Genomic DNA, 115,343 nt, shown 5'->3' on the forward strand with positions numbered 1-115,343 from the left:
AGCTTACTCAGCCGGTGATGTAGATGCAGCAGCCCTGCCAGCAGAATTACACCTGCAACAAACACTTATAAAGCAGTTGCAAACGGCAGATAAGCGTAGGGCAAATGCCGAGTTATGCAATATGTTTGGGCAGCACATGCCATGCAAGCTGGAAGTCGTACCGGTCCATTCCTCAGGCAATCCCATTGCTTTTATACTTGTCTGGTCTAACTCCGAAACCAAGATCACACAATCATTCCTGTCCTTGCTTGATTTTATTGGAGGCGCCATCAGCAATTATATTGAGCGCCATGAGCTCATGCAGCAGCTGTCTAATACCGAAGACAAGTATAAAATGCTTTTCGAAAACTCCTACGATGCCATACTTTTATTTAAAGATGGCATCGTAGTAGATTGTAATGAAAAAGCGACCCAGTTTTTCAGATGCAGGCGTGAAGATCTTGTTGGCCGCTCTCCGGTAAATTATTCGCCCGAATACCAACCGGATGGGCAGCTATCATCGGAAAAAACCGAAAGGATTATGCGCCATGTAATTGAAACGGGCGAGCCCATGACGTTTGAGTGGAAAAACCGCCGCAAAGATGGCTCCCTGTTCGATGCTGAAATAAATGTAAACCGCGTACTTATTGACGGCGAATACTACATCCAGGCATTTAAGCGTGACATTACGCAGCGCAAACAGATGCAGCTTGCCCGGCGCCGCGAAGAAATTGCACAGGAGTCGATGGCCCGTTTCCGGAATTTCCTGGAAAAGGTTAACATCATTTACTATAGCACTGATATAAATGGCAACCTTGTTAATGCCAACGAATATTTCCTGAAATACATTGAGTATACTGCTGAAGAAGCTTTAGGAAAGAATTTTTACGAACTGCTTGTTCCTGCAAACGACCGGGCATCCCGCATGCACGATTTTTATCGGTCCTTAAAAACGCGCCAGCTAAATGCCTATTACGAACGTGATATACTATCCAAGTCAGGGCAACTGAAAACCATGCGATGGAACTGTATGTTCGAGTATGGCCCTGACGGTGAATTGGTTGGTGTTACCAGCGTCGGAAAAGACATGACGGATAAGCGCATTGCCATGGAAGCACTGAAGGACAATAAGTTACGCCTGCAGGACTTATTTGACAATGCCCATGACCTTATTCAGAATATCTCGGTAGATAATAAATTTATATTTGTGAACAGGGCTTGGAAAGAGCGCCTTGGCTATACCGACCAGGACATTGAAACCCTGACTCTGAATGATATAGTGCACCCTTATTACAAGGCTAAGCTCATTTACCAGCTTCGCAATTTGTATAAAGGCGAAAATGTAAACAAAATAGAAACTGTTTTCCTGACAAAAGCCGGCAAGCCGGTGCACCTTATCGGAAGTATAACCTGCAGCTGGCAGGATGGCCGCCCTATTGCCACTCGCGCCATTCTGCACGACATTACCGATCGTATAAAAGCAGAACGCCTGCAGAAAGTATACTACAGTATTGCCAACCTCGCTATCAGCAGTAAAGACTTAAACTCGCTTTACAGCGCCATACACCGCGAGCTGAGTAAGATTATTGAAACACGTAACATTTATATAGCCCTTTGCGACAACGATCATAAATACCTGCATTTTGTGTATTTGGTAGACCAGTTTATTAACAAAGCTGCCAAAACACAAGTTTACCGCTCGTTCTCCAAAGGCCTCTCCGAATATATAATCAGTACTGGCAAGCCACTTTTCATGCAAAAGAAAGAATTGCTGGAGCTGGCCGAAAGAGAGAACCTGGATGTAAAGGGAGAAATGCCCGAAGTTATACTTTGCTCGCCACTTGCCATAGGCGACCGCATTATTGGTGCCATCACGCTGCAGGATTATCAGAATCCGGATGCCTATGCACACACCGATATCGAAATTCTGCACTTTATATCTAACCAGGTTGCCCTTGCCATTGAGCGTAAGCGAAACGAAGAACAGATAAATAACCAGAACGCGCGCCTGAATGCGATATTTGAAAGTGGTTCGCACCACATGTGGTCGCTTAACAGGAATTATGAGCTTACTTCTTTTAACCAGAATTTTGCAAACACATTCCAACAACGTAGTGGCAAAGAACTGAAGCCCTTTACGCGCATGGACGATGATCATTTTAGAACTGTGCACGAACACGGGTTTGATTTCTGGAACGAGAAATACCAGCAGGCCTTTGAGGGTATTCCGCAGCACTTTGAAGTTCACCTACATAACCCGGAAACATGGCGCGAAGTATACCTGAACCCGAATTACCTGGAAGATGGCACCTTTGAAGAAGTATCGGGTATCGCACTTGATATTACTGACAAGAAACGATCTGAAGTTGCGCTGATACAGAATGAAGAGAAATTCCGACGTATCTTCGAATCTTTCCAGGATGTTTATTACCGTACTAACCTAAACGGAACATTAGAACTTGTAAGCCCATCGGTTTACGATCTGTTAGGCTACCAGGAGAAAGAGGTACTTAACATGAACGTTACTCAGTTTTATGCACATCCTTCCACGCGCGAAATTATTAAAAATCGTGTATTAAACGAGGGAAGTATACGTGACATTGAGTTGGAAATGATTACCAGGGATGGCAACATTAAAACGGTTATAGTTGACTCGCGCCTTGTTTATGACACAGAAGGAAATCCGGTTGCTTTAGAAGGTGTATTACGCGATGTTTCAGAACTGAAACGAACACAGGTAGCCCTTATTAAAGCGAAGGAAGAAGCAGAAAACTTGCTGGAAGTTAAAACTCAGTTTTTGGCTAACATGAGCCACGAGCTGCGTACGCCAATGAATGGTATCATAGGCATGATCGACCTGCTGAACCAGATTGTAACCGATGGCGAACAGCGCGAGTATATCGATACCCTGCGTAAATCATCGGATGCATTGCTGAATATTCTGAACGATATTCTTGATCTGTCTAAAATGCAGGCCGGCAAGTTGGTGCTGCACGAAAGCGGCATAGACCTGTACGAAACCCTCGATAAGATACATGCGCTTTTCAGTAACCGCGCTCAGCAGAAAGACCTTACCTTCACCTATAGTATTACGCCAGATACGCCGCAGTATATACTTACCGATGAAACCCGTTTCCTGCAGATACTTTCTAACCTTACATCCAACGCTATTAAATTTACCAACGCCGGCGAAGTAAGTATAAAAGTTAGCAGCACGCCACTGGAAAATGAGGAGTACATGTTGCACGTGCGCGTAAAAGACTCAGGTATAGGAATTACTCCGGAAGACCAGCAATTGCTGTTCACAGACTTTACCCAACTTGATAACTCCTCTACCAAAACGTTTGGCGGAACAGGCTTGGGCTTATCTATTTCAAGGCAGCTGACAGAAATGCTTGGAGGCGAAATTGGGGTAGAATCGGAACCGGGGCATGGAAGTACCTTCTGGTTTAACATCAGGTTCCGGAAAGCGAACCAGCAGGAAGTAGAACAACAGCTCCATCAGCAGTCTTTACTGAACGCAGAGGTAGAGGCCCTGAAAAACAGCCCATCGGTATTGCTTGTAGATGATAACCAGATAAACCAGAAAGTAGCTGAAAAACTGCTGGAACGTTTAGGATGCCGTGTAGATATAGCCTCAAACGGTTTTGAAGCCATTGAGTGTGCTACCAGCAAAAACTATAACATCATCTTCATGGATATCCAGATGCCGGAAATGGACGGTGTTACGGCTACCAACATTATAAAAGAGAAACTGGCTGATGCCTGCCCTCCTATAGTTGCCATGACGGCTTACTCCATGAAAGATGATGCCGTGAAGTTTATAAGCCAGGGCATGGATGATTATATATCCAAACCGGTAAAAAGCGCCGACCTGCATGCTGTTATTACAAAGTGGGAAAAAAGAACCTGGTACGGTGAACAGGAGACAGAAACTACCGAAAATGTACCAGCCACGGAAACCGAAGCCCCTGAACCTGCACAAAATATTATAGATGAAGAGATTGTAGGGCAACTGAAATTAATTGGCGGCGATGAATTTGCAAGACAGTTGTATGAAGACTTTGAGCTCGAAGCCGCCGAACTACTCGATGAAGCCAAAAAAGCACTCGAGGCACAACATTACAATAGTATTTTGAGTACATTGCATCAGCTAAAAGGAACCGGGTTTACCCTGGGCATCAATCAGCTTGCAGAACTTGCAAAGCAGCTTGAACACGATATTAAACAAGATAAGTTGGAAAGCGTTGATGATAATTTCTCCAAATTGCTGGAGCAGTACGAACACTACCGTAAAGCTTACAAAGAAATAATTATTTAATCCATTCTTATGGCAGATAGCAAAACCATTCTAATCGCAGAAGATAGCTCTGTGATCCTGAACCTGACGAAAAAAATTCTGGAGCTCCAGAACTACAAAATCCTTACAGCTAAAAATGGCGGTGAGGTGATGAAACAAGTAGGCAGCAACAAGATCGATGTTATTCTGATGGACCTGAACATACCCGTAAAAAGTGGTATGGAGTGCACCCGTGAAATTCGCAAAAGCGAAAACAAACAAATTGCCAATATTCCGATCATAGCTGTCACCGGTAACGCCAACAACTATAGCATGGAAGACTTTAAAGAGGCTGGCATTAATGCATACCTGCCTAAGCCACTTGATTTCGATATGCTGGTACAAACCGTAAAACAGTATACGGCGGAGTAAATGGAGTTAAAGTACACCCGCCCTTTCTTAACCAAGCTGGAGGATATTTTTGCGGAGTCGGATTTTGTGCTGCGCTACGAAAAGGGCAATTTTAAGGCAGGTTACTGTGTGTTAAAAGACATGAAGGTAGCTGTCGTAAATAAATATTTTAGTCTGGAGGGCAAGATAAATTGCCTTTACGACATTCTGCGTACCATTTCTGTGGATGAGAGCCGCCTGAGCGATAAGAACAGGCAGCTCTACCTCGATATCCGTAACCAAGAAAAGGCCAATTGAAAGTAACATTTTTAGGCACGGGCACTTCGCAGGGCGTACCTGTTATAGGTTGCTCCTGTGAAGTGTGCCGCTCTGTCGATTACCGCGATAAGCGGCTGCGCGTTTCCGTGCACCTGCAGGTAGAAGACAAAAGCATCATCATCGATTCGGGCCCAGATTTCAGGCAACAGGTGCTGCGCGAGCGTATACGCCGCCTGGATGCGCTCGTGTTTACGCATGAGCATAAAGACCACACCGCCGGCCTCGATGATATACGTGCCTACAATTTTTCTCAAAATAAAGACATGCCGCTTTATGGCGAGGAGCGTGTGCTGGAACAGCTGAAACGTGAGTATGCCTACATCTTTTCGGGTTTGCAATATCCGGGCATTCCCCGCGTAGAGCTTTATCCAGTCACCGAAACTCCTTTCGAAGTAGAAGGCGTACTCTTCACCCCCATCCGGGTAAAACATTACAAGCTTCCTATTTTTGGCTATAGAATCGGCGATTTCACCTACATCACCGATGCTAATTTTATTGCTGAAGAAGAGAAAGAAAAAATAAAAGGCTCTAAAGTGGTAGTGTTGAATGCGCTACGTATGGAGCCGCATATCTCGCATTTTTCATTTCAGGAAGCGATAGAATTGTTGCAGGAACTGCAACCTGAACGCGCTTACCTAACCCACATCAGCCACCTGTTGGGGCAGCACCGCGAGGTAGAAACCCAGCTGCCTGATTTTATACATCTGGCTTACGATGGCCTTCAGATAGAAGTATAAATTGACGGGCTCTGAGTTCAGGGTGCTGAGTTAGGGGCCAGATCCCAGAGATAACTTTTTAACCGCAGGCCTTTACACTTGTGCCCCCTTTTGTGTCTTCAGAAAATGTAATTCGTAATTTTAAAAAGTGCATCAGAATTACTACCTTATAAAACAACTTACCCAGCAGCTGCGGCCTATACTTATAGGCATGCAGGTAGTAACTTGCTTTAGCCAGAACAAAGATGAGCTTATAATTGGCTTTACTTCCGGGAGCCGGGAGTTTTACATCAGGGCAATGCTTACCTCCCACTTTTCGGCATTGTCTTTTCCTGGCGAGTTTAAACGGGCTCGTAAAAATACTGTAGAGCTTTTAAAGCCACTGCTTGGCCAGACAGTTGAAAACATAGTGCAACACATGAACGAGCGCAGCTTTTACATAGAACTTACCGGAGGAATGTTGCTGCTCTTCAAGCTTTTTGGTAACCGCTCTAACATTGTACTCTACCAACACGGCGAGGCCATCGATCTTTTCCATAAAAAATTCAGCAGTGACCTGGATCTGGACCCGATGCAGATGGACCGCCCACTGCCCCAGAACTTTGCCGCCTTTTCGGCTGCTGATGGTAACCTCAAGAAACTATACCCTACTTTCGGCGACCTGCCAACTTTATACTTAGAAGACCAGCACTATAGTACAAAGCCGCTGGAACAAAAATGGGAAATAGTTCAGAATGTGCTGGAACAGCTGGAAAACCCGGAGTCATACTTTATTACCAAAATCAGCGGGAAATTGCGCCTGTCGCTGCTTCCACTTGGCGATATACAACAGACATTCAGCACCCCAATTGAGGCACTAAATGCCTACACCCGAAGCTATTTAACCGAAACCGGTTTTGGCCAGCAGTACGAGCAATCAAAACAACAACTCACCAAAAAACTGACAGGCACCCAATCTGTACTGGAGCAATCGGAGGCAAAACTAAACGAGTTAAAGTATAACCGCTCCTACTCCCAGACTGCCGATGTAATTATGGCAAACCTGACAAATATTCCGGCCAGGGCGAATGAAGTGGAATTATACGATTTTTATACCGACCAGAACCGCCTTATTAAACTTAAAGCCGGTGAAACACCTCAGCGTTTTGCCGAGCGCCTGTACCGGAAAGCTAAAAACCAACACGTAGAGGTGCGCCAGCTTGAGGAAAAAGTAGAGCGAAAACTGGAAGAAGTAATTTTGCTGGAAGATGCCTTGCAGGCTTTGGCAGAAGTTAAGGGCTACAAAGAATTGAAAGCTTACCTGCGTGACTACGCGCATTTATTTACAACAAGGCAGCAGGTACAGCAGGAAGCCCCTTTCAGACTTTTCGAAACAGAAGGCTTTAAGATACTTGTAGGTAAGAGCGCCAAAAACAACGACGAGCTCACCCAACGCCATACTTTTAAAGATGATCTGTGGTTACATGCCAAAGATGTATCGGGCTCGCATGTGGTAATAAAGCACCAGGCTGGTAAAACTATACCTGTTACCGTTTTAGAAAAAGCAGCCCAACTTGCCGCTTACTATTCTAAACGCAAAAACGACTCGCTTTGCCCTGTTCTTTATACTCCTAAAAAATACGTTCGGAAACCAAAGAGCGCCCCTGCCGGCGCAGTGTTTGTAGAGCGTGAAAAGGTGTTATTAGTAAAGCCTGAAAATCCGTTTGAAAAGAAAGTATAGCTACGCAGCAGAATTGCAATTCCCGTTTTCAAACCGTAGCGAAGAATCAGCTACGGTCGAAGTATAATTGGCTACTGCCAAAGTATAAACCTACCCCTCTGAGGCGGCGAATTAGACTAATGCTGTAGCTGAAAGTATAGCCTGCTTACAATCAAAGTATAAACTGTAGCTATGAAACTATGCTTGTACCTCGCGAGAAGACAATAGAAGATTTTTGGATAGGTATTCAAACAAAAGAGGCCAGCTTTTCAGCTGGCCTCTTTTGTTTGAAGTGCGCGCGGGGAGATTCTCACCTACCCCATTAAACACTATCAAACAGCTCTTTAGCTACTTTCACAATTAAGGGTCACTGATTAGGTCATTTTAAAAGTGCTCTTGTATCTAATGGACTTTGATAATAATACCTTTAGATACTTCTATTTAAGTACAAGTATGCCTAAACTAGGCACAGTTGATGGGCTCTTCAAATCCAGGTTATTCTTACACAGCTATCGCTTTGGTATAAGCTTTCCCATAAGATGTTCTGTTTTTGAAATCCGCAAGAGTGTGCTTAAGAACTTTTATAAAACTATACTGGTCTATTAATAATTCAGTTGTGGAAGAGAGGTAAAGATGGCATTCCTTCTCCTTATTTATGCTCAATGTAAGTACTACGTTCTTTGATAATCGAGACTCATACTCAATTTCTCCTTTACTTATTTTGAAATCCTTACCTCTATAGTAGTAAATTAATTCATTTCCTTTTAAATATAGTTGGTTTTTCAAATCTCGTGAGTAATCAACTATAGTCATAAGTGGATAGAAAGCTGGGAAAACGAAAACTATAAAGAAAGGCCATGGTTCCCACTTTACCCAAGGAATCATGGGAGCAAAATCTTTAACGGCTATAACAGTATCATGAATTGCATTTATGTCCCAGAGGTTGGAATCAAACTCATATTTATAGAATAAATAGAATTGATAACCAATAACCGCAATTAATGGGGAATTGATTATAAGCGTTATAAAGGTGTGTAAATACCAATATCTTCTTTTTAACCTAGTTAAGATTACTTCTTCGTGAACTGAAGAGGAAAGAATGTCTAAACTAGTATCGGTTAATATAGAGTTATCGATTCCATTATAAGTTAAAGATTCAGAATAACTTGATTTACCTTCGCCATTTAAAGCAGAAAGTAATTTAGTATCTACATAATCTTTATTCTTTTCGATAACTGAACTTAGATTTGATTTACGCGCATGATTACTATTAAATTTTGACCTTATTGCATTCATAAAGAGTAGAACTGCTAAAGCAAGTAATAAGGCACACCCCAAAAACACTCCAAATAGACCAGCTCCTCTTTCTGTTTGAGCAAGAGTAAAGAAACTGCTAATAGCAGAAAAGCCTAATACTACGCTTATTACAATCTTAAATGCTTTCATTTTCTAACTATGTTATGTATGTGAATATTCATCACGAATATTACAATTAGTAAATATAAGTATAATAGACTTATATGATGTATACTAATATGTGGTAACATAAAAGTGGTATTCTAAGGACTTTGTGCTCATGATATCAGAGCAGGAAGTCCTTGTAAGAATAGGTAATAGATTAAAAGAAATAAGAATTGCAAAAGGGTATACTAGCTATGAGGACTTTGCCTTAGAGCATGGTATAGCCAGGATGCAGTACTGGAGGTTAGAAACAGGCAAGACCAACCCCACTATTAAAACCTTATATAAGGTACTTGAGATACACCAAATAACCCTACAAGAGTTCTTTTCTGAAGGATTCTAATTGTGACAAATGCTTTTATGAGTCTTTTGAAAAGCCTGCTTAGGCAAAAAATTCTTGAGTGCTTTAAATTATTATAACACTCAAATGGCTTCTTCAATAAAGAAATATTTAACGCTTAAAGCTGTTTATTAGTTGACCATACTCATTCAGCAAAAGTGAGTAAAGTAAGCAATATTTGATGCTAACGCTAGGATTAAGGAATTACAGCACAAGAAGTTGGTGTTTACTTTTTCAAGTTAAAATCAGTTAATCCCGCATTTGTAGATTTATCCATTATAGTATTAGAATTATAAATCTCTATATGCTTAATTATGTGTTCTTCTAATTCTTTAAGCCATGTGATTGATTCTGTATTAACATCATAAATGAAGTTTAATAGAATATTATGTTCTATAATTAAATCTACTTCCTGCCCAAAAATAATTTGTTGGTCTTTCGAATCTAAGTATGAATTGATACCTGCTTCTAATAGACCTTTGTTAATAAAAAAATCATCATCTCTAATAATGTATTTATCTAATAGAATAGTAGGTTCCCACTGAATAGCCTTTTCTATTAACCTTGCATCTAAGTGACCACTTATTTTATTTCTCAAATGGTTTATAAAGCTTAACTTTTTATTTAGTGTCTTTTTCTTTTCAATCAAAGAAACATCTTCTTTTGAAATGGCATTAAAATCACCAAAGCTATCTTTCAGGTTTTGCAATGGAATCAAGCAGTATCTTATTAATCTAAGTATACTTAAGAAATCTTTTTCAGCTAATATTTGGGCGTGAAAGTATTCTATATCTTTTCTCAAAAGTCTACATTTAAAGAAAAGCACATTATTTTTTAGCAAAGCAAAACGGTTTAATAATATTATTTATTCTTTAAAGTACGTTAGGTAAGTGAATATAAGAACTATTAGTGCATTCACAACAACTGCTACAATTTTTGTTATACTCCATATTCCATTTAATTTTTCTTTTTGAACACCCCATCTGTATGGTCTATTTCTCCATGAGTTAGGACAACTTTCTAAAGCTAAAAGTCCATCATAAGAAATGTGATATGTTGTATTAGTGTTACCAGATTTAAAAACAGATGTAGTAGTATAAACATAACCATCCTTTTCTAACTTTTGTAAAGCAGTAGCTAATAGTTCATCATCTTCATCTTTAAATTCTGGTACACTTTCTCTTGATGCAGAAAATGAAGTATGTTCCTTCATATACAAAAGAACTCTGTCGAGGAAGTCTATATTCATTATCGTGATGTAATTAGTATAATTCAGCAATTAATTTTTCTGTTCCTCTAATCAAATCTTCAATTTCATCTGCTTTAGGTTCTCTCTCTTTAGGGTGTGCGCTCATATTTCGGATATCACCTAATCGCTGTATCAATCTCCAAGTTGGAACATCAATAATGCATTCTTTTTTTAGCTCTTCGTTGAAATCTGAAATAGTTGGATGTGCTTTTTTGAATTTTAAATTATGGTTGGTGCATACTTTCCCTAAATGTGTTTCTAATGTCACACCTGCAAGTACTCCAGAAGCTCTAATATGCTTTTTCTTTAATAGGTCTTTAGAAGCTTCAAGCTCATTATCAAATAATTCACTTTGAAGTATACCTTCAATGTTAGAAAGAATGCTATCAATTCGGTCTATACCTGATTCTAAAATAGCAAGCTGGTTTTCCATCTTAGCAGCAAATGCAGAAAATGAATCAAAAACATACTCAATCCCTCTTCGCACTACTATGTTTAGAAGATAATCATTTATAGTATAGGAACTGTATGATATATCTTTCCTCTTTTCGTTTTTGTAGTAGTTTGTAAATTCATCTATTCTGTCAGGAAACACCTGTTTTACAACTAATAATGCTTTGGAATACCAAGCTTGATATGAGTTTCTTAGAGATGAAAAATTCTTCAGGAATTTCTTATAGTTATCTAACTCCTTTAGTTCTTGGATTTGAGTTTTAGATAACTTATTGTTTGTTAGTGCTTCATGATAAAAAATCATCTTGCCTTCATTTACAAGATTGATGATTTCTTTCTTTATCGCTTTCTTTTGTGTTTCCATAACTTGTCTATAACTATATATAGAAAGCAATATAAATAAAAAAAGCTTTTCTAGGGAAATACAATATTTAGTAGTGTATTCTAGGAATGATATATTAGTATTCAGCTCTTTGACAGTAAAAGAATAGAAGTAGAAATCATAGCTAACTCAGATTCTAAAATTTTATTAATATATTTAAATATTAACTAGCTTTTAAACTGATATTCAAAACTAAATAGACCAATGGTAGAAGACTACGAAAGCCCTAGCTTAGCCTATGATTACAAATTTACTGGTAGTAGCCAATATACGCTTAATGAAAACAACTATATCATAGCTGTAAAGGAAGACTCATATTTTGCTGACAGGAATGTTGTTCCTCTATGTTACATAACAGAAAACTATCAGGACTTAGAAATCGATGAAGAAGAAATTGGTAATAAAATCCTTGTTAGTAGCCCTGCGAGAGACACTGAAACAGAAGATATTACAGTGAGATTTTATAAAAATGAATTATTCAAAATTTGTAGAGGGCAGTTAAAATACAATGAAAAACATGACTATGATTATAACTTACCTAAAAAGTGGACCTTCAAAAGTAATTTACAACATTTCTCTAAAAATGAGATAATCGAGTTATTTGAAGGTACTATTGACTCAAGTAAAACTAGGATACTTTTAAAAGATAAAGAGTTAATTAACGAAAGATACTTTGAAACTCATCAAGCATTTTTTGTAATCCATCAAGAGAGAATAATTGGTCCATTTACTGTTAATAGTATTGATGATGAGGGATACTTTTTAGTAGATAAAAGCAAAGAATTCAAGTTTGGTGAGTATAAAAATGATAATAAAGGCATAATCGAAGTAAACGCAAATAACCTCAATAGAAAAATTATTGTTAATAAATCAGTATTCAAGGATAAGTATATAAAAGAATTTGATTTCATTAGTGATAAAGGCTTAGTAGCTTGGTTCAATGAGGAATTGATGTCTCAAAATGAAGATTTTTTTAATCAGAGTGGTATAAGTTTAGTCTTACAGGAGATTGAAAAAGCGAGCAAGCTTAATGGAATAATAGGTAATAAAGAACGTGCTGAACGTATTTCAAGAATACTTTCAAATACGAAAGAAAAGATAATCACGAAGCAAAATTTATTAAAAGTTATACCTGAATATCAAGGTGTAAAAGAAGAACTAGAACAGCTTGAATTTAAAAGATTAGAGATTAGGAATGCTTTAGACCAAAAGGAAGCAGAGCTAGAAGCAACCAACAGTAAAATTATTGATGAAGAAAAGGCTTTAGCTAACTTAAAAAATGAGTTAGAAGAACTAAAGAATCAAGTTGAGGTAGAGCAGAATAGAATAAGAGAAAATATAAAGAATGAGATTTCTGAATTAGAAAGAAGGAAACAGCAATTAGATACTGAGATAGAGAAAGAAAGAAGCAATAAATCTGAAGAGCTGGATAGGCTAAAGAAAGAAATTGAATATAAGGAACATAGACATCTTGAATTGAAGACAGCTATTGATGCATTAAAGAAAGACTTTACATCAGAACAAAAAAGTGCACAAGAAAAACTATCTGAGTTAGTTAAACAAAACACCCACTTCAACTTTATAAGTGGAAGAGACCTGCCTTCTGATAATAGCGAGAATTCTCATTTCAACAACCATATAATTGCAGGAGAATCTATCTCAACTTATAGAAAGCTTAGGGATGGAATACATGAAATATTGAAAAGCCAGCAACGGTCATTTGAAAATCATTTTATCGATAACCTTTTAATATCAATTCATCAGAATACACTTACTCTTTTTGCTGGCCTGCCTGGCACTGGGAAAACTTCACTTGCTAAAATATTTACTTCAGCTTTAACAGTACCAGAAAGAATTAAGGAAATACCAGTTGCTAGAGGCTGGACTTCTCAGAAGGATTTAATAGGATTTTCTAATCCTTTGACTAAAAAGTTTCATGAAGCGCCAACAGGACTTTACCAGTTACTAAAGCAGTTGGATTACGAATGGGATAATGGTTTATACTTAGACTCTCCATTAGCTTACGTCATACTTGATGAGGCAAATCTCAGTCCATTAGAACATTACTGGTCTATCTTTAATAACACAACTGATAGTTTTGCTACTACTTCAAAACCATTGTCTATTAATCTTGGGCAGTCAGAAATAATTAGACACGCTAATGCACTTCGCTTCATTGGTACCATAAATTATGACCAAACTACAGAAGAATTATCTCCTAGAATATTAGACAGAACTAACATAATTCGGCTGATGCCTAATCAGTTTCAAATAGAGAACATTAGCAGTAATGAAATTGAATCACTAAAAATAAATCTGCAGAATACTATAAACTTATTCAATCTATTTGATTTTAAAAGTGATATTAACGCTATTCAAATGCCAGAAAAGTTAGGGGTTAAATATGAGAGTGTTAAGAAGATTTTTAATAAGCTAAATATTTACATAAGTCCTAGAGTTGATATTGCAATAAAAAGATACTGCTCTTTAGCTAGTACAATTATGACAGAAGAGAGTAGACCACTGGACTATTGCATAGCTCAAAGATTGCTACCACTGATTAATATTCAGTCGAATAAAAAAAGTGAACTTGAGGAATTATTAGCAGTAATACAAAGCCTTAGCTTAGATGATTCTGTTTCTGCGAATATATTGACAGATATCATAAAGATAGGCTCAGCACCTGGATATACTCAAGATAGCTATAGTTATTTCCTTACTTTAAATCATGTTTAAAGTCTTCGAAATAATTAATGGGCAATATAAAGAAGTGCCCTTAGTGGATGGACTTTATACTGTTCATGAACTTGGTCATTATCAATTAGAATATGCAGCAACAGAAGTAAATCATAATGTCTTTTTTATTGAAGATGAACATATCAATGAGAGGCATATTAAAGAGAAAGGACCAAATAAGGTCATAACAAAACAGTTTCGTTTTTTTGAAGATTATTTTGGTTTTGCGAAAGTTCAAATTAATGAGGAGGTCTTTCAGTTTAATATCTTAGGGGAAAAGTTTGAGTTAAAGGAAATTGAAGATATTATTCTATACCTTTTTGAGCACAATCACCTAGTGTTGAATGAGTTTGTGTCCAAAAGCTCAATTGGGGGAGATAATGTTTATAAAGGAAAGGAATACCTATATTCTTCTAAGTATCTAAACTTAATTGATAATTTCTGTACAATCTTCGAGCAGTTGTTTATTAGCTTCAAGAGTGTTCCTCATACCGTAATACGAAAGAGATTTGAAGTATCAAGCTATTCAAATCAAGCTGTTGATAACAAGAGCATTGAATGGGTTTTACAAAACTTAGATACAGTTTTGTTTGATAATAGTCTTAAATATCACCCAGATGCTATAAATGTCTCAAATGACTATGGGTTGATTGAAACAATAGGTTCTGATAAGAATATTAGTTCCTTTGCTACTTATGAAAATGAAATTATTCTTGGAGCATTCTATTTCTTAAAGAAAGTAATATCTGAGATAAAGAGTGTTATAAATGCAAGGTTAAATCTCAATAATAATTCACAAGATAGCTATGTACTTTCTCAATACACGGACTTTAGGGATTTAAAGAAAATACCTTTCCTAAGATTATTAAAGAATCTAGAGAATTTAGATGTTCGTGTATCAAGAGTTGCTATTCGTTATCAGAATTTATTTAAAGATGCGAAGCCTAATAATCAGTTTCCTAAACTCACACCAATATTCTATAAATACAGGCACTACCAAAAAGCTTTTAATCAAATCAAATTGCTTAGAAACTCTAATTATAATATAGCCGGAGAAATTCATTTATTGAATATTAGAAAGCTAAGCGAACTATATGAGCTTTATAATCTTAATGTTATTGTTGAAATATTGAGCGAAAGTTTTGATAACAATTTGTACGAAAAGGAAATCACTTATTCTGATAAACATAAGGTTATTTCTAAAATTGTGTTCAAGAATTTAAGCAGTAATATTACTGTTACATTATTCTATCAACCTTTAATAAATAATAATACAAAAGGATTAGATCTAATAACGATAGGGAATTTAAAACTGCAGGAAAAACATTGTAAGCCTGACTTTGTCCTAGAAATAAGAGATTCAAGTGAGTTAAGGTATTATGTGTTAGACGCCAAGTATAGTAAGATTAATACTGTGAAGAACCTTCACCTAACAACTTGCTTAAAGAAGTATATTATTGATGTAGGAATAAAAGATAAACCTTATCAAAAGCCAGACTACTTAATTCTATTACATCCAGATAGTAATGATGATGAAAGTAACCTCATTTATAGTGAATCTCATTACCCTAAAATTAGAACTCTCATATCAAAGCCAAATTATAGAATGCAAATTAGAGACATCATTAAAGGTATCAATGGTGTAAGCAGATAAGGGATAATAGGCGTACTTAAAGTTGTATGTGAAGTTAGAAGACAGGTAACTAGTTACTAATCACCTGTCTCTACTTCATAACTTGCAAATTACAACTTTGCTACGTTCTTTCAGTGGTTTGATTTTAAGGAGTAACCATCTCACAGAACAATGCCTAAGAAATTCAGTATAACTCCTTGGCCCTTATTCAAGGCCGGTAATAATATAGTAATAAGGAGGAATGTATTTAAAATGATGATGTGGGTATAGTTTACTCTGAATCGAATAAAGTATAGTACCGTTATCCCAACTCAGTATTCTGTCTACCTGCAACTCCTCTCCTTTTCTTATACCCCGGATATTTTGGGTACACAATACTTTAAAAGGACAGTAAACTCTCTGGATATGATATTTAGAAACAAAAAGGCAGCTGTTAGAGAAGTTATTGGGCTCAGGTTTTAAAAGAAACTTTGTTATCATTTATCTATTTAAAAAGAATGAAAAATAAAAGGGTGACCGAACTAATCACCCTTAATACCTTTTCTAAACTGCTGCCTTAATTTCAAATACTTCCTGTTCAATAGTCCTAGGGTTAGGATTGTAGTAGTAGACATAGTTTAAGGTAATGACCTCATCGCTGTTAGGCACCTTATAATCATAAGGCTCGCTTTCCATCTTTTCAATAGTACCAGGCAGTTGCTTACCTACTAAGGCCTGACATACTACATCATCTAATGTACTGGTAATAGAACAGGTTCTAGCAGTAGCATAATACCTTCCTGACTGCTTGGAGAGAATCATCTCCACGTCTCCTTGTAAAATCAGTGCATTAAATTGCTTGCCATCACCTGATGTTCTTTTTACAAAGTTTGTAACTGTTACCATGTGTTTAAATATTTAAGGTTAAACATTGGTGGGGGTATCCCAACCTTCGAGTTAAGGTGGGGGTGTGTTAATAGGCCTTGGTGGAGAAATCAGAAACTTAAAAAATAAAAATTTAAAAAATATTTGAAGCTAACTTGATAACATATAGTCTAATTAAAGCTATATATATTGTTATGTGCTTATTTTCTGTAGTGAGAATAATACCTGAATTTTCGAGCTATTACATAGAGCAATGAGCACAGAAACATTAACTAAAATGTAAAAAGCACTAGATAACTCATCTAGTGCTCTTTTATTACATTTAAAATCTAAAGAAATTAAGCAGCAACAGTCATCGTAGAAGGGACTTGGTGAACTGTTTCTGTTTTCACTCTAGGCTTTGGCAGATGTAGCTGCTCAAATGTGGCTTGAATTACTCTTCTTACAACAAGTGCATCCTTTTCCATCACAAGAAAGCTGTCGTGTATTGTAGTGAACAGAATTCCTGCCTGATTAATGTTGGCTGCACAAAGTTTTAGCAGCAATGATGATTCAATCCTCTGAGCTAACATTGGGCTGTTTGCATGCATCTTGTACTGCTTTTTATTATGGTTTGCTAAGTTCTTCCAGTTCAGCTTTTTAATCTCTAAGTTCAAATTAAAAAGAGAAGGGAAACATGAGCGAATAAAATAAAGAGCTAGCGGCTTCATCTGCTTATCTGTAAATCTACCTACATGATAGGTATCTTTAGACCGTGTTATCAGTGCCATAACTTTTGACCCTATATTTTCTGGTGCTTTAGGGTAAGATGAATAACACGCTAGGTAAAACACATCTTTGGCTTCATCTCTGTTAATCTCGATATCATAAAGCTGTTTAAAGCCCTTCATGATATATTCGTAGATTTTGCCTTTCAAGCATAAATTCCGGAATTTGTTAAAATCTTTCATCCCGCAGTATTTCTCGAGTATGGGTATTGCCTCTGCACATTCTTCAGCTAAGGTTTGTACAAGTTCAGGGGTAATTAGACTTAAAAGCAGGGGCTGACTATTTACAATATCTATGTTAACTAAGGGTTTACCCTCGAATCCTTGAAACTCTAGGTACTGCCTGAATACTCTTTTTAGCGTTGTGTGCTTTGCATGAAATCTGTTTCCAAAAGTATCAACTGTGATAGGTGTTTCTACACTGTTAAAGAAGGCAACATACTCCTCCCCAGTTAGCATAATATCTCTTGTGCGGTAATATATGGTCAAACTTTCTCTTAACTCCTGGCTATCCTTTAGCTGCAAAAGGTCTGTATTACTTTGAAGTACCGAGTAAATGGCATGTGCTTCTGTGCCCTTACTCCTCAGCTTGTTTAGCTTACTGACAATATATGTGTCCTCTGTTACATCAGTACGTCTAAAGGAAGTGTATCCAACTATGCGATATTTCTTTGTACTATGCCCTTTACCATATGCTTCAACTTCATGAATCTCGCCTGTGGTCTTATTTACCCAGTCTATTTTAGCAACTTCAACGATGTTTTTGCTTTGCAGCAGGTCTGTTAATGCAATGTATTCTTTACCGAAGATGGTTCTCCTTTCAGTTTTACTTATCTGTACAAAGCCTTCATTGCCTTCGTTGTCCTTGCTGTTCAGGTATGTATTCTTTATGATGATGCGATGCAAAAATATCTGTACTTTCTTGATTGCTTCTTCAGATAGGCCGATGCCTAATTTGTGCTGTAAATCTGTTCTTGTAAGATGAGCAGGCGTGAACATAACTCTCCTGCCCATAGTGTTATTTATGGTCTCCATATAGTTCTATCTTTGAAATGAATAATAAATTGACCACAAACATGCTTATCCTGAGCAAGACAGGATGCACAACTGCTTTATGCTGCAATAGCAAAACAATTAACAGCAGTTACTAAACTTACTGCTTGTCCAGAAAGTGTTTGTGGATTTAAAAAGACAGGTACAAATGCAGAATAGCTAAGCCCACTATGATTTCAGATGCTATTGCAATGTAATGTTACTTTTGATGCTGCAATATCAGAAACTTCTTCTATTTGCTAAAATATTTTTGTTAATGTTTTACTTTTTTTTAGTTATTCTTACTCGGGGGCAAAGCCCCGAGCAGAAATAATAAATCTACCTATAATAATACTATACCAATGTGTACACCCGCATAATATAAATAGGCTAGCAGGAGCGTATGAAGGTTTTTACACAACGATTTACAAAAGACTTTGAAATTGATGGCGGACACCTTCTGTATTTAAATAATGTTATTTACCTAATGGAAACCTCAAGATAGCTTCTCTCTTAGCACTTTCATGGATTCTGCTATCAAGCGAGCTTCAACTTTAGCATAAATCTGAGTGGTCTTGATGTTATCATGCCCCAGCATTTGCTTCACTACTTCCATCGGTATACCATTTTGTAAAGCGATGGTAGTTGCAAAAGTATGTCTCCCTATATGTACTGTGAGTTTCTTCCTGATGCCACACAAATCCCCTATCTCTTTTAAATAGGCATTAAATTTCTGGTTGGATGGGATGGGTAGCAGGTAACCAGAGGTTAAGACCTTTTCATGTTCTGCATACTTCGCAAGGATTACCTTTGCAGGTGGCAGTAAAGGGATAGCACAGGCATTCCCTGTCTTCTGGCGCTCGGTGAATATCCATTCTTCTCCATCTACCCCGATGCCTAAATTTTCCTTTTTAAGGTGCTTGGCATCCGTGAAAGCTAACCCTGTATAACAGGTAAAAAGAAACATATCCTTTACTATCTCCAGTCTTTGTACAGAAAATTGCGCGGCTTCTAATATCTTCAGTTCTCCTTCATTCAAGGGTAGTCTGACCACCTTTTCCTTACTCATCGAGTGTAAAAGGAAAGGGTCTTTTTGAAGGTAATCATACTTCAAGGCTATCTTCACAGCCTTCTTTACCCGCTGAATGTGCTTGATAGCGCCATTTTGCCTGCACTTCCCTTTCGTCTTTAGATAAAGCTCAAAGTCAGCTATAAACCTATAGGACAGGTCTTTCAGCTTGAAGTCCTGCAGCTTGTATTCCTCTTCAAGAAAGGCAATAAGATGGTTCTCTGTGGCCCTGTAAGCGTTATAGCAGCTCAAGCTATACTCCACTCCTATCTTGGCTTGCACGTCTCTCACAAGCTTGGAGAACACATCCAGTAAGGTAGGTTTCTTTTCTTCTATACCAAGGACTCCATTCTTGATAGCCGCTAGGTCTACATCTTTACCTGCTTCTATCAGCTTGTTGTAATGCTGTTTAGCTCTTAGTTTAAAAAGGTCTATGGTATCATTAATAGCTTTGGAAAGGTCTGATTTACCCTTCACCTTACCTTTGGCTGAGTCCCATAATTCAGGTTTGATGTAGTGTTTGGTAGATATTTCACTGATACTGCCATCTATGGTTATTCTGATGATGACAGGTACCTCACCCAGTTTATTGGGTTTGTTTCTTCTGACCATCGCCAGGATGGTAAATGTGTGCTGTGTCTTCATGGTTCTTGCTCTTTAAGAAGACCATTTAAATACAAGTTACACCAGTACAAATAACACTTAATCAGAAACTTACAAGCTTATTCGTGACCCAGTTTACCTGATGATTCCAGGTCACTGGATTGGTCACTGAGAGACAGGTAATAAGAGAAGCAAAACAGGCTTTAAAAACAAAAAAGCCCTATCCGTTAGAATAGAGCTTTTAAAGTGCGCGCGGGGAGATTCGAACTCCCACACCCGAAGGCACCACCCCCTCAAGATGGCGTGTCTACCAGTTTCACCACGTGCGCAGGTAAAATGTGGTTGCAAAAGTAGCGAGCACTTCTGATATATGCAATAGCTGGTATACTTCCTGCCAGAATTTAAAACCTCCGCATTTTATACTTGTCCTTGTATCATTAACATAACTTATTTATTGGCTTGTGGCAGCGTATACCGTAAGCCTATAAAGGTTCTGCGGCCCTGTAAAGGCGCGAAATTATACTCGGTATCAAATGTATAGTTATTCGGGTTGTCAACGGTTACCTGCTTGTCAAAAGGGTCGAAAGGGCGCATAAGCGGGTGTTTTGGCATGAAGTCAAAAATATTCTTTACCCCACCGTATACTTCCAGCCCACCGGGCAGTGTTTTGGTAAGCTGCAGATTCTGGAGCGTAAACCACGGCGATTGGTCCGGTCTGAAATCATTTTCCTGTACGGGCAGGTACATTGGTCCTTTTATACTTCCGGTATAATCAAGGGTTAGGCCCAGGCTTTTAAACTGGTAAGATGCGGCAAACGTGGAAGAGAACTTTGGCGCATGTAACTGTGGCACACGTTCTTTATTTCCTTCCCCAGCTTTCTCTACCTGGTATACATCCATCAGTGTGAGCCCTGCATTTATTTTAAGCGGAAAAGTAAAGGCTACTTCTGCATCCATTGCTACACCTTTGGAAATAGCGTAGCCGCTTAAATTATCATAGATGATCTTGTTGTTATCTGTCAGGAAATCTGCTACAATTTTATTTGTGAAATAAGTATAAAAAGCGGTTCCTTCCAGTTCGAGGTAACCTCCGTTCAGGTTTATATAACGCTGGTAATTCAGGCTGGCATTATAGGATTTCTCTGGTTTAAGGGCATTTGCAATCACAACCTCACGTGCACCTGTCAGGGCGGCATGGTCTTCGGTGAAAAGGTTAACAACACGGTAACCGTTGCCCAGACTCAGCCGGAAAGTGTTGTGCTCATCCGGGCTCCATTTGGTGTTGAAACGCGGCGTAAGTATACTGCCATGCTCCGAATTATAGTCGTAGCGAAGTCCGGCCAGTAAGGTTGTGCTGGTTGATGCTTTGAATTCATCCTGTAAAAAAACGCCTGGCAGCGAAGTATAAACCGGTTTATTGGCTATGCCTGCCGCTGCATCCGATTGCTGCGTAGCAGGCGTATTATCATCATAGAAAGTATAACGGTAAGCGGTGCCCAGTAACAGATTGTGTCGTTCGCCTAAGGGTTTGTCCCAAACCAACTGACCAAATAACACCCGCTGCTGCCCTTTGTAAGTGGTGGTGCCATACGCCGAGTTCTGGAGATGATCATTAAAAGAGTAGCTCAGCAGCAGGTTCTCCTTTACAGGCAACTGGTAAGCTCCTAACAACTCGTAGCGGCGTGTGTAAACCGATTCGCCGTAAATGCTGTCGCCACCACGGTAGGCCGGCGACCACTGCAACTCGCCCCCAAACCTGTCTTCGTAATAATAGCGTGCTGCCAGTTCTGCTGTGCGCTTGCTTTGCCTGTTAAAGCTCCATTTGTTAAAAAGTGAGATCCGGTGCTGCAGCGGGATATCCGTAAAATTGTCATCGTTTACATCGCGCCTGTCCTGGTAGCGGAAGTAGTTGGCACTAAGGATAGTAGAGGCCGATTTAAAACGCTGGCTTATTCCAAAATCTGCATTCAGCTCCTTCTGCGAAGTATAAAAAACATCTGCGGCCAGCCGTGGCGCTTTTGCAGGGCTTTTAGTGATCACGTTTATTAAACCGGCAACAGCTTCGGATCCATACAAAGTTGAGGCAGGACCTTTTACAACTTCTACCCGCTCTATCAAACTGTTAGGGATGCTGTTCAGACCATAAACCGTAGCCAGCGCGCTAACTATAGGCATGCCATCTATCAACACCATGGTATAAGCGCCTTCCATGCCATTTATGTGTATATCGCCGGTGCCACACACATTGCAGTTTATTTGCGGCTGCACGCCATTCACTACCTCCAAGGCTTCGAACAAAGCTGGCGTTGGGTTTTTCTGAAAATACTTCGGGGTATAGATCTCCACCGCAACCGGCGACTCCAGCAAGTATGTTTCGCGCATGGTACCGGTTACAACCACCTCCTGCAGCCGAGATGTACTCTCCTCCAGCTCAGCTTTTATACTTACTACCTCTCCATCGTTAACGGTTATACTTTTAGAAAATGGCTTATAGCCAACTGCCGTAACTATTAACTTATACATGCCAGGTGGCACTTGCTGCATTTCAAAGTGGCCGTTTGCTCCTGCAGTGGCTCCTAAGCTTGTACCCTCCAAACCTATACTTGCATACGGCAAGGGCTGGCCTTTACTCCTCACTTCCCCTTTTATACTTCCCTGCTGTGCAAATACGGCTAAAGGAAAAATCAATAATAATACGAGATACAATTGCTGCATATTTAAATCATTTTAAAAATATATACGCAACATTACGAAATTAAAGTTTAGGTTAGTCTAAATTTTAATTTAAATAAATTTTAATATTCTATATTCAGAACTGAATTTCAAACAATTGCCTGCTGACAATGAAAGATTTATGAAAGTATAATCAAATCGAGAAACCAACTTGGGCAGATATGGTGTTGCCTATTTTCAGGGAGCTGAAATTGGCAGGTTACTGAGATTAAAGGCAATCAGTTATCCTTCTTGTTTATTAGGACTTTTCGGGGCTTATACTTAGTTTTATGATATAGCACATAAAATTCAGGACAGAAGCCATAAGTATAAATATATATGAGCATACAAATAGACGGATTATCGAAAGCGTTTGGAAAGCGAAAGGTGTTGCAGGAGCTTAACCTTACTATTGAAAAAGGCCAGTGTTACTGCCTTCTGGGTAAGAACGGGGTAGGAAAAAGTACTTTCCTGAATTGTATACTGGATCTGATAAAGCCTGATGCCGGCACTGTAAGCTTATTTGGCAAAGACTATGCTACAAACAGCCTGGAACTGAAGCAAAACCTGGGCGCCCTGTGCGAAGATAATCCGCTGATAGAAGAATTTACCGGCCTTGAGTACCTGAACTTTGTTGCCAAACTATACCGTTTACCGCAGCACGAAGCCGACCAGCGCATCAGCAGCCTTACGGGCTACTTTTTTTCGGATAAAGAATCGCTTCACAAAAATATAGCCGGCTACTCTACCGGCATGAAAAAAAAGATCGGCATTGCAGCCGCTATACTTCATAAACCCAGCGTACTGATACTGGATGAGCCTTTTACCGGCCTTGACCCTATTGCAGCGCAGTTACTTGTGCAACTAATACGAAATTATGCATCGCCAAACCGGGTTATACTTATCTCATCTCATGACCTGAACTATGTTGAGCGCGTGGCTACACATATTGGTGTACTAAACGATGGCCAGCTGATGTACCACGGATCGGTGCAGGAGTTTACCATGAACGGCGAGAGCCTCATAGACCAGGCCCTGTTTCAGTTGCTGCTGCCACACCACAATACTACAGAAGCAAACATCGACTGGATGTTAAATTAGTGAAAAGTTAAAAGGTACAAGGTAAGCACCGGTTTGCAGTACTTACCTTAACTCATAACTCTAAACTCTTAACCGAATTAAATGGATCTGATCTTATTTTCCTGCAAAGCAAGGCTACAGAGCTATTTCCGGCAGAAGCGTACCCAACGCATACTGTTGCTGCTGCTGGGCATTGCGATGTCGGTGTTTTATAGCTGGATGTTCTCTTACCTGCTGCAGAAGGCACATGAGGGCGGCATAAACCCAAGCGTTGAAAAAGTGCTGGGCTATACCAATCTTTTTATACTTGCCATAACAATTATGCGCAGTTTTTTCCCGGCCTACATTCCTAAAACAGAATTCATACATCGTATTTACCCGATTAAGCCGATGCAGAAATTCTGGGTTGAGTTGGTGGTGGAACTGGCCTCGCCTTTCTACTTTGTGCTGGTCAGCTTTTTACTCATGCTGTTTATACTTTCTCCGGATTATGGAGTAGGTCATTTGCTGCAGAGTTTAATGGTTTTCCTGACGGCCCACATTACACGCCGGTCGCTGCAACTGCTGGTAGAGCGCCGTATTAAATGGCGCCAAAGTGCTTTTATAACGGCAGCTATAATGGCCGGTGCCTTCGTAGCACTGCAGGTTCGGGAGCCCATGTATGAGCCTATTACCTCGCCTTTACTTCTGATTGTTCACCTGGCGGCTTTAGGCTTCTTTACGGCATCGAGTTACTTTTTAGAGCAGGCTGCATTCGAGCCGAAACAAAAAGTTGTGAGCTACAGCCAGAATTCGCGCCGCAGCCTGGCCTGGCGCCTGTTCAAAAACAACAAAATAGCCAAACAGCTCATCTTGTTCGGGCTGGCTTTTAAAGTACTTATGCTGGCTGCCGATGCAGGTGCTTATACCACTAAAGGCGTGCATCTGTACGATCAGAACATCAGCATCTGGATGTTTGTAGGCCCACTGGTACTCTATACTTATGTATTCAATAATGTCTGGGGCTTTTATAAAACGCTGTGGCTAACAACAGAGCGCGCCAGCGGCAATATCATCGATTTCCTGAAAGCCAGCCTGATGCCTTTGCGTGTGCCTTTGCTGCTGGATGCCGGTTTGGTAGTGCTGTATGTAGCCTTTTTTAACAAGGAGCACGCCGTATTTATTTTACTCATGTACTTTACCTCGGTGCTGGTGCTTACGCCAATTGGTATTATCGCTTCATTCCTGAGCCCGAAAGTAGTGCGCGGAGGTGTTATGAGTTTCGGGGCCAAAACCTCCTACCTGTATACTTTCATTTCTATTCTGCTGATAGGTTTATTGTTTCTGCCCTTACTGCACCCGCTTTTATACCTGGTATATCCGGTTGTAATCGGAATAACGATTTTTGCAGTAGTTGCTGTGCTTAAAGAATATCCGAAGTATAAATACCAGTTGTTTGAGCGCTTGTATAAAACAGAAGTATAAGCAGGATTTATACTTAAACAGAAAGCCCCGGTACTGCCATGCAGGCCGGGGCTTTCTGTTTTCAGCAGCTTTTGACTACTACTAAAATCACGACTTGAAAAGTATAAGCATAAAAAAAACCACTCTTGTTGGAGTGGCTTTTGAAGTGATCCCGCTGGGATTCGAACCCAGGACCCATACATTAAAAGTGTATTGCTCTACCAGCTGAGCTACAGAATCGGTACTATTTATTTCCTTGTTAGGGAGGGCAAAATTAAAAGCTTTTTTCTAATTAGCAAAAAATTAATTCCTCTTTTTTTTCACTGTCTCCCGGTAAAAGGAGAAGAAAGAAAAAGCCTTCTCTCGTTGAAAAGGCCTGTGCTTTCATTGTGATCCCGCTGGGATTCGAACCCAGGACCCATACATTAAAAGTGTATTGCTCTACCAGCTGAGCTACAGAATCTTTTTACTAACTTGCGTACTCTGGGGCGTTTCCCTCAATCGCGATGCAAAAGTAACAGCAATCTGATTAAATGCAAAACATCTGGTTCAAAATATCTGCTTTTTTAATCGTTTTTTTACTCCTTTTTACCAAACCTGTTTATAGTCAGGGAGATAAATTTACGCTTGCTCAGGCAGATTCTTTATTCAATAAACAACAATACACCCAAGCCCTGGAAGTATACGAAACTATACTTACGCAAAAGAAGCTTTACTCGCCGCAAATGCTTTTGAAAATGGCTTATATTAAAGAAGGCCTGCGCGATTATACAGGTGCACTCTATTACCTTCACCTCTTTTATACGAAGCAACCCAGCCGCTCTGTCCTGAAAAAAATGGAAGAACTGGCACAAGCCCACCGCCTGAACGGGTATGAGTACAACGATCTGCAGTTCTTTAAAACCCAGTTCAGCAAACACTATATGCGCATTCTGGAGCTGATGCTGATTACGGCTGTAGTTACGGTAACGGTTATGTTCCTGAGCTGGCGCAAAGGCCACAAATTTACCAAGACCTTTAAAGCGGGATTTATATTTTACCTGCTGTTTATACTTTACTACATTAATTTCCTGAACCTGGGCGATGCAGGTATTATTAAGCAGAACCAGGTCGCTATTATGTCGGCGCCCTCGGCGGGTGCTACGTGGCTGGCAACGGCATCAGAAGGCCACAAAGTACCTATTACCGGCGAACAGGATATCTGGTACGAGATAAAGTGGAAAGGCGAAAAAGCTTATATCCGGAAAAACAACCTGCTGGAGCTTCCTTAACCCCAAAAGGCATGGTTTAAAATGTAGTGAAAATTAGAAACAAATTCTTTAATTATATATAGTTATTATTATATTTAAAGAATTTAATTAATTCACTGGCCCTTTAAACCAAATTTGCCTTTGTATGAAAACATTCTTCAGCCTGATACTTATATGGCTATGCATCAGCACCGCGCAGGCAAAAACACCTGACACCAAACCTGAAAACCTGCGTGTGTTTGTTGATTGCCAGGCTTACTGCGACCTGGATTATGTGAAACGCGAAATCACGTTTGTAGATTATGTGAACGACAGATTTCAGGCGAATGTATACTTGCTGATTACTTCACAAACCACAGGAAGCGGTGGGCGCGAGTATAAATTACAGTTCGAAGGCCAGCAGAATTTTGCAGGTATAACCGAGACTAAAAGCTACATCCGGCAGGCAACCGCCACCGACGACGAAGACCGCAAGCAAGCTATCGAGATTATAAAGTTGGGTTTGCTGCCCTACATCCTGAAAACTGAAAAGGCGAAAGAAATGGTGATATCTTTTAAAGACGCCAATAACCAAACGCCTGAAATTGCCACAAAACCGGGCGAAGACCCCTGGAATTTCTGGGTATTTAACCTGAATATGCGCGGCTATTTTAGCGGCGACAAAAACTACTCCAGCAACAGCCTTACCGGTGGCATCAGCGCCTCTCGTGTAACAGATAAGTTAAAAACAAACTTCTCTGCTGATGTTAACCAAAACCAAAACCGCTATGGCGAAGGCGACGAAGAATTTAAGTATACCAACAAGCGCTACAACTTTAATAACACAACGGTCTGGTCTCTGAGCAACCACTTATCTGCAGGAGGTTTCATCAGCGCCGAGAAATCTGATTACAGCAACTATGACCTGAACCTAGCTGTAACACCAGCTATAGAGTATAACTTTTATCCTTATTCCGAATCGAATAACAAGTATATCGGGCTGATGTATAAAGCCGGACCCAGGTATTTTGATTACATGGAAGAAACCATTTATCTGGAAAAGGAGGAATTACGGTTTCAGCAAAGCCTGGCGTTGGACATGAGTTTCAACCAGAAATGGGGGCAGTTAAGCGGCTCTACCTCCTATAGCCACTATTTCCATGATTTTTCGAAAAAGCGGGTTTCTTTTTCCGGCTACGCTGATGTGCGGCTGTTTAAAGGTTTATCGTTTAATATAGGTGGGTATTACGCCATACAGCGCGACCAGCTTAACATTATTAAAGGCGAAGTAACCGACCAGGATTTACTGACCAGGCGCCGGCAACTGGACTCCAGCTATGATTTCTTTTTTAATTTCGGTGTACGGTACAGGTTTGGGTCGCTGTTTAACAATGTGGTTAACCCAAGGTTTGGCGGAGGCGCCACTTATTTCTACTTCTAAAAGAAAAGGCTTCGTTTACCACGAAGCCTTTTTTATACTTTATACTTAGCTTTTCTTCAGCGGCGAGTCTTTCTCTTTTGCCATTACATTGTAAACCAGCTTATCGGCCAGGCTCGGGAAGAGTTTATTTACCCAAACCGCCATTTTGCCTTGCAATGTCATTACCAGGTCGCGTTTACGTTGAATAGTCGCTTTCAGAATTCTGTCTGCAACTTCTTCGGCGCTCATCATCTTTTCTTCCTCGCGAGGTGTCTCGCCCTGCTGCTGTCCGTTTGCTGCCAAAGCCGTATTCCGGATGTTAGAAGCTGTAAAACCCGGACACGCCAGCAGTACGTGTACGCCTTTATAAAGTAGCTCAGTCCGAAGCGTCTCCAGGAAACCGTGCATGGCAAATTTAGAAGCTGAATACCCTGTACGGGCAGGCAACCCACGATAACCTGCAACAGAAGAAATTCCGATAACAGAGCCTTTCGCTTTCTCAATGTATGGCAGCGCATACTTGGTACTGTACACGGTTCCCCAGAAGTTAATGTCCATCACCTTACGGAGCACATCCAGCTCCACATCCTGGAAAAGGGCCCGCATAGAAATACCGGCATTATTTATCAGGATATCCAGGCGGCCATACTTTGTAACCGTTTCCTGCACCATCCGCTCGCAATGCTGTTCTATACTTACATCTGCGTTAATGGCCAGGTTATCGATGCCGGCAGCAGTCAGCTCTTGAGCTGTCTGGTCCAGGTTTTGTTGGTTACGGCCCGAAAAAGCCACCTTTGCCCCTGCCCTGCCAAATGCAAATGCGCATGCTTTACCAATCCCCGAGGTGCCACCCGTTATCAATACTACTTTATCTTTCATTGCTGTAATTTCTGATCTGTTCTGCAACTCATGTAATTGCATCAACAAAACTACTATTTCTGAAGAAATTGTAAGCGTAAATATTGGTTTGTTAATTCTAGCTTCTCTTGATTAAGGAGCTGTGTTACAATTCTCCAACCACCCCTACCCCTCCAAAGGAGGAGAGCTACAAGGCTCTTTGCAAACGTCAAGTTCCATTTCAACTGCTTTGCTTTAATTAAGCTTTCGCCTCGCCGGCTGGGCCTCACTTTTCTCCTTGATGAGAAAAGTCTAAAAGGGGCCCCTGCACCCCTGTAAGCAAAAGAATCAAGAAAATTCGTTTATCGAGGGCCCCTACCCCCACTCGCTGAACGCTCAAACATCGAATCGTCAGTAAGTGCACCTGGCTAAGGTCTTTGCTTTGTAGCTATTGCTTTAACACCCCCATAGTCCCCTCAAGCGGACACTTGGTTTCCATTTGCATCGCTGCCTACTAAGCAGTATTATTCCCAGTCCTTGGGTTGAGCGCCTTTGATTTGTTGCGGTGCCCGGAAGGGCAGCATGCAGGCGCAGCCGATGGCAGCTTCAAATCATCAGCGCGATGCCCGAGGACGAGGCCGCCCGGCCTGAGGGCACCAAAGTATAAAATGAAACAAATAGGCAGATAAAGCTTCCAGGATTAGAGGAAGTTTGAAAGTATGGCCTGCTTACCAATTGTACAGGCTTCAACTATAAAACCACAGTTAAACACAAAAGATGAGTTTGTATCAACCTTCCACTCCTACTAACACCATCTTAATCCCAAAAATTGATTAATTTTGCAGTATCGTGAGAAAGAAGAACAAACCAGTCGAGATACTCGAGCATATCAGAATTGAAGAGATGGTGGCTGAAGGCAAATGCCTGGCGCGCCATAACAATATGGTTATTTTTGTGGGAGGCGTTGCACCCGGAGATGTGGTAGACCTGCGCATTACCCGCAAAAAAAAGAGCTTTATGGAAGGCCAGGCCATTCGTTTCCATGAATATTCTGAACAGCGTGTACAGCCATTCTGCGAGCATTTTGGCATTTGCGGTGGCTGCAAATGGCAGCACATTGGCTACGACACCCAATTGCTTTACAAGCAGAAGCAGGTAAAAGATAACCTGGAACGTATCGGAAAAGTAGCGCTTCCGGAGTTCGACCCTATACTTGGCTCGGCTGAAGACAGATACTACCGCAATAAACTGGAGTTCACCTTCTCTGGCAACGGCTGGCTCACCAACGAGCAGATACAATCGGGGCAGGAATTTGAGCGCCGGGCTTTAGGTTTCCACATACCGGGCCGATTCGATAAAATCCTGGATATACAACACTGTTACCTGCAGCCAGATCCGTCTAATGCTATTCGCCTGGCGGTGCGCGATTATGCACGGGCAAATAACTTTGAGTTTTACGATGCTGTCCGCCAGGAAGGCTTTGTGCGCAACCTTATTATCCGCACAGCCAATACAGGCGAACTGATGGTTATACTGCTGGTGAAGTATGATGACCAGGAAGCTATACTTGGCATTATGAAGCACCTGGAAATTAATTTCCCGGAGATAACTTCGCTGCAGTATGTGGTAAACACCAAAATGAACGATACTTTCCATGACATGGAAGTGGTTTGCTACAAAGGCCTGCCATACATTCATGAGGAAATGGAAGGCATACGTTTTCGGGTTGGCCCGAAATCTTTTTACCAGACCAACGCAGACCAGGCCTACGAACTATACAGAATTACCCGCGAATTTGCCGGTTTAACAGGCAACGAACTGGTTTACGATTTGTATACAGGCGCCGGAACTATCGCAAACTTTGTGGCAAAACAGAGCCGCGAAGTGATTGGTATTGAGTATGTACCAAGCGCCATAGAAGATGCTAAGATCAACTCACAGATCAACAACATCAGCAATACCACATTTTATGCCGGCGATATGAAAGACATACTTTCTGATGAACTGATAGCCCAACATGGCAGGCCGGATGTAGTAATTACCGACCCGCCGCGTGCCGGTATGCACCCTGATGTAGTGGAGAAGCTGTTGCAGGTGCACCCTGACCGTATTGTTTATGTAAGCTGCAACCCAGCCACCCAAGCACGTGACCTGGAGTTGATGTCGGAGAAGTATGATGTAGCGCGTGTGCAGCCAGTGGATATGTTCCCGCAGACGCACCATGTAGAAAATATAGTATTGTTAACCGCTAAATAAGACACAGGATTTCAGACACAAGATTTTTTGTATAAGTATAGTTTTGCAGAAAATCATGCGTCTTATGTCTTGTGACCTAAAGTATAACGTATGGAAAACGACCCGGAATTAAACGGAAAATACCTCGGCACCATTTCCAAGGACTTTGTAGTGGTAGCTGAGACTCTGAAAGAAGCAGCTTACCAGGTGCGTAAGCGCAAAATTTCTGAATACCCGATCTTCGTATTCAGCCGCACGCAGGTGCCGGTTGGTTCTAATTTCCTGGCTAAAGAAGAACTGGCGCTGGAGTGGAATATTAATGCCTCTTACCTGGAAGATTTTGTGCAGCGCAACCTAATTCTGGAAGATCGTGCGGAGGACTTTAAAGCTGCCTACAAAGACCCGGACGAGTTCTGCTGCCTGTTTGTTGTGGATGGCGATTTCCAGAACTTTGTGTTTATACCTTATCCGGAAGATTAATCTGAAAGTATAAGAAATTTACATACCATTAAAACTAAAAAGGGAAGCGTTATTGCTTCCCTTTTTAGTTTTATAAGCTACAAACCAGCGTTTTGCACACTGTGTCTCCAGCTTAAAAATGTTTCCAGCCCTGCGCTTTTAACGGGAAAGCCTGCCCGTGTTTGTTGGCCAGGTTTATACCTTCGCTCTTATCCGTTATCTTACCAATAATACTGATATCCGGGTGGTTCTTTACTTTATCATAATCTGAAAGCGGCACTGTAAACAGCAGCTCATAATCTTCGCCACCGTTAAGAATGCAGGTGATCGGGTCCAGGTTAAACTCCAAGGCTGCTTCCAGCATCTGTTCATCGGCTGGCAGGTTGTCTTTGTAAATAGTAGCCCCAACACCAGACTGCGCACAGATATGGAAAAGCTCAGAAGCCAGTCCATCCGATACATCGATCATGGCAGTTGGTTTCACATCGCGTTCTTTCAGATCATGTATCACATCCATACGTGCCTCCGGGCGAAGCTGGCGGCCTACAATATACTCTTTACCTTCGAGCTGCGGCTGCATTTCAGGGTCGGCCATAAACGCCTGCTTTTCGCGTTCCAGCACCTGAAGGCCTAGGTAAGCAGCGCCAAGGTCGCCGGTAACGCAGATAAGATCATTTACCTGAGCACCGCTTCTCAGGGCAGCCTCGCCTTTTGCTACTTCGCCAATAGCTGTTATACTAATAATAAGGCCTGTGCTCGATGAAGTTGTATCGCCACCAACCAGGTCTACTTTATAGTTTTCGCAGGCAAGGCGCATACCTTCATATAATTCTTCAACGGCTTCTACGGTATACTTTGCTCCCAGCGCAATATTCACTACAATCTGGGTAGGCTTGGCATTCATAGCAGCAATATCAGACACGTTCACAGCTACGGCCTTATACCCAACATGCTTTAAAGGACAAAAGGTCAGGTCGAAATGTACACCTTCCAGAAGCATATCGCTGGATACGACTATTTGTTTTTCGCCAGGCTCTATAATAGCAGCATCGTCGCCGATGCCTTTAATGGTAGATTCCTGGTGCAGTTCTACTTTATCTTTTATCAGCTTGATCAGGCCAAATTCGCCTACTTCGCTTAATGGGGTATAGCCACTCATATTCATTTCGTATTTAGGAAATGCAAAGGTAAGAAATTAAGAAGATATGCTATTTAAGAGGCCATAAAGTATAGCCATAACCTGCAGGTGCATTTTCTACCGAAGAGCACAAAGCATGTTAAAAATCAGCCACAAAAGCGCCTTTTTCGGCTACATCATATACAGGCAGGTTGCTATTGCTTAACAGTTCTTTTAGCCGTTTACGGTACCAGGGGCTGTTAGAGGCATCCAATATAAGTTGCCTGAAACGGAATGCCTGCAATTGCTCCGGCCATACTTTAGCGTTATCTTTCAGCAATACATATTCTACATTAAGCTCTGTTTTTGGCTGTATTTTCAGTGGTTTAGAGAGCACCAGTATACTTTTATTGCGCCACACATACAGGCTGTTGCTATCGGGCAGCAGCTCATGCGATATAGCTTCCTGATTAGACGCAGCACTTCCGAAAGGTATAAAGCGAGGTTGCGCTACGCCATGGTACCAGAGTTGCGGCAGTATGTTATAGGTAAGTGTATTGTCGTCGTGTTGCAGCTCTTGGTTGCCCACAAGTATAGCCTGTTGACCCTGCAGAAAAGAAAAAGCCGAGGCATTGCGCAAACTATAAACTGAGAGCTTTTGCTGAGATGATTGACTTATAGTTTCCAGAATTTCCTGTAAGGCAAGTATAGCCACCAGCCCTGTAGCAATTGTAAAGTACCGTAGCTTTTTAAGTGCAAAAAACAGGATCAGCGCAAACATCAAACCATAAAGAAGTAAGGCCTGCGTTATACTTATATCGATGCCGTTGATAATAGCTAGCGGGAGTTTAGTAAGAGCAATATTGAACTCATTCATTCCCCAGATTATCCAGGTGTGCATCATAAATAGCAGCTTGCCGATCAGAGGAAGCCAAGCGAAAGTTATACTGGCCAAGCCGGTATAAAGCACCAGCGTAGAAAGCGGCACCACTACCATATTGGCTACCCAGAAGTATAACGGAAACTGGTGGAAGTATAAAAGCCCCAGTGGCAACGTAATCAGCTGCGCTGCCAGCGACACAGCCAATAAAGCCCAAAGTTTATCGCCAAGCCAGTTATTGACTTCAAACCAGTTATAGATCTTGGGTTGCAGGTATACAATGCCCAGCACGGCCAGAAACGAAAGCTGAAAACCTACATCAAACAGGAAGTACGGATTGTAGAACAACAGCCCAAATGCAGCAATGGCCAGCGTGTTGTAAATATTATGCTGCCGCTGCACCGCTCCTGCTATAGTTACCAGGCTAAACATAACCACTGCCCGCAGCACCGAAGGCGATAAACCCGTCATGATGGCATACAACCAAAGCACAGCCAATACCAGTATGGCCGTAAGCTGCCTGCGGCGCTGTGTAGAACCCAACCTGCCCAGAAACAACATCAGAACACCATAGATCAGGCCAACATGCAAACCCGAAACGGCCAGCACATGCATGGTTCCGGTTTGGGCATACACGTTCCGGATGCTATTATCCAGGTCATCTTTCACACCAAGTATAAGGGCAGATGAAATGCCGTACTCACGTTTCGGAACTATGTTTTCGCGCAGCAGATTATCCAGTTTCCGGCGCAGCTTTATGCTAATGTATAAAAGGTAGTTCTGAGGCTCCGCTCCTATTTTCTGAAACTGAAACTCGCGCAGCGAGTGCCGGTGATAGATGTTTTTATTGTTCAGGTATTGCCGGTAGTCGAACTGTCTGGGGTTTGCGGGTGCAGGTAATAATTGCGGCGCACCTTTTATCAGCAAGTTGTCGCCATAACTCAGTTCGTATTCCTGCTCCGAGTCATGTGGCACCGAGATCTGAATATTGCCGCTTGCCTTTTGCCACTTCCCGTTAACACGCACCTGCTGCAGGCGTAGCACCGAACTATGGTAACCGGGTTTTTGCACTACAAAATCATCTACCACACCTGCATAATGCGTTGGTGCGTTTTTTATGTTCAATAGATGGTCAGGTTTAAAATATTCTGTGCGGAGTTCTGTTACCCAACTGCCTGCAGCCATAAAGCACAACAGACCCAAAACACCAGCTATACTTGTGAGCTCAGCAGCTTTAAAGCGCCTGGCAAGAATAAATGCTAGTATAAATCCGGAAAAGAAAAAGGCAAAGAGCTCCGGGTTATACCTGAACTCTTTGCCTGAAAGTATAAACAGGAGTATTCCTGCTATAAAGCTTAACGCAATGCGCACAAATGGGTATGGTGCCCAACGCAGCATCAGCCTTTAAAAATCATTTTATAATGTTTGATATCGCATTCTGTAAACATATCGCCTTCTTCTACGAAACCGTGCCGTTTATAAAAATTAACAGCCGGTAATTGTGCATTCAGGTATACTTCCTTTTCCGGGTTAGCAGCCTTCACATCTTCCAATACAGCTTTCAGTATTTGCTCGCCTACCTGCTTGTTTCGGTAATTTTGTAATACGGCGAACCGCTCCAGTTTTATACCATTTTCGGTCTGGCGCCAACGGGCTGCACCGCATGGTACGCCATCATACGTAGCCAGGTAATGTTTGGCGATGTTTTCATACTGATCGCGCTCTGCATCGCGGGGTACTTTTTGCTCCTGCACAAATACCTGCTCCCGTATGTTAAAAGCTGCATCCAAATCCTGCTCACTTTTAACCCTGATAACTTCTGTCATTTGTAAACTTAATTGCTTTACGCAAATATTTTGAAACGGAAAGGGATAAAACCAGCAGCTTTATCCCTTTCTTTTTTATACCTAATGTTTCAGACCAAACCCTGAAAAGCCTGTTTATACTTTGCTTTTGCGGGCGCCATTTACACGTGGTTTAGGCATGGTGTTATCCTTGCCATCTTCTTCTTTCATGGCTTCCAGCTTAGCCGCCTGGCGCTCTTCCTCCACTTTAGTATAAGCATCTACAATGTCTTTTACCAAGCGGTGGCGCATTACGTCTTCTGCCTTCATCTCTACAAAGCCGATGCCCGGTATATCGCGCAGAATGTGCAGTGCATCTGCCAGGCCGGAGCGCTGGTTACGCGGCAAGTCTATCTGCGAGCGGTCACCATTAATCATAACTTTAGAAGTAGGTCCCATACGTGTCAGGAACATCTTGATCTGGGCCGGCGTCGTGTTCTGTGCCTCATCCAGCAACACAAAGGCATTGCTCAGAGTACGGCCACGCATATATGCCAGTGGCGCAATCTCGATGATCTTGTTTTCCTGGTAATACTTCAGTTTTTCGATCGGGATCATATCTTCCAGGGCATCGTAGATCGGGCGCAGATACGGGTCAACTTTCTCCTTCATATCACCCGGAAGGAAACCTAAGCTTTCGCCTGCCTCTACTACCGGCCTTGAGATGATGATCTTTTTGACCTCCTTGTTTTTAAGCGCACGCACTGCCAAGGCCACGGAAATATAAGTTTTACCCGTACCGGCCGGCCCAAGTGCAAACACCAGGTCGTTCTTCTCCACGGCATCTACAAGCTTCTGCTGGTTAGCCGTTTTGGCTTTAATAACACCGCCCTTAGTGCCGTACACAATTACGTCCGGTGAGGTAACAATTACTTCCTCATCTGTAAAAGAATCAGAAGAAAGGTATCTGTTTACGCTGTTATGCGTAATCTTACCGAATTTGTGATAGTGATCGATCAGTGATGAAAGTATTTCGTGGATCTTTGTGATCTCGGGCGTCTGGCCCTGAATCTTGATCTCGTTGCCTCTGGATATGATTTTGCTGCTCGGAAAAGCTGCTGCCAGTTGCTTTATGTTCTGATTCTCTGTCCCCAGAAAATCAATCAGAGATATATTCTCTAATGTTATTATTTTCTCTACCAAATGCTTATCTTGTATATAGTCTGTTGGTAATATATTCTTGAATTTAAATAAATTTGTTACATATAGATTACAAATCTACTCAAATTATAGTTCGGACTATGGCTGTAATTACCCTTACCTCCGATTTTGGACATACCGACCATTATGTGGCCGCCGTAAAAGCCAGGATCCTTTCGCAAGAGCCACAAGCCGCTATTGTGGACATCTCGCATGCTGTTGAACCCTATAACATACCACAGGCAGAATATGTTCTCGGATCCGTTTTTCAGGATTTTCCGGAAGGAACCGTGCACCTTGTTGCCGTGGATACGCATGGTAGTAAAACAGGCAAATATCATGCGGCAAAGTATAAAGGTCATTATTTTTTATTAGCCGACAACGGCCTGCTCTCGCTGCTGACTGACGGGAAGCCTGACCTGGTAGTGGAACTACATACCGATAACGGCTTTACGTCTTTCCCGGCTAAAGAACTGCTTGCCCCGGCGGCTGTTTTCCTGGCCAAAGGCGGCGACATAGAAGTGCTGGGCGAGCAAACTACAGACTTTAAACAGCTCCTGAACCGCCAGCTTCGCCTGAACGACCACTCTGTTACAGGCCATGTTATACACGTAGACCACTACGGCAACCTGATCACGAACATTACCCGCGACTGTGTGGACACCATTGCCCATGGCCGCAACTTTACCATTCATTTTGCCCGCGAAACTGTGGGCCGCATACATGCCAACTATAGCCAGGTAGACGACGGCGATTGCTGCTGCATTTACAATAACCTGGGCCAGTTAAGTATAGGTATAAACAAAGGCAACGCATCTGAGTTATTGGGCCTGGGCTTCGATTCCCAGATAGATATCCGCTTTTACCCGGGGAGTTAGGTTAATTTTGAATTTTGAATAACTGAATGACTAAATAAGGCAGGTATAAAAACTTAACTTTACTTTTACATTCAGTTATTCAAAATTCAATTATTCATAATTATGCTTATTCGCATCGTCAGGATGACCTTCCAGCCGGAGAAGACCAGGGATTTCCTGGAGATATTCCGCAGCTCGAAAGACAAGATCAGAGCTTTTGAAGGCTGCAACCATGTAGAGCTGCTGCAGGACCTGAACCACCCCAATGTATACAGCACCTATAGCCTCTGGGACTCTGAAGAACACCTGAACAACTACCGCGACTCCGAGCTGTTTGGCCAGGTATGGAAAGCCACCAAAGCGCTTTTTGCTGATAAGCCGCAGGCCTGGTCTAATGTGCAGGTTAAAGTATAAGATCTATATACCTAGCAGTGTGCGCAGCTCCTGCAAGCGTCTTTCTACAATCTAGCGCTTTTCTACAATATTGTCATTTCGAGCGTTAGCCGAGAAATCTTATGTGTCTTATAGTTTAAGTTTATACTTCCTGCTAACAAGCTATACTTCTAAGTATACTTTCTTCCTCAGTCTTATTTGCCTATTGTTTCATTTTATACTTTGGTTCCCTCAGGCCGGGCGGCCTCGTCCTTTGGCATCGCGCTGTGTTCCCTCCTGCCTCCGCTGCGCTGCGGCTGCCCTTAACGGGCACCGGATCCCACAAGGCGCTCAACCCAAGGACTGGAAAGGATACTTCTTCGTAGACGACAATGCAGCTAAAAACCAAGCGTCCCCTTGAGGGGACTATAGGGGTGTAAGCGTCTCCTATGATTCTATACCTGGAAACATCAAAGCAATGCCAGGCTCCCCGCCTTAGACAAGGAGGGGTTGGAGGTGGTTAGACCACTTATATTAAAAAACTAAAAGATAGACACTCGCAGGACCTACACATGTTACAATGTCTTAGACATTGAATTAAACAAACTATAGCCTTTTACTGTACCTTTGTAAGGTATAAAACACATGCTTTTACCGCTACAGGAAAAGGCTGACAACAACTAACTATGAATTATTTCGAATTTTATACTTTACCAGAGAGCTTTATACTTGACGAAAAGGCGCTGAAAGCAAAATACTACCAGCTTAGCCGCGAGTACCACCCAGACTTTTACGCCAATGAAATACCTGAAAAGCAGGAGGAAATTCTGCAGCTATCTACCCAAAACACCAACGCCTACCGCACTCTCTCCGACCCCGACCTGCGCATGCAGTACATACTTAAACAGCATGGCCTCTTAGAGGAAGGAAAGAACGAGCTGCCGTCAGATTTTTTAATGAATATGATGGAGCTGAACGAGGAGTTGATGGAGCTGGAGTTTGATTTTGATGCAGCCAGATTGCACCAGGTTGGAGAAAAAAGCACCGGAATTATGGCAACACTGGACGCCGACATTTTGCCTGTTTTGCAGCGATACCCTGAGCTACACGGAGTTACAAAAGATGAGGCCCTGGACGAAGTAAAAACCTATTACCTTAAGAAAAAATACCTGTTGCGTATTCAGGAAACTTTATCTAAGTTTGCAGCACGTTCCTGATAGCTGTTCAGGATAATCGTAATGCCCAGATGGCGGAATTGGTAGACGCGTTGGTCTCAAACACCAATAACTTCACGGTTGTGCCGGTTCGACCCCGGCTCTGGGTACCACCAAAGTATAAAAAGCCTTGCAGATGAAAATTTGCAAGGCTTTTTTATTTTTAGGAGACAGTACAGGGGATGAAATAATAATTAATTCTTCCAATAAACGTCTCCAACTCTTACTGGAAGAGCTTTTAAAACCTCGCGTAACGCTTCCAAATCATTTTGTGGCTCTTTCCAAACATATCGGTGCAACAAATCAGGTACTAAACCTTTTTTATCACCTTCCCCTAAAACAAGGGTAATAATAGCAAACCTTTCACCCTTTTTACGTTTCTCTTGGATTGCGTAGTCAATTTCAGAAGCAAGGTAGTTCTCATCTTTATAATTAGGTGTGACAAAAAATACTGCTGCGCATGAGTCATTAAATCCTTTTAATAAGCTTCTTTCTAACTCTGCCCCTGCATGCATGGCATCTTCATCTAACCAAGGATCAAACCCTAAAAATTCTAGTGTTTTTTTAAATTCTCTTACTAAAGGCTTATCAGCTCCTTTATGACTTAGAAAAATTTTCATTGGTGTCATACCCATGGCATATTCATGCTTCTGTAACATAATTTGAATTTCATCATCCAACCAACCCGTTGGATCTACAAAAATAATGGCATCTGTTGCTTTAAGTGTAAAATGCTTTTCCAAACGTTTGCGAACCAATTCCTTGTTTGTTTTATCAATGGATGAAACACCCAAAATAGATGCAGAAATCTCTCCAATCCCATTAGTAGAGACCATCCCCTTTATTCCAGTATGTGTCAGTATAATTATTAGCCACCCTTGGAAGCTTCCCATTTTAACATTGTAACCGGATAAGACAGGCCAAGAACCTACATGATTAGCATATTTTGCTTTGACTCTTGGCTCATAAAATGTTAAAATATGTTCTGCTGGACTTTTTCCCCTATTTGGATTCATAACTATACTTGTTTATTTTTCTTATTTTATCAACTCCGCAAATCTTTCATGCATCAGTTCAATAAGATTATCAAAAAAAGCTTGAGAATCAGTTAATAATTTCTCGACATAATCAGGTTTAGCTATAGTGAGTATATGATTCTTACCGTAAGAAGTAACTTTCAAACCAGGAGTTTGCCGTACTAATTGTATCCTGTTCTCATCTATTTTAGAATTATTATGAGCGATCTTGTTTCTAAAATATTTTTGTTGTTTGATAGGTGTATAAAATGGTTCTAGTTTAGAAGTATCTAGGCAAAATACTTTATCTAAGTATACCCAATACTTTTGTATATCATCTGAACCACCCAAATCGTTTACTTTAATCTTAAAGTTGAACTCCCCTTCTACAAGATTACATAATGCTTTAAGATTACCTTCTACAAGCGAAAATATTGATAAAACTGATGCATTTCTTTGGTTTTGAAGCACTTGATTTATAATTAATTCTGTATGCCCATAAAAATGATCATAATATTGTGCTTGATAAGCTTCTTCTTGTTCATCTAAAGCTTTTTTTTGTAGCTCACTATCACTTTTCACTTTTAGTTTTAAGTCATTATCTAGCCCCTTAATAAATTGCTCAGCATTCTCAATAATTTTTCTTTCAGCAAAAAAAATTAAATCAAACTCTTCCTGAAAGTAATATAAGTCAGGCCAACCAACTTTTGAACTATTCTCAAATAAGTTCTCTAAATCCATAATATATCTGATTTTATTCCACCTCCTTTTTCGTTTTGAATATTTGTATATTAAGATTTTTGGTAGTATGATAGATTTATTTTTAAAATTATAATTTCCTGCATTTAATATAAACAAAAAGAACCGGTTAACACCGGTCCTTCAATTTATAGTTGTCCTATTTCTAGTATTGCTGAGTACTCCTCACAATTAGGGCAATACAAAAACCCCTGCTCTTTCGAATTTGCAATCCGAAAGTAACCATAATCTCGGATTTGTAATCCGCCATAAAGGCAGTTGCAAATAGAACGTAAGCGGATTGCAAATCCGCAAAGTATAAAGTTCTTGATTACAAATCCGAAACAGCAGTGTTTTTTTCTAGTGGGATAAGGTAAAATGTACAGTACTCAAGCGGTACTTCTTTTATTTCATCCTTCTTAAGCTTCTGTAGCCCTTCTAAAAAGCTATAGTTCGTATAGAAGTCGGTATAAAGCGCAGAGACAGATTTAGAGCAGTCCCAGACCAAGTACCTCCTAGATACCGAAAATAATCCAGCCTCTACCTGCCATTCTCCTACACTGCATTATTCAGCACGGGCACAGCAATTATCAGGCATCTCACATCATTTCCATTGTCCTCCCGCTGCAGGCAAGGCATCTTTGCACAGGTTCTATCACAACCGAACACTACCATTCCTAAAACTGATAAACTATGAAAAAACGAGTAACCACTATTATCCTTCTTGTGCTGCTGCAGTTGGTGAAGGCACAGGCGCAACAAGCACCTGCTATACATGGCAGCGTGGTAAATGTAGAGGGCAAGGCCATAGAGTATGCGAATGTTATACTTTTGCAGGAAAAGGATTCTGCTGCCGTTGGAAGTACCTTAGCAGATGAGACAGGCAAATTCCATTTCACCTCCGTTAAGGCCGGTACTTACCTTATCTCTGTTAAACAACTGGGGTATCAACAGGCATTCAGCCAAGGTATAACAGTAACAGCACAGTCAGTTACTGTTGAGCCTATCATACTTACACCAACTGTAAACCAGTTGGCAGAAGTAACGGTGCAGGGGCAAAAGCCATTGCTGGAAGTACAGGAAGACAAGCTGGTGCTGGATGTAGCCCAGAGTATAACGGCAAGCGGAGGCAACGGACTGGAGGTACTAGAGAAGCTCCCGGGTGTAAGTATAGATCAGGATGGCGGCATTACACTGAACGGGAGAACAGGCGTATTGGTAACCATTAACGGGAAACAGACAAATTTACCCGCAGCCGAGGTGGCAAACCTGCTCCGCAACATGAGTGCCAATACCATGGAAAAAGTGGAGCTCATCACGCATGCTTCTGCAAAGTATGATGCCGCCGGCAATGCAGGTATCATCAACATCAGGCTTAAAAAAGGGCTGGCCGACGGCACCAACGGAAGTATAACCGCAGGCACAGGCTACGGCAAGTATGGCAAAGCCAATGCAGGCATCAACCTAAATACCCGTGGCGATAACTTTAACCTCTTCGGAAACTATAACTACCTGTACAATAAACGCTTTACAACACTTGATCTGAAAAGGAGTGTAACGCATGAGGGCCAGACAACTTATTTCGATCAGTTTAACCACAGACCTTCATTTTCGCATAGCCATACTTACCAGGCCGGGGCAGACTTTACTTTAAGCAAAAACGATCAGCTAGGCATACTTTTCAATGGCAATAACTACATCATGGAAGTAGATCCCAGAAATACCACAGACTTCAGAAGTAACCCGACTGCCGCGCCAGACTCCGCTTTGCGATTGAAAAACCACATCGATACGAAATGGTTTAACTACACGCTAAATGCTAATTACAAGCACAGTTTTGCACAAAAAGGTCATGAGATAACCGCTGATGTAGATTACTCAAGTTTCGGTTTCCAGCAGAACGATAACATTACCACGAACTTTACTTTCGCGAACCCGGCCAAACCAACTTACAGCCAGACCCTGAGAAGCGATGTGCCTGCCGATATTTCCATACTTGTGTTTAAAAGCGATTATGCATTGCCACTCGGCCAGGGCACGCAACTGGAAACAGGTGTAAAAGTGAGCCATGTAAAAACCAAAACCGATATTTTGTATGAAGAACTACACGATAACATTTGGAGAACAGACGAGACCAGGACAAACGATTTCCTTTATACCGAGCGCATTAGTGCAGCATACATAAACTTTACAAAACAGATCAGCAAGTTTAGCATACAGGCAGGCTTACGCGCCGAGCATACGTTAGCCGAAGGAGAATCTGAAAGAGCCGAAAGCGAAGACAAAAGAGACTACCTGGAGTTTTTCCCGAGCATTTCGGTAAGGCAGCAACTAAGCGACAAGTATAATATTGGCTTATCGTACAGCCGCCGCGTGGATCGCCCGGTTTACCGCGACCTGTTCCCGTTCATCTTCTTTATGGACCCTTATACTTATGTGCAGGGCAACCCATACCTGCAGCCGCAGTTTACCAATACCATACAGTTGTCGGGTAACTACAACAGCAGCTATACTTTAACCCTGGGCTACAGCCATACAAAAGACTTCTTTACAAACATTACCCACCAGGATGATGAAACAGGGATAGGGTATGCCTCCAAAGAAAATTTCAAGGACTTCTACAATTATAACCTGAGCCTGGTAGCCCCGATCGTGGTAACAAACTGGTGGGTGAGCAACAACAACGTAAGCGTGTTCTATAACAAGTTCAACACTGTGTTCCTGGGCGAGAAACTTGATATCGGGCAGTTGAGTACGACTATAAACTCCAGCAACTCCTTTAAATTACCAAATAGCTTATCGATGGAGCTGAGCGCCCTCTACCAGTCTCCTACCGTGATGGGAGCCTATCATGTAAGATCTAATTACAACGTGAACCTGGGCATACAAAAACAGGTCTTGCAGCAGCGTGGCAGCATCCGTTTAAGTATAACGGATATCTTTAAAACCAGCAGGATGAGCAATACCATAAACTTCGCGAACATGAACATGGACATGGATAGCCGCTGGGAAAGCCGCCAGGTGCGCCTGAACTTTACCTACAACTTCGGCAACAAGGACCTGAAACCGCTACGCCGAAGAAGCTCCGTTTCGGAAGAGGAACAACGCAGAGCCAGCCAGTCGAATTAGTTATTGGTTATCAGTTATTGGTTATTAGTAAATGAAGCTGTTTAGAGTTTTGATTATAGTGCCTAAACCCGCCATTGTTGGTGTTTTCCACCAACAATCAAATGGCAGAGGCTATTAATCTTGCTGGTGAAAAACACGCAGCAAGGGCAGGCAGTGTAGATTTTAATAAACTCTAAACAGCTTCAATAAAAACCACATTTTACCGCATTGAAGTGGCGGATACTAAAATTTATACTGTCGTTAGTCATTTAAAAACTTTCTGATAACTTTCCTATAATTTTAACAACACACCAAAGTATAATGCCCCTTAAAAGCGAAATCTTACACAAGTATAAATGGCCTGCCAGCCTGCTATTCTGGCTTTTTGTGGGAATTCTGTATGTTTTATACACTACGCTGCTGGACCTGCATGCGTCAACTCCTCCCGTTGTATGGTATCAGCATAGCAGCTATAAAATTGCCGTTCACATTGTCTGGGGTGTTATAACGGTACCTTACCTGCAATTGCTTAACAAAGCGGGGGCGCCAAATAAGTGGGTTAAATACATTTTATTAACTATTGCTGCCGCCGCCATTCATGCTTCTGTAAGTGTAATAAGCTATGGGTTACTGGCATCCATCATATCTTTTGATACCACATTTGAGGCAGGGCGCTACTGGGATGGTGGATTCTACCATTTCTCCAGACTGTTCTTTATCAGCTGGCTTACAACAATCGTCATCTTTATAGCCTGGCTTGGCTGGGAAAACCTTCAGGCAAATCAAAGACAGGCCAAGCTTAATGCCGAACTGCAGTCGCAACTGGTACAAACCCAATTGCAGATGCTGCGCATGCAGCTAAACCCTCACTTTATCTTCAACACATTTAATACCATTTCAATGATGGTGCGGGCCAATAAAAACGAAGAAGCAACCGACATGCTGGCAAAACTGGCCGAGCTGCTGCGCATCAGCCTTTATAAAAATGAAAAGCAACTAATTCCCCTGCACACAGAACTGGAGTATTGCCGCCACTACCTAGACATTGAACTGGTTCGGTTTAAAGACAGGTTAAAAGTTGAATTTGATGTGCAGCCGGAAACCGAAAAGATACTGGTGCCCGGTATGATTTTACAGCCTCTGCTGGAGAACGCATTTAAACATGGCCTGATGAATTCCTTAGACTCTTCTCCTATTCTTAGGATTGAAAGCCATCAGCTGGAAAATGATTTAATCATCAGCATTAAAAATACCGGTAAATTAGATACTACAGAGTTTAACGGAAATGGCATTGGGTTACAGAATGTACGGGAACGCTTAAAACTACATTACGGCGATAAAGCACATTTTGCCTTAGAGCAGCAAAATGGTTTGGTGTTGGCAAGTATAAGTATAGCCTCATGAGCAAGTATAAAACCATAGTTGTTGACGATGAGCCGGCTGCTCGCGAAGGTTTGGCTGTACTACTACAAGCAGATGCTGAGGTAGAGGTGATCGGTATCTGCGCAAACGCTTTAGAAGCCATAGATCTGATGCAGCACACGACACCCGATATACTTTTCCTGGATATCCAGATGCCTGAAGTTAATGGCTTTGAACTGCTTCGGTCACTCTCTGTGACTCCTCCTGCCGTAGCTTTTGTTACCGCTTACGATCAATATGCCATTGCAGCTTTTGAGCACCACGCGATAGACTACCTTCTAAAGCCATTCACGAACGATCGCTTCCGCAACTGCCTTGCCAAGTGCAAAAGTGTAGTAGAGCAAAAGAACCAGGGAGACCTAAGCGAAAAAATCCGGCAATTGCTGCAGGAGCAGACAACGCAGAAAGAAGAAAAACTGATTAGTCCGGTTACGTCCATTAATGCCCTGAACAAGCTAAGTATAAAAGCCAACGGCAAGATCCTTCTCCTGGACCTAAACGACATCTGGTACTTTGAGGCGGAAGACTATTATGTAAACATCCACTATAAATCACAGCGCATTCTTATCCGGGACAGCATTAAAAACCTGGAGCAGCTGCTGGCAGAAAAGCAGTTTTGCAGAATTCATAAATCGTCGCTGGTGAATCTGCAAAAGGTAACGGAACTGGAAAACCACTTCAACGGCGGCTTAATTATGAAACTGCAGAACAACACGGAGCTTAAAGTAAGCAAGAACCACAAACAAGCGCTCCTGGAGCGTTTTGGGCTAGGATAGCCAGTATGTGATGGAATGAGCCTGTGTACTTATTCCATAGTGATCTGGAAAGCAGGAACCTTATTGAAAGCTGCAGCAAAGGCAGGGCTACTCACCGCTAGGGCTGTACATCATAGGTTGTTGGTGAGACCTCCAGTAGCGAACTGATAAATCTCTTTTATACTTCCCTTAACTTCCCTTTCGTCTCTCCCAGGTTCCGGCCCCATTTGGCAATAGCATCCAGCACAGGCACCAGCGACTTTCCGAAATCAGTCAGCGAATACTCTACCCGCAAGGGCACTTCGGGGTAAACATCACGTTTTACAAGGCCATCTTCTTCCAGCGCTTTCAGCTGCAGGCTCAGCATTTTTTCAGTGATGTCCGGGATCTGTTTCTTCAGCTCGCCAAACCGGAGCGTCTTGTTGCGCAGGTACCATAAAACTACGGTCTTCCATTTACCACCTATAAAATGCATGGTCACATCCATGGCGCAATGGAAAGTTTTATCATTCAAATCAAACACGTATTCCTTGTCCTTGATAATCATAAGCCGTTTAATAAAATAATTTCATACTGTCAGGTTTGACAGTTATTGCAAAGGTAAGTAGCTATACTTAATTTTGCTACTATACTTTTTACACTAACTATAAATCAATATATTAAGATGAAAAAGATAGCAGTTTTGGGCACGGGCATGGTAGGCAACACCATCGGCACCAAATTAATAAACCTGGGTTACGAAGTTAAAATGGGCAGCAGAACAGCCAACAATGAGAAAGCACTGGCTTGGGTAAATGCAAATGGCGCCAATGCTTCCGCGGGCACTTTTACCGATGCAGCGGCCTTTGGCGAGATTATTTTTAACTGCACAAAAGGCGACGCCTCACTGAATGTTTTTAAAATGGCTGGCATAGAAAACTTCAATGGTAAAACCATTATCGACATTGCCAACCCGCTGGATTTCTCCCACGGCATGCCCCCATCCCTTATTCCTTCTTTATCCAACACTAATTCACTTGGCGAGGAAATACAGAAGCTGCTACCGGAAGCCAACGTGGTAAAAACCCTCAACATCGTGAACTGCGAGGTAATGGTGGATGCCAAAAAGAGCGGTGGAGACCCGACCATGTTCGTGAGCGGAAATAATGCCGAAGCAAAAGAAGAAGCAAAGGAAATTTTAAAGCAGTTTAACTGGACAGATATTATTGACCTGGGCGATATTACCACTGCCCGTGGCACTGAAATGTTACTGCCTATCTGGCTCAGAACCTGGATGGCAACAGGAAATGGTTACTTTGCATTTAAGATTGTGCAATAGTTCTTTCAGTACACATTAGAAAACCTGCGGAAAGTAATTTCCGCAGGTTTTTGGTGTTTGAAGAAAAATTAAATCGCCGTAAAACGTAAGTAAATTGGCCCGGAAAGTATAACTGAACAGACCTACATTCGCCTGAAAATGAAACAAACTGATAATAAAACAGAAAAACGGCCCGAAGAAATTACCGCTGCTTTTTATGCCGAACTCGATAAGCACCTAACTGAATTAGAAGCCGGGCAAGCTGAGAGCACTTTTAAAATAAATGACCTGGCCGGTTTACTGCACGTTCATCCCACACACCTGAGCAACACCCTGAAAGCGGTAACCGGGTTTTCGCCCTGCGATATTTATGAAAACAAGCTGATGGATATCGCCCGCAGGCTGCTAACTGAAACCAATAAACCGGTAGCTGAAATTGCCCGCCAGCTTACCTACGATCCTTCTAATTTCTCGAAGTTTTTTAAGCACTTTCAGGGGCAAACGCCTAAGCAATTCCGGGATACATTCGCAGTGGAAATCAAAACACCCAGACCCGAAAAAAACTGAAGTTCTCACCATAATACCCAGGCAACCAGCCCCGAAATTTGTAGCGTAAACTTTTAAGAAATTTGAAATGGAACAGAATAAAATAGCTTTAATAACAGGCGGCAGCCGTGGCTTGGGTAAAAATGCAGCCTTGCGCCTTGCTCAAAAAGGTGTAGACGTTATCATTACATACCTTACACAGAAGGATGAAGCTGCAAAGGTTGTTTCTGAGATCGAGGAATTAGGGCAAAAGGCAGTGGCTTTACAGTTGGATGTGGCTACTACAGGCTCATTTGATGCTTTCTTTCAGCGTGTAGCGCAGGCTTTGCAGGACAAATGGCAGACCGATAAGTTCGATTTCCTGATCAATAATGCAGGTATAGGCGCCACTATTCCGATAGAGCAGTCAACCGAAGAAGATTTTGATAATCTTATGAACATCCATTTTAAGGGTGTATACTTCCTCACGCAGAAAGCGCTGCCTTTGCTTAACGATGGTGGCCGTATCATTAATTTATCAACTGGCACTACCAGGTTCTGCGTGCCGGGCTATTCTATGTATGCATCCATGAAAGGTGCCATCGAAACCTTTACCAAGTACCTAGCAAAAGAACTCGGCCCGAGAGGTATAACGGCAAACGTACTGGCACCCGGCGCTATTGAAACAGACTTTAATAATGCCGCCATTCGTAACAACCCTCAGGTTAAAGGTTTCCTGGCATCCCAAACGGCACTTGGCAGAGTGGGCGAAGCCGAAGATATTGGTGGCATTATCGCCTTTTTATGCTCGGATGATGCCCGCTGGATAAATGCACAGCGCATTGAGGCTTCAGGTGGAATGTTTCTGTAAGTATAACTTCAGGTTATAATCAGCTGCTATACCAGGGATAGCGCAGATAATGTAAAGTATAAAAGCCCTGCAGATCAAAATCTGCAGGGCTTTTGTTTAACCACATAAACTGGCAGGAGCTTAATAAAATTACATTCTGTCAAATAAAGTAGTTCTTCTTACGCCATTTGTAGTAACCTCCGTTAACATCTGGCTACCACTGTTCTGGCAGGTAAAGGTTATAGAATAATTTCCTGTTGGTACGTTTGGCCGCCCCTGGTTTTTACCGCTGCAGATAACATCATCTGTTTTAGTGTAAGTATAAGAAATTGTATTCCCACTAACGGTATACCTGAAGTGGAACCTTAATGGGGTGCAAATGCCATTACAATCAGGGTTTTCTGCATAACCTTCGCCATTGCTGCCAAAGTAATAGATAAGCGTGCCGCCTCCATTACAGGTAGTTGTCCCCCATTTCCCTACAGGGCAGGAGCCTGAACCGGAACCGCCATCAGGACCAGCCGCTATCTTTTCAGCAATAATCATAAACTCTTCTTCAGCATCGCTAACGCAACCAAAGAAAGTTAATGTTAATAAAAGCGACAGCAGATAAAGTATAGACTTATTTCTCATTTCTAGATTAATTAAAAGCTTAAAGAAAGATTAGCACCCAGGGTACCATTGGAACTCGACATGATAAAGATATCCCAACCCAGGCGGAGCAAATAATCAGGTTGGCCTTCTTTTGATTTGGTAAGAGATTTTTGAGCAAAAAGACCTAAATGTGCTCCTCCGCTAAAGTTGCCTGCTGATTCTCCCGGATTAACCTGGTTGTTTTCATCGGCTGTGGCGCGGGTATAGCACATGCCGCCACCTGCAAGCCCCCCAAGTGTAACTATACTTTTTATTGATTTTTCTCTGAAAAGATAAGCCGTTACATAATGCCTGGAGCCGGTATATACTTCTGAACCTATCGTTTCGGAGTATCCAAAATAGTTGTTCGATGCCAGACCTATACCTTTGTCTGGTGCGCGGTGCTCTTTACCGGCTTTTGGGCGGAAGTGCTTTTCGTACATAAAACTGAAACCATACACCGGGGTATAAACAAACTCCGATACATCTTCAGTAGAAGATGTTATCTGTTTTGAGTAAATAAAGCCAATGAAAGCACGTGGCTTTATAACCGGCTGAACAGGAATACTATCCTGAGTAGCTATGGCCTGGCTGGCGTTTTTCAAATTAGCGAGTAAGGCAGTTGCCGTAATGGCAGGCGTATTTTTCTCTCCGCTGTATACTTCTTCCTTGCCGTTTGCATAAACAATCTTATTTACTTCAGACCTTTTAATGTTGTAAACAGGGCCATTCTGAAAATCGAATTGTTTATACTTGATTGTCTCATCAGATATTTCCAGCACGGTTGATTTTATCTCTGATTGGTCAGTTTTGATAATTATATCCTGGGCTTGAATTGATAATGTGGCCAGAAAAGCGAAAAACAGTAAGTAGAATTTTTTCATCATGCAGTATTAAATCAGGGTTTAGTATAGTATAAAGTGGTATTATGAAATCAAATGGAAAGGACAGCCCACTTAGGGCTAATCACTTTATATTAAGCGTTTTCGGAAGCAGAGGAAAGCCAAGCACACAGTAAGAGTCCAGGCATTAGTTTCGGAAGTATAGTTGATTAATGGACTTTATATAAACTGCGCTAAAACAGCTCTGCACCAGAAAAATCAACCATACAGTATTGATACTTCAATGGTAGATTAACACTATAAATTTGCATTCTGCAAAATAGGAACAGGCAAAAATAGATATTATACTATATATAATCCTATACCTACAAATAGGTATTTTATAGTTGAATTAAAATGATGAGAGGTCTTGTTAAAATCTATAAAAAAGGAGAAAAGTATAACTGGGAGGTGCTACACCCGCTCAATTATGATATACCGGGCAGAGTAACCGTTGCTCTTGTAGAGCACTTGTAAGGCTGTTATAAGTGATTGAGTTGCTGAGACCCGCGCATTTAGGCTGTAGATTGGCTCCAGGTAATTCTTGTATCCTTTACCGTTTATGCGTCCTACGTAGCTTCGGGCTTCTTCTTCCTGTACTTCAGTTAATCCTTTTGCCAGTACTACGCGCTGCATGTATGGCATAGCCGATTTCATACTTCGGTAGTTAGAAAAAGCGTAGAGGCGGTAATAAGAGCTCAGTTTAATAGAGTTCATACTTACAAATATAGTACGTACCGCTGGTAAGTATACCTGGTCTGGTATGTAAGTTCTGGCAAAACAGGCGTATGGGGCAGCTGTTTAAAGTTCTTCTAAGCCTGTAAACGTTGTGTTATTTCGTCAATAAGCTCATCGCTCCATTTGCCTGCCAGCATTTCGTATTCAGCTTGCTCCCAGCGCTGCATGTATTCTTTTTCGAGCCAGGTAGTATTTTTATCGGTGCCTATAGTATAGCTGCTGTATTCGAGTTTTAACAGTAAGTCTTTGGCAATGTCAAACGGTTCTACGCCGACTTTATTAAAGCCTTCCAGCCGCAGCCTGAGCCCCAGTTGTTGTATGTTGCCGTTTTCTATACTTATCTCCTTGTCCGGGTTGGCAGGGTCTTTGGTCCAGGTATCGAGCAGGCGCTCCAGCACAAAGTTTTCGAATAAAGGTAAGAGAGGTGCTAAGTTTTTATGAATGTGCTGCGCCAGCACGGGTAACACATCGTTATATAGTTGCTGAATTGCATTTTTGTCGCGCAGGTTGCGTTCTTCCATTTCTGATGCAGCATTGCTGGCTGCCTTTAAATTATTTGGTTAGCCAGGCTGTTGATTAAACCGGATTATTTGAGGTAAACTTTAAAAACAGAGCCTTTGCCCAGCTCGCTTTCAAATTCAATTTTGCCATCGCAGTTCTCAACTATACTTTTAACAATGGCCAAGCCTACTCCCGTACCTTCTACGTGGGCGTGCAGCCTTGTAAACATACCGAAAGCTTTTTCGTGGTCTTCTTTTTTGAGGCCAAGACCATTGTCACGCACGGTTAAAAGTGTGTAAACATCTTCAACGGATGCGGTGATCTCTATTTCAGGCTTACGGCCGGGAGCACTATACTTGATAGAATTGGAAACCAGGTTGTAAATAATGCTACGCAGGTTCTTTCTTGAGAAAATGATTTCCGGTGCCTGCGAAAAATCTGCCTTTATAGTTGCGTCGTAGCGTTTTATCAGGTCTTTGATATTCAGTTCAACGTCTTCCAGAATTTCCTCAAAGCTTACCGTGTCTTTTTCATGGCCTTCGTTATGCTGTACTTTAGCCACCTCAGTAAGATCAAGCAAGGTGTTTTTAAAACGGCTGATAGAGCCATTGATCATCCCGAGAATAGGTTCTACATCTTTCAGGTCGAGTTGCTTTTCCTGCAATGTTTCATGCAGCGCTACCATCAGGCCTTCTATGTTGTTTATAGGTGCTTTCAGGTCATGCGATGCCGTATACACAAAATTATCGAGGTCTTTATTAACGCGGGTGAGCTCTTTGGTTCGTTCCTTTACCCGTTCTTCCAGCTCTTGGTTAATTTCTAGGGTAAGCTTGTTTACTTTTTCCAGCTCTTTTTTCTGGAGATAAAAACGCACAAACGTGGATACCTTGGCTTTGGTAATGTAGGGGTGCAATGGCTTAAACAGGAAGTCAACGGCGCCAGCCTCAAAACCTTCGATAACGTGCGCATCCTGTTCGTTAATGGCCGTAACAAATATGATCGGAATATCCCGGGTTTTGGAAATATCGCGCAGGTAGCGGGCCACCTCGTACCCATTCATGCCGGGCATTTGCACATCCAGCAAAACCAGGGCAAGTTCTTCCTGCAGGGCAATCTTTAAAGCCTCTTCTCCTGAGTTGGCAAAAAGATACGTAATATTGTCAGCTTCCCCGGTCAGCAGGCTTTCCAGGCTCACCAGGTTTTCGACCTTGTCATCAACTAAAAGTATCTTTACCTGTTGCACTTCAGCCGCTAATGCAGGTGGGTTAAGGTGGTGGTCAATGATCATGTAAGGAAAGTAAAAATGCTTGTATTTGCTCTAAATTCAGTACACTGCAGCCGGGTATACTATGTATAGCTGCAAGCGGCATGGTATCTATTTCAGCTTCTTCAGGGTCCTGCACTATGGCTGTACCTCTTTTCTCAAAGATATACTTTAATCCTGAACTTCCGTCCTTGCTGGCGCCGCTTAACAAAATCCCTATTGTTCGGTCCTTAAATACTTCGGCAGCACTGGTAAATGTAACGTCTATAGATGGCCGGGAGTAATTTTCGAGTTCAGAATCATCCAACGAAAAAGTATGGTCTTTTTCTATCAGCACATGGTAATTGGCAGGCGCCAGGTATACGTAGCCCGGCAATAAGGCCTCCTTCTCCTCTATTTCCACAGCTTTTAAGGCCAGTCGCTTTCCAAAAACTTCCTGTAAGTTGCCTTCTGTGGTCCGGAGCCGGTGCAGCACCAGTATAATTGGAATGCTATAGTTTGCCGGTAGATTTTTAAGTATAGTAAGCGATGCCTGTATACCACCCCACGAGCCCCCTATTACTATTACGTTGGATGCTGCTGCCATCAGTTTGCTTTGCGGTAAATTCTGTTACTCTTATCCACCAGGTTATAGTTGCTGCTGATACCCGACATGGCCAGGGTTTCTTTTTTCCCAAGACCCAGGTACCCGAGGCTCACCATACTCTCATCAAACAACCTGAAAACACGCTCCTGCAATTCACGATTAAAGTATATGAGCACATTACGGCACAGGATCAGGTGAAACTCATTAAAGGACGAGTCGGTTGCCAGGTTATGCGGATAGATGACCACATTTTTAACCAGCGACGAGTCGAACTTGGCACTGCCGTAATTGCTCCGGTAATAGCTCGAAAACTCCTGCTTGCCGCCTGCTGCGTAATAACCCGAAGTATAAGCCGGCATGTTCGTAGCCGAAAATATACCTTCTTTCGCCTGCTTCAGCACCTTTTGGTTTATATCGGTAGCGTAAATTTTGGTACGGTCCAGCAGCCCTTCTTCTTTTAAAAGTATAGCCAGCGAAAAAAGCTCCTCGCCGGTAGAGCAACCAGCATCCCATATCTTTATAAACGGATACGTAGAAAGTATAGGCAACACATTGGTACGCAACGACAAAAAGAAGGTCGGGTCGCGAAACATTTCGGTTACATTCACTGTCACTTCCTGCAGGAAATTCTCAAAAAAGAAACTATCCGAAAACAGGCCTTTCCGCAGATCGTCTAAAGAGTTCAGGTGCTTTTGCGACAAAAACCTTTTTATCCTTCTGTACACAGAAGCACGCGCATAACCGCTGAAATCATAGCCATATTGCGCATGAATTTCCCGGATAAGCGCTTCAACGTCCTGCTCAAAAAGGGCATCGTTATTAAGCTTCATACAGCCAGACCCGCATTAACGTCAGTAATTTATCTGTATCTACTGGCTTAGGTATATAATCTGAGGCGCCGGCTTCTATGCACTTCTCTTTATCTTCTTTCATGGCTTTTGCGGTTAGAGCAATTATAGGCAGTTGCTTAAAACGAGCATTTTGCCTAATTCGTTTTGTTGCTTCTATACCATCCATTTCAGGCATCATCACATCCATCAGCACCATGTCTACCCCGTCTTCCGATTGCAGTTTTTCCAGGGCTTCTTTACCGTCGTAGGCAACTATTACCTCCATTCCATTCAGTTCGAGCAAACTACTCAGGGAATAAATATTGCGCACATCATCATCCACTACCAGTACTTTTTTATTTCGAAGTATTTCTTCCGGCACGTGCAGCTTCATCTTAAAATCGTTGCCGGCAGGTAGCTTCTGATTTACCTTATGCAGGAACAGTTGCACTTCATCCAGCAGGCGCAGGTACGAGTATTCATTTTTGATGATGATGGTATTGGCAAACTCCTTCAGGGCATTTTCCTCATCTTCGCTCAGGTCTTTACCGGAATAAATGATGATCGGAATATCTGCCAGGCCGGTCTGGGATTTGATCTTCTTCATCCAGTCGTAGCCTTTCATGCCCGGCAGGTTCAGGTCAAGTATAATGCAGTCTACTTTCTGCTTGGCCAGTATCTGTTCGGCTTCTTCAGCAGAGTATGCGGAAGTAGATTTCAGATTATGCGCCAGCAGTAACTCCGCCACTGCTTTGTTTTCTACTTCGTTGTCCTCTACAATCAGGATATTCTCGATCGAATTATCTGAGATTCCGGAGATGGACGTAAAGGCTTTGTTCAGCATCTCGAGTGTTACCGGCTTAGGCAGGTATTCTTCGTTCTCGGCATGCTCCCCGATCACTTCCTTATCGTAAGCCGACATGATGTGCACATTTGTATGGCGCAGTTCTTTGTCTTCCCTTATCTCTTTCAGAACATCCCAGCCTGTCGTATCCGGCAAGTGAATATCAAGTAGCATGGCATCCGGTTTTTCTTCCCGAGCCAGGCGCAGGCCATCTTTACCGGTATAAGCCTGGTGCACTTTAAAGTTTTTGGCCGCAGCAAAGTCAGCCAGAATATCACTGAAGCCTTTATCGTCTTCCACGATCAGCACTGTAATATCCTTTTTATCCTTTTGCTCCATCCTGTCAAAAACATGGCTCACTGTTTCTGCCTTGCTGATAGAAGTACCATTTACTGCTGCCTTAACCACAGGGGCTGCTTTCTTAACCTCTGCAAAAGGTACCCGTGGTAAGTATAGCGTAAAGGTGCTGCCTTTGCCGGCTTCGCTTTCAAGTATAATTTCTCCGCCAAGCAGGTTTGCCAGTTCTTTGCTGATGGTAAGGCCCAGGCCAGTACCGCCATACTTGCGGGTAGTAGATGTATCGGCTTGCTGGAATGCTTCAAAAACAACATCCAGCTTATCTTTTGGAATGCCGATGCCCGTATCGCGCACCGAGAATGCAATGATATCGGATTGTTCGCGCAGCTGCTCTGATTTAAATTTAGGCTTGCGCATTACCGGGTAAACAGAAAGTTCTACTTCGCCGCCTTCGTTGGTAAACTTAATAGCATTGCCTATAAAATTTTTCAGTATTTGCTCCAGCCTGAATCGGTCGGTAGTTATAGTATCCAGGCTACCTGCCGTAACGTGCTCACTGAAACGGATCTTCTTTTTAGATGCCAATTCACGGAACATAGGCTCCAGCGAAATATCTTCGAGCTTTATTTCATCGGTTTCCAGCCTGATCATACCTGACTCGATTTTAGACAGGTCCAGAATTTCATTGATCAGTTTGAGCAGGTCGTTACCGGAATTATGGATGATGTTGGCATGATCGATCTGCTTGGTAGATAATGTATTTTCTGTATTATCTGCCAGCAACCTCGAAAGTATAAGTATAGAGTTTAGCGGTGTGCGCAGCTCATGCGACATGTTTGCCAGGAAATCACTCTTATACTTACTAACCGCTTCTACCTGCTGTATTTTCAGCTCAATGGCTTCGCGGGCATCCTGCAGGGCCTTGTTTTTGCCATGCAATGTTTCGTACTGCTCTTCCAGTAACTGGGCTTTTTCTTCCAGCTCGGCATTTTTTTCCTGCAGTTCTTCCTGGTTTACACGCAACTCCTCTTCCGATGCTTTCAGCTCGGCGTTCAGCTGGCGTAATTCTTCCTGCTGCGTTTCCAGTTCTTCGGCCTGGTTCTGCGTTTCGTACAGTAATTCCTGGGTTTGCAGGTGGGCTTTCAACGTATAGATCAACACCGAAATGCGTTCTGAGGCAGAGTCGAGCAGGCGGCGTTTCACTTCGTTGTAAGGTTGCCGAGACGCAAGCTCCAGGGCTCCGACAATGGTATTGCCAAAGTATAGCGGTAAAATGATAACGGTAGCAGGCTCAATATCCGAAAGGCCTGTCCTGATGCGGAGATATTCATCCGGCACCTGCCCCAGTATCTTTACTTTTCTTTCGCTTACCGCCTCACCTACTTTTCCGGTGCCTATCTCGAAGACAGGTAGCTGTTCGCTGTTTTGCTGCAAACCATAACTGGCAGCCGGCTGTAGTTTGCCGCTATCGTTGTGCAGGTATAATACGCCTGCATCAGAATCGGTATAATTGCAAAGGTAGGATAGCGCATGCGCTGATACTTTTTCAAGGGAGTTCTCACCGCCAATCAGGTTGCTAAGTTCAGCCACACCTGTCAGTATCCAGTTACGGTTAGCATTTTCGGTAGTGAAGGTCTGAAGGTTATCCTTCATGTCTTTTATGGCATAGCTGAGCACATCTTCTTCGCTCTGCACTGCCACCTCCATATTATAGTTTCCTTTGCCTATCGCCTGGGCTACTTCAGAAAGCATAATCGTTTTATCGAGCACACCTCTGAAAGATTCTGCAACACTGCCTATTTCATCTTTACTGTCAATATCGATCTCAACATCAGTTGCTCCTAGTTTAATGCGGTCGGCAGCTGTTTTTAAGGTAGAAAGCGAACCGGAAATCAGGTTAATGATGTAGATAGAAAGTGTGCCTGTTAATATTAGAATCAGGGTAATCGCAATAATCAGTAAGGTCAGGTTTTGCTGCTTATGTCTTATCTCCTCATCTAACTGCTCCTTTATACGGTTTATCAGTTTACCTTCTGCAGATCTTAGCTCTTCTATACTTATAGTAAAAGTATTGAATGTGGTAGTCGGGTTGTATTTTGAAGTTTGGAGCTCCGGATTATTTTCAATTTCCTGCAGTATGCCGGCTACCTTATTATAGTTGCCCGATTGCAGGATTTGCTGCATTTCCCTCACCGACTCCGCATCAGAATACCGCATGAAATCATTCAAAGACCTGTTATAAAAGTCTAGCTGAGATTTGGCCTGAGCGAAATCGATTGCTGAAAATTCTCCTGACTGACTTACTCTCATCATCAGGCTTCGCAATCTGGCTAATTGTATCTTGGCCTCCGCCAGGTCTCTGAAACTAGCTAGTTGCCTGCTGATTTCAGCATTGCTTATACCTTCTGCATTAGCATCTAACTTATCCAGAAAAGTAAAGATCAGATTAGTGGAATATTGCCTGAACTCGGCTACGTCCAGCTTATTCTGATCCAGATCGTTGCGGTATTTTTTCAGGTTGTTTAATAAAGCCAGGTCAGGAAAAGGGCGCCCTGAACTAACAATAAAACCCTTGATCTCAGTTTCTGCCGCATCCGTTATACTTCTCAGCGCCTTGGCTTCTACCATAAATGCCGAATCACCGCCGGCAGCTGCCAGAATACGCGCCCGTTCCTTCTGAAAAGCGTGAATCAGGGTAGATAATTTTTCAGATTCTTCTAACTGAATGGCTTCCTGCTTCAGTTTATCGTTTTCTACTATCTCCGACCTGGTGGTTGTTAAAACAAAGTAGATGAGTGGAAATAAAAGCAGCGAAAGCAATAAGAATAGCTTATCTCTGATCTTTAAATTCTTAATGGTATTCATTTAGTAGGCTTAGGGTATGGGCTAATGGGAAATCAAAACGCAAATTATGAATTTATACTTAAAGTCCTTTTCATTATATGATTACGGTGAGGTAGTAAAGTATAAAAGTTGCCAAAGTTCTGATAAACAAAAAGCAGAGGCCGCTAATGTATGAATAGCGGCCTCTGCTTTTTACAAAGTATAACAGGTAAGTCTAGCGGCCAAAATCGTCCTGCACTCTTACAATATCTTCTTCGTCTGATGGTTTGTTTGCATCGGTGTGTTGCCAGATCTCAGCCAGCACGCCCCAGCCGTTAAGGCCTACCAGGCGATGGCGTTCGCCCTGCTGCAGTTTTATTTGATCGCCGGGATGCAGTGTTTTGCGCTCACCTTCTTCATCGGTATTGCTGGTTACTACGCCAACAGTTCCTTTAATTACCTGCCATATTTCAGCCCTGCGGTGGTGATACTGCCACGACAATCTTTTCTCCGGAGCAACTACCAGAATTTTAGGGCTTAATTTTCCTGAAATCTTCAATTCATCAATAGAGATCCCATCAAAATAAGTATCGGCAAAGCGCTGTGCCTGGCTCTCGTCAATTACAAAAAAACCACCCCACGGGCGTGTCTGGTCCTGTTTATTTATACCAAAGCCTTTTGCTTTAAGCTCCTGTTCTAATTCACTAAAAAGTGTAGCCTTTTTCTCTTCTTCAGACACCTTGTCAGATATGTATATATTTTCTTCGATGTTCATATGTATAAGCCCGAAATATCAGAATAAATTTTAAAAAAGGAGAGTTTCTAAATCAGTAATTTGAAATTTTAAACCCTTGCCAATTAATGTGGAATAACTAGTTGATGTAGCTTTTTTGAAACTATATTAGTAATAAACAATATAGTATACTTAAAACGCACTGATCTGTTTTGTATAATATCTGGAAAGTATGATACTATAATCAGAAAGTAAATATCTATTAAGATTCCAACATCTCTAACAGGTTAATTTTATCAAGGTAAGGCTCCAATGCTTTTTTGCTTTTATAGCCTCTTACCAGTGCAATAACATTGTTTTCCGGGTTATACCATACCTCTGAAAAAAAACTCCCCAGGTCATATAGTTCTATCCGGTATCCTCTTCTACCCCTGCAGGCTATAAAGGTACCATGCTCCCAAACAATCTCAAATCTTGCAGCAGTGGAATACGTGTTGAATAGGGTAAGCTCCATAATTTTCTATACGAAGCTAAGAGGAAAAAGAGTTGACCTATACCAATGACTTTCTTTAATTAAAACATTGCGTTTATACTTGTATATCCATAGCAGCGCTTACAGGTGTTTTTTATGAAGTATACAGGCTTACTAAAGCTAACAAAATATAAAGTATAAAAAGGGGTTATTTATCACGTGTTGTATTGCAATTCCTCTGATACAACCTAATTTCCCATATTTTCTCTATCTTGTGTTATCATTCGTTTAAGGGTGCTCAGGCACATTAAATATTTTCATTCTCTTTTAAAACCTATGGCAAATAAAATCATAGCAACCGGTACAAAATCCGGCTTAATGGCATTGCTGGCATTGGCAAGCTGTACAACTACTCCAACACAACAATCACAGCAAACACCAACTGCCGTGGAACAAAAGAAATCAGAAACTAACCCGCTGCTAGCCAAATGGACAGGCCCTTACGGTGGAGTACCAGCCTTCGATAAAATGAACCTGGCCGACCTGAAGCCGGCTATGGAAAGAGGGATGGAGCTGCAGTTAGCTGAAATAGAAGCAATTGCCAATAACACGGCTCCTGCCACTTTCGAGAATACCATCGAAGCAATGGAAAAAGCCGGCGAAGAATTAAACCGCGCCTTTGTATACTATGGCATCTGGGGCAGCAATTTGTCTACGCCGGAGTTCAGAACCATACAGGCTGAGCTTGCTCCAAAAATCTCGGAATTCAGCTCTAAAATATCCCAGAACGAGAAGCTGTTCCAACGTATTAAAACGGTGTATGAGAATGCTCAGAAAAACCCACTGCCTGCAGATCAGCAGCGCGTGGTGCAGCTGGTGTATGAGAACTTTGCCATGGAAGGCGCTGATTTAAGCCCGGAAGCAAAAAAGCGTTATGCCGAAATTAACAAAGAGCTTTCGTCGCTTTATACAGCCTTTTCTAACAACGTATTGGCCGACGAGGAAAACTATGTTACATACCTGACAAAAGACCAGCTGAGCGGTTTGCCGGAGTCGTTTGTAAAAGCAGCTGCCAAAGCCGCCACCGATCGTGGCAAAGAAGGTATGTATGCTGTTACCAACACCCGCTCCAGTATGGACCAGTTCCTGACTTATTCAAACGAGAGAGCATTACGTGAGAAAGTATGGAATACATACTACTCGCGCGGCGATAACGGCAACGCTACCGACAACAACGAGAACATAGCCAAAATACTGAAGCTGCGCAGCGAGCGTGTAAAATTGATGGGTTACAAAAACTATGCAGAATGGCGCTTGCAGAACCGTATGGCTAAAACGCCTGAAAATGCGATGGCACTGATGAACGCTGTCTGGCCGGCTGCCATTGCCCGCGTAAAAGAAGAAGTAGCCGACATGCAAAAAGTAGCCAACTCTACAAGCAAAACTAAAATAACCATAGCCCCCTGGGATTATCGCTACTACGCCGAAAAAGTGCGCAAGCAAAAGTATGACCTGAACTCTGACGAGGTAAAACAATACCTGGAGCTGGGCAACCTGACTCAGGCTATGTTCTATACGGCTGGCGAGCTGTTCAATTTTAAATTTACGCCAGTAGCAGAAGGAACTGTACCGGTATTCCATGAGGATGTGAAAGTATGGGAAGTAACAGATAAAACTACCGGCCAACACATCGGCCTTTGGTATCTTGATGCTTTTGCTCGCCAGGGCAAGCGTTCTGGTGCGTGGGCATCGCCTTACCGCAGCTTTACTACCTTTAAAGGTAAAGAAACGGTGCTGGCATCCAACAACTCCAACTTCGTAAAGCCTGCGCCGGGCGAGCCTGTGCTTGTGTCTTGGGACGATGCGAATACTTTCTTCCATGAGTTTGGCCATGCGCTGCACTTCCTGTCTGCTAACGTAAAGTACCCGACCCTGAACAGTGGCGTTCGTGATTACACTGAGTTCCAGTCGCAGTTGCTGGAGCGCTGGCTGTCTACTGACAAGGTGATAAACCAGTTCCTGAAGCACCACAAAACCGGTGAGGTGATGCCTGCTGCGCTGGTAGCTAAGCTTAAAAAAGCGGCAACGTTTAACCAGGGCTTTGAGACAACAGAATACCTGGCATCTGCCCTGATCGATATGAAACTGCACCTGGCTGACCCGAATGGTTTAGACCCGGATAAGTTTGAGCGCGAAACGCTGGCTGCCATGAACATGCCTAAAGAGATTGTGATGCGCCACCGTACGCCGCACTTCACGCACGTATTCTCTGGCGAGGGTTATGCTACAGCATATTATGGTTACATGTGGGCCGATGTACTGACCTCTGATGCTGCCGAAGCATTTGAAGAAGCGCCAGGAGGTTTCTACGATAAAGAGGTTGCTGCCCGTTTGGTGAAGTATTTGTTTGCCCCGCGCAACGCCATGAACCCTGCTGAAGCTTACAGAAAATTCCGTGGCCGCGACGCCAAAATTGATGCGCTGATGCGTGACCGTGGTTTCCCGGTTCCGGTTAACAGCTCTAAAAAGTAAAATACCAATACCGTTAAATAAAAACGCCTTGCAGGTAAATATCTGCAAGGCGTTTTTTTATGATTTAAGTTTATACTTGTTGATGTGGTTTTATTTTGATTTCAGCCAGGTTAACGCTGTTTCGTAGTCAGTAAAAACCTCATGCTCTGTAGTGCCAAAAAGCTTATAGTTATTTTGGGCATTTTGGGTAAAGTCGGTGAGGGTAATAAGGCCACTATAAAAAGATGCCGGGATGTAAACCGCAATCTTCGCTATTCCAGAACCGGCAACAATTTTAGTCCATTCGCTCTCAATCCATTCCCTCTCAGCGGTTGTAATGATGTATATTTCTTCATCATCTATCAGCCAGTTCTTTACCTGATTATCAATCGAGAATTGGTAGGCCCACAAAAAAGTTTCTTTACGTTCATCAAAATCAATTTGCCGCAGCCACTTTAACAGGATGAGTGAATCTGCTTTAAACCAAGTTATTGTTACATAATCATTATGAAGTACTTCTACTGCTATCTCTTCAGAGTTTTCTGGTAAATCCATCTTATATTCAGCATGATATACTTTATAAACCTACGGATATTCTTCTAAATAACAGCGTGAAAAACTGGTTAATTAAAACACCAGAATCAACGTTAAAACATTATACTATTGTGGCTTCCTCCCCTCATACCTTTTATAGCAGGTAATACTTAAGCTGTTGCCAGTTCTTTCTGTTTTACCTCCGCTTTCACATAAGGGAAGTACTTTTTATACTTGTTGAGTTTACTTTCAAAAAAGTGCCAGAAGAAAGCGCTTACCAGTAGCAACACCAAAGTATGAATCAGCAGCATTCCGTTTGGTCCAAAAGTTTCGGAAGCAGCTATACCTGTTCTTTGGAAAAATTCAGAAGTAAAATAAGGCACAAAGTTATGAATCAAGTATAAACCATAGCTGATCTGGCCGATATACACCATTGGCTTTGCAGATAACAACCTGCCGGCTATGCCTTTATAACCATAAGCTGCGCCCATTGTAAGGCTTATAAACAAGCTTATTATAGCGAATTCCTGTAGTACGGGAATAGAAGGATTTACTTTTAGCAGCTGCGGAAATATGCGAAGTATGGCAAAAACCAAAAGCCCTGCAATACCTGAAAACTTAACCCTTGAAGCCACAAGATCTTGCCAACGGATGTCATTTTTATACTTGCTGCTCTTTTCAAGTATAGCCAAAAGTGCACCTGATCCTAAATAATGAAACGAACTGATAGGCAGCACTCCGATCCTGCTTCCGCCTAGTTCAAAATAACCGCAAACCAGCTTAAACAATGGAGCCAGAAGTATAAATCTGATTACAGTAGCCGTAAGGTAGCGCCGGGGTGTGAAAAGTATAACAAAGGGCCATAGCAGGTAAAACTGCTCTTCCACGGCCAGCGACCAAAGGTGTGAGGCCTCTCCTATCCATTCACTTTTCATGAAGATGGCAATGTTTGTGAGGTAGCCCAGGTGCCACGGCAGGTATAACTGGATGTTAGCAGAGCCAAGCCAAAATGTAAGCCCTATAACAAGGTAGTATAACGGGAAAATGCGTAGGAACCTGCGTGCATAAAAACTTTTCACGATCTGCCCTTTACTGGCAGTTATGTTTTCTGCTTTTGTACGAGCTTCGAGTAAAATGCCGGTAATCAGGTAGCCACTTAGAACAAAGAAAAGCTGCACGCCCAGGCCGCCTAATGCCAATTGTTTTACTTCAGGTGTCCAGTGGAAAAGCACAACCATAGTTACTGCAATCGCCCTGAGCCCATCTAGCTGCACCATATAACCAGGTGCTATCTGTTTTGTATTCATTAAAATTGTACTTAATATTTGCCGCCTCAATAGATAGTGCATTAAGCGCAGCACGCAAAAGTACAAAAAGGAGTGTTAATTGGTTCAGAAACCGTTTAACACTCCTTTAGAATTGATAATGATAAGTGGATTTATTTTTATAACATAAAAGTATGTGGCATTAAGTCGTTTGTATACTTAGTTTTACAAAAACACATGCCACCAAATCTGCTTAAGTAAATACTTTGTTTAAAACTTCTTTTACTGAATTACCAGTTTTTTATACTTCAGATTACCATCCGGAGTCCGGGCCTGAATGACATAAACTCCGCTATTAGGGCGTTTCTCAAGTATGATGGTTGTACTGCCTGTTCCCTGTTTATCCAGTTCAATTGATTTTGAGTAGACAAGCCGGCCTGCCATATCTACCATTGTTAGCTCAACTTTTCCTTGCTTTCCAAATCCCTGCATACTTACAGCTATATTGTTCCCGGCATTGGGGTTAGGGTATACTACCAGCTCAGAATCGAATACTTCTGATGCTGGTGCCGCAGCAAGAGTTTGTGCAACTGTGGCGGTGGCAGGATCATTGGCTTTCAGCAACGTCAGATAGGGCTTGCCTTTTCCATTTCCATCATAATATTCGGTGATATACAGGTTACCTGTTTTAACATCTTCTACAATATCCAGCGGGTTCGCGAATGGTTTACGGAGGCCGGGTATCTGGCTACCAAGTACAGCACCAATTATATCTTTAGAAGTACCGCCTGGCTGCAATACTATAATGTCGTCGCCTCCGCTAAAGCGGCATACCAGTATTCTGCCTTTCAATTTACCATCAAAGGCATTGCTTTTGTACTCTATTACACCATTTGGTGAGATATTGGTACCAAAGTCATATGTCCAGCCCCTGAAGTTAGGTTCTTTGGGCGTGCCAACCGGATATCCATAAGTTTTGCCATTTGCAGTCCAAACAACTTCGCCTGGGTCCCGACTGCTGGTTGGGTTTCCGCCGTTCAGTATATATTCGTTCCGCAAGGTATTAGGATGGCCATAATAACCGCCTTTCTGCACCCGGTACATGTAATCGTTTTGTGTATCGCGCACATCTGTCATGGCTGGTATGTCTGGCCCGGTATACTTCTGCCCGTTCGACCAAATAGCCCCTGATTTAAGAGCCGGCGTACTTCCTCCGGCCGCTGATCCGTTGGTAGGCACATACAATTGCCCGTTGGAGTGCCATATCAGGTCATAAGCATTTCTTAGCCCTTTGGCATAGATGGTAAGGGGCGCCCCCGAAGCATACGGATCATAGGTTCCGCCCCCATCTCGGGTCTTGGCGTTTATTGGCAAGGTTAGTTGCTGTGCCCGGGCAATGTCTAAACGTAAAACAGCGGCTGTCAGCAGTCTTTCGGGCCTGTTACCCCAGGCAGCATCGGGTGCTCCCATAGCCGTATTGCTGCCCTGTGTAAAGTATAAAGCACCATCCGGTCCAAAATCTATAGAGTTGGTAGAGTGGTCTTTATAGGAACGCGGCAGGTTGATCACATAATCTTTAAGCTGTGGGCTGGATGGGTTATTTAAGTTGATTCGTGTGATCTTTCCGGACCAGTCGGGAGCGCTGCTAAACACCCCGGAAGAGTGGCTCATCCAGGCGATAAGATTGGTAGATGTGGCAGCAGGATCGAAATGAAAGCCTATTAACAAACGTGTTGTAGAACCAAAGGGAGAAATGGTAACATGATTACGTATGGTACCATCAGAATTAATATCCCAACGCTCTATCTTTCCGCCGGATGAAACGGCATAAAGCCTATGGTCAGGGCCAATTACAAGAGTCGTAAAACCATAACTCCCGAAGCTGTTATCTACAAGGGTTTTTATAGTGAAAGATACTCCTTCCAAATCTGACGGGGTATCGGTTGTGGAGCTAGTGGTAGTAAAACGGGATTTAAAAGGGATCAGGGCGTACCCGTTCAAGTCTTTTACCTGATCAGAAATTTGAAATTCATAGGTAGTACTGGTTTTAAGCGTAGCTGAAAGTGTAATGGCATCACCTGCGGCCGTAGAATTAACAGCTGTTCCTGAAACCTGGCTTAAGCCTGTACTTGTTACAATAAACAACTTAACCGTATTCGTATTTACGGTGCTGCCATCTAAAGACTTACCACTCGGAAATTCCAGATCAACAGAAACAGATTGGTCCAGGGGCACATTGGTAGCTCCATTTGCAGGTCGCACCGCTGTTACATACGGCCTTAAAGATGTAGTGGTAAGCGCCTTAACAGAAAAATTATCGAAAGTATACGTTACTGCCATACTTGAATTCCGGTGAGTCACAAATATACCTGCATAGGCTGTGCTCGATGTTAAACCCATGTTTGCTATGCTCAGGCCTTTAGTGGAGTAAGCGGCTCCTACATTCAAATAAGTTGTACCATCTGTGGAGTAAAAACCTTCTGCCGTACTTGTAGCCGGATCTATTATCAGGCGTAACCTGACATACTGGTTATTTAGCCCGGTAATGGCGGAAGTAATACGCTGATCAGACGTTCCGGACACATCATTTAACTCCCTCCTTAGTTCTACTTTATTGGCAATTACAACCAGTTTCAGGTATGTTTTATCGTTCAGGCCAAACCAAAGCCCTGCTTGCTGCCCTGAAGTACCGTAGTATGGATTGAGAAGTATAACTTCTACCTGCAATTTGCCCCGCGAATCAACTTTTACCCCAAGCGCATTAAGCTGATTGTTATTGGTTAGCCAGGCAATACCTTTATTGGTAACCACTTTTAAAGTACCTGAACTGACTGTTAGTTTTGATTGCTCATACCCAGGCACCGACGTATTGCTTGGTGTACCATCCGCCGACAGGCGCGTGCCCGAGTAAGTGTTTATCATTCTGAACCCTGTTCCTACTGCATTTTTATCGATTACGGTACCTGTAACGCTACTGCCAAAAGTAAGGCTTACCGGAAGTGGTGCCTGCACCTGATCACAAGGTAAAGGACTGATAGGAGGACATCCCTGTGCAGCTATTTTATAGTTTACACTTATAAAAGCTATAAGTAACAGCACATAATGCCACAATGAACCAGAAGTAATTGAATAGCGCATCTGTGTTAAATTTATAGTTCCCTGTCTAATCCAGATTGAAGAAAAGAAAAGTGGCCCTGAAGTGGCTGTGGAGGGTGAGGAATATGGCTTCTTTATGGAAACCATACATTGATTTTTTCATAAATAGCTGCGGTCTGCTTTTTTACATAACTTTATGTACCTGCTGCTTCAGGTATGCTTGTTTATCCGATAGCCGAAGTATAAAACCTAAAGTTGAGTACTATGAGGAATTAATCAATTACCAGGTAAGATTGGGCCTTGCCAGAGGCTGCCTGTGCTTTAAGCAGGTATATTCCTCGTGTCAGTTTTTTCTCCGGCTGCAAGTCAGTGTGGGCCGCTCCTTTTACATCAGTAACCAGCACACTATGCTGCAGTTGGCGGCCAACTAGATCATATAAGCTAACTACAACGGTTTCTTTACTGCCAAAACCAGACAGCTCAACATTCACCTTTTCGCCTTTGCCGGGATTAGGATATGCTTTCAATTGCGCCTTATGGGATGTTTCAGCGGTAATGGCTGAAGAACTGGTTGAGGTCAGGCTTGTTCCTGCTGGTGCTCTGTAAATTTCTACACCTGCAATGGCCAGTCGGTTAGCTGTCGGGTTAAATCTGATAGTGAGAACGCCATCTGTCACGCTCACTTTAAAATCCTTCACCAGCGCTGCCCTGTAGCCAACTTCACGGTAGATATCTAAACTCGGTAGCCGGAGCTGGTTTTCGATGTTAATATTGAACACACGGGCTCCTGTAGCAGAAAAGTAGTTTTCAACAAAGTGCATGCGCACAAAATAGCTGCCGTTGGAAACCGGAATCTCGTAGCGCGTTTCGGCCAGGTCAGTTGCCGCCGACAAGTATGTCTGGTAAAGCACATCATCATCCGTACTGGCGATAGGTCCTGCCACAACTTGTTTGTCTAACTTTATAGAGCCTTTCCGATAATTGATGTCCGCTTCCCAAACAACGCCGGCTATGGTTTTACTTGCATCTGCGGCACCCTTAATGCGTTTAGCAGCTGTGATAGTAAAACTACTGCTGTTGGCAATGCCATAGAGTGGTATCCGTAACGGTGAATCTGCATTATTATAGTGAACCAGCAGGGCTGCATTTTTAATACCCAGGCTGCCCGGCCTGAAACTTACCGAAATATTAGTTGTGCCTTGAGGGCCAAGTGTTGTAGTTGAGGGGGTTGTAGCTGAAAACTCCGATCTGTTAGGGCCTACTATCTCCACGCTTCTGATCTGGATAGCAGGATCGTTGCCGCTGCTATACGTCTTACCCAGGTTCTTCAGGCTCACGCTTACACTTTTGCTTCCTCCTGTCAGTAGCGATCCAAAATTAACTGCTGATGGTGTAGCCGACAATTCTGAGTAATAGGCCGAGCCTGATTCGGGCCGCACATTGCTTATATAGTAGATGTTGTCCTGATAATCGTAATTGGTAAATTGTGTACCCAGGTAGTCTCCGCCAATAATGTAGGCATTAGGGATAATATTGCCAGCTGCATCAATGGCTTTCCAGATACGCATACCTATTTTACCCTGGTAGTTTCTGGTTCTGTCTGAGTAAGCTGAAGCCACCCTTAAACCGAAGGCACCACTCGGGCTGAATGTACCTGCTGCCACCTCCGTAGAAGAACCACTCCTTCTGGGAAGCAGCGACTGCCCATCCAGTGAGTTATGGGTAAACAATGTTGTAACGGTAGAAGAACCTTTGTAGTACCACCTGAAGCTTTCTGTGGAAGAACAGCAACCATGATGTGCAGACATTTGAACAACAGAAACTGGCCTGCTGGGGTCTGCGCGAACAAAGAAGGCTGATAATATTTCGTCGGAGTTAGGGACCAAATCGTTGCCATCAATCACCCCGTCATTAGAGTTAAAACCGGTTCTGCTTAAAAAGCCGAAGGCTCTGATTACTTCTACAGCATAAGGCTCATTAATACCTTCGCCTTTATACTGCCAGAGTCCGCTAAGTTTTATCTCTTTTGCAGGAGTTAAGGCATCATTGGAAGATATCGTGAGTCTGTCATTCAGTATTTTAACGCGGCCCCCTAAATCCTTTGCGATAAACTGTATAATCACCTCTATAGCAGCTCCTGTACCTAAGCTTTTTGGAAAAGATGTACTGGAGCTGTAAGCCGATCCATTTATCGAAACAATTTTCCAGGATACTGTATTAGAAAGTGTTAGTTTGCTAATTGTAAGTGTACCGGAGCCTCTGTTGCTGATTTTCAGTCTTACTTTGTCGTGGTTAGCATTATAAGGCGTGTAAGTGCCATCCTCATTTTTTCGGCGCCATGGTATTTGTATAGTAGAGAAATCCAAATGATCGGATGCCGGAAACCGATCTAAATTCTCAACCACCATGTAGGGGCTGCTTGCAACTGATTGAAAAATACTATTCCTGGTGAAATTACTTCTTAAATTACTGAATGAGGAAATTCCCGATAACGCATTGGTGTTCCTGCTCTCTAAAGCCCCAGCATAACTGCTTATGCTTTTATTTGTACTATTATAAACTTTACCAGAGATTAATTTATCCTTAAGAACAGATCGCTCTGGGGGCATTAACCCTGAAAATGAGATTAGCGCAAAAAGGATAATCAGCAGAAGTGCTAGCCGTATTAAATATTGCGAAGCAAAAGATCGGGATGAAGTAAAGTTTCTTTGCATAGTTTGGGAGGTTGTTATCGGGACATATAAACGTACTTTGAAGCTAAGGCCTTGGCTAGCCTTTAAGTCTATAAATAAGTTTTACTGGTAACAGTATCATGTAAAAGGGCAATAGCAACTTATTGGAAATGCAAACCTTTAATTTAACTTATTATAGAAACAATTAAACAATATTTATTATACGAAAATTACTTTTCCCTGTATGAGTCCTATCATTTCTATAGTTGAGGTGGGTTAAAATTATTTGCAAACGCCAGAAATTCACGGATGAACAGCAAATTTCGACAGCTTTACAGAAAGAAGTATAAGAGCAAAGAAACAATACTCAGGACTAGAAAAGGATTGCAAGTGGAAGTGACTACACTAAAGATGTTAACCGGGTGGTATAAAAAACTTTAGATTATAGAGGGTAAGAGTTTTGCAAGTAAGTAATTGAGTATAGATGAAATCAGGTTCAGCATTTACACTTAAAGGAGGGTACAGCCTGGTATTTAAGAGCCTTTCAGCACTAAATCTCATATAAAAGCAAACCAGTGATGTATTTGATCATACATCACTGGTTTACAAAAACTTATACTTTCAGCAAGCACAAAAAAATCAGGAAGGTATTAAATGTTTTTCTAATAAGGAATGAAAGAGCTCTGATGTTAAGGGCTTGCTTACAAAGTCTTTTACAGAACTTGCTTCTTTTATTCTTCTCAGATCTTTGGGGTTGAGCGAAGTACTGAGTATTACAATTATGGCTGTTTCTTTGCCTGGGCAATTCAAACGCTCAAAGGCATCCAGAAAGCCAAACCCATCCATTACTGGCATGTTAATATCCAGGAAAATAAGCTTAGGAACAGTTTCGGCTCCATCATCCTGCAGCTTTGCATCACAAAATTGCTGGATCAGGTTTATGGCATCTTTACCGTTGCGGGCAACAAGTAATTCATCGGTAACATCATGTTTACGGATAAGTAACTGGTTGATAAAGTTTGTTGCCTCATCATCATCAATCAGCAGTATAGCATTAATCCTCTTCATTATCAGACAGCTTAATTAAAGTATAGCCCTATACCTAACCATACTTTAATGTTTAAAAAATATTTTAAAAGTAGAACCCTTTCCTACTTCACTTTTTACTTCAATATAACCTCCGGCATTTTCTACAATCCGTTTTACAATATAAAGTCCTATGCCAGAACCCTCTACATGATCGTGCAACCGCTTAAACATCGAAAACATTTTGTTCTGATCTGTTTTGTCTACACCTAGGCCGTTATCTGTTACATATAAACCTATATAACCTGGTACTTCTTCAGAAGTTATGCTGATATTAGGTTTACGATCAGGCGAACTGTATTTAAGTGCATTGCTTATAAGGTTGTATACGATGCTACGTGCATTTTTAGCCGAAAATTGAATAACTGAATTTTGCACTAAATTTAGCTCGATCCGGGCACCCGTTTCAGCAATAGCGGACTCAAAATCAAGTATAACTTCATCAACCACATCTGCCAGGTTAACCTGAGCTATATCTTCGCCTGCTTCACGTTGTATTTTAGCTACTTCGGCCAAATCGGTAACTGTTCGTTTAAATCGGTCTACCGAAGCATGAATAAGCTCAATTAACTTCTTAACAATATCGGTTTGCAGCGTTTCGGCTGGCAGGTAGTCGATCAGCGCATTCATCAGCCCTTCGATATTAGAGATAGGAGCTTTCAGATCGTGTGAGGCAGAATACACAAAGTTGTCCAGGTCAGCGTTTATGGCCAGCAGTTCCTTGTTCATAGCTTCAATATCGTGGCGTGCTGCTACCTGTTCACTTATATCAATTGCCACTGCAATAACCCCTCTTACCATGCCATAAGCATCGTACATGGGTTGGTACACAAAATTGAGGTATACAGATTCCAGTTTGCCTTCCCGTTCCAGCACAACAGGCAATTCGTCTGCTACATAGGGCGTTCCTGAATAATATACGCTATCTAATAACTCCTTAATTCCCTGGTCGGCTATCTCAGGTAATGCTTCCAGTACAGGTTTGCCTAATACATCAGCCTGGCTTCGGCCCCATATTTCGCATACACCAGGGTTTGCCAGGTCAACTAAATAATCGGGCCCGCGCAGTATGGTTATACCTACAGGCGCTTGCTGAAAGATATCTTTCAGGTATTCTTCCTGTTTCAGAATTTCTTCGCGTGCCTGCACACTGGTTATAGTTGTGGCAATCTGCCCGATAAGCAGTTGATGAAAGCTGACATAGTCTGAATCATACTCCAGGTTAGAGCTCAGGCCCGAAATACAGAAACCGATAATGTGCTCCTGGCCAGGCCTGAAAACCGGAAGTATAACAGCTTTTACAGGCAGAGTAAAACCAGCCCCTATACTTGATGTTTCGTTATTCGAGGACGGGTGGTCGATAATCTGGGGTTGCTTTGTTTTTTGAACAATAGCAAGTGGACAATCAGGCGAATTTCCTGTTAATGGCAAAATATCCGGTGCAGCTTCAGAGGCCACATTACCTGCCTTACCCGAGAGTATGGCTTCTGTTCCTGTTGCGTTCAACAGGTAGATCAGGTTAAACGGAATATCATAAGGGTTATCGCTGAGTATGTTACTAACCGTCTGGCAGGCTTGTTCCACTGTCTGTATCAGGGACGTAGCATCTGAAATAGCCTTTAACGTACTAAGGCGTCGTTGGCTCAGCACCGTTTTGGTTACTTCGGTACAGGCACAGAAAATGCCCGCTACCTGGCCTGTATCTCCGAAAGCCGGGCTATAAGAGAAAGTCCAATACGTTTCTTCCGGAAAGCCTTTGCGCTCTAATACAAGGTGCAGTTCTTCGGCATAAAAAGGGTTTCCGCCATTTAGAATATTCTCTACTACTACCCCGATATCTCCCCATATTTCAGACCACATAATGCGGGCACTGGCACCTAATGCCTCAGGGTGTTTATTACCTAAAGCCGGTAAATAGGCATCGTTATGAAACATGTAAAGATCCCGTGACCACCAGATAAACATAGGAAAACCGGAATTAAGCAGTAAGCGGATATTCGTTTTCAGGCCATCTGGCCATAAGGCAGGGTTACCCAGCGGGTGCGCATCCCAATCAAAGGCACGCATCATGGCACCCATTTCTCCCCCTCCCTGAAAAATACTTAATATCTCGTCCTGTGTTGCACTTTTACCTGCTTGCTTCATAACCATTTTTAACGGGCTGCACGTGTGAGCTTATACTTTAAAGATACCAAATAGATACCAATATAGAACACTTTGCCTATAAAGCTACCAAAGAATCGGCAGTAAAAGGCCATGCCTGTTAATTTATCTGAAGAAAACAGGATATTATACAAGTATAAAAACAGATAGATTCTTTTGTGCATCTGACAATAAAGATGCTCTGCCAACCGATAACATCCTTTTTATGAAGTATAAAGTGAAAACTGTTTGAGAAAATGAATCCGAAAAGAAGTTTGTTGACAGGCTTTTTACTCATAACCTGCTGTATATTTGCATACCGATTTCCGGATTATAAAGTAAAATACGTCTTCCTATGACTTTTAATGTGCTCTGTTTACCTTTTTATGCCCTTACTCCTGACCAGATGTATGACATGCTGAGGCTGCGCAGTGAGGTATTCGTGGTAGAGCAAAATTGCGTGTTCCTGGATATGGACAACAAAGACAAGAAATGCCACCACCTGCTGTTTTATACTTCTGAAGGCGAGCTGGTAGCTTGTGCGCGGCTAGTGCCGCCAGGGCTGTCTTACCCTGAAACCTCTATCGGCCGCATTGTAACCGGCCCTACCGTACGTGGCACGGGTGCAGGAAAACAGCTTGTAGAAGAAGCTATAAACCAGTGTTATAAACTTTATGGTAAAGGACCAATAAAAATCGGGGCGCAGCTGTATGCCAAAGGGTTTTACGAAATGTTCGGGTTTGTGCAAACAAGCGAAGTATACGATGAAGACGGCATAGACCATATACTAATGGTGAAAGCTTAAATTGCAGTCAGCTATGCAGCACACATTAAAACCAGCAACAAGCGAAGTATAAAATCATGGACGCGCCCGAACAACCCAATGCCAATATCCTGATTGACCTTGTAAAGCAGAAAATGCCATTTGGTAAGTATAAAGGCACCGTACTCTGCAATCTGCCTGTATCTTACCTCGAGTGGTTTTGCAGAGAAGGCTTTCCGGCTGGCAAACTTGGCATGCAGTTGGCAACAATTTACGAGATCAAAATGAACGGCCTGGAATACTTGCTGGATCCCATCAAAAGAAAGTATAAATAAAAAGGGCAGAACCTGTCCTTGCAAGCTCTGCCCTTTTTATAGTTATATTACTGTTTAATAAGTTGGATTTCGCAGTGTAATCTGATCTCATCGCTCACTACCACGCTGCCGGCTTCCGTTACGGCATCCCACATCAGCCCGAATTCCTTTCTGCTGATCTTTCCATTTACTTCAAAACCGGCTTTTGTTTGTCCGTAAGGGTCAACAACGGTGCCCTGATATTCTACTTGTACAGTTACAGGTTTTGTAGTTCCCCGGATAGTGAGGTCGCCTGAAAGATTTTCGATTCCCTCGCCTGTTTCATTAAAGTTCTTTCCCACAAACCGCAGTTCGCTATGGTTAGCCGCATCAAAAAAGTCAGCCGATTTCAGGTGGGTATCGCGTTGGGCATTATTTGTTTCTATTGAATCTATATCAGCGGTAAACACTATACTTGATGCACTTCTGAAATCGTCACCTTCCGTTTCTACTTCCAGGTTAAACTTCTTAAAATACCCGGTAACAGTCGTGATCATCAGGTGCTTTACTTTAAACTGTATTTCACTGTGTGCAGGGTCAATGATCCATTTGGTTTTTGCCATAGTTTTATTGATTTGAAGTTAATGAAGTACCTGATTAGTAAGCAGAAGTATACTTTAAAGTATAAACTCCCGGTGAACAAGTATAACTCATACCTATATCTACTTTTAATACAATAAGTTACAAAGCTTACCAGATTTAAAATAAAACGGCTGCTATTGTATAATACGGAGTCATCTAAAACGGCTGCAATGCGTACATCAAGCAACAAATCCTGCAATCCAGCTACATCTTGGGGCTAATCTTATAACTATGAAAGTAAAAGTATATCCTGGTAATTCTTCCCCGCTTGGCGCCACCTGGGACGGCGAGGGTGTAAACTTTGCGCTTTACGCCGACAATGCGACCACCGTAGAACTCTGCCTCTTCGAAAATCTGACAGATGAAGCCGAGTCTGCTAAAATAAAGATGGTGGAGCGCACGCACCAGGTTTGGCATGTTTACCTGCCAGGTATAAAACCAGGGCAACTATATGGCTACCGTGTGCATGGACCTTATGAGCCGGAAAATGGCCATCGTTTTAACCCGAACAAGCTCCTTATTGACCCCTATGCGAAAGCCATTTCAGGTACGATTGACTGGCACGATTCGCTTTTCGGCTACGAAGTTGGTAATGAGCAAGAAGACCTGAGTTTCAGTGAAACCGATAACGCACCTTACATCCCGAAAGCAGTAGTGGCAGACCCTAACTTCGACTGGGAAGGCGACAAACCACCAAAAATTCCGTACCACCGCACCATAATCTACGAGGCACATGTAAAAGGCTTTACCAAACTGCACCCCGATATACCCGAAAACATACGCGGCACTTATGCGGCGCTCGCACACCCCGTAACTATAAACTACCTGAAAGAGCTTGGCATTACGGCCATCGAGTTATTGCCCATTCACCATTTTATAACAGACCGCCACCTTGCTGAAAACAACCTGACCAATTACTGGGGCTATAACACCATCGGTTATTTCGCTCCTGATGTGCGCTACTCAAGCAGCGGCACGGAAGGCCAGCAGGTTATTGAGTTTAAAAATATGGTAAAGAAGTTGCATAAAGCAGGTATCGAAGTTATACTGGATGTAGTGTATAACCATACCGGCGAAGGTAACCACATGGGGCCAACGCTCTCGTTCAGAGGCATCGATAACGCTAGTTACTACCGGCTTACCGAAGAAGACAAACGCTTTTACATGGATTATACCGGCACTGGCAATACACTGAATGCCATGTTGCCCAACGTACTCCGCCTGATAATGGATAGCCTGCGCTACTGGATCTTGGAAATGCACGTAGACGGTTTCCGCTTTGACCTGGCCTCTACGCTTGCCCGCGAGCTGCACGAAGTAGACCGCCTGGGCTCCTTCTTCGATATCATTCACCAGGATCCGGTTATATCGCAGGTTAAGCTTATTGCAGAGCCCTGGGATATTGGCGAAGGCGGCTACCAGGTTGGCAATTTTCCGGCTGGCTGGGCCGAGTGGAACGGTAAGTACCGCGATTGTATACGCGATTACTGGCGCGGTGCCGATAGTATGCTGGCCGAATTTGCGGAACGATTTACCGGAAGTTCAGATCTTTATAAAGACGACAACCGCAAGCCCACAGCAAGTATAAATTTTATAACAGCACACGATGGTTTTACCCTGCACGACCTTGTTTCTTATAACGAGAAGCACAACATGGCCAACGGCGAAAACAACAACGATGGCGAAAGCCACAACCGCTCCTGGAACTGTGGTGCTGAAGGAGAAACCGAAGACAAAGACATAATAGCCCTTCGCCAACAGCAGAAACGCAACTTCCTTACCACGCTGTTTTTATCGCAGGGGGTACCCATGCTGGTAGCCGGCGATGAGCTGAGCCGTACACAACAGGGTAATAACAACGCTTATTGCCAGGACAACGAAATATCCTGGCTGAACTGGGAGCAAACCGACCAGGAATTGCTCAACTATACACGCCAGTTAATTCAGTTTGTAAAGAAACACCCGGTTTTTAACCGCAGGCGCTGGTTTCAGGGGCAGCGAATAAAAGGAACAGGCGTAGAAGATATTGCATGGTTCCTGCCTGAAGGCACCGAAATGACGGAGGAAAACTGGAATCATGATTTTGCCAAATCGTTGGGCGTGTTTTTAAATGGCCGCGGCCTGCACTGGATGGGACCTAAGGGCGAACAGATTATAGACGATGACTTTTACGTGATCTTTAACGCCCACCACGAGCCATTGGAGTATAAACTGCCGCCTGCAAAGTATGGCACCAACTGGACCAAATTAATTGATACAAGCCTGGCCAGTATAGCTGAAGATAAAACAACCATTGGTGCAGGTGAAAAGCTTAAAATAGAAGCACGGTCGGTAGTTTTATTACACCATCCGCATAAAAAACCCAACGTATAAATGTAAGCTTGAGCTATGGATTAACAGCCGGTATTTAACTACCTTGTTCAATCTAAAACTTTACGCACAGGTTTCAGTGTTTATATTAAAACAGCTTATTTAGATAATGGATTTAGAAGTAACACACGATAAAGAATACCAGCAGTTTACAATAGAAATGGGAGGCGACGATGCTGAACTGGCGTATGCCACGCCGGAACAAAATGTTCTGGATTTTCAGCATACCTACGTACCTGAATCGGCACGCGGAAAAGGCGTTGCGAATAAACTGATTGCAGAAGGCCTGCGCTATGCCGAAGAAAACGGGCATTGTGTAATAGCCAGCTGCCCGGCAGTAGCCAAGTACATAGAGCGCCACCCGGAGCATCAGAAACTGCTGAAACAAGAGTAATAATATTTTATACTTTCCGGCTTATTACTAAGTATAAATTAAAAAGAGAGCCGCCCCTAATAACTTCCGGGGCGGCTCTCTTTTTATGTAATGTTCAACCAAACTGGCTTAACTGCTTTTTACATCTATACTTTTTAGCGGCAGATATTTCATTAGCTCTTCGTATAGCTGCACTGCTTCCTGTTTTTCAAACATTTTCTGAGAAACGCCAAAATCAAGCGTCAGTTTTGCGGTTTGCTGGGCCGTTTCGGGTTTGTACGAGAGGTAGTAAACCTTGCTCACATCCATTATAAACACAGATTTCAGGTCGCCACTACCCAGCGGTATCATCAGTAAATTTGTATCAGCCATACTTGCATCATCATTTATGTATACTTTTTATGGTTCTACGTTTTATACATGCATAATGATAAGACAGTAATTTATACTTTGGCTTCAGCTTTTTCCAAGGCCTCCTGCGCCAGCCTTTTCCGGATTACGCTGTTTTTGCGGCCATACGCCAGGTATATCACAACACCTAGCGCCATCCATACAAACAAGCGCAACCATGTTTCCCAAGGCAGAAACGCCATCATACCCAAGCAAATTAAAATACCAAGTATAGGCACCAGCGGCACCAGCGGAGTTTTAAAACTGCGGGGTAATTCAGGGTTTGTTTTACGAAGTATAATAACCCCGGCGCATACCATGGCAAAGGCCAACAGCGTACCAATGCTCGTCATTTCGCCAACTACACGTATAGGCACCAGGGCTGCAAACAAACTTATAAAGCCGCAAAGTATAAGGTTCGATTTCCAGGGAGTGCGGAATTTTGGGTGAATCTCTGCAAAAATCTTTGGCAGCAAACCGTCTTTAGACATGGAGTAAAATACCCGCGACTGCCCCAACAGATCGACCATGATAACGGAAGTATAACCGATAAGTATGGCCATGATGATAAGCTGCGGCAACCAGGTATAAGGCGTGTTTTCGATGGCAACCGCAACTGGCGCAGCCGTATTCTGAAAAGCTGTGTAGGGTGCAAGACCCGTCATAACGTGGGCAAACAACACGAACAGCACCGTGCAAAGCGCCAGCGAGCCAAGTATACCAATAGGCATGTTGCGCTGCGGATTCTTGGTTTCCTGCGCAGCCGTAGACACAATATCAAACCCAAGGAAAACGAAGAACACAACGCCCGCTCCCCTGATAATACCACTCCAGCCAAACTCGCCGAACGTACCAGTATTTTCCGGAATGTAAGGCTGATAGTTTGCAGGATCTATGTAGTTCCAGCCAAGTATAATGAACACCAGTACTACCAGCACTTTAAGCGATACCACAATAGCATTGAAGATAGCCGACTCTTTTGTGCCACGCATCAGCACCAGCGTCATGAGTATGATTACCAGAGTGGCAGGAAGGTTGAACAGGCCGTTTACAATGGTACCATCAGCCAGTGTTATAGTTTCGAAAGGTGAGCGGGTGAGTTGTGGTGGCAAGTATAAGCCATAGTTTGCCAGGAACCTGGTCAGGTAATCGCTCCAGCTGATGGCAACAGTAGCAGCGCCTACTGAAAACTCCAGAATCAGATCCCAGCCAATAATCCAGGCTACCCATTCGCCCAAGGTGGCATACGAGTAAGTATAAGCGCTACCTGCCACCGGTATCATAGAGGCAAATTCGGCGTAGCACAAGCCGGCAAAAGCACAGCCAGCGGCAGCTACTACAAATGAGAGTGTTACAGCTGGCCCGGCATTATTGGCAGCGGCTATACCTGTAAGCGAGAAAAGCCCGGCCCCGATGATCACACCCAGCCCCAGCATGATGAGCTGAAAGCCACTGAGCGAGCGTTTTAAAGTTCCTTCGCCTTGCTCGTTCGCATCCTGAACAAGCCACGCGATCGGTTTCTTGAATTGCATTAAAGTAATATTTAAAATTATTAGAGATAAGAAAACAAAGCGCTATGCCAGCCAAAACCTACTTTGGGGCACGCACTGGAAAATAATTCGGAATGGATTTATTGCCGGAATCAGCAACAACAGCACATAGCGGCGGCAGGCGCGGCCATTAACAAGGTGCTATCAGATATAAAAGCGGAAAATTGTTGCTGTAAGTACATCGCAAAAGTTTATATGTCCCAAAACTGGGCAGGAGTTAGCACCTTGCAGCATCAGCTGGTGGTTGCTAGAGGTTCGCGGAGCCTGCTCTCTTCCCTCTTCTTTATAAATCTTGATAAAGATGCCACAAAGGTAAGAGCACCTTCTTTACTTTTGCAAATTTTTTATTTTCCTGATTAAAAATCAGCCCTCCTCCGAGGCTAAAGCATAGGGAGCTTACACAAACTTTACCTATTTTTGTAGACCTTTACAGGCAGTACACAAAACAGTAGTATAGAAGAGGCATGAAAGTAACTTTACACAAAGGCGAAACAATAAAAGAGGCTATTAAAACGAGTGGCATAGCAGTAGGCATTGTAGCCGAAAAATTAGGAATCAGCAGAAAAACGCTTTATAATAAGTTTAAAGAAACCAGCATCCCTTCCAGTTTTATACTTAAGGTAGGTGAAGTTATTCACCACGATTTCTCACAGGAGTTTCCACATCTGAGTAAAAACATTAAGAAAGAAACTGCTGCCACTTTGCCGCAGAACGCTAACCTGATGTTGCCGTTTGATGGTGAGCCGCAGCCGGCGTACAAACCAACTAATAATCAGAAGGACCTGGAAACCGAACTGGTAAACCTGCAGCGCAAATACATAGCCCTGCTGGAAAAATTTAATGAACTGCTGCTGAAAACGAACCAGAATTAAAGTATAAACCCACATACTTTAAAGCCTGAGATCATCCCCTAAAGTATGATCTCAGGCTTTTTTATTTCAAACGCTATCGGTTTGTTTCGATACTGACATCGTCGGGGTTGCCGGACTGGAAGGTTGCAACAGCTTGTCCGTCTGCATACAGGGTAAGCAATTTATCGGCGATTTTATAACTATCAATCCGTTGGAGCAAGCCCAGCATTTTGTTTTCCTGCTCTATATTTGGGCACATCATTCTGGTTGAGCCAATACCTGATAGGCGAAGCGTAGTGCCCTGCACAGTGTACTTCCCAAAAAAGTTATTACAGCCTGTGTAACCTTTCACCTCCCCTTTGCCTTCCTCGAACCGGATGTACGCCATGCGTGTATCTTTTGCAGTCTGCACGTCCTGCCCCTCCAACGACAATAATACCCAGTAAGAGCCTCCAATAGATGATTGCTCGCCGGCAACGGTTGTTGTTTTGATAGTACAGGCACTGAAAAACAGGCAAAGTATTGTAAAAGCAAGTGCTGTATATTTCATAGTTTCAGGAGTTTGGTTACGGTTTTGTGTAATTATACTTGCATACGTCTTTATGCTATTCAGGTATGGAACGAACAAAAGATTGGTTTTGCATTGGAAGTATAAAACAGAAAAAGCCTGCTGAATTACCAACAGGCTTTCTGGTTTATACTTGCAGGCTGTTACCCTCGCATGTCGCTTTGGCCATAGTTGCTGATCGGGGAATGCTTGGAATAATCTGGACCTGAACGCTGGCTTCTTTCGGAGTTACTGCGGCTCGGGAATTCATCGCTGCGGCGGTCGAACTGGCCTCTCTCACGGCTCTGGTCTGATAAGTAAGCTCTGTTTGAGCTGTAACTGCCGGTTCCGTAATTATCGCTGCCCTGGTAACGGCGGCTGCTTCCATAGCCATCGTAGCCTTCGTTCTGGTAACGCGATTGCTGACGGCCATAGTCGTTTTCGCTTTTGCTGCGGCCTGCATCAGATCGGTCGAAGTAACGGTCATCCAGGTTCTCGCTGTACTGCGATGTACGCTGGCCGCGGCTACCCCTGTCGTGCCCGTAATTATGCCGTTCGTCACGGCCAAACTCTGTAAATCTTCTGCCCTGTCCACCGGTACGGTAGCTGTTTTCCTGGCGTGCGTAATGGTCGGTTTCGCTGTAGTCAGGCTGGTTAAGGCCATAGTTTCCGCTGTTCATATAATCATCGCGTTCGCTGCGCCAGCCAGTGCCTCTGGTTCTGTCATAGCCGCCGTTGCGGTCGTAGTTCATGTATGGGTTAGGGTCGCCGTAGTGGTAATGGTCCTGGCGGTTTCTGTCCTGGTCGTAGTTGCTCTGGCCGCTTCTGTAGCTGCGGCCACCTCCCTGGCCTGCCATTGGTCCCATTGTGCCTTCATTAAAATCGCTGCGCTGCGTGCTTCTCACATCCCGATGCATCTCTTCGTGGTGCGGCATGCCAAAATAATTTCCTCTCTCCGTATAGCGGGTCAGATGGCTCGATAAATCATTCTGTTCTCTACCACGGTGCTCACCACGGTGTTCCTGGCCAAAATGTTCGTTGTCGCGTTCGTAATAACCGGTACCAAAATTTCTCTCAAATCTCTCCATAGTTGTGGTTTTTAAATTGATAATCACTCTGACTAATAAACGAATGAACGCCGCGAGTGTTAGCGCTACCACCAAAATGAACGAGAATTAACAGGTATATACCGGCTTATCGTACCTGCAGGTTTATACTTGCGCAGTACTTATTTCTGCAGCAGTTTGTGTTATACTATAGTTGTTAAAAGTGATGGTGTCTGAAGTTTTTCCTTCGAGTAAAACTTTAATAGGGCGCGCCATTGCCCTGTTTTGGGTCGGGAACCAGGGGCGCTGCTCCTGCACCACAATAAACATTCCGGTTGCATCGCCTACGGCTCCAAAAGTAGCGTTTCCAGTTTTCCATTGTTGTAGTTGCAAACGGGCTTTGAGTTCTTTTGTGAACGTTTGCACATCGGGCACAGGCAAACCAACTTCGGCAATATCCAGCACGGCATCGGCGCTGAAGGCGGCTTCGGATCCGGGCGAACTTTGATGTGAAATCAGTTCCAGAATGTTAAAGTCAGTATCGTAGAAGTATAAAGCATGGGCTCCCCATTCCTGGTGGTGCACAACCGGCGTACCACTGCCTGATTCGTACAGAAAGGCAGCTCTGTCGTTCAGCCAGATACGGGCTTCTTCGATCTTATCTGCAGGTATATTAAATGCAAAATGATAGGGACCTGGCGGTGCCCAGGAAGTATACTTAAAGCAAAGGCGCGAGCTCCCTGCTTTTACACAAAATTGTTTCTCATCCTCTGAAAGCAAAGCAAATCCAAGCACATTTGTATAAAATTGTTTCGTACCGGCTAAGTCGTTGGTTTCCAGTTCAAGTTCCTGTATTTTCATAGTTTAGGGTTAAGTGGTTTGTATAAGAAAGATACTACATTGGCAGGTTTACGGCTATTGCTAAAGCTATATTTTTCGATACTTTTTACTAGGCAAGCAAACCGGATCTGTTTCTGAAACGCTGGACTGAAATTATATCCTGTTTAACCCCTTTCTAAAAATCAGCTATTAAATCATCAGTGCAACTCTTACGTCGAGTTATTGAGGCTGTTCATCTATTTCTTACGGTTAAACAAACTGCATTTTATACTTTAGTAACTCTAACTCATAAATTAAACTATGAAAAAAATTACTGTTGCCCTTGGCCTGTTTGCTGCACTCGCTTTTAGCCCCGCCGCTATGGCCGCTAAAAACCCTGAGCTAACGTACCAGGTAAACCTGAACGACCGTACCGACGATCGTTTCAAAGTAACACTGAATGTAAAAGGCCTGAAAGCCGACAATAACATTTACCAGTTTGCATCTACCGCACCCGGCACTTACCAGACCATGGATATCGGCCGCTTTGTAAGTGCGTTTAAAGCATTCGATAAAAAAGGCCGCGAGCTGGAAGTGAAGCAGATCAGCACCAACCAGTGGCAGTTAAGCAAGCCAGAGAAAGTACGAAAAATAACCTACCAGGTAGCCGAAACATGGGATACCAAAGTGGATAAGAACATGATCTACCGCATGTGCGGCACTTCTTTAGAGCAGGACCACGCGCTTATTAACGGGCAGGGTGTATTCGGTTATGTAAAAGGCCTGCAAGCTGCTCCTTTAAAAGTAAAGCTGGATTACCCGCAGGAATGGCTGATTGGCACCGCCCTTAAACCAGACACCAAAGGTTATTATACTGCTGATAATTACGACCAGATCGTGGATTCTCCTATACTTCTGGGTAACCTTACAAAAGCAGAAACCAAGTATAAAGGCACTACCATCGATATTTATACTTACTCTAAAACGGGTATGGTAAAGTCTGAGGACCTGATGGCCAACATGACTGCCATGCTGGGCGCCGCCAATGCCTTCGTAGTAAATTTCCCGGTAGACCGTTATACTTTCCTATACCATTTTGAAGACCAGGATTGGGGAGCATGGGAACATTCGTACAGCTCAGAGTATGTTTTTAAAGAAGCTCCGCTTACGCCTGAGTTTGCCAGCCGCATCACTGATGTTGCCGCGCACGAATTCTTTCACATTATCACCCCTCTCAACATCCATTCTGAGATCATAGAGCGCTTTAACTTCGAAACGCCAACTCCGTCGCAGCACCTTTGGCTGTATGAGGGCACAACCGAATGGGCTTCGGATATGATGCAGCTGCGTGGCCGCTTAATTGATCTGCCAACCTACCTCGGCGACCTGCGTGAAAAACTATACTTCGACGACCGCATGGACAAGAACTATAGCCTCCAAAAGCTCTCTTTAACTTCTTACACCCCTGAGGGCCAGAAGCAATATGGCAACATTTATAACCGCGGAGCACTAACTGCTGCATTACTTGATATCCGTTTGCTCGAATTATCGGGTGGTAAGCGTGGCCTGCGCGAGGTTATAAATGAGCTATCAAAAGAGTATGGCCCTAAAAAGGCTTTCCCTGAAAATAAATTCTTCGACCTTTTTACCGCTAAAACCTACCCTGAGATTGGCGACTTCTTTAACCGCTATGTAAAAAATGCGGAGCCGCTTCCTGTAGAAGAATATTATGGCAAACTGGGCATCTCTTACAAACCATCTGTTAAAACCGGCAAAAAAGTACCGGCTCTGGGCTATGATTTTGGCTTTGAAGATGGCAAACTGATGTTCACTAAAGTAAGTGATGAAATACTAAAAGCAGGCCTGAAAGACGGTGATGTGCTTGTAGCCAAAGATGGCGTAAACATTACCCTGCAAAATGCACAACAGGAGCTTGGCAAGTTAATGGCCGCTAAACCAGGCGATACGCATACTTACACTGTGCTGCGTAATGGCAAAGAAGTACAGGTAAAAACTACTGTTCTTGAAAAAGAAGAAGAGAAAAAGCATTTGTTTGAGATAAACGAACAGGCAACCCCGCAACAGCTTGCTCTGCGCAACGCCTGGATGCAGAATTTATAAGTTTAATTTTCCTGTTTTAAAGCCGCTGTAACGCTTGTTGCAGCGGCTTTTTTTATGGAATACATGGAATGATTTTTTACGTACCTGCGTCTACTAATGACACCTTGCGTTAAAGATGAACAGAATTACGTTATACTTGCTGCTGCCAATAATCGGGTTATTTCTCTCTGCCTCCTTATCCGGTTTTATTTCTGAAGCCCCGAAAAAGGATCATACCCGCATTGCTTTTGGCTCGTGTAACAACCAGAACGAGGCTCAGCCACTCTGGCCATCGGTGCTCGAATCCGATCCTGATTTATGGCTTTGGCTTGGCGATAATATTTATGCTGATACCCAGGATACTGCCCGGCTCCGCAGCATGTATCAGCAGCAATTGCAAAACTCCGGCTATAGCAAACTGTTAAAGAAAGTACCAGTTACCGGCATCTGGGACGACCACGATTTTGGCTACGACAACGCCGGAAAAGAGTCTGCTATAAAAGTATACAGCCAGCAGCTTTTTCTTGATTTTATGAATGTGCCGAAAGACGATTCTGTACGCACGCAGCAAGGCATTTACCGGACTTACACGTTAGGCAAAGGTGATAAGAAAGTGAAGATACTGTTACTGGATGTGCGCTATTTCCGGGACAAACTAAAAACGATGCAGGGCTTATACTTGCGCAATAATACCGGCGATGTGCTGGGCGAAGCGCAGTGGAAATGGCTGGAAAAAGAACTTACAAATTCAGATGCCCGGGTACACATTATTGCCAGTGGTTTACAGATTTTACCCACAGGCATGGTCTATACTAACTGGTCTGCCTTTCCGGGAGCTCGCAAGCGCCTGCTCACATTACTTGAGAAAACAAAACCGGCTATTCCAGTGCTGCTTTCCGGTGATCGCCATGTTGGCGAACTTTCTAAAATCGAGCTGAAAGGCTATACTTCTCCGGTTTACGAAATCACCTCCAGCGGCATGACACACTTTCGCCAGCCTAAAAAAAGTGGTAATATTTTTCGTGTAGGCGAGCAAATAGGTGCCCTCAATTTCGGTGTACTGGATATCGAATGGGAAAAAGATAAAACCATACTTACCATGCAGGTTAAGGGCCTGGAAAACAAAACGCTGCTGGAGAAAAAGATAGAGTATGATAAGGAGCAGCAGGCACTATGACGTATCTCTGACTAATACTTAATTTCTCCTAGCTGTAGAAAATTTATTTCAACTCCTTTTTCTGTTATGCCACTGGTTTGTATTTCTTGCTGTCTTCCCGAGCGTTAGCCGAGTTATGTTGCTTTGATCAGGGCTTTTCGCCTCGCCGGCTGGGCCTCACTTTTCTCCTTGATGAGAAAGTCTAAAAGGAGCCCCTGCACCCCTGTAAGCAAAAGAATCAAGACAATTCGTTTATCGAGGGCCCCTACCCCCACTCGCTGAACGCTCAAACATCGAATCGTCAATGAATGCACCTGGAAAAGCTATTGCTTTGTAGCTGCTGTTTTAACACCACCTGTAGCCCCCTCAAGGGGACAGTTGGTTTTAGTTGCATAGCAGCTAACGAAGAGGTGTCTTTCCCAGTCCTTGGGTTGAGCGCCTCGAGAGGTTCTGGTGCCTGAAAGGCATTGCGAGGAACGAGCAAAGGAAGCGAAAGCAGCACGATGCCTTTTCGAGGGCCCCTACCCCCAGGACGAGCCCTCGCGGGCTTGGAGCGAGCAAAAGCCAAAATTGAGACTATAAGTTAGTAAGACTGAGGATGAAAGTATAGTTGGAAGTATAGCCTGCTAACCAAAAGCAAAATTCAGATCATTACCAGCTATAAAACAAACGAGCTGCCGGCAAACCGGCAGCTCGTTTTATACTTTACGTAAATTTAACCTTAGTTAATCGCAGGTTTCGCTTCTGATTTATACTTATTATCGAACTTCTGATACAGGTACTTCTGCTTGTTGTTCAGGTCTATTTTACGGCCTTCAATAAAAGCGTGTGTTACATTGTTCGTACGCATATCCAGTAGGTCGCCAGCTGATACAACAAGGGTTGCCAATTTGCCCACTTCAACAGAGCCAACTACTTTATCAATACCTAAAATTTTGGCAGTATTCAGCGATACAGATGCCAAGGCCTGCTCTTTATCCAAACCATGTGCTGCAGCCGTGCCTGCAATAAAGGGCAGGTTACGGATACCGTGTATGCTCAGGTCATAATCCAAAGCGAATGGTACGCCGGCTTTTTGCAACAGGTATGGCGTTTTGTATGGCATATCTACATCTTCCTCGGCACGGCCTGGTAGCGCATGCACACCAGAATAAATTACGGCCACGTTATTTGCTTTCAGGAAATCTGTAACAGAAGCCGCATCTCCACCGCCTACAATCACCATGTTTTTCACACCGTACTGCTTTGCAAAGTTTATACTTTCGATGATCTCCTTGCCATAGTTTGCATGAATGTACAGCTTCTTGCTACCATCAAATAAACCGGCCATGGCAGCAAGCTTCAGGTTCTCGTTGTCGTGTTTGCCTGATTTGTATACAGATGCATCGCGCATCAGTTGCGCCAGTTCCGTTAATGTTTCTTCACGCTGCTGCTTCATGCCGGCCAGCCTTGGGTCGGCGTTGTTAGTGGTTTGCACCAGCATGGCCGGCCAGTTCAGGTGTATACCTTCATCGGCTTTCACAATGGCATCTTCCCAGTTCCAGGCATCCAGTTGCACGATTGAAGAAGACCCTGAAACCGTACCTCCTATTGGTGTAAGCTGCGTCATTAGCACGCCGTTTGCACGCACAGTCGGGATGATATCAGAATCCGTGTTATAGGCTACAACCGAGCGCACGTTCGGGTTAAAATTACCAACTTCGCGCCAGTCTATAGTGGCACGCACGCTCTCGATCTCATTTAAACCCAGCGCTGCATTTGGCTGAATCAGGCCCGGGTAAATGTGCTGGCCGGTAACATCTACTACTTCGTAGCCGCTCAGATTAGCGCCACTCTGTGGACCAGCATACGTGATCTTGCCTTTGTCAAAACCTACGGCTGCATTTTCTACCACAGTGCCGTTGCCCACGTGCAGCGTTGCACCCTTCAGCAATACGGGCTTGCTTTGTTTAGCTGCAGGCGCCGGCACCTGCGCAAAAGCAGGCACGCTCAGCAACAGCGCTACAAAAGCCGAAATATATCTTTTTTGAATTTTCATACTTAATGATTGTTGAATGTATATGCTTGTTGATCGCTTAATGTTTTTTCAGGAATGAGGCCGACAATTAATAATCAACAACTAACAATTTAATAAGCCAGGTATGCATCCTCTTCGTGAGCTTCTACATCTTCGCAGTGCAGCACGCTTGCTTTCTTAGTTACAGGGGCCTGCATTTTAGCTCCGCCTGTTTTAGCGTTCAGCATTTTCTGGATCAGGCGCATACGCTCTTTCTCCATCTCCTCACGCATTTTCACATCACGGTCCAGGTCGAAGTAAGCAATGCCATCTACGAAGGTCTTTTCAGGCTTGGCATAGATAGAAAGTGGGTGGTTGTTCCAAAGTACTACGTCGGCATCTTTACCTGCTTTTATACTTCCCATTCTGTTATCCAGGTGCAGAAGTTTGGCAGGGTTCAGCGTTACCATTTTCAGGGCTTCTTCTTCGCTCATGCCGGCATACTTCACGCTCTTGGCAGCTTCCTGGTTAAGGCGGCGGGCCATTTCAGCATCGTCAGAATTAATGGCTGTTACAACACCCAGGCTGTTCATGATAGCAGCGTTCTGAGGGATAGCATCTTTCACCTCCATTTTGTAAGCCCACCAATCGCCGAAGGTAGAGCCACCGGCACCGTGCTGCTGCATTTTATCAGCTACTTTATACCCTTCCAGGATGTGCGTAAACGTGTTTACTTTAAAGCCCATCTGGTCAGCTACTTTCATCATCATGTTTATTTCAGACTGCACATAAGAGTGGCATGTGATAAAGCGTTTGTTGTTCAGGATCTCTACCAGCGTTTCGAGTTCCAGGTCGCGGCGTGGCTCGCCTGCCTCAGCTTTCTTCTTCTTAGAGAGTTTGCCATAGTTTTTCCAGGCTTGCTCGTACTCTTTGGCACGCTGGAAAGCATCTACATAAACCTGCTCTACGCCCATTCTTGATTGCGGGAAACGAACCGTGTGCACGTTACTTCTGTTAGAATGCTTCACGTTCTCGCCCAGGGCAAATTTGATAAACCCATCCGCATTCTCAACCATCATGCCTTCCGGAGATTTACCCCAACGCAGCTTAATGATTGCCGACTGGCCACCAATCGGGTTTGCAGAACCGTGCAGCAACTGCGATGTAGTTACCCCACCTGCCAACTGGCGGTAAATGTTAATGTCTTCGTGGTTTACCACATCCGACATGCGTACTTCAGCGGTTACAGATTGCGTGCCTTCGTTTACGCCATCAAGTGCAATATGCGAGTGCTCATCAATTATACCTGGTGTTACATGCTTGCCTGTTCCGTCAATTACGCGGGCACCAGACTCGCTCAGGTTTTTGCCTACTTTTGAGATCTTGCCATTCTTTAGAAGCACATCGGTGTTCTCCATTTTGCCGTCTTTCTCGTTCGTCCAGACGGTGGCATTTTTGATAAGTACAGTTTCCTGCTTAGGCTGCTCTGCTTGTCCGAAAGCACGGAACGGATAAATCATACTTCCCAGCTCAACAGGCTTGGCATCCGCTTTTTCCTTATCTTTTTTAGCCTGCTCGGTCATAGCCGCAGAGTATACAGCCGACCATTTTACAGTAGAAGCATCCGGTAACTGGCCTTCGCCCTGCAGGTTTTTATCTGTCAGCCAGCCGCTCAGGCGTATACTTTCAGCGCTCTTTTTGTCTTTGTTGAAAGAGATCGTAACCAGGTTGCCGTTAAAAGAGATTTTACCATTTACAGTATCCTGACCAATAACTTTAAGCTCCGGTTTATCAGGCGTGCCTGCAATCATCAGTTTTTTATCTGGCTGCTGACCTACTTTTAAGGTATAAACGCCACGATAATCAGAAGGCACTTCGGTTATTTTGTACTGGCTGCCCTGTACCCAGTTCTCAAGTATAATATTGCTGTCTGAGAACAGGTTTCCGCTTGTAATGATAAAGTTTGCCAGCATGCCTTTGTTCAGACTGCCCACCATGTTATCAGCGTTCAGCAGTTTTGCAGGAGTTGCCGTCAGCGCTTTCAGAGCCTCTTCTTCAGACAGGCCATACTTTACGGCTTTGCGCACGTTTGGCAGGAAGTCTTTTTTATCTTTCAGATCGGCAGTGGTGAAGGCAAACGTAACACCGGCTTTTTGCAGCATAGCCGCGTTGGCAGGTGCCATTTCCCAATGCTTCATAGCCTCCAGCGATACACGGCGTGCATCAAACGGATCTTCCACGTTATAAGCATCCGGGTAGTTAACCGGAAGTATAAGCGGTGCGTTGGTTGCTTTAACTTCTGTTAGCATCTGGTACTCGTCGCCGGCACCTTTAATGATGTATTGCTTTTTGAACTCATCACCCACTTTATCGGCGCGCACTACATTCAGTTTCTCATCCACCTCAAATATCTGCGGATACTTATTCGCATCTGTGAAGGCTTTCAGGGAGATGTTTTGCTCACGGCCAGCGTTTTTGGAATTCCACTGCGCATCCAGGTAAGTCTGGCGCAACAAGGCAACAGCACCCATCAGCGAGTTAGGGTAATCCTGGGTAGAAGAGCCACGGTCAAAAGAAAGTGCACCGGCAGCTTTGTCCAGCACAATTACTTCGTTTTCGCGTTTCTCGGCCAGCGTTACCAGCGTAGCTGTACCACGGGCAATACCATCACGGTGCACAGAAAGTACAGCGCCAAAACCTTGCTTGCGCAGCTCTTCGGCCTGTTTTTTATCAACTTTAAAAAGCTCTACTGCATTGGTTTCCGGGCGAATGGCCTGGTTCCAGTTATAAGCTCCCTGTTTGTTAGATTCTGCCTGTGGCGCTGAACCATAGTTTACACGGGCCGGCTTTACCTCAGGCAGGCCATAGTTGCTGAACATATCTACCAGGCCGGGATAAATATGCTTGCCTTTGGCATCTACTACAACAGCGCCTGCAGGCACTTTTACGTTGGTGCCAACCGCCTCTACTTTGCCGCCCCTGATAAGCAGGGTTGCATTGTTGAGGGTGGTTTTATAATCGGTATGAATGGTGGCATTGGTGAGGGCAACCAGGCCGGCGCGCTCATCATACACACCGTTGCGCGGAAAAGTCTCCTGCGCCATTACGCTGCCTGCTCCTAAGGCAAGGCACGCTGCAATGGTTAAGATTTTTTTCATCGGATACAATAAGGTGAGTGAAAGGTTAGTTTTATTAGTTTATGGTTTCTAAATATAAGTATCTCACAATTAAAAAACCATTGTTGCAACCATAATTTGCATCGCATCCCCGACTAATAAATATTATCGTTTTCTAATATAATAAATACTACATTTAATCCTCTAAAAAGGCTCTGCTTCAGCTACCTTGCTGCTAACACGGAGTTAAAATTTATCAGCTTATACTTTGCTTAAAGAATTGATAAACATGAGGATTACCCAGAACGTGAAATTTATACTTTGCTCCTTAGCTTTTCTGCTGAGCTTAAAGACGATGGCGCAGAGCCCGGCTATAATGCAGGATAGCACCGCCGGGCGAAAGATCATCAAAGGTTTTATCCCGATTCCGATTGTTTACTATACCCCTGATACCCGCCTGGGCCTGGGAGCCGGCGTAATCGGTTTCTTTAAACTACCCAGCCATACCGACACAACCTATACCCGCCTTTCGGTAACGCGCCTGCTACTGGATTATACTTTAAACAAGCAAACCGACCAGCTTCTGGACTGGAATATTTTTACCCGCGATGAGCGCTACCTGCTGCGCGGCGAGCTGCGCCACCGCGTTTATGCCGACCGGTTTTATGGCATTGGTAATAATACCCCGGAAATAAACGAGGAGAAGTATAAATACAACTATGCAAGCTTCCGCTTTGGCGCTTTAAAGAATATTGGCAAACAGGCTTTTATTGGCCCCGATGTGCAAATAACTAACTACTATAATGTTAAGCTGGACTCCATAGACAAAGAGCGTGACAGCCAGTTGCGAAACCTAAGTATACCTGGCTCTGAAGGCGGCCTGAACAGCGGCCTTGGTTTGGTTTTCCTGATCGATAGCCGCGATAACGTAGCGTATGCCAGCAGCGGTATGTACCTGGAAGCATCGGTTTACCGTTACAGCACAGCTTTTGGCAGCGACTTTTCTTACAACAACATAAACTTCGATTTCCGGAAATACTTTCAGCTTAAACCTGACCATATACTGGCTTTTAACACCAGCATGATGCTGACAAATGGCGAAGTACCCGTAATGCGGCTGGCTCAGGCTGGCGGCGATCGTATGTTGCGTGGCTATGCCAAAAACCGGTTCCTGGAAAACAACTTTGCCGGAGCTCAGGCAGAATACAGGTTACCGCTGGCAGGCAGTTTTGGCATGGTAGCTTTTGCCGGTATTGGCGATGTGTTTGGCAAACCAGCTGATGTTTCTTTCTCTACTCTGAAATACTCGCTAGGCTCCGGGCTGCGCTACGCCCTGGACAAAAAACAGAAAATGAATGCTCGCCTGGATGTAGGCTATGGCCGCGAAGGCATTAACTTTTATGTTGTGATCGGTGAATCGTTTTAATTAAACAAGCCGCAAATATAAATTTCTATTAGCTGAAATTATACTTGCTCAGGTTGCCAAATTTAGGCTGAGGATTTTACTTTAGCAGGATTTAAAAAGAAGTATTGCTACTTTTGCAGAAAGCGTAAGTTTCCCAGCCACAAACCTTGCTATGAAGCATTTTTCTTCGCCGTTGCTGCAGAAGAGCACTTTTATACTTTTTGTACTCCTCATACTCCTGACATCGTTTGTATCATCGGCGGTAGCATTGCTGCTTGGGCTGCTTGTTGGTTTATTAGTTGGCAATCCCTTTAAAAATCACACTGGTAAAATATCGAAGTATGTGCTGCAGGCGGCTGTTGTTGGGCTTGGTTTTGGGATAAATTTATACCAGGTAGCAGAAACCGGCCTGAGCGGTATTGTTTATACTTTTGCCTCGCTGGCAGTAACCATGCTACTTGGCATGTTGCTGGGCAGGTTGTTTTATACTTCGCCAAAACTTACACACCTGGTATCGGCGGGTACTGCTATCTGTGGCGGCAGCGCCATTGCTGCTGTTGCTCCTGCCATTAAAGCCGAACCCGAAGAGATCTCGGTTTCGCTGGGCATTGTGTTTATACTTAATGCGGTAGCTTTATTTGTGTTTCCGGGGGTAGGAAAGTGGCTGCATTTATCGCAGGAACAATTCGGGCTTTGGGCAGCTATTGCCATACACGACACCAGCTCTGTAGTTGGTTCTGCTTCCCGCTACGGCGATCATGCACTACAGATTGCTACCACCCTTAAACTTACCCGCGCTCTCTGGATTGTGCCCATGGTATTGGTTTCCAGCTTGCTTTACCGCGAGGGCAAAGCCAAAGTAATCATACCCTTGTTCATCGTGCTGTTTATTCTGGCCTCAGTCGCAAGCACATTTATACCTGCAGTTACTTCTTTTTCTCCACTTATTGTGCTGATCGCTAAAAAAGGACTATTGCTCAGTCTTTTTTTAATAGGAGCCAACATCAGCCTGAATAATCTTAAAACTATAAGCGCCAAACCGTTCTGGCAAGGACTTATACTTTGGCTCATTGTGGCATCCGTATCACTGGCAATCATTTATTTTGCCGGGTAAATACAGATTTAATCTAAACTTCTCTTAACTCAACAAATGCCCTTTTAAAGTATAAATCCACTGCCTCATCAAATAAAACCGGTAAAAAACCAACTAATTAGCACCTTCACTCTAAATCGTATCAAACTCACAATCAATCTATTACACTAAAGCCATAAATTTCAGGAACTACTTAAGATTCTGGTTTGTACTGTTATTAAATATATGAATACATGGTCATATATTTAAAAGAGGGAGAAAGCTATGACGAATGTAAGTTCCTTAGAAGTTAGAATAGAAAAGAAGAAATTGGAAAGGGCGGCTTATGTGCTTAAGTGTGTGGCCCACCCTGTCCGCATCAGCATCATTGATCTTTTGGAACAACGCACCCGCTTAACTGTAAGCGAGTTGCAGGAAGTACTTAAAATAGAACAGTCGTTGCTATCGCACCACCTCACCAATATGCGCGATAAAGGTGTGGTAAATACGCAGCGTGAAGGCAAAAATGTGTACTACTTCCTGACCGATGTTTCCATTACTAATATTATTGACTGTATAAATGGCTGCAAAGTATTTTAAGCAGCAGCTTTATACTTTCGGGGTTTCAATTTTATACTTTGGAATCATACTAATTGATTTAAATTTGTAGCAGAGCCGGTAAGCACCAGTTAGCTTTTCGTAAAATAAATGAGGCTTTTCACTTAAAAAATATACCTATGAAAACAGTATTCGCAGCTGTAGCAGTAATTACGCTGATGAGTTGCTCAGCACCTCAGCAACAAGGCACTGCCGAGGTAAAACGCCTGAGCGCAACCGAGTATAAAGACCAGCACGCAAACGAGAAAAAAGCGGTTTTAGTGGATGTGCGTACGCCGCAGGAGTATGCTGCAGGCCATGTTACAAATGCCAAAAACTCCGATTTTCTAAGCGGCCAGTTCGCCACAGAAATGAAAGGCTGGGATAAAAATAAAACCTATTACCTGTACTGTGCCAGTGGCAACCGCAGCGGTAAAGCAGCCAAACTAATGCAGGAAGCCGGCTTTAAAAAAGTATACAACATTGGTGGTTTTAAGGACCTTAAAAACACCGGCCTGCCAACTGCCGACAGCACGCAGCAGAAATAACAAACGCCTTATCTATTTCAAAATAAGACCATGATAATTGAACAGTTTTATGACAAAGGCCTGGCCCACGCCAGCTATGCTATTGTTAGCGAAGGTAAAATGGCTTTGGTTGATCCGGCTCGCGATCCGCAGCCATACTATGAATTTGCCAAAGATAACAATGCTGATATTGTAGCTATTTTTGAGACGCACCCGCATGCAGATTTTGTAAGCTCTCACCTGGAAATAGCCCGCAAAACCGGGGCCAGCATTTACGTGAGCAAGCTGCTGGGTGCCGATTATGAACATAAAACGTTTGATGATGGCGATGAACTAAAGTTGGGAAAACTAACCCTTCGTGCGCTAAATACGCCTGGACATTCGCCTGATAGCGTAACTATACTTTTACTGGATGAGCACGGCAAACAACACGCGGCTTTTACCGGCGATGCACTGTTTGTAGGCGATGTAGGCCGCCCGGACCTGCGCGAAAATGTTGGCAACATGACGGCCAAACGCGAAGAACTGGCAAAGCAGATGTACCAGACCACAAACAACGTTTTCAAGAAGCTGAATGAAGATGTGCTGGTATACCCTGCGCACGGTGCCGGATCTTTGTGCGGTAAAAACCTGAGCTCTGATACCTACTCTACCATAGGCCGTGAAAAGAGCACGAACTATGCGCTGCAGGATATGAGCGAAGCCGATTTCGTAAAAACCCTGCTCGAAGACCAGCCATTTATACCGAAATATTTTGGCCACGATGTTACCATGAACAAAGCCGGGGCTGCCGGTTTTGAAGAAAGTATAAAAGCAGTGCCGCACCTTGATAGCAACTCAAAGCTCGAAGAAGGTATACTTATTGTTGATACGCGCCCTCAGGCAAAGTATAAACAAGGCCATTTGCCTAACAGCATAAACATACAGGAGGGCGGCAAATTCGAAACCTGGCTGGGAAGTATAGTTGGCCCGAACGAGAAATTTTACCTGATAGCCGAAAACGCAGATGTACTCAATTCAGTGATCCGTAAATCGGCTAAAATTGGGTATGAAGGCAATATTAAAGGAGCGTTGCTACCTCCAGCCGTTTTACCACAAACAAGCGCGCAAACCAACCTCGACGACTTCACCTCAAATCCTGATAAGTATACCATCGTGGATATTCGTAACACAGGAGAAGTTAAAGCCGGAAAAATTTTCGAAAATGCCATTACCATACCTTTACCGGAACTGCGCGAACGTAAAAACGAGATACCGCAGGATAAGCCGGTAATGGTACATTGTGCAGCCGGCTATCGCTCGGCGGCCGGGCAAAGTATACTTGAAGAAGTGTTCAAAACTAAAGTATACGATCTCAGCGATGCCATTACCACTTTCGCACAGGTTACCCATTAATATCACAGGAACCCGCTTAAAAGCGGGTTCTTTTTTTTATTGGAAGCGGTTTAAATTCAGGCCTTTCCGGTAAATCAGGTATGAATATAAATGACGCTTTTCACTAAAAATTCCTTATCTTTACTAAAGATATTGGTCGTTTATATTTCCACTTTTTCCACCCGATGCCATTTAAAACAACTTACGAGTCTGATTTTTATAAAATCGAGGTAGACCAGGAAAATGATCTGCTGCGGGCTGAGTGGTTAAGGTCTGTAAACAGAGAAGAAATGATTACCGGTGGCACAAAACTGTACGAATCATTAAGAGATTACAGTATTACGAAGGCCATTGCAAACGCCCAGCGCTTAGAAGCTTTCGACACGGCTACAAAAGAATGGATGTCCAATAACTTTTACACGCTTTTATCTCAAACCCCGCTTCAAAAACTGGCCCGGATTCTCCCGGAGAGTCTGTTTCCCAAACTTACTTTAGAGGCGGTAGCTACAAGAGCCGATGCACAGAACATCAATAAATTTATCTATAAGAACTTTTTAAACGAACAGGAAGCCCTGGACTGGATTAACGAGTAATTTACTTTAACACGCTTCATTTATTTCCTGTTACCCGCCCTGCTTTATACATAGCAATTAAGCTATACTTCCCTCTCAAAAAAGTTATATAACTAATTTGCAGTATAGGTATACATTAATGTAACTTAGTGCTGTAAAGGAGAAAGGAATTGGGCTATGCGCGTACTACACACTTCAGACTGGCATCTGGGCCAGCGATTAGTTAACCTCGAACGTACCGAAGAGCACCAGCATTTCCTGGACTGGCTCCTGCAAACCATTGAAAACGAGCAGGTAGAGGTACTGCTAATGGCGGGCGATGTATTTGACACCGGCGCGCCTTCCAACACGGCACTAAAACAATACTATAACTTCCTGACCAAAGTATGCGCAACCTGCTGCCGCCATATCATATTTACAGGTGGTAACCACGATTCTGTGTCTACGCTGAATGCACCCAAGGAATTACTGGAGTGCTTTAACATAAAAGTAATAGGCGGCGCCACAACCGACCCGCTGGATGAACTGATCGAACTACGCAATAAGCAGGGGGAGCTGGAACTGGTTGTATGTGCCGTACCTTTCCTTCGCGACCGCGACATTCGCCTTTCTGTTCCGGGCGAGAGTTACGAGGAACGCGAGCAGCGGCTGAAGCAGGGCATTTCTGCCCATTATGCCGCTTTTGTGCCGCATGTGCAGCAATATAAACAGCAACGTATACCTGTTGTGGCCATGGGTCATTTGTTTGCCGCCGGTGGTTCGGCCTCCGATAGCGAGAAAGAAATACATGTGGGCAACCTGGGCCAGATCGGAGCCGACCAGTTCCCGAAGGAGTTTGATTATGTAGCGCTCGGCCACCTGCACCGTCCGCAAAAAGTAAACAACACTAACCACATTCGTTACTCCGGCTCTCCTATTCCGCTGAGTTTTAGCGAGGTTACCGACAAGAAAGTTGTTTTTATACTTGACTTTGAAGCGGGCAAACTAACTGACCTGCGCGAACTGGAAATCCCGGTTTGCCGCAAACTGGTGCGCTTTAAGGGTGCATTAGAGAAAGTTAAACAGCAGCTTGCTGTGTATGATAACAGCAGTTATACGTTGCCGGCCTGGGCCGAATTGCAGGTAGAGCTCGACGTGCCCCTACCCGATCTGAACCAGCAACTTGAGGAAGTGCTGCAACTCAAAAAAGACGAACTGCACCTGCTCATTCACCGCCCGCCAATTATTAAAGCGGCTAGGCAATCGCTGGAACAACAGGTGCAGCAGGAGGTTGATCTTCATACTTTAGCCGAGAAAGACGTGTTCCTGAAACGTTGCGAAATCGCTTTCCCGGAGAGTGACCATACCGAACTAATAACTACTTTTTCAGAGCTGCTGGAGCTGATGCGACAGGAAGTGGAAAGTTAGCAGACCTCGCAGCGTGCGCAGCTCCTGCGAGCGTCTTATGGTAGTGTTAACTGTTAAAGTAGGCCTTCCTCTAATTTATAGTACAATAAAAAAGTTTTGCTACTTGAGTCAAACGTCTTAAGTCTGAAATAATGAAAATCCTTGCTGTACGCTTCCAGAACCTGAACTCACTGAAAGGTGAGCACGAGATCCGTTTCGACCAGAGCCCACTGGCAGATGCCGGTTTGTTTGCCATTACCGGGCCTACAGGTGCCGGAAAAACCACTATTCTGGATGCGATTACGGTTGGCCTTTATGGTTTAGTACACCGCCACAGCACTAATAAACCGCTGGAGCTGATGACGCGCCATACTGCCGAGTCGTATGCTGAAGTGGAGTTTGAAGCAAATGGCAAAGTATACCGCAGCAAATGGCAGATACGGAGGAGCCGCGGCAAAGCGGATGGTAAAATTCAGGCGGTGCACATGGATCTGTTCGATTGTGAAGAGAATACTTTCTTCGACCTGAAGCCTAGTCAGGTGCCCGAAAAAATTGCCGAGATCTGCGGCTTGGATTATAACCAGTTCCTGCGTTCTGTGATGCTCTCGCAGGGCGATTTTGCACGCTTCCTGAAAGCCGACCCAAATGAGCGCAGCAGCTTACTAGAGAAAATTACCGATACCGGCATCTACTCTGAAATATCAAAATTTGCTTTTGAGAAAGCCAAAGAAGAACGCCTGAAAAAAGAAGAACTGGAGCGCCGCTTACAGGATAGCAAACTTTTACCCGAAGAGCAGCGCCAGAGCTACGCGCAAAGTATAACAGAGCTTATTGCACAGGAAACTATACTTGATCAGGAAGCCAAAAAATTACAGGAACAAGTTCAGTGGTTGCAACAGGTACAGCAATTAGAGGTCCGGTCGCAGCAACACCAGCATTCGCTGCAGGTACAGGAGCAAAAACTGGAAAGCCTGCAACCCGATTTTGCAAAACTACAGCAACACGAACAAGCCCGCCAGTACGAAGGCCAGCTCACACGTATTGAGGTAGCCAACGGTCAGCTCGTGCAAGTACAAACCCAACTTGATTCACTGGTTAAACGACTGCCGGTACTGGAAGCAGAGGTGGAACTGAGCGGCAGCATTGCCTACGAAGCCGGAAAAGCGCAGCAGCAACAGGAAGAAAAGGTACAGCAGCTTGAGCCGGTATTAACGCAGGTAACTCAGCTCGATCATCAGTTGCAAACCATCCGGGACACCTACCAGAAGGATAAAACCGTTTATGTGTCGTTTGAAGAGGTACTTAAGCAGGAGCAAAACCAACTGCAAACAAACCAGCAGGAACTGGATAAACTTACCGCTGAAGCTACAAGTATAAAAAACTGGCTTTCAGAAAACATGCAACTGCAGAATCTGCGGGAGCATTTGCCTGAGTTTCGCCAGACCCTGCGCGATCTGCAGGAGGTGGAACAACGCATAAATCGCAACCGGCAGGAGCAGCAGGACCTGCAAACTCAACTTCAGCACGAAGCTACCCAACGTGCACAACAAAGTATAAAACTGGAGCAGGTTGAGGCGCAGCAACAAATTTTCTCAGCTCAGAAACAAGAGAAACTTACAAAGCTGCAAACTATACTTGCCGATAAAACCATAGATGAGCTGGAGCAGTCGGCGCAGCAGCAACCGCTGTTAGTAGCCCGTTTCGAAAAGCTTTTGGAACTGGCAAAATTACATGCTGCCCAACTTCAAAAATCAGAAGAAATAACCCGGCAACTAGCGCAGTACGAGCAGCAAGCCAACGAACAAAGTATAAACCTGGAGGCAACGCAATTAAAGTATAATGCAGCTTCAGAGCGCCTTACAGATCTGCAAAAACTGGTACAACTGCAACAGCAGATACAAAAGTATGAAGCCGACCGCCATAGCCTGGAATCTGAAAAACCATGCCCGCTATGCGGCTCAGAGCACCATCCGTTTGTGGAAGGCAATTATACTATAAACCTGCCGGAGGAGGTGCAGAAGCGCGACCAGCAACAGGCGCTGGTAACAGAGTTACAGCAAAGTATAAATACACAGCAACTACAACTTAACACGTTGCAGCAAAAAACCCAGGTTGCCATAAACGCCAAAGCCGAAACTGAAGCCGAGATAAACAGGCTTAACCAAGCTTTTGCAGCCACCACCCCTGATGCAAGTATAACCATAGCGGGTATTTCTGAATTAGAACAACTGATTCAAACACATCAGGCAGCCATGAGCCAGTTGCAGCACACACTTACTGATGCCAGAGCTATAAGCCGCGAACTGGAAAGTATAAACCAGCAAACACAACAGCACCGCGAGTCGCAGCTACAATTACAATCAGAACTAAACCAGCTGGCGCATTCAGAAAGACATTTGCAGGTACAACTCCAGAAACTGCAAACTATACTTACCGATGAGCAGGAACAGCAGCAGGCACATACCCAAATGGCCGAATCTTTCGCAGCTACCTTTGGCCTGAAGTATACACTGGAAAACCGTGCCCATTTGCAGCAAACATTGGAGCAACGGGCCACCGAATATCTACAAAAGCAGCAGGCACTTGATGCTAAACGGGAGAAGTATATTGAGCTGAAAGAACTGGTTAAAAACCTGGCCGCCAATGTACAGGAAAAACAGCTGGAATTAAAGAACCGACAGGATGAGCTGAAGGGAAAACACAACCAGCTAACACAACTGAAAGCTGAACGTGTGCAGCTTTTCGGTGATAAAGACCCGCAACAGGAGCGCCAACTGGCACAGCAGGAACTGAAAGCCCGCGCTACGCAGGCCGAAGAAGCACGGGCTGCACACCAGCAAAAGCAACTGGAACTGCGCGAAACCCGCCAACGCCAGCAGGAATGTGAGCAAACGCATCAGCAAAATAAATCCGTGCTGGATGAGCTGCGCGATGGGCTGCTGCGTGTGCTGCAACAGCAAGGCATCGAAACAATAGAAACCCTGAGCCAGATGTTGCTGCACCGCGATGAAGCCGACCGGCTGGCTAACCTGAAAGCACAGACAGAAAAACACCTGACCGAGCTCCGCCGCTCCTTTACCGATATTCAGCATGAGCTAAGTGCGGCAAAAGCAAAAAACCTGACAGAAGAAAGTACAGACCAATTACATACTTTATACTTAGAGAAAACCCAACAGCAACGCGAGCTTATTGCCACCCGAGCCCGCTACGAGCAGCTACTGGAGCAGGACAAACAACAACGCGAAAAAAACCAGGAGCTAGCCGAACAATTAAAAATACAGCAATTGGCATGCAACCGCTGGAACCAGCTCGCTGACCTGATCGGCTCTGCTGATGGTAACAAATTCAGCCGTTTTGCACAGGGGCTGACACTGGCAAGATTAGTGGAACTGGCTAACCGCCACCTGCAAAAACTCAACGACCGTTACCAGATACTAAAGTCATCGGATGAAGACCTGGAACTGCTGATTGTTGACACCTACCAGGCGGAAGCTATCAGGCCGATGAACACCTTATCGGGTGGCGAAAGCTTCCTGGTAAGCCTGGCGCTTGCGCTGGGCCTTTCAGACCTGGCTGGTCGTCGTACCCAGATCAATTCTCTTTTTATAGACGAAGGCTTTGGCACCCTGGACGCCGACACGCTGGATGCAGCAATTTCCACCTTAGAAAACCTGCAGGCCAGCGGCAAAATGATCGGTATTATATCGCACGTAGAAGCCCTGAAAGAACGCATAAGCACACAAATTAAAGTACAGAAACAACACGGCGGCGTAAGTAAAGTAGAAGTAGTGGGCTGGTAAACTTAATGCCATATTTCTTGCCTGTTTTTTTACTTATACCTGGCATAAGTGCTTCGGTTTAAAGTATAGCTTTGTACTGTTGCATTCACTTTTTGCAAATTACGTATCTGTGAGTAAGTATAAATTTATGAGACGATTTAACCAGCATCTGCTACTACTGCTTGCATTTGGTTTCTGTTTTTCCTGCAACCAGAGCGAAGACCGGCGCAAAGCACAGGATGAATTCCGTCAACGCCAGAAAGAAATTCAGAAAGAGGCGCAACAGGAACAACCCGCCCCACCAACAGCCCAGACAGCCGAACCCGCAGCTCCGGAAGAAACTCCCATCCGGAAGCCAACAACCACAGCTGGCGACAAAGTTATAGCGGTAAAAGATGGCGATACCATAGACCTGCTGCGCAATGGGCAAACTATAAAAGTGCGCCTTTTCGGGGTAGATTGCCCTGAAAAAGCACAGGCTTTCGGTCAAAAGGCAAAGCAGTTTACCTCCGACCTTATATTTGGTAAAAACGTGCAGCTGATTGCCCACAACACCGACCGCTACGGCCGCACGGTAGGCACCATTATACTTCCGGATGGCCGCAGTTTGAACGAAGAACTGGTACGTGAAGGCTATGCCTGGCACTACAAAGCCTACTCAAACGATACGAAGCTAGCCAACCTGGAAGCCGATGCCCGCCGGTTTAAGCGCGGCCTGTGGCAGGATGTAAACCCAACGCCGCCCTGGGAGTTCCGGAAAGAAAAACGTACCGGCACAGCAGGCAAAACAGTTGCCAACTTACCCAAAGGTGCTGATAAAAGAGAAGTATATATTTGCAACAGCACCGGTTCGGGCGTATACCATTTCAGCAAAAATTGTTCGGTACTGAAGCGCTGCAAAGAAGAAACCCTGACAATAACCGAAGCAGTAGCCATACGCGATTATGGCCGCCGTGCAGATAGGACCTGTAGCGCACAATAAGTAAAAATGATTATCTTGTAAAAGAAAATCATCCTGCCTTATTTATGTATAAACTTTTAAAAGTAACAGCCATCATCGGGTTGGCTACATTTTTTTCGTGCCAGAAGGCAACTACTGAAAGCGAAGCTACCTTAACCCAGGAGCAAACCACAGCAAGTGCCGATACGGCACAGGCACAGCGCAGGCCAGCGCCAACATTCCATAAGATACCGACAGATATGGCTAAAAACCGTGTCTATATCTGCGACGATGACGTGTCCGATACGTTTCATCAGAAGAACGATTGCCAGCTATTATTGCAATGTAAGGCAAGTTTCAGAAATTTAACCCTGCTACGTGCTGTTGAAAATTATGGCCGCTACAACTGCGAAACCTGCAGCAAAGAACTTGCATTCGTTTTTATAGAAGGAAATGTAAACTAATCAGCGTAAGTATAAAAAAAGGCTCCTGTGTTCCGGGAGCCTTTTTTATACTTACTTATTTATTCTTTTTACTCTGCAGCACCAGCAGCGGCACCGTAGCTTTATAGGTCATTCGCTCGGCAAGGCTTTGCGAAAACAATTCTCTTAGAAAGCCTTTTTCGCGGCGAAGTATAGCCAGCAGGCTGGCGTGATTTGCCTCGTAATAGTCTATCAAGCCCTGCTGGCGGCTTTTATTCGTTACCTCTTTAAACTGTAAGGGATAGCCTGGAAAAGCCTGCTGCATCTGGCTCCAGAATGTTTCTGCCTTCTGAGCACTTTCAGTGGTTGCTTCTTTTACCACGTGCACAACATCTACAGTTGCATTAAACAGTTTGGCAATTTCAAAAACATATTGCAACGCTTCCTTATCGCCTTCGGCATAATCCGAAGCATATACTACTTTATTCAGGACCGGCGCCTCGGCAGCAGCCGGTACAGCCAGCACCGGGCAATTTACCTGTTCCAGTATCGCTTCTGCATTACTACCGATCAATAATTCTTCCAAGGCATTACCTACGCCGGTTGTACCCAATACAATCAGATCATACCCTTCGTTTTTGGTAAGGTGCTCGGTTATATCCGTTAGCAGCGCTTCGCGAAGTATATAATCACAGGTAAAACCAGCACTGCTTTTTGAGCTATATTTTTCACTCGTTTGCATACAAAGCTCCTTTAGCCTGCCTTCTGCATCGCGCATTTGCTCACCCAGCAACTCACTTGCTACCAATGCTGTCTCAGATGTATCTACTATAGGCAGGTGCACTACGTGTAACAACGATAGGTGCGCGCCGGCGCGAATGGCAATTTCGGCAGCATAATCTACGGCCTTCATGGCAGTATGAGAGAAGTCGGTGGGGCAAAGAATTTTTTTCATGTTCAATGTCGTTTTGGTATGCTCAGACGGTTTTATATCCGAGATTTACTATGTATACGAAAGAGAACAAAAGAGATAATAAAATTATACTTTAAAAATGATATCTATCATAATTAAAGCATTTACAATGGCCCGAAATGTAAATTTATACTTACCCAAAAACGGAAGTATAAGCCAGAAATTTCTGACTACAATACATACTTATACAGGGATCATTACTCCTGTACTTTATTCAATTCCTTGATTTCTTTCCAGGTCCAGAAGCGTTTAGGGTTTATACCCTGGTAGGCGTTTCTGTAAAATTCAACCACAGTGTTCTTTAACGCTTCTGCAGGTATGGAGGAAGTATAAATTTCGCGTGCAGTAGGGTTATCGAATGCTTCAGTACGGGTGAGTTTATCGCCGTCCAGGCGGAGAAGCGGGCCAGTATCGGTAATGGTATCGTGTGTCCAGGTGTGTCCCGAGGTTTCCAGTTCGTTAAGCTGAGCAGCCAATGGAGCCATACTCAGGCGCGGAAGCGTAGGCCGGGTAGCCAGGTCAACCCAGGTGGTATACTTATACTCCAGCTCGTAGCGGTTATTTTCGTAACAGGCCAGCACCATATCAAACCCTTTTGTGCGGCTGAACAAAGCATAGTAATGCACCGGTTTGGGCGTTTCTATAATTATAAGCCCGATTTCCGGGAAGCGTGTCAGTTTGGTAGTTGGCTTATACATGTCTCGGTAACCGAGCAACACATCGGCTACTTCATCTTCCCAAACACCTTTTTCCCAATCCGGATCCTGAAGCACGCGTGTAAACTCCCGCAGAAAGTATTTAAACTTTTTAGGGCATAGCGTTACCTCATTTTCAGGCAGTTGCTCCGCTCCGAAAGGCGGGTAAAACAGGTCGCGCTCACGGGCATTTATCCAGCAAACAAGTTTCAGGGCTTCGCCGGCCAAAGGGTGGTTCAGATCCAGCTCCCTGAAATCGCCTATGAGGGCCATTTGCCGCAGCAATTCTTCGTTTTCCAGTGCCAGTTCCGGGTTCAGCAAGCTCCAGACCCCTACAAATCCATCAATATCAAAATGGTTAGCAGTTACATACTCCAGCTCCAATTCGGGCAATTGCAGGCGCAGGGCATTCAGTACAATAGCGGCACTGGTATCGTCCTGTAATGCCGGTGGTGTGGGTGCTCCGCGCCAGTGCGACAGCATAAGCCCGTTCGGGTGTGTACTGTCAACTACAATGGCTTTATGGTTTCTGATATCAGAGAAAGGTATAAACTTGCGCGTAATCATGGTTTAAAGGTACATAATAATTTACTTTGCAGCCGCTGCATTTATACTTAAGCTGCAGCCTTACACCAGATCGGGTGCAAAACCTAATAAAAGGCCTTGCGTTCGAGAGAGTTCTAACACCATAGCCGCATGAAGCTCACTGACCAGATATACGCCACCTCTCTTACTTTACTCACCGACCTTTACCAGCTTACAATGGCCTATGGCTACTGGAAACAAGGTATGGCCGAGCAGGAAGCTGTATTCCATTTATACTTCCGTAAAAACCCGTTTGGTGGTGGCTATACAGTAGCAGCCGGGCTGGAGTATGCTGTAGAATATTTGCAGGCTTTGCAGTTCAGCGAAGACGACCTGCAATACCTGGCCAGCCTGAAAGGCAGCAAAGACCAACCCTTATTTGAGCAGGGCTTCCTGGATTATTTGCGCGACATGCGCTTTACCTGCGATGTAGAAGCGATACCAGAAGGCACAGTTGTTTTCCCGAACGAGCCGCTTGTGCGCGTGCGCGGCCCTTTGTTGCAGGCCCAACTAATAGAAACCCCACTGCTAACTATCATTAACTTCCAGACGCTGGTTGCCACCAAAGCAGCCCGTATTGTAGATGCCGCCAAAGGCGACCCTGTAATTGAGTTTGGTATGCGCCGCGCGCAAGGCATCGATGGTTCGCTTTCTGCTACACGGGCAGCATATATTGGTGGTGTTGGCGCAACTTCCAACATGCTGGCAGGCAAACTATTCGACATTCCGGTAAAAGGAACCCACGCACACAGCTGGGTACAGGCATTTGATTCTGAGCAAGCTGCTTTTGATGCGTACGGCGATGCTTTCCCGCACGATTCTGTATTCCTGGTAGATACTTACAATACCATAGAGGGCGTAAAAAAAGCCATCGAAACTGCCAGAAATTTACAACATACAGGCTTTAAACTCAACGGCATCCGCCTCGATTCGGGAGACCTTACTTACCTCAGTATAGAAGCCCGTAAAATACTGGATGAAGCCGGTTTTACCGATACCAGTATTGTAGCCAGCAACGATCTGGATGAGCACCTGATCACGAGCCTGAAACAGGAAGGATCGAAGGTAAATGTATGGGGAATCGGCACTAAAATGGTAACCGCCTACGACCAACCGGCATTAGGTGGTGTATACAAACTGGCAGCACTTAACAAAGATGGCAACGACTGGGAATACAAGATCAAGCTATCGGAACAACTGGCCAAAACATCTAACCCCGGCATGCAGCAGGTACGCCGCTTTTTTGACCAGAACGGCTACATTGCCGACATGATCTATAACGAGCTGGAACCCCTGCCTTCCCAACTACTGATCGTAGACCCGCTGGATATTACCCGCCGCAAAACGATTGCCCCCGAAACTGATTTTAAAGATTTACTCGTTCCCATTTTTGAGAAAGGAAAGCTGAAGTATAAGCTGCCAACCCTTAAAAGTATACAGGCTAAAACACGCCACGAACTACAGCAGCTGCACGAAAGTATACGCCGCTACATGAACCCGCATAGCTACCCGGCCGGCCTCGAAGAAAGCCTGCACCATTTCAAAACTGAGCTTATACTGAAGCTGCGCGAGAAAGGTGATGAAGTAAGTACACTATAGAAATTGTTTCAGCGCCTGCTCCTGCCGCGCCGGTTCGAAATGCGCTCCAACCGTTTCGATCGTACCCAGTTCAGGTATTTTTGCAAAGGCTCGGCTTGCTGCAGCGCCGGAATTGTGTTGTAAAGTATGGCCAGCTCCCGGTTACTGAACGTGAGGTGTAAGGTACTGTGGCATGGCTGGCACAGTTCGGCAATAGCGCCGTAGCGGCCTCCCTCCTCGCGCGGTACCAGGTGGTGCCGCGAAAGCAATTGCACCTCTCTGCCACAAAGCTCACATACCTGTTCCTGCTGCTTTTTTGCCATAACTATACTTACTTTCACATTTGCATTGGTTCTAAAGAGAACAATTACCTGGTTTGTATGGTTTAAAATGGCTGAAGGTTACAACACGTAAATGAGCATGACCGGAGATTTGCACAGCCGCAGCATTCGCGTACCTTTGCAACCTTTTGCTAACCAGCTATAAAACTATGAAGCCCGATAATGAAACTATATTTGCCTTACCAGCCGATGAACAAGTACCTAAAACGGTCATCCGCGAGGGGCTTCTTATTTTTATACTTGCCGCCATCCAGTTCACGCACATGATGGATTTTGTGATCATGATGCCGCTTGGCCCACAACTGATGCGCGTGTTTAATATTTCGCCGCGCGAGTTCGGTTTTCTTGTATCAGCTTATACTTTCAGTGCGGCCATTTCCGGTTTCCTGAGCGCTCTTTTTGTTGATAGATTTGACAGGAAGCATGCGTTGCTGGGTTTATACTTAGGCTTTACGGTTGGTACGCTGGCATGTGCAGTTGCTCCTACATTCGAGTTGCTGCTGGTAGCGCGTATTATTGCAGGCGGTTTTGGCGGTGTGCTGGGTGCGCTGGTGCTGGCAGTTATAGGCGATGCGATTCCGGAACAGCGACGTGGTGCAGCTACCGGCAAAGTAATGGCGGCATTTTCGGTGGCCTCTATTGCCGGCATTCCGGTTGGCTTATACTTAGCCAGTATAACAAGCTGGCATGCACCATTTTACCTGTTGGCAGGTCTTAGCTTCCTGATGCTGTTATTTGCCATGAAGTTTCTTCCAGCTATGCGCGGCCACATGAGCAGCGTAACGAAAGACAGCCCGTTCCGGGTGCTGCATGAAATGGCTTTAAACCGAAACCTGCAGTGGGCCATGGCGCTGATGGTAACGCTTACCATGGCAGGCTTCCTGGTAGTGCCTTTTGTTAGCCCTTACATGGTAGCTAATGTAGGTTTCACAGAAAAAGACCTCAGCTTTATCTATCTTTTCGGAGGGCTAGCTACTATGTATACTTCGCAGTTGGCAGGCCGCCTGGCAGATAAGTATGGTAAGCATAAAATTTTCACAATTGCCGCTTTTATATCGCTCATACCAATATTGCTGCTTACAAACCTGCCACAGGTAAGCCATTTTATAGCCTTGGTTGTAACTACTTTATTCTTTATATTTTTCGGAGCGCGTTTTGTGCCCGCCATGGCCCTGATCACCTCCAGCGTAGAACCCCGCCTCAGAGGTAGCTTTATGAGTATAAACTCCTCGGTGCAGCAGCTGAGCGCAGGTATAGCAGCATTTTTGTCCGGGTTTATAGTGCAGGAGGCAGCCGATGGCACTTTACTGCATTATGGCTGGGTAGGTATTCTGGCCTGCCTTATTACCTTGGTCGCCATCTGGGCGGTGCGCTACATTAAACGGGTAGGCTAAAAGTATAAAGCAACCCTATCAGGAAAACCACGGCTATACGCTGTGGTTTTTTTGTTTGGGGCAATTATTATTTCCTGAACAGTTTATAGTTTAAACAGCAACCTCGGCAACCTTCCTTAGTATAAGCTATGGTATTAACCAGTTTGCAGGCCCGGATTACATATTCAAAACTCAGGCCTGCAAGGCAACAGCTTTGCACAAATTCTTCAAAGCTTTTTAAGATCCATCGCTTTTAACTCATGAATAAAATTTATACTTACTGCACTGCAATTGCCCTCATACTTTCCGTTTCAGCGTGCCAGAAACCCGATATTCATAACATTAAAAATTTAAATGATGGGCGGGTAATGGTAATAGGGCATGGAGGCGGTGGCTTTCAATCCATTTTTAACCCGATTCCGGCAAACAGCGCGGCCTCTGTTTATAATGCCTTAGATAAACTCGCCATAGATGGTGCAGAGCTGGATGTGCAGCTTACAAAAGATAAACAGCTTATACTTTACCACGATGCACAGCTTAACTCACAAACTAATTGCCAGAGCTGTGTTAGTGAACAAAATCTTGCTGATTTAAAGGCCTGCACTTACAAGAATAATTTACTGAGACAGGGCAAACCCGAAGAGGAGTTGCTATTGCTGGATGATGTATTGAAAAAATACGCCTCGGCATCAAAAAAGCCCTTCCTGTTTCTGGATACCAAATTACTGAACGAGTGTAACCCTGCTAAACTGCCCGATCCTACAGAATTTGCTATTGCCATACATAAAATTGTAAGCAAGTATAAAGCTCAGAACTGGGTGTATGTAGAAAGCAGCTCAACAGATCTATTGCTGGCCTTACAACAAATGAGCCCTAAAACACGGTTAATTTATTATACCAAAAGTATAGATGATGGTATAGCTACGGCCACAAAGTATAAATTTGCAGGCATTACCACATTTAATAACCTGATATCAAAAGAACAGATTAAACAGGCGCATGAAAACGGTTTGCTGGTAAGCGTACTGGGTGTAAAATCTTACAAAGGGCTGCGTGAGGCGATCGATAAATATCCGGATGCTATACAAACAGACAACGTTCCGAGGCTGGCACGCATGCTTCGCCACCAGAGTGGTACAGCAAAAAAGCAACAACTTGTATTAACAATACCGTAAGTAGGCTAGGCACTATTACAACTGAAATTATGGCAAAGAAATCATTCGCAGAACTTATAAACAGCCCGGGCATGCCGGTACTTGTTGACTTTTACGCTGACTGGTGCGGCCCCTGCAAAACCATGAACCCAATTGTGCAGCAGGTAGCCGGTGAGTTCGCGGGTAAATTAAAGGTTCTGAAAGTAAACGTTGATACCAACCAGGCCGCTGCAGCGCAATACAAAGTACAGGGCGTACCTACATTTATACTTTTCCATAAAGGCCAGATCGTCTGGAAGCAGGCAGGCGCTGTTCCGGGGCATCAGCTTTCACAAATTATCCGGCAGCATGTAAGCTGATTCCGGGAAGTATGAATTTTGAATAACTGAATAAAAACCAGTTGAGGATATTCAACAAATACCTCACGCATTAAATACCAGCGTAAACGTAGTTGGCCCACCCGGCTGGCTGCTTACCCTGATGCTGCCGCCATGCTGCCGCATGATCTGTTTTGATAAACTCAGGCCGATACCCGAGCCTTGTTTTTTTGTGGTATAAAATGGAATGAACAGCTTATCCAGCACATCGGGCTCAATGCCCGGGCCGTTATCCTGCACTTTAATGTATACTTTGCTCATATCCTGCTCTTCGCGGTAAGCAATTACCTGCACGCAGGGCGCCTGCTTGCTATCACAAGCTTCCATTCCGTTTTTAACCAGATTGATGAGCACCTGCTCTATCAGTTCCGGGTCAGCAGTAATTTCCAGTTTTTCATCGGGTACATAAAATTCAAATTGCACGCGTTTAGCTCCCGGCTGTGTCTGCATTAAAGTATGCACCTGCTTTAGCAGCTCCGTTACATTTACAGTTTGCAATTCCGGGGTGGGCACGCGCATCAGGCGGCGGTAGTTTTTAACAAAGTGCAGCATGCCGGCGCTTCGTTTTTCTATTGTTTGCAGGCCATCGCGTATATCCTCGAAAACTTCCCGATCCGGTACTTCGCCTGCTTTATACTTTGCTTCCACATCGTACTCCACCATGTTATTTACAGTAGATGCCAGCGAAACCACAGGCGTCATGGAGTTCATGATCTCGTGAGTAAGTACCCGTATCAGTTTCTGCCAGGTTTGCAGCTCCTGTTCTTCCATTTCAGAGCGTATGTTCTGCAACGACACGATCTTGAGCGTTTGCCCCTGCGATACCAGCGTGGATGCATGCAGCGTCAGCATCAGCTCATCCTGATGTGGCTTCATAGTTACCAGCCTTTTCTCATTGTTCTCCATCTCCAGCAAAACCTCCACCAACTCCTCGCTGATACGGTTAAGGGCATGTATATTTTTGAGATAAGGCGTGTGCAGCATATCCATGGTAACATGGTTTACCAGGTTTATTTCACCTGCTTCGTTAAAGCACAGCAACCCGATGCCCACATGCTCTACGATAGCCTGCAAGTATAAATGATGGGCCTGCTTATCGGATTTTATTTTCTGGAAGGCAGTAGAAATATCGTTAAAAGCCTGATAAAGATTACGGTACGACGGATCGGCACCCTGCACGGCAAAGCGTTGCGTAAAATCCGAATGGCGGATGGCCTCCAGGAAACCAGTAATATCGCGGTTAGTACGCTCCACATAATGTACCAGATCGTAAATCAGCAGCAACATAAACAAACCAACACAAACAGATGCTATGTGCCAATCTGTACGGTAAAGTATGAGTAGCAAGGCCACCATGCTTAATAGCAGCAAAGCTACGCGAAGCAGCAGTCTTACCCTGAAACGGTTATAGGCCATGTTTCTCGATGCGGCGGTAAAGTGCAGTACGGGTTATTCCGAGTTCTTTAGCAGCGTGCGTAATGTTGCCGGCATGTTTTACAAGCGCTTTCTGCACCATCATTTTCTCAAGTGCTTCCAATGTATAATCGCCGGTGGCTGTTGTTTCTCCGCTGCCCTGCTTGTGTTGGTTATCATCCGGTGCCAGGTAAAAATCATCTGCCTGCAGTTCATCTTCATCGCAAAGTATAACGGCACGTTCCATGGCATGGTCCAGCTCGCGTATGTTACCGGGCCAGTGGTATTCGGTCAGGCGGCGCATGGTATCTTTGGCAATGCCCAGTTTTTTCCGGTTATACTTCTCGCTGTATACTTTCAGGAAATGCTCAGCCAGCAACTTTATATCTTCGCGGCGTTCGCGCAACGGCGGCAACACAATCTCTACTGTATTAATTCGATAGAGTAAATCCTGGCGGAAGGTACCCTGCTTTACCATATCATAAAGCGGCATGTTGGTAGCGCAAACCAGCCGGATATCTATAGGCCGTGGCTTGTTTGTTCCCAGCCTGATAACCTGCCTGTTCTGCAACACCGACAATAATTTTGCCTGCAAGGCCAGCGATAAGTTTCCGATCTCATCCAGGAAAAGCGTACCTCCGTTGGCGGCTTCAATTCTGCCGGCACGGTCTTCTTTGGCATCGGTAAAGGCCCCTTTTGCATGGCCAAAAAGCTCGCTTTCAAAAAGTGTTTCGCTTACGGCACCTAAGTCTACTTTCTCGAACACATTAGCCGCCCTGTGCGATTTGCGGTGCAGGGCGCGGGCCGCAACTTCTTTACCGGTTCCATTTTCGCCAAGTATGAGAACGTTGGCATCGGTGGCGGCTACTTTTTCTATGCTTTGGTAAACGCGCTGCATCGCCGGCGAAACACCAATAAAATCAGCGTAATGATAGGCCGTTTTGTTTTGTTCGGCAGCTTCGGCAGTTCGTCTGGTTTTGCCTTTGCCCTGCTGGCAGGCTGTTTTAAGTATGGCAACCAGCTTATCGTTTTGCCACGGTTTCAGCACAAAATCGGTTGCGCCCTCTTTAAGAGCACGCACGGCCAGTTCTATATCGCCGTAGGCCGTCATAAGTATAACAGAAACCGATGGGTTAAGGCTCAGTATCTGTTTAAGCCAGTATAAACCCTCTTTACTTGATGTAGCGCCTGCACTGTAATTCATATCCAGCAGCACCACATCTATTTTCTGCTCCTGTAAAAGCAAAGGTATCTGGTAAGGGTCTGATGTTGTTACAACCGAAGCAAAGTGTTGCTTAAGCAGCAGCCTTCCGGCAACCACAATGTCCTGGTCATCATCCACTATTAAAATGTTACACGGCTCTTTACTCATAGGTACCTATAGCTTTTAACTAAGGTAAAAGTATGTTTTTTTGCTTCAAATTACCAACAGGCCCGGCCTGCCTGAACTATAGATGATCTGGTGCAACAGGTTTATACTTCTATTACTACGATTTCGAAACAAAGGCAGTGTTCGCATGCAGACAGTGCACTGTACGATACCGGACAATATATACATAGTCAATTTTCGATATTTAAATATAAATTACTGAAATACAATAACTTACAAATATCGGCACACTTATTGAAAAGCTCAAAACACATGACTATGAAAAAACTATCTACACCATGGACCGCGTAATCGAAAAAAAGAAATTTACACCAAAAAAAATAGCTGTAGTTACGGCTGTTTCGCTGGCTGCCGTAGTGCTGGTATACAACCTGCTGTTTGCCGAGCATACTTCCAAACTTAACGTCGATAGCCAGCGCGTAACTATAGGGCAGGTACAGAATGGCAACTTCCAAGAGTTTATCGCTATCGATGGTTCTGTAGATCCGCTTAAGACTTTTTTCCTCGATATTACAGAAGGTGGCCGTGTAGATAAAATATTTACAGACGATGGCCGCATGGTGGAGAAAGGCGATACCATCCTGAAGCTGTCCAATACTACCCTGCAGATCGATTTTATGACGCGCGAAACCCAGTTGTACGACCTGATGAACGAGCGCCAGAACTCAGAGATAACCATGAAGCAGGACCTGATACGCAAGCAGAATGAACTCGCCGAAATAGAGTATAAACTCACTTTGGCCGAGCGCGCCTACAAGCGCAACAAAATGCTGTTTGATGAAAAAGTAGTTGCCCGCGAAGAGTTTGAAGCATCACGCGACGAATACGAATACCTGAAAAAGCGCAAAACCCTCGGAGACCGTTCTGTAAAGCAGGATGCCCAATTAATGGATGAGCGCCTGCGCCAGTTAGACGAGTCCATCAGCCGCATGAAAGCCAACATTAACATGGCACGTGGCACGCTGAATAACCTGTATGTAATTGCACCTTTCACGGGCCAGCTTTCCACGCTTAAAGCCGAGGTGGGCGAGTCAAAATCGCCGGGAGAAAACATTGGCCAGATAGATGACATGAACGGTTACAAAGTAAAAGCTGCGATAGATGAACATTACATATCGCGTGTGTACCCGGGCCAGAAAGGCAATTTCGAGTTCAACGGTAAAAAGTATGATCTAACGGTTTCCAAAGTGATTCCGGAAGTACAGAACGGCACTTTCCAGGTTGATATGGATTTTGCCAACGGCACCCCGGAAGGCATACGCCGCGGCCAGACCTTGCAGATACAGCTTAACCTGAACGAAGGGGCCAAAGCCATGCTGTTGCCACGTGGTGGCTTTTACCAGAGCACCGGCGGTAGCTGGGTGTTTGTAGTGGATAAATCAGGTGATTTTGCTGAAAAACGCAACATTAAGCTTGGCCGCCAGAACCCGCAGTATTACGAAGTGCTGGAAGGCCTGAACCCGGGAGAAAAAGTGGTTCTTTCATCTTACGACACCTACGGCGACATAGACCGCCTTGAACTTAAATAGATTTAGAAATTTAAAGATGTGAAAAAAGCTTAATAAAACAGGTTCATTTTCAAATCTTCAAATCATAAAAACCGCCCTTAGTACAAAATAAAACTATCCGAAACGAAAAACTCTAAACGTAACAAAACATCATGAACAAGGAAGAACTAATTATAGAAACAAGACAGCTGGAGAAAAAATATGTAACTGATACGGTTGAGACCACAGCCCTTGCAGGCGTAGACCTGCGCATTAACAGAGGCGAGTTCGTGGCTATCATGGGCCCTTCCGGTTGCGGAAAATCTACCTTGCTGAACATACTTGGCTTACTCGACAGCCCATCTGGTGGCTCCTTGAAATTCCTGGGCCAGGAGATAGGCAATTCTTCGGAGCGGCAGCGTGCCAAACTGCGTAAGCAAAACCTAGGTTTCGTGTTCCAGAGCTTTAACCTGATAGATGAGCTGACAGTGGAAGAAAACATTGGCTTACCGCTGGCATACTTAGGTGTATCTAAAGCCGAGACAGAACGCAGAGTGCAGGAAGCCATGGAGCGTATGGGCATTGCGCATCGTCGCAGCCATTTCCCGCAGCAGTTATCCGGGGGCCAGCAGCAGCGTGCCGCTATCGCCCGCGCCGTTGTTTCAGACCCTAAACTTATACTTGCCGATGAACCTACCGGTAACCTGGATTCGGTGCACGGTCGTGAGGTAATGGCCCTGCTTTCAGAGCTGAATGAGCGCGGCACAACTGTGGTTATGGTTACACACTCCCCTTCTGATGCCGAGTATGCGCACCGCATTGTTAATTTATTTGATGGCCAGATCGTGACTGAGAACATCAACTCCAGAAAACATGCTGCAGAACTACTTTAAAATAGCCATCCGCAACCTTGTGCGTAACAAGGTATACTCGGCTATTAACATAGCCGGGTTAGCGCTTGGCGTTGCTTCCTGTATACTTATTTTCTTGTATGTGCAGGATGAACTCAGCTACGAGAGTAACTTCAGTAAAGCCGACCGCATTGTGCGCGTGGTGGGAGAAGTGAATTTTGAAGGACAGCAGGATAACTTTGCCGTTACGCCGCTCCCACTAGAAAACGAGGTACGCAAGTTTGCCGGTATACAAACAGTTACACAGTTATCGAAGCTGAACAAGCAAACCATCTGGTACAACAACCAGGCCTTCAGCGAAGATAACCTGCTAATTGCCGACAGTTCTTTTTTTACCGTATTCGATTACAAGTTTATAGTTGGCGACCCTGCTACTGCCCTGGATGCCCCTAACACAATTGCCCTTTCAGAAGAACTTGCAATTAAATTCTTCGGCAATGCAGAACAGGCCTTGGGCAAAGTGCTTAAGTTCAGCAACGATTCTTATAAAGTTACCGGTGTGTTTCGCAACGAAAAACATTCACACCTCGA

Annotated in this window: 94 protein-coding genes, 4 tRNA genes and 1 riboswitch (2 of these 99 only partly in view); of the genes, 50 read left to right on the forward strand and 48 right to left on the reverse strand. The window is 43.7% G+C overall.

The features are described from left to right. The 5 genes from LWP20_RS06630 to LWP20_RS06650 form a co-directional block, all read left to right on the forward strand. Positions 1 to 4,300, forward strand: partial view of a PAS domain S-box protein gene (locus LWP20_RS06630; RefSeq protein WP_242927337.1) — the 3' portion only. It extends 929 nt beyond the left edge of the window; the window shows 4,300 of its 5,229 coding nt (coding positions 930-5,229); the start codon falls outside the window, past its left edge; it ends in the stop codon at positions 4,298 to 4,300. Between the two features lie 9 nt (positions 4,301 to 4,309). Then, positions 4,310 to 4,690, forward strand: coding sequence for a response regulator (locus LWP20_RS06635; protein ID WP_242927338.1), 381 nt, complete (start codon positions 4,310 to 4,312; stop codon positions 4,688 to 4,690). Continuing rightward, on the forward strand, positions 4,691 to 4,966 hold the full coding sequence (locus LWP20_RS06640; RefSeq protein WP_242927339.1) for a hypothetical protein: 276 nt from the start codon (positions 4,691 to 4,693) through the stop codon (positions 4,964 to 4,966). Continuing rightward, entirely contained in the window at positions 4,963 to 5,724 is a 762-nt protein-coding gene (locus tag LWP20_RS06645; RefSeq protein ID WP_242927340.1) for an MBL fold metallo-hydrolase, read from the forward strand. The genes LWP20_RS06640 and LWP20_RS06645 overlap by 4 nt, the downstream gene beginning before the upstream one ends. A 127-nt stretch (positions 5,725 to 5,851) precedes the next feature. Further along, positions 5,852 to 7,423: an NFACT RNA binding domain-containing protein gene (locus LWP20_RS06650; protein WP_242927341.1), complete on the forward strand. Its 1,572-nt coding sequence runs from the start codon at positions 5,852 to 5,854 to the stop codon at positions 7,421 to 7,423. Positions 7,424 to 7,903: 480 nt separating this feature from the next. On the opposite strand, the gene LWP20_RS06655 is transcribed toward LWP20_RS06650, so the two are convergent. Next, positions 7,904 to 8,848: a hypothetical protein gene (locus LWP20_RS06655; RefSeq protein WP_242927342.1), complete on the reverse strand. Its 945-nt coding sequence runs from the start codon at positions 8,846 to 8,848 to the stop codon at positions 7,904 to 7,906. A 130-nt stretch (positions 8,849 to 8,978) separates the two neighbouring features. Here LWP20_RS06655 and LWP20_RS06660 point away from each other — a divergent pair, with 130 nt between their 5' ends. Beyond that, entirely contained in the window at positions 8,979 to 9,206 is a 228-nt protein-coding gene (locus LWP20_RS06660) for a helix-turn-helix transcriptional regulator (protein WP_242927343.1), read from the forward strand. 223 nt (positions 9,207 to 9,429) lie between these two features. Here the strand turns inward: LWP20_RS06660 and LWP20_RS06665 are convergent, their stop codons facing one another. The 3 genes from LWP20_RS06665 to LWP20_RS06675 form a co-directional block, all read right to left on the reverse strand. Then, positions 9,430 to 10,005, reverse strand: coding sequence for a hypothetical protein (locus tag LWP20_RS06665; protein WP_242927344.1), 576 nt, complete (start codon positions 10,003 to 10,005; stop codon positions 9,430 to 9,432). Positions 10,006 to 10,068: 63 nt separating this feature from the next. After that, entirely contained in the window at positions 10,069 to 10,452 is a 384-nt protein-coding gene (locus tag LWP20_RS06670; RefSeq protein WP_242927345.1) for a hypothetical protein, read from the reverse strand. A gap of 13 nt (positions 10,453 to 10,465) precedes the next feature. Continuing rightward, positions 10,466 to 11,269: a hypothetical protein gene (locus tag LWP20_RS06675; protein ID WP_242927346.1), complete on the reverse strand. Its 804-nt coding sequence runs from the start codon at positions 11,267 to 11,269 to the stop codon at positions 10,466 to 10,468. A 222-nt stretch (positions 11,270 to 11,491) separates the two neighbouring features. Here LWP20_RS06675 and LWP20_RS06680 point away from each other — a divergent pair, with 222 nt between their 5' ends. Both LWP20_RS06680 and LWP20_RS06685 read left to right on the forward strand, forming a co-directional pair. Then, the gene (locus LWP20_RS06680) at positions 11,492 to 14,023 is read left to right on the forward strand and encodes a DUF8727 domain-containing protein (protein WP_242927347.1); all 2,532 of its coding nucleotides are present in this window, start codon (positions 11,492 to 11,494) and stop codon (positions 14,021 to 14,023) included. Next, entirely contained in the window at positions 14,016 to 15,677 is a 1,662-nt protein-coding gene (locus LWP20_RS06685) for a nuclease domain-containing protein (RefSeq protein WP_242927348.1), read from the forward strand. The genes LWP20_RS06680 and LWP20_RS06685 overlap by 8 nt, the downstream gene beginning before the upstream one ends. A gap of 522 nt (positions 15,678 to 16,199) precedes the next feature. Here the strand turns inward: LWP20_RS06685 and LWP20_RS06690 are convergent. The 5 genes from LWP20_RS06690 to LWP20_RS06710 all read right to left on the reverse strand — a co-directional run bounded on the left by LWP20_RS06690 (position 16,200) and on the right by LWP20_RS06710 (position 22,706). Beyond that, complete coding sequence (locus LWP20_RS06690; protein ID WP_242927349.1) at positions 16,200 to 16,541, reverse strand: hypothetical protein; 342 nt, start codon at positions 16,539 to 16,541, stop codon at positions 16,200 to 16,202. Positions 16,542 to 16,858: 317 nt separating this feature from the next. Next, the gene (locus tag LWP20_RS06695; RefSeq protein WP_242927350.1) at positions 16,859 to 18,322 is read right to left on the reverse strand and encodes a hypothetical protein; all 1,464 of its coding nucleotides are present in this window, start codon (positions 18,320 to 18,322) and stop codon (positions 16,859 to 16,861) included. A gap of 493 nt (positions 18,323 to 18,815) precedes the next feature. Further along, entirely contained in the window at positions 18,816 to 20,033 is a 1,218-nt protein-coding gene (locus LWP20_RS06700) for a site-specific integrase (RefSeq protein WP_242927351.1), read from the reverse strand. A gap of 205 nt (positions 20,034 to 20,238) precedes the next feature. After that, a tRNA-Leu gene (locus tag LWP20_RS06705) sits at positions 20,239 to 20,320 on the reverse strand. A gap of 118 nt (positions 20,321 to 20,438) precedes the next feature. Continuing rightward, positions 20,439 to 22,706 carry a TonB-dependent receptor gene (locus LWP20_RS06710; RefSeq protein ID WP_242927352.1) on the reverse strand — a complete coding sequence of 756 codons (2,268 nt, stop codon included), beginning with the start codon at positions 22,704 to 22,706 and terminating at the stop codon, positions 20,439 to 20,441. A 336-nt stretch (positions 22,707 to 23,042) separates the two neighbouring features. Here LWP20_RS06710 and LWP20_RS06715 point away from each other — a divergent pair, with 336 nt between their 5' ends. Together LWP20_RS06715 and LWP20_RS06720 are read left to right on the forward strand one after the other, a co-directional pair. Beyond that, positions 23,043 to 23,804 (forward strand): ABC transporter ATP-binding protein, encoded by a 762-nt coding sequence (locus tag LWP20_RS06715; RefSeq protein WP_242927353.1) that lies wholly within the window; start codon positions 23,043 to 23,045, stop codon positions 23,802 to 23,804. An 81-nt stretch (positions 23,805 to 23,885) separates the two neighbouring features. Continuing rightward, entirely contained in the window at positions 23,886 to 25,247 is a 1,362-nt protein-coding gene (locus tag LWP20_RS06720; RefSeq protein ID WP_242927354.1) for a ribosome-binding factor A, read from the forward strand. Between the two features lie 146 nt (positions 25,248 to 25,393). Here the strand turns inward: LWP20_RS06720 and LWP20_RS06725 are convergent. Both LWP20_RS06725 and LWP20_RS06730 read right to left on the reverse strand, forming a co-directional pair. Continuing rightward, positions 25,394 to 25,466, reverse strand: a tRNA-Lys gene (locus LWP20_RS06725). 150 nt (positions 25,467 to 25,616) lie between these two features. After that, positions 25,617 to 25,689, reverse strand: a tRNA-Lys gene (locus LWP20_RS06730). 70 nt (positions 25,690 to 25,759) lie between these two features. Here LWP20_RS06730 and LWP20_RS06735 point away from each other — a divergent pair. Together LWP20_RS06735 and LWP20_RS06740 are read left to right on the forward strand one after the other, a co-directional pair. Further along, complete coding sequence (locus LWP20_RS06735; RefSeq protein WP_242927355.1) at positions 25,760 to 26,497, forward strand: SH3 domain-containing protein; 738 nt, start codon at positions 25,760 to 25,762, stop codon at positions 26,495 to 26,497. Positions 26,498 to 26,621: 124 nt separating this feature from the next. Beyond that, on the forward strand, positions 26,622 to 27,896 hold the full coding sequence (locus LWP20_RS06740; RefSeq protein WP_242927356.1) for a hypothetical protein: 1,275 nt from the start codon (positions 26,622 to 26,624) through the stop codon (positions 27,894 to 27,896). Between the two features lie 45 nt (positions 27,897 to 27,941). Here LWP20_RS06740 and LWP20_RS06745 read toward each other — a convergent pair whose 3' ends face one another. After that, positions 27,942 to 28,754, reverse strand: coding sequence for an SDR family oxidoreductase (locus LWP20_RS06745; protein ID WP_242927357.1), 813 nt, complete (start codon positions 28,752 to 28,754; stop codon positions 27,942 to 27,944). 861 nt (positions 28,755 to 29,615) lie between these two features. Here LWP20_RS06745 and rlmD point away from each other — a divergent pair. Together rlmD and LWP20_RS06755 are read left to right on the forward strand one after the other, a co-directional pair. Next, complete coding sequence (rlmD, locus tag LWP20_RS06750; protein ID WP_242928020.1) at positions 29,616 to 30,968, forward strand: 23S rRNA (uracil(1939)-C(5))-methyltransferase RlmD; 1,353 nt, start codon at positions 29,616 to 29,618, stop codon at positions 30,966 to 30,968. A 90-nt stretch (positions 30,969 to 31,058) separates the two neighbouring features. Beyond that, a complete protein-coding gene (locus LWP20_RS06755; protein WP_242927358.1) occupies positions 31,059 to 31,427 on the forward strand; it encodes a hypothetical protein in 369 nt (122 codons plus the stop codon). Positions 31,428 to 31,539: 112 nt separating this feature from the next. On the opposite strand, the gene thiL is transcribed toward LWP20_RS06755, so the two are convergent. The 4 genes from thiL to LWP20_RS06775 form a co-directional block, all read right to left on the reverse strand. Continuing rightward, positions 31,540 to 32,565, reverse strand: coding sequence for a thiamine-phosphate kinase (gene thiL / locus LWP20_RS06760; RefSeq protein ID WP_242927359.1), 1,026 nt, complete (start codon positions 32,563 to 32,565; stop codon positions 31,540 to 31,542). Positions 32,566 to 32,683: 118 nt separating this feature from the next. Then, a complete protein-coding gene (locus tag LWP20_RS06765; RefSeq protein ID WP_242927360.1) occupies positions 32,684 to 34,801 on the reverse strand; it encodes a ComEC/Rec2 family competence protein in 2,118 nt (705 codons plus the stop codon). Further along, entirely contained in the window at positions 34,801 to 35,229 is a 429-nt protein-coding gene (locus tag LWP20_RS06770; protein WP_242927361.1) for a GNAT family N-acetyltransferase, read from the reverse strand. Before LWP20_RS06770 ends, LWP20_RS06765 begins: the two co-directional genes overlap by 1 nt. Positions 35,230 to 35,343: 114 nt before the next feature. Continuing rightward, positions 35,344 to 36,390 carry a PhoH family protein gene (locus tag LWP20_RS06775; RefSeq protein WP_242927362.1) on the reverse strand — a complete coding sequence of 349 codons (1,047 nt, stop codon included), beginning with the start codon at positions 36,388 to 36,390 and terminating at the stop codon, positions 35,344 to 35,346. Between the two features lie 98 nt (positions 36,391 to 36,488). Between LWP20_RS06775 and LWP20_RS06780 the strand changes: the two genes are divergently transcribed. The 5 genes from LWP20_RS06780 to LWP20_RS06800 all read left to right on the forward strand — a co-directional run bounded on the left by LWP20_RS06780 (position 36,489) and on the right by LWP20_RS06800 (position 38,943). After that, positions 36,489 to 37,265, forward strand: coding sequence for an SAM hydrolase/SAM-dependent halogenase family protein (locus tag LWP20_RS06780; protein ID WP_242927363.1), 777 nt, complete (start codon positions 36,489 to 36,491; stop codon positions 37,263 to 37,265). A 102-nt stretch (positions 37,266 to 37,367) separates the two neighbouring features. Then, a complete protein-coding gene (locus LWP20_RS06785) occupies positions 37,368 to 37,658 on the forward strand; it encodes a putative quinol monooxygenase (protein WP_242927364.1) in 291 nt (96 codons plus the stop codon). A 70-nt stretch (positions 37,659 to 37,728) separates the two neighbouring features. After that, positions 37,729 to 38,037, forward strand: coding sequence for a hypothetical protein (locus tag LWP20_RS06790; RefSeq protein ID WP_242927365.1), 309 nt, complete (start codon positions 37,729 to 37,731; stop codon positions 38,035 to 38,037). A 265-nt stretch (positions 38,038 to 38,302) separates the two neighbouring features. Beyond that, complete coding sequence (gene hscB / locus LWP20_RS06795) at positions 38,303 to 38,833, forward strand: Fe-S protein assembly co-chaperone HscB (protein WP_242927366.1); 531 nt, start codon at positions 38,303 to 38,305, stop codon at positions 38,831 to 38,833. A 23-nt stretch (positions 38,834 to 38,856) separates the two neighbouring features. Beyond that, a tRNA-Leu gene (locus LWP20_RS06800) sits at positions 38,857 to 38,943 on the forward strand. An 81-nt stretch (positions 38,944 to 39,024) separates the two neighbouring features. Here the strand turns inward: LWP20_RS06800 and LWP20_RS06805 are convergent. Both LWP20_RS06805 and LWP20_RS06810 read right to left on the reverse strand, forming a co-directional pair. Next, positions 39,025 to 39,846, reverse strand: a complete 822-nt coding sequence (locus LWP20_RS06805) for a toll/interleukin-1 receptor domain-containing protein (RefSeq protein ID WP_242927367.1) — start codon at positions 39,844 to 39,846, stop codon at positions 39,025 to 39,027. A 21-nt stretch (positions 39,847 to 39,867) separates the two neighbouring features. Continuing rightward, positions 39,868 to 40,587, reverse strand: coding sequence for a hypothetical protein (locus tag LWP20_RS06810; protein WP_242927368.1), 720 nt, complete (start codon positions 40,585 to 40,587; stop codon positions 39,868 to 39,870). A gap of 690 nt (positions 40,588 to 41,277) precedes the next feature. Between LWP20_RS06810 and LWP20_RS06815 the strand changes: the two genes are divergently transcribed. The 3 genes from LWP20_RS06815 (at position 41,278) to LWP20_RS06825 (ending at position 45,890) form a co-directional block, all read left to right on the forward strand. After that, a complete protein-coding gene (locus LWP20_RS06815; protein ID WP_242927369.1) occupies positions 41,278 to 43,713 on the forward strand; it encodes an outer membrane beta-barrel protein in 2,436 nt (811 codons plus the stop codon). A gap of 300 nt (positions 43,714 to 44,013) precedes the next feature. Continuing rightward, entirely contained in the window at positions 44,014 to 45,096 is a 1,083-nt protein-coding gene (locus LWP20_RS06820; protein WP_242927370.1) for a sensor histidine kinase, read from the forward strand. Beyond that, a complete protein-coding gene (locus LWP20_RS06825; protein WP_242927371.1) occupies positions 45,093 to 45,890 on the forward strand; it encodes a LytR/AlgR family response regulator transcription factor in 798 nt (265 codons plus the stop codon). The genes LWP20_RS06820 and LWP20_RS06825 overlap by 4 nt, the downstream gene beginning before the upstream one ends. 157 nt (positions 45,891 to 46,047) lie before the next feature. Here the strand turns inward: LWP20_RS06825 and LWP20_RS06830 are convergent, their stop codons facing one another. Next, positions 46,048 to 46,416, reverse strand: coding sequence for a winged helix-turn-helix transcriptional regulator (locus LWP20_RS06830; protein ID WP_262914550.1), 369 nt, complete (start codon positions 46,414 to 46,416; stop codon positions 46,048 to 46,050). Positions 46,417 to 46,533: 117 nt separating this feature from the next. Here LWP20_RS06830 and LWP20_RS06835 point away from each other — a divergent pair, with 117 nt between their 5' ends. The 3 genes from LWP20_RS06835 (at position 46,534) to LWP20_RS06845 (ending at position 48,562) form a co-directional block, all read left to right on the forward strand. Beyond that, positions 46,534 to 47,187 carry an NADPH-dependent F420 reductase gene (locus tag LWP20_RS06835; protein ID WP_242927372.1) on the forward strand — a complete coding sequence of 218 codons (654 nt, stop codon included), beginning with the start codon at positions 46,534 to 46,536 and terminating at the stop codon, positions 47,185 to 47,187. Between the two features lie 138 nt (positions 47,188 to 47,325). Next, positions 47,326 to 47,733 (forward strand): helix-turn-helix domain-containing protein, encoded by a 408-nt coding sequence (locus LWP20_RS06840; protein WP_242927373.1) that lies wholly within the window; start codon positions 47,326 to 47,328, stop codon positions 47,731 to 47,733. A 67-nt stretch (positions 47,734 to 47,800) separates the two neighbouring features. Further along, positions 47,801 to 48,562 carry an SDR family NAD(P)-dependent oxidoreductase gene (locus tag LWP20_RS06845; RefSeq protein WP_242927374.1) on the forward strand — a complete coding sequence of 254 codons (762 nt, stop codon included), beginning with the start codon at positions 47,801 to 47,803 and terminating at the stop codon, positions 48,560 to 48,562. Positions 48,563 to 48,691: 129 nt separating this feature from the next. On the opposite strand, the gene LWP20_RS06850 is transcribed toward LWP20_RS06845, so the two are convergent. The 10 genes from LWP20_RS06850 to LWP20_RS06895 form a co-directional block, all read right to left on the reverse strand. After that, on the reverse strand, positions 48,692 to 49,174 hold the full coding sequence (locus LWP20_RS06850) for a hypothetical protein (RefSeq protein ID WP_242927375.1): 483 nt from the start codon (positions 49,172 to 49,174) through the stop codon (positions 48,692 to 48,694). Between the two features lie 11 nt (positions 49,175 to 49,185). Further along, entirely contained in the window at positions 49,186 to 50,061 is an 876-nt protein-coding gene (locus LWP20_RS06855; protein ID WP_242927376.1) for a hypothetical protein, read from the reverse strand. A gap of 408 nt (positions 50,062 to 50,469) precedes the next feature. Next, complete coding sequence (locus tag LWP20_RS06860) at positions 50,470 to 50,772, reverse strand: hypothetical protein (protein WP_242927377.1); 303 nt, start codon at positions 50,770 to 50,772, stop codon at positions 50,470 to 50,472. A gap of 95 nt (positions 50,773 to 50,867) precedes the next feature. Then, positions 50,868 to 51,314 (reverse strand): hypothetical protein, encoded by a 447-nt coding sequence (locus LWP20_RS06865; RefSeq protein WP_242927378.1) that lies wholly within the window; start codon positions 51,312 to 51,314, stop codon positions 50,868 to 50,870. Positions 51,315 to 51,379: 65 nt separating this feature from the next. Next, positions 51,380 to 52,582, reverse strand: coding sequence for a sensor histidine kinase (locus LWP20_RS06870; RefSeq protein WP_242927379.1), 1,203 nt, complete (start codon positions 52,580 to 52,582; stop codon positions 51,380 to 51,382). Further along, positions 52,572 to 53,144, reverse strand: a complete 573-nt coding sequence (locus LWP20_RS06875) for a chemotaxis protein CheB (RefSeq protein WP_242927380.1) — start codon at positions 53,142 to 53,144, stop codon at positions 52,572 to 52,574. Before LWP20_RS06875 ends, LWP20_RS06870 begins: the two co-directional genes overlap by 11 nt. Next, positions 53,144 to 53,974 (reverse strand): CheR family methyltransferase, encoded by an 831-nt coding sequence (locus LWP20_RS06880; protein ID WP_242927381.1) that lies wholly within the window; start codon positions 53,972 to 53,974, stop codon positions 53,144 to 53,146. The genes LWP20_RS06875 and LWP20_RS06880 overlap by 1 nt, the downstream gene beginning before the upstream one ends. After that, positions 53,964 to 57,980, reverse strand: coding sequence for a response regulator (locus LWP20_RS06885; protein ID WP_242927382.1), 4,017 nt, complete (start codon positions 57,978 to 57,980; stop codon positions 53,964 to 53,966). The genes LWP20_RS06880 and LWP20_RS06885 overlap by 11 nt, the downstream gene beginning before the upstream one ends. Before the next feature lie 193 nt (positions 57,981 to 58,173). Continuing rightward, positions 58,174 to 58,713 carry a cupin domain-containing protein gene (locus LWP20_RS06890; RefSeq protein ID WP_242927383.1) on the reverse strand — a complete coding sequence of 180 codons (540 nt, stop codon included), beginning with the start codon at positions 58,711 to 58,713 and terminating at the stop codon, positions 58,174 to 58,176. Between the two features lie 220 nt (positions 58,714 to 58,933). Continuing rightward, complete coding sequence (locus LWP20_RS06895) at positions 58,934 to 59,185, reverse strand: hypothetical protein (protein WP_242927384.1); 252 nt, start codon at positions 59,183 to 59,185, stop codon at positions 58,934 to 58,936. A 294-nt stretch (positions 59,186 to 59,479) separates the two neighbouring features. On the opposite strand from LWP20_RS06895, the gene LWP20_RS06900 reads away from it, so the two are divergent. Next, entirely contained in the window at positions 59,480 to 61,675 is a 2,196-nt protein-coding gene (locus LWP20_RS06900) for a M3 family metallopeptidase (RefSeq protein WP_242927385.1), read from the forward strand. A gap of 90 nt (positions 61,676 to 61,765) precedes the next feature. Here the strand turns inward: LWP20_RS06900 and LWP20_RS06905 are convergent, their stop codons facing one another. The 6 genes from LWP20_RS06905 to LWP20_RS06930 all read right to left on the reverse strand — a co-directional run bounded on the left by LWP20_RS06905 (position 61,766) and on the right by LWP20_RS06930 (position 72,452). Continuing rightward, entirely contained in the window at positions 61,766 to 62,209 is a 444-nt protein-coding gene (locus LWP20_RS06905; RefSeq protein WP_242927386.1) for a hypothetical protein, read from the reverse strand. A gap of 149 nt (positions 62,210 to 62,358) precedes the next feature. Beyond that, the gene (locus LWP20_RS06910; RefSeq protein ID WP_242927387.1) at positions 62,359 to 63,495 is read right to left on the reverse strand and encodes an acyltransferase family protein; all 1,137 of its coding nucleotides are present in this window, start codon (positions 63,493 to 63,495) and stop codon (positions 62,359 to 62,361) included. 240 nt (positions 63,496 to 63,735) lie between these two features. Then, the gene (locus tag LWP20_RS06915) at positions 63,736 to 66,591 is read right to left on the reverse strand and encodes an Ig-like domain-containing protein (RefSeq protein WP_242927388.1); all 2,856 of its coding nucleotides are present in this window, start codon (positions 66,589 to 66,591) and stop codon (positions 63,736 to 63,738) included. A gap of 230 nt (positions 66,592 to 66,821) precedes the next feature. Beyond that, positions 66,822 to 68,957 carry a malectin domain-containing carbohydrate-binding protein gene (locus LWP20_RS06920; RefSeq protein ID WP_242927389.1) on the reverse strand — a complete coding sequence of 712 codons (2,136 nt, stop codon included), beginning with the start codon at positions 68,955 to 68,957 and terminating at the stop codon, positions 66,822 to 66,824. A 903-nt stretch (positions 68,958 to 69,860) separates the two neighbouring features. Continuing rightward, positions 69,861 to 70,289: a response regulator gene (locus tag LWP20_RS06925; RefSeq protein ID WP_242927390.1), complete on the reverse strand. Its 429-nt coding sequence runs from the start codon at positions 70,287 to 70,289 to the stop codon at positions 69,861 to 69,863. Positions 70,290 to 70,334: 45 nt separating this feature from the next. Beyond that, positions 70,335 to 72,452: a sensor histidine kinase gene (locus LWP20_RS06930; protein ID WP_242927391.1), complete on the reverse strand. Its 2,118-nt coding sequence runs from the start codon at positions 72,450 to 72,452 to the stop codon at positions 70,335 to 70,337. A gap of 352 nt (positions 72,453 to 72,804) precedes the next feature. Here LWP20_RS06930 and LWP20_RS06935 point away from each other — a divergent pair, with 352 nt between their 5' ends. After that, positions 72,805 to 73,254, forward strand: coding sequence for a GNAT family N-acetyltransferase (locus LWP20_RS06935; protein WP_242927392.1), 450 nt, complete (start codon positions 72,805 to 72,807; stop codon positions 73,252 to 73,254). A gap of 56 nt (positions 73,255 to 73,310) precedes the next feature. Next, complete coding sequence (locus tag LWP20_RS06940; protein WP_242927393.1) at positions 73,311 to 73,547, forward strand: DUF3820 family protein; 237 nt, start codon at positions 73,311 to 73,313, stop codon at positions 73,545 to 73,547. 47 nt (positions 73,548 to 73,594) lie between these two features. Here the strand turns inward: LWP20_RS06940 and LWP20_RS06945 are convergent, their stop codons facing one another. Beyond that, entirely contained in the window at positions 73,595 to 74,128 is a 534-nt protein-coding gene (locus LWP20_RS06945) for a YceI family protein (RefSeq protein ID WP_242927394.1), read from the reverse strand. A 250-nt stretch (positions 74,129 to 74,378) separates the two neighbouring features. Here LWP20_RS06945 and glgX point away from each other — a divergent pair, with 250 nt between their 5' ends. Continuing rightward, positions 74,379 to 76,520, forward strand: a complete 2,142-nt coding sequence (gene glgX, locus LWP20_RS06950; protein ID WP_242927395.1) for a glycogen debranching protein GlgX — start codon at positions 74,379 to 74,381, stop codon at positions 76,518 to 76,520. 106 nt (positions 76,521 to 76,626) lie between these two features. After that, entirely contained in the window at positions 76,627 to 76,911 is a 285-nt protein-coding gene (locus tag LWP20_RS06955; RefSeq protein ID WP_242927396.1) for a GNAT family N-acetyltransferase, read from the forward strand. A gap of 108 nt (positions 76,912 to 77,019) precedes the next feature. Here the strand turns inward: LWP20_RS06955 and LWP20_RS06960 are convergent, their stop codons facing one another. Together LWP20_RS06960 and LWP20_RS06965 are read right to left on the reverse strand one after the other, a co-directional pair. Beyond that, the gene (locus LWP20_RS06960) at positions 77,020 to 77,262 is read right to left on the reverse strand and encodes a hypothetical protein (RefSeq protein WP_242927397.1); all 243 of its coding nucleotides are present in this window, start codon (positions 77,260 to 77,262) and stop codon (positions 77,020 to 77,022) included. A 71-nt stretch (positions 77,263 to 77,333) separates the two neighbouring features. Then, on the reverse strand, positions 77,334 to 78,812 hold the full coding sequence (locus LWP20_RS06965) for an amino acid permease (protein WP_242927398.1): 1,479 nt from the start codon (positions 78,810 to 78,812) through the stop codon (positions 77,334 to 77,336). Positions 78,813 to 79,018: 206 nt separating this feature from the next. Beyond that, positions 79,019 to 79,122: riboswitch (SAM riboswitch) on the reverse strand. 172 nt (positions 79,123 to 79,294) lie between these two features. Here LWP20_RS06965 and LWP20_RS06970 point away from each other — a divergent pair. Next, a complete protein-coding gene (locus LWP20_RS06970) occupies positions 79,295 to 79,702 on the forward strand; it encodes a helix-turn-helix domain-containing protein (RefSeq protein WP_242927399.1) in 408 nt (135 codons plus the stop codon). A gap of 73 nt (positions 79,703 to 79,775) precedes the next feature. Here the strand turns inward: LWP20_RS06970 and LWP20_RS06975 are convergent, their stop codons facing one another. The 3 genes from LWP20_RS06975 to LWP20_RS06985 all read right to left on the reverse strand — a co-directional run bounded on the left by LWP20_RS06975 (position 79,776) and on the right by LWP20_RS06985 (position 82,135). Next, positions 79,776 to 80,231 (reverse strand): META domain-containing protein, encoded by a 456-nt coding sequence (locus tag LWP20_RS06975; RefSeq protein ID WP_242927400.1) that lies wholly within the window; start codon positions 80,229 to 80,231, stop codon positions 79,776 to 79,778. 161 nt (positions 80,232 to 80,392) lie between these two features. Further along, entirely contained in the window at positions 80,393 to 81,316 is a 924-nt protein-coding gene (locus LWP20_RS06980; RefSeq protein ID WP_242927401.1) for a hypothetical protein, read from the reverse strand. Between the two features lie 123 nt (positions 81,317 to 81,439). Further along, a complete protein-coding gene (locus tag LWP20_RS06985) occupies positions 81,440 to 82,135 on the reverse strand; it encodes a VOC family protein (protein ID WP_242927402.1) in 696 nt (231 codons plus the stop codon). Positions 82,136 to 82,414: 279 nt separating this feature from the next. Here LWP20_RS06985 and LWP20_RS06990 point away from each other — a divergent pair, with 279 nt between their 5' ends. Beyond that, a complete protein-coding gene (locus LWP20_RS06990; protein ID WP_242927403.1) occupies positions 82,415 to 84,214 on the forward strand; it encodes a M61 family metallopeptidase in 1,800 nt (599 codons plus the stop codon). Positions 84,215 to 84,329: 115 nt separating this feature from the next. Next, positions 84,330 to 85,370 carry an alkaline phosphatase D family protein gene (locus LWP20_RS06995; protein WP_242927404.1) on the forward strand — a complete coding sequence of 347 codons (1,041 nt, stop codon included), beginning with the start codon at positions 84,330 to 84,332 and terminating at the stop codon, positions 85,368 to 85,370. A 700-nt stretch (positions 85,371 to 86,070) separates the two neighbouring features. Here the strand turns inward: LWP20_RS06995 and LWP20_RS07000 are convergent. Next, complete coding sequence (locus tag LWP20_RS07000; RefSeq protein ID WP_242927405.1) at positions 86,071 to 87,387, reverse strand: amidohydrolase family protein; 1,317 nt, start codon at positions 87,385 to 87,387, stop codon at positions 86,071 to 86,073. An 89-nt stretch (positions 87,388 to 87,476) separates the two neighbouring features. After that, entirely contained in the window at positions 87,477 to 90,503 is a 3,027-nt protein-coding gene (locus tag LWP20_RS07005; protein ID WP_242927406.1) for an amidohydrolase family protein, read from the reverse strand. 247 nt (positions 90,504 to 90,750) lie between these two features. Between LWP20_RS07005 and LWP20_RS07010 the strand changes: the two genes are divergently transcribed. From LWP20_RS07010 to LWP20_RS07055, 10 genes are all read left to right on the forward strand, one after another. Then, on the forward strand, positions 90,751 to 91,887 hold the full coding sequence (locus LWP20_RS07010; protein ID WP_242927407.1) for a BamA/TamA family outer membrane protein: 1,137 nt from the start codon (positions 90,751 to 90,753) through the stop codon (positions 91,885 to 91,887). Positions 91,888 to 92,038: 151 nt separating this feature from the next. Then, entirely contained in the window at positions 92,039 to 92,980 is a 942-nt protein-coding gene (locus tag LWP20_RS07015) for a YeiH family protein (RefSeq protein ID WP_242927408.1), read from the forward strand. A gap of 243 nt (positions 92,981 to 93,223) precedes the next feature. Continuing rightward, the gene (locus LWP20_RS07020) at positions 93,224 to 93,538 is read left to right on the forward strand and encodes an ArsR/SmtB family transcription factor (RefSeq protein ID WP_242927409.1); all 315 of its coding nucleotides are present in this window, start codon (positions 93,224 to 93,226) and stop codon (positions 93,536 to 93,538) included. Between the two features lie 137 nt (positions 93,539 to 93,675). Beyond that, positions 93,676 to 94,083: a rhodanese-like domain-containing protein gene (locus tag LWP20_RS07025; RefSeq protein ID WP_242927410.1), complete on the forward strand. Its 408-nt coding sequence runs from the start codon at positions 93,676 to 93,678 to the stop codon at positions 94,081 to 94,083. A gap of 30 nt (positions 94,084 to 94,113) precedes the next feature. Continuing rightward, a complete protein-coding gene (locus tag LWP20_RS07030; RefSeq protein WP_242927411.1) occupies positions 94,114 to 95,457 on the forward strand; it encodes an MBL fold metallo-hydrolase in 1,344 nt (447 codons plus the stop codon). A gap of 164 nt (positions 95,458 to 95,621) precedes the next feature. Then, positions 95,622 to 96,029: a hypothetical protein gene (locus LWP20_RS07035; protein ID WP_242927412.1), complete on the forward strand. Its 408-nt coding sequence runs from the start codon at positions 95,622 to 95,624 to the stop codon at positions 96,027 to 96,029. A gap of 156 nt (positions 96,030 to 96,185) precedes the next feature. Beyond that, a complete protein-coding gene (locus LWP20_RS07040; RefSeq protein WP_242927413.1) occupies positions 96,186 to 97,415 on the forward strand; it encodes an exonuclease SbcCD subunit D C-terminal domain-containing protein in 1,230 nt (409 codons plus the stop codon). A 131-nt stretch (positions 97,416 to 97,546) separates the two neighbouring features. After that, the gene (locus LWP20_RS07045; RefSeq protein WP_242927414.1) at positions 97,547 to 101,194 is read left to right on the forward strand and encodes an AAA family ATPase; all 3,648 of its coding nucleotides are present in this window, start codon (positions 97,547 to 97,549) and stop codon (positions 101,192 to 101,194) included. A 127-nt stretch (positions 101,195 to 101,321) separates the two neighbouring features. After that, positions 101,322 to 102,155, forward strand: a complete 834-nt coding sequence (locus LWP20_RS07050) for a thermonuclease family protein (protein WP_242927415.1) — start codon at positions 101,322 to 101,324, stop codon at positions 102,153 to 102,155. 44 nt (positions 102,156 to 102,199) lie between these two features. Then, entirely contained in the window at positions 102,200 to 102,577 is a 378-nt protein-coding gene (locus tag LWP20_RS07055) for a hypothetical protein (RefSeq protein WP_242927416.1), read from the forward strand. Positions 102,578 to 102,632: 55 nt separating this feature from the next. On the opposite strand, the gene LWP20_RS07060 is transcribed toward LWP20_RS07055, so the two are convergent. Beyond that, positions 102,633 to 103,490 (reverse strand): universal stress protein, encoded by an 858-nt coding sequence (locus LWP20_RS07060; RefSeq protein ID WP_242927417.1) that lies wholly within the window; start codon positions 103,488 to 103,490, stop codon positions 102,633 to 102,635. 215 nt (positions 103,491 to 103,705) lie between these two features. Further along, complete coding sequence (locus LWP20_RS07065; protein ID WP_242927418.1) at positions 103,706 to 104,770, reverse strand: DUF6687 family protein; 1,065 nt, start codon at positions 104,768 to 104,770, stop codon at positions 103,706 to 103,708. A gap of 129 nt (positions 104,771 to 104,899) precedes the next feature. Here LWP20_RS07065 and LWP20_RS07070 point away from each other — a divergent pair, with 129 nt between their 5' ends. Then, positions 104,900 to 106,387, forward strand: a complete 1,488-nt coding sequence (locus tag LWP20_RS07070; protein WP_242927419.1) for a nicotinate phosphoribosyltransferase — start codon at positions 104,900 to 104,902, stop codon at positions 106,385 to 106,387. Between the two features lie 8 nt (positions 106,388 to 106,395). Here LWP20_RS07070 and LWP20_RS07075 read toward each other — a convergent pair whose 3' ends face one another. Continuing rightward, complete coding sequence (locus LWP20_RS07075; RefSeq protein WP_242927420.1) at positions 106,396 to 106,689, reverse strand: HNH endonuclease; 294 nt, start codon at positions 106,687 to 106,689, stop codon at positions 106,396 to 106,398. Between the two features lie 167 nt (positions 106,690 to 106,856). Here LWP20_RS07075 and LWP20_RS07080 point away from each other — a divergent pair, with 167 nt between their 5' ends. The 3 genes from LWP20_RS07080 to trxA all read left to right on the forward strand — a co-directional run bounded on the left by LWP20_RS07080 (position 106,857) and on the right by trxA (position 109,593). After that, entirely contained in the window at positions 106,857 to 108,101 is a 1,245-nt protein-coding gene (locus LWP20_RS07080; protein ID WP_242927421.1) for an MFS transporter, read from the forward strand. Positions 108,102 to 108,340: 239 nt separating this feature from the next. After that, the gene (locus LWP20_RS07085) at positions 108,341 to 109,255 is read left to right on the forward strand and encodes a glycerophosphodiester phosphodiesterase (RefSeq protein ID WP_242927422.1); all 915 of its coding nucleotides are present in this window, start codon (positions 108,341 to 108,343) and stop codon (positions 109,253 to 109,255) included. A 29-nt stretch (positions 109,256 to 109,284) separates the two neighbouring features. Beyond that, positions 109,285 to 109,593, forward strand: a complete 309-nt coding sequence (gene trxA / locus LWP20_RS07090) for a thioredoxin (RefSeq protein ID WP_242927423.1) — start codon at positions 109,285 to 109,287, stop codon at positions 109,591 to 109,593. A gap of 63 nt (positions 109,594 to 109,656) precedes the next feature. On the opposite strand, the gene LWP20_RS07095 is transcribed toward trxA, so the two are convergent. Together LWP20_RS07095 and LWP20_RS07100 are read right to left on the reverse strand one after the other, a co-directional pair. After that, positions 109,657 to 111,027: a sensor histidine kinase gene (locus LWP20_RS07095; protein WP_242927424.1), complete on the reverse strand. Its 1,371-nt coding sequence runs from the start codon at positions 111,025 to 111,027 to the stop codon at positions 109,657 to 109,659. Then, entirely contained in the window at positions 111,017 to 112,396 is a 1,380-nt protein-coding gene (locus LWP20_RS07100; RefSeq protein ID WP_242927425.1) for a sigma-54-dependent transcriptional regulator, read from the reverse strand. Before LWP20_RS07100 ends, LWP20_RS07095 begins: the two co-directional genes overlap by 11 nt. A 296-nt stretch (positions 112,397 to 112,692) precedes the next feature. On the opposite strand from LWP20_RS07100, the gene LWP20_RS07105 reads away from it, so the two are divergent. From LWP20_RS07105 to LWP20_RS07115, 3 genes are all read left to right on the forward strand, one after another. Beyond that, positions 112,693 to 113,943, forward strand: a complete 1,251-nt coding sequence (locus LWP20_RS07105; protein WP_242927426.1) for an efflux RND transporter periplasmic adaptor subunit — start codon at positions 112,693 to 112,695, stop codon at positions 113,941 to 113,943. A gap of 131 nt (positions 113,944 to 114,074) precedes the next feature. After that, positions 114,075 to 114,794, forward strand: a complete 720-nt coding sequence (locus LWP20_RS07110) for an ABC transporter ATP-binding protein (RefSeq protein WP_242927427.1) — start codon at positions 114,075 to 114,077, stop codon at positions 114,792 to 114,794. Continuing rightward, on the forward strand, positions 114,775 to 115,343 hold the 5' portion of the coding sequence (locus tag LWP20_RS07115; protein ID WP_242927428.1) for an ABC transporter permease. It continues 1,840 nt past the right edge of the window; only the first 569 of its 2,409 coding nucleotides appear in the window; its start codon is at positions 114,775 to 114,777; its stop codon lies beyond the right edge, outside the window. The genes LWP20_RS07110 and LWP20_RS07115 overlap by 20 nt, the downstream gene beginning before the upstream one ends.

It is taken from the genome of Pontibacter vulgaris (assembly GCF_022758145.1).
GTDB lineage: Bacteria > Bacteroidota > Bacteroidia > Cytophagales > Hymenobacteraceae > Pontibacter > Pontibacter vulgaris.

Coding starts and splice junctions, on each gene's coding strand:
- LWP20_RS06635 (WP_242927338.1), top strand. CDS start 4,310: ATGGCAGATAGCAAAACCATTCTAATCGCAGAAGATAGCTCTGTGATC.
- LWP20_RS06640 (WP_242927339.1), top strand. CDS start 4,691: ATGGAGTTAAAGTACACCCGCCCTTTCTTAACCAAGCTGGAGGATATT.
- LWP20_RS06655 (WP_242927342.1), bottom strand. CDS start 8,848: ATGAAAGCATTTAAGATTGTAATAAGCGTAGTATTAGGCTTTTCTGCT.
- LWP20_RS06660 (WP_242927343.1), top strand. CDS start 8,979: ATGATATCAGAGCAGGAAGTCCTTGTAAGAATAGGTAATAGATTAAAA.
- LWP20_RS06670 (WP_242927345.1), bottom strand. CDS start 10,452: ATGAATATAGACTTCCTCGACAGAGTTCTTTTGTATATGAAGGAACAT.
- LWP20_RS06675 (WP_242927346.1), bottom strand. CDS start 11,269: ATGGAAACACAAAAGAAAGCGATAAAGAAAGAAATCATCAATCTTGTA.
- LWP20_RS06680 (WP_242927347.1), top strand. CDS start 11,492: ATGGTAGAAGACTACGAAAGCCCTAGCTTAGCCTATGATTACAAATTT.
- LWP20_RS06685 (WP_242927348.1), top strand. CDS start 14,016: ATGTTTAAAGTCTTCGAAATAATTAATGGGCAATATAAAGAAGTGCCC.
- LWP20_RS06690 (WP_242927349.1), bottom strand. CDS start 16,541: ATGGTAACAGTTACAAACTTTGTAAAAAGAACATCAGGTGATGGCAAG.
- LWP20_RS06695 (WP_242927350.1), bottom strand. CDS start 18,322: ATGGAGACCATAAATAACACTATGGGCAGGAGAGTTATGTTCACGCCT.
- LWP20_RS06700 (WP_242927351.1), bottom strand. CDS start 20,033: ATGAAGACACAGCACACATTTACCATCCTGGCGATGGTCAGAAGAAAC.
- LWP20_RS06710 (WP_242927352.1), bottom strand. CDS start 22,706: ATGCAGCAATTGTATCTCGTATTATTATTGATTTTTCCTTTAGCCGTA.
- LWP20_RS06715 (WP_242927353.1), top strand. CDS start 23,043: ATGAGCATACAAATAGACGGATTATCGAAAGCGTTTGGAAAGCGAAAG.
- LWP20_RS06720 (WP_242927354.1), top strand. CDS start 23,886: ATGGATCTGATCTTATTTTCCTGCAAAGCAAGGCTACAGAGCTATTTC.
- LWP20_RS06735 (WP_242927355.1), top strand. CDS start 25,760: ATGCAAAACATCTGGTTCAAAATATCTGCTTTTTTAATCGTTTTTTTA.
- LWP20_RS06740 (WP_242927356.1), top strand. CDS start 26,622: ATGAAAACATTCTTCAGCCTGATACTTATATGGCTATGCATCAGCACC.
- LWP20_RS06745 (WP_242927357.1), bottom strand. CDS start 28,754: ATGAAAGATAAAGTAGTATTGATAACGGGTGGCACCTCGGGGATTGGT.
- rlmD (WP_242928020.1), top strand. CDS start 29,616: ATGGTGGCTGAAGGCAAATGCCTGGCGCGCCATAACAATATGGTTATT.
- LWP20_RS06755 (WP_242927358.1), top strand. CDS start 31,059: ATGGAAAACGACCCGGAATTAAACGGAAAATACCTCGGCACCATTTCC.
- thiL (WP_242927359.1), bottom strand. CDS start 32,565: ATGAGTGGCTATACCCCATTAAGCGAAGTAGGCGAATTTGGCCTGATC.
- LWP20_RS06765 (WP_242927360.1), bottom strand. CDS start 34,801: ATGCTGCGTTGGGCACCATACCCATTTGTGCGCATTGCGTTAAGCTTT.
- LWP20_RS06770 (WP_242927361.1), bottom strand. CDS start 35,229: ATGACAGAAGTTATCAGGGTTAAAAGTGAGCAGGATTTGGATGCAGCT.
- LWP20_RS06780 (WP_242927363.1), top strand. CDS start 36,489: ATGGCTGTAATTACCCTTACCTCCGATTTTGGACATACCGACCATTAT.
- LWP20_RS06785 (WP_242927364.1), top strand. CDS start 37,368: ATGCTTATTCGCATCGTCAGGATGACCTTCCAGCCGGAGAAGACCAGG.
- hscB (WP_242927366.1), top strand. CDS start 38,303: ATGAATTATTTCGAATTTTATACTTTACCAGAGAGCTTTATACTTGAC.
- LWP20_RS06805 (WP_242927367.1), bottom strand. CDS start 39,846: ATGAATCCAAATAGGGGAAAAAGTCCAGCAGAACATATTTTAACATTT.
- LWP20_RS06810 (WP_242927368.1), bottom strand. CDS start 40,587: ATGGATTTAGAGAACTTATTTGAGAATAGTTCAAAAGTTGGTTGGCCT.
- LWP20_RS06815 (WP_242927369.1), top strand. CDS start 41,278: ATGAAAAAACGAGTAACCACTATTATCCTTCTTGTGCTGCTGCAGTTG.
- LWP20_RS06820 (WP_242927370.1), top strand. CDS start 44,014: ATGCCCCTTAAAAGCGAAATCTTACACAAGTATAAATGGCCTGCCAGC.
- LWP20_RS06825 (WP_242927371.1), top strand. CDS start 45,093: ATGAGCAAGTATAAAACCATAGTTGTTGACGATGAGCCGGCTGCTCGC.
- LWP20_RS06830 (WP_262914550.1), bottom strand. CDS start 46,416: ATGATTATCAAGGACAAGGAATACGTGTTTGATTTGAATGATAAAACT.
- LWP20_RS06835 (WP_242927372.1), top strand. CDS start 46,534: ATGAAAAAGATAGCAGTTTTGGGCACGGGCATGGTAGGCAACACCATC.
- LWP20_RS06840 (WP_242927373.1), top strand. CDS start 47,326: ATGAAACAAACTGATAATAAAACAGAAAAACGGCCCGAAGAAATTACC.
- LWP20_RS06845 (WP_242927374.1), top strand. CDS start 47,801: ATGGAACAGAATAAAATAGCTTTAATAACAGGCGGCAGCCGTGGCTTG.
- LWP20_RS06850 (WP_242927375.1), bottom strand. CDS start 49,174: ATGAGAAATAAGTCTATACTTTATCTGCTGTCGCTTTTATTAACATTA.
- LWP20_RS06855 (WP_242927376.1), bottom strand. CDS start 50,061: ATGATGAAAAAATTCTACTTACTGTTTTTCGCTTTTCTGGCCACATTA.
- LWP20_RS06860 (WP_242927377.1), bottom strand. CDS start 50,772: ATGAACTCTATTAAACTGAGCTCTTATTACCGCCTCTACGCTTTTTCT.
- LWP20_RS06865 (WP_242927378.1), bottom strand. CDS start 51,314: ATGGAAGAACGCAACCTGCGCGACAAAAATGCAATTCAGCAACTATAT.
- LWP20_RS06870 (WP_242927379.1), bottom strand. CDS start 52,582: ATGATCATTGACCACCACCTTAACCCACCTGCATTAGCGGCTGAAGTG.
- LWP20_RS06875 (WP_242927380.1), bottom strand. CDS start 53,144: ATGGCAGCAGCATCCAACGTAATAGTAATAGGGGGCTCGTGGGGTGGT.
- LWP20_RS06880 (WP_242927381.1), bottom strand. CDS start 53,974: ATGAAGCTTAATAACGATGCCCTTTTTGAGCAGGACGTTGAAGCGCTT.
- LWP20_RS06885 (WP_242927382.1), bottom strand. CDS start 57,980: ATGAATACCATTAAGAATTTAAAGATCAGAGATAAGCTATTCTTATTG.
- LWP20_RS06890 (WP_242927383.1), bottom strand. CDS start 58,713: ATGAACATCGAAGAAAATATATACATATCTGACAAGGTGTCTGAAGAA.
- LWP20_RS06895 (WP_242927384.1), bottom strand. CDS start 59,185: ATGGAGCTTACCCTATTCAACACGTATTCCACTGCTGCAAGATTTGAG.
- LWP20_RS06900 (WP_242927385.1), top strand. CDS start 59,480: ATGGCAAATAAAATCATAGCAACCGGTACAAAATCCGGCTTAATGGCA.
- LWP20_RS06905 (WP_242927386.1), bottom strand. CDS start 62,209: ATGGATTTACCAGAAAACTCTGAAGAGATAGCAGTAGAAGTACTTCAT.
- LWP20_RS06910 (WP_242927387.1), bottom strand. CDS start 63,495: ATGAATACAAAACAGATAGCACCTGGTTATATGGTGCAGCTAGATGGG.
- LWP20_RS06915 (WP_242927388.1), bottom strand. CDS start 66,591: ATGCGCTATTCAATTACTTCTGGTTCATTGTGGCATTATGTGCTGTTA.
- LWP20_RS06920 (WP_242927389.1), bottom strand. CDS start 68,957: ATGGTGGTTGAGAATTTAGATCGGTTTCCGGCATCCGATCATTTGGAT.
- LWP20_RS06925 (WP_242927390.1), bottom strand. CDS start 70,289: ATGAAGAGGATTAATGCTATACTGCTGATTGATGATGATGAGGCAACA.
- LWP20_RS06930 (WP_242927391.1), bottom strand. CDS start 72,452: ATGAAGCAAGCAGGTAAAAGTGCAACACAGGACGAGATATTAAGTATT.
- LWP20_RS06935 (WP_242927392.1), top strand. CDS start 72,805: ATGACTTTTAATGTGCTCTGTTTACCTTTTTATGCCCTTACTCCTGAC.
- LWP20_RS06940 (WP_242927393.1), top strand. CDS start 73,311: ATGGACGCGCCCGAACAACCCAATGCCAATATCCTGATTGACCTTGTA.
- LWP20_RS06945 (WP_242927394.1), bottom strand. CDS start 74,128: ATGGCAAAAACCAAATGGATCATTGACCCTGCACACAGTGAAATACAG.
- glgX (WP_242927395.1), top strand. CDS start 74,379: ATGAAAGTAAAAGTATATCCTGGTAATTCTTCCCCGCTTGGCGCCACC.
- LWP20_RS06955 (WP_242927396.1), top strand. CDS start 76,627: ATGGATTTAGAAGTAACACACGATAAAGAATACCAGCAGTTTACAATA.
- LWP20_RS06960 (WP_242927397.1), bottom strand. CDS start 77,262: ATGGCTGATACAAATTTACTGATGATACCGCTGGGTAGTGGCGACCTG.
- LWP20_RS06965 (WP_242927398.1), bottom strand. CDS start 78,812: ATGCAATTCAAGAAACCGATCGCGTGGCTTGTTCAGGATGCGAACGAG.
- LWP20_RS06970 (WP_242927399.1), top strand. CDS start 79,295: ATGAAAGTAACTTTACACAAAGGCGAAACAATAAAAGAGGCTATTAAA.
- LWP20_RS06975 (WP_242927400.1), bottom strand. CDS start 80,231: ATGAAATATACAGCACTTGCTTTTACAATACTTTGCCTGTTTTTCAGT.
- LWP20_RS06980 (WP_242927401.1), bottom strand. CDS start 81,316: ATGGAGAGATTTGAGAGAAATTTTGGTACCGGTTATTACGAACGCGAC.
- LWP20_RS06985 (WP_242927402.1), bottom strand. CDS start 82,135: ATGAAAATACAGGAACTTGAACTGGAAACCAACGACTTAGCCGGTACG.
- LWP20_RS06990 (WP_242927403.1), top strand. CDS start 82,415: ATGAAAAAAATTACTGTTGCCCTTGGCCTGTTTGCTGCACTCGCTTTT.
- LWP20_RS06995 (WP_242927404.1), top strand. CDS start 84,330: ATGAACAGAATTACGTTATACTTGCTGCTGCCAATAATCGGGTTATTT.
- LWP20_RS07000 (WP_242927405.1), bottom strand. CDS start 87,387: ATGAAAATTCAAAAAAGATATATTTCGGCTTTTGTAGCGCTGTTGCTG.
- LWP20_RS07005 (WP_242927406.1), bottom strand. CDS start 90,503: ATGAAAAAAATCTTAACCATTGCAGCGTGCCTTGCCTTAGGAGCAGGC.
- LWP20_RS07010 (WP_242927407.1), top strand. CDS start 90,751: ATGAGGATTACCCAGAACGTGAAATTTATACTTTGCTCCTTAGCTTTT.
- LWP20_RS07015 (WP_242927408.1), top strand. CDS start 92,039: ATGAAGCATTTTTCTTCGCCGTTGCTGCAGAAGAGCACTTTTATACTT.
- LWP20_RS07020 (WP_242927409.1), top strand. CDS start 93,224: ATGACGAATGTAAGTTCCTTAGAAGTTAGAATAGAAAAGAAGAAATTG.
- LWP20_RS07025 (WP_242927410.1), top strand. CDS start 93,676: ATGAAAACAGTATTCGCAGCTGTAGCAGTAATTACGCTGATGAGTTGC.
- LWP20_RS07030 (WP_242927411.1), top strand. CDS start 94,114: ATGATAATTGAACAGTTTTATGACAAAGGCCTGGCCCACGCCAGCTAT.
- LWP20_RS07035 (WP_242927412.1), top strand. CDS start 95,622: ATGCCATTTAAAACAACTTACGAGTCTGATTTTTATAAAATCGAGGTA.
- LWP20_RS07040 (WP_242927413.1), top strand. CDS start 96,186: ATGCGCGTACTACACACTTCAGACTGGCATCTGGGCCAGCGATTAGTT.
- LWP20_RS07045 (WP_242927414.1), top strand. CDS start 97,547: ATGAAAATCCTTGCTGTACGCTTCCAGAACCTGAACTCACTGAAAGGT.
- LWP20_RS07050 (WP_242927415.1), top strand. CDS start 101,322: ATGAGACGATTTAACCAGCATCTGCTACTACTGCTTGCATTTGGTTTC.
- LWP20_RS07055 (WP_242927416.1), top strand. CDS start 102,200: ATGTATAAACTTTTAAAAGTAACAGCCATCATCGGGTTGGCTACATTT.
- LWP20_RS07060 (WP_242927417.1), bottom strand. CDS start 103,490: ATGAAAAAAATTCTTTGCCCCACCGACTTCTCTCATACTGCCATGAAG.
- LWP20_RS07065 (WP_242927418.1), bottom strand. CDS start 104,770: ATGATTACGCGCAAGTTTATACCTTTCTCTGATATCAGAAACCATAAA.
- LWP20_RS07070 (WP_242927419.1), top strand. CDS start 104,900: ATGAAGCTCACTGACCAGATATACGCCACCTCTCTTACTTTACTCACC.
- LWP20_RS07075 (WP_242927420.1), bottom strand. CDS start 106,689: ATGGCAAAAAAGCAGCAGGAACAGGTATGTGAGCTTTGTGGCAGAGAG.
- LWP20_RS07080 (WP_242927421.1), top strand. CDS start 106,857: ATGAAGCCCGATAATGAAACTATATTTGCCTTACCAGCCGATGAACAA.
- LWP20_RS07085 (WP_242927422.1), top strand. CDS start 108,341: ATGAATAAAATTTATACTTACTGCACTGCAATTGCCCTCATACTTTCC.
- trxA (WP_242927423.1), top strand. CDS start 109,285: ATGGCAAAGAAATCATTCGCAGAACTTATAAACAGCCCGGGCATGCCG.
- LWP20_RS07095 (WP_242927424.1), bottom strand. CDS start 111,027: ATGGCCTATAACCGTTTCAGGGTAAGACTGCTGCTTCGCGTAGCTTTG.
- LWP20_RS07100 (WP_242927425.1), bottom strand. CDS start 112,396: ATGAGTAAAGAGCCGTGTAACATTTTAATAGTGGATGATGACCAGGAC.
- LWP20_RS07105 (WP_242927426.1), top strand. CDS start 112,693: ATGGACCGCGTAATCGAAAAAAAGAAATTTACACCAAAAAAAATAGCT.
- LWP20_RS07110 (WP_242927427.1), top strand. CDS start 114,075: ATGAACAAGGAAGAACTAATTATAGAAACAAGACAGCTGGAGAAAAAA.